Source organism: Mycolicibacterium mageritense (assembly GCF_010727475.1).
GTDB lineage: Bacteria > Actinomycetota > Actinomycetes > Mycobacteriales > Mycobacteriaceae > Mycobacterium > Mycobacterium mageritense.
Map to the genome: position 1 here is coordinate 2280130 of NZ_AP022567.1, position 115343 is coordinate 2395472.

92 protein-coding genes and 4 pseudogenes (2 of these 96 only partly in view) are annotated in these 115343 nt (G+C 66.7%); 32 read left to right on the forward strand and 64 right to left on the reverse strand.

The annotated features are described in order from the left end of the window. The 5 genes from hisD to G6N67_RS10950 all read right to left on the reverse strand — a co-directional run. On the reverse strand, positions 1 to 1137 hold the 5' portion of the coding sequence (gene hisD, locus G6N67_RS10930; RefSeq protein WP_036430210.1) for a histidinol dehydrogenase. 201 nt of this gene lie to the left of the window's left edge; 1137 of the gene's 1338 nt are visible here — the first part of the coding sequence; its start codon is at positions 1135 to 1137; the stop codon falls past the left edge of the window. A gap of 139 nt (positions 1138 to 1276) precedes the next feature. Next, positions 1277 to 2461, reverse strand: coding sequence for an MFS transporter (locus tag G6N67_RS10935; protein WP_051578544.1), 1185 nt, complete (start codon positions 2459 to 2461; stop codon positions 1277 to 1279). Continuing rightward, a complete protein-coding gene (locus tag G6N67_RS10940; protein ID WP_051578545.1) occupies positions 2458 to 4470 on the reverse strand; it encodes an oxidoreductase in 2013 nt (670 codons plus the stop codon). The genes G6N67_RS10935 and G6N67_RS10940 overlap by 4 nt, the downstream gene beginning before the upstream one ends. 41 nt (positions 4471 to 4511) lie before the next feature. Next, positions 4512 to 6071, reverse strand: coding sequence for an FAD-dependent oxidoreductase (locus tag G6N67_RS10945; RefSeq protein ID WP_051578546.1), 1560 nt, complete (start codon positions 6069 to 6071; stop codon positions 4512 to 4514). A 147-nt stretch (positions 6072 to 6218) separates the two neighbouring features. Beyond that, positions 6219 to 7781, reverse strand: a complete 1563-nt coding sequence (locus G6N67_RS10950; protein WP_036434786.1) for a PucR family transcriptional regulator — start codon at positions 7779 to 7781, stop codon at positions 6219 to 6221. A 149-nt stretch (positions 7782 to 7930) separates the two neighbouring features. Between G6N67_RS10950 and G6N67_RS10955 the strand changes: the two genes are divergently transcribed. Then, on the forward strand, positions 7931 to 9715 hold the full coding sequence (locus G6N67_RS10955; RefSeq protein ID WP_036430214.1) for a thiamine pyrophosphate-binding protein: 1785 nt from the start codon (positions 7931 to 7933) through the stop codon (positions 9713 to 9715). 34 nt (positions 9716 to 9749) lie between these two features. After that, on the forward strand, positions 9750 to 10613 hold the full coding sequence (locus tag G6N67_RS10960) for a mycofactocin-coupled SDR family oxidoreductase (protein WP_036430216.1): 864 nt from the start codon (positions 9750 to 9752) through the stop codon (positions 10611 to 10613). Here the strand turns inward: G6N67_RS10960 and G6N67_RS10965 are convergent. After that, positions 10610 to 11629 (reverse strand): aldo/keto reductase, encoded by a 1020-nt coding sequence (locus G6N67_RS10965; protein WP_036430218.1) that lies wholly within the window; start codon positions 11627 to 11629, stop codon positions 10610 to 10612. The two genes, G6N67_RS10960 and G6N67_RS10965, sit on opposite strands and share 4 nt — an antisense overlap. Positions 11630 to 12058: 429 nt before the next feature. Here G6N67_RS10965 and G6N67_RS10970 point away from each other — a divergent pair, with 429 nt between their 5' ends. Then, on the forward strand, positions 12059 to 13549 hold the full coding sequence (locus tag G6N67_RS10970; RefSeq protein ID WP_407663373.1) for an LCP family protein: 1491 nt from the start codon (positions 12059 to 12061) through the stop codon (positions 13547 to 13549). Positions 13550 to 13555: 6 nt separating this feature from the next. Here G6N67_RS10970 and G6N67_RS10975 read toward each other — a convergent pair whose 3' ends face one another. Together G6N67_RS10975 and G6N67_RS10980 are read right to left on the reverse strand one after the other, a co-directional pair. Further along, positions 13556 to 14722: a sensor histidine kinase gene (locus G6N67_RS10975; protein WP_036430222.1), complete on the reverse strand. Its 1167-nt coding sequence runs from the start codon at positions 14720 to 14722 to the stop codon at positions 13556 to 13558. 1 nt (position 14723) lies between these two features. Beyond that, positions 14724 to 15362, reverse strand: coding sequence for a response regulator (locus G6N67_RS10980; protein ID WP_229478985.1), 639 nt, complete (start codon positions 15360 to 15362; stop codon positions 14724 to 14726). A 176-nt stretch (positions 15363 to 15538) separates the two neighbouring features. Between G6N67_RS10980 and G6N67_RS10985 the strand changes: the two genes are divergently transcribed. From G6N67_RS10985 to G6N67_RS10995, 3 genes are read left to right on the forward strand one after another with little or no spacing between them, the layout of a single operon-like run. Further along, the gene (locus G6N67_RS10985; protein ID WP_036430226.1) at positions 15539 to 15775 is read left to right on the forward strand and encodes a hypothetical protein; all 237 of its coding nucleotides are present in this window, start codon (positions 15539 to 15541) and stop codon (positions 15773 to 15775) included. A 56-nt stretch (positions 15776 to 15831) separates the two neighbouring features. Next, on the forward strand, positions 15832 to 16713 hold the full coding sequence (locus tag G6N67_RS10990) for a LysR family transcriptional regulator (protein ID WP_036434788.1): 882 nt from the start codon (positions 15832 to 15834) through the stop codon (positions 16711 to 16713). A gap of 46 nt (positions 16714 to 16759) precedes the next feature. Next, a complete protein-coding gene (locus G6N67_RS10995; protein WP_036430228.1) occupies positions 16760 to 18034 on the forward strand; it encodes an MFS transporter in 1275 nt (424 codons plus the stop codon). Here G6N67_RS10995 and G6N67_RS11000 read toward each other — a convergent pair. Further along, positions 17980 to 18441 carry a nuclear transport factor 2 family protein gene (locus G6N67_RS11000; RefSeq protein WP_036430230.1) on the reverse strand — a complete coding sequence of 154 codons (462 nt, stop codon included), beginning with the start codon at positions 18439 to 18441 and terminating at the stop codon, positions 17980 to 17982. The two genes, G6N67_RS10995 and G6N67_RS11000, sit on opposite strands and share 55 nt — an antisense overlap. Before the next feature lie 44 nt (positions 18442 to 18485). Here G6N67_RS11000 and G6N67_RS11005 point away from each other — a divergent pair, with 44 nt between their 5' ends. Both G6N67_RS11005 and G6N67_RS11010 read left to right on the forward strand, forming a co-directional pair. After that, the gene (locus G6N67_RS11005) at positions 18486 to 19715 is read left to right on the forward strand and encodes an acyl-CoA dehydrogenase family protein (RefSeq protein ID WP_036430232.1); all 1230 of its coding nucleotides are present in this window, start codon (positions 18486 to 18488) and stop codon (positions 19713 to 19715) included. Between the two features lie 5 nt (positions 19716 to 19720). After that, the gene (locus tag G6N67_RS11010; protein WP_036434791.1) at positions 19721 to 20500 is read left to right on the forward strand and encodes a tyrosine-protein phosphatase; all 780 of its coding nucleotides are present in this window, start codon (positions 19721 to 19723) and stop codon (positions 20498 to 20500) included. A 431-nt stretch (positions 20501 to 20931) separates the two neighbouring features. Here the strand turns inward: G6N67_RS11010 and G6N67_RS11015 are convergent, their stop codons facing one another. Then, the gene (locus tag G6N67_RS11015) at positions 20932 to 21195 is read right to left on the reverse strand and encodes a hypothetical protein (RefSeq protein WP_229478991.1); all 264 of its coding nucleotides are present in this window, start codon (positions 21193 to 21195) and stop codon (positions 20932 to 20934) included. Here G6N67_RS11015 and G6N67_RS39490 point away from each other — a divergent pair. Then, positions 21091 to 21336, forward strand: a pseudogene (locus tag G6N67_RS39490) (hypothetical protein); the annotation flags it as partial. The gene G6N67_RS11015 and the pseudogene G6N67_RS39490 overlap by 105 nt on opposite strands. Here the strand turns inward: G6N67_RS39490 and G6N67_RS39580 are convergent. The 8 genes and pseudogenes from G6N67_RS39580 to G6N67_RS11055 all read right to left on the reverse strand — a co-directional run. Continuing rightward, a pseudogene (locus tag G6N67_RS39580) lies at positions 21249 to 25622 on the reverse strand (HAD-IC family P-type ATPase); the annotation flags it as partial. The pseudogenes G6N67_RS39490 and G6N67_RS39580 sit on opposite strands and share 88 nt — an antisense overlap. Next, a complete protein-coding gene (locus G6N67_RS11025) occupies positions 25619 to 26005 on the reverse strand; it encodes a hypothetical protein (protein ID WP_036434795.1) in 387 nt (128 codons plus the stop codon). The pseudogene G6N67_RS39580 and the gene G6N67_RS11025, both read right to left, overlap by 4 nt. Positions 26006 to 26101: 96 nt before the next feature. Next, positions 26102 to 26635 carry a YceI family protein gene (locus G6N67_RS11030; protein WP_230021728.1) on the reverse strand — a complete coding sequence of 178 codons (534 nt, stop codon included), beginning with the start codon at positions 26633 to 26635 and terminating at the stop codon, positions 26102 to 26104. Continuing rightward, positions 26632 to 27117: a DUF456 domain-containing protein gene (locus G6N67_RS11035; RefSeq protein WP_036434797.1), complete on the reverse strand. Its 486-nt coding sequence runs from the start codon at positions 27115 to 27117 to the stop codon at positions 26632 to 26634. Before G6N67_RS11035 ends, G6N67_RS11030 begins: the two co-directional genes overlap by 4 nt. Continuing rightward, the gene (locus tag G6N67_RS11040) at positions 27114 to 27827 is read right to left on the reverse strand and encodes a methyltransferase domain-containing protein (protein WP_036430237.1); all 714 of its coding nucleotides are present in this window, start codon (positions 27825 to 27827) and stop codon (positions 27114 to 27116) included. The genes G6N67_RS11035 and G6N67_RS11040 overlap by 4 nt, the downstream gene beginning before the upstream one ends. A 10-nt stretch (positions 27828 to 27837) precedes the next feature. Beyond that, positions 27838 to 28541: pseudogene (locus G6N67_RS11045) on the reverse strand (haloacid dehalogenase type II). 22 nt (positions 28542 to 28563) lie between these two features. After that, entirely contained in the window at positions 28564 to 29529 is a 966-nt protein-coding gene (locus G6N67_RS11050) for an NADPH:quinone oxidoreductase family protein (RefSeq protein ID WP_036430239.1), read from the reverse strand. Continuing rightward, entirely contained in the window at positions 29529 to 30392 is an 864-nt protein-coding gene (locus G6N67_RS11055; protein ID WP_036430241.1) for an SDR family oxidoreductase, read from the reverse strand. Before G6N67_RS11055 ends, G6N67_RS11050 begins: the two co-directional genes overlap by 1 nt. A gap of 213 nt (positions 30393 to 30605) precedes the next feature. Between G6N67_RS11055 and G6N67_RS38780 the strand changes: the two genes are divergently transcribed. Continuing rightward, positions 30606 to 30773 carry a hypothetical protein gene (locus G6N67_RS38780; protein ID WP_110798361.1) on the forward strand — a complete coding sequence of 56 codons (168 nt, stop codon included), beginning with the start codon at positions 30606 to 30608 and terminating at the stop codon, positions 30771 to 30773. Between the two features lie 53 nt (positions 30774 to 30826). Here G6N67_RS38780 and G6N67_RS11060 read toward each other — a convergent pair whose 3' ends face one another. Then, entirely contained in the window at positions 30827 to 31762 is a 936-nt protein-coding gene (locus tag G6N67_RS11060; protein WP_036430243.1) for a class I SAM-dependent methyltransferase, read from the reverse strand. Positions 31763 to 31862: 100 nt separating this feature from the next. After that, complete coding sequence (locus G6N67_RS11065) at positions 31863 to 32498, reverse strand: TetR/AcrR family transcriptional regulator (protein ID WP_036430245.1); 636 nt, start codon at positions 32496 to 32498, stop codon at positions 31863 to 31865. Positions 32499 to 32607: 109 nt separating this feature from the next. On the opposite strand from G6N67_RS11065, the gene G6N67_RS11070 reads away from it, so the two are divergent. Continuing rightward, entirely contained in the window at positions 32608 to 33174 is a 567-nt protein-coding gene (locus G6N67_RS11070) for a TetR/AcrR family transcriptional regulator (RefSeq protein WP_036434798.1), read from the forward strand. Between the two features lie 21 nt (positions 33175 to 33195). Beyond that, positions 33196 to 35334: an FUSC family protein gene (locus G6N67_RS11075; RefSeq protein WP_036430246.1), complete on the forward strand. Its 2139-nt coding sequence runs from the start codon at positions 33196 to 33198 to the stop codon at positions 35332 to 35334. A gap of 23 nt (positions 35335 to 35357) precedes the next feature. Here the strand turns inward: G6N67_RS11075 and G6N67_RS11080 are convergent, their stop codons facing one another. Both G6N67_RS11080 and ptsP read right to left on the reverse strand, forming a co-directional pair. Next, positions 35358 to 36344 carry a pirin family protein gene (locus tag G6N67_RS11080; protein ID WP_036430248.1) on the reverse strand — a complete coding sequence of 329 codons (987 nt, stop codon included), beginning with the start codon at positions 36342 to 36344 and terminating at the stop codon, positions 35358 to 35360. Positions 36345 to 36425: 81 nt separating this feature from the next. Then, positions 36426 to 38108: a phosphoenolpyruvate--protein phosphotransferase gene (gene ptsP, locus G6N67_RS11085; RefSeq protein ID WP_370466302.1), complete on the reverse strand. Its 1683-nt coding sequence runs from the start codon at positions 38106 to 38108 to the stop codon at positions 36426 to 36428. Positions 38109 to 38201: 93 nt separating this feature from the next. Between ptsP and G6N67_RS11090 the strand changes: the two genes are divergently transcribed. From G6N67_RS11090 to G6N67_RS11105, 4 genes are read left to right on the forward strand one after another with little or no spacing between them, the layout of a single operon-like run. Next, positions 38202 to 38969: a DeoR/GlpR family DNA-binding transcription regulator gene (locus G6N67_RS11090; protein WP_036430252.1), complete on the forward strand. Its 768-nt coding sequence runs from the start codon at positions 38202 to 38204 to the stop codon at positions 38967 to 38969. Further along, positions 38966 to 39934, forward strand: a complete 969-nt coding sequence (locus tag G6N67_RS11095; protein WP_036430254.1) for a 1-phosphofructokinase family hexose kinase — start codon at positions 38966 to 38968, stop codon at positions 39932 to 39934. The genes G6N67_RS11090 and G6N67_RS11095 overlap by 4 nt, the downstream gene beginning before the upstream one ends. Then, positions 39931 to 41931 (forward strand): PTS fructose transporter subunit IIABC, encoded by a 2001-nt coding sequence (locus G6N67_RS11100; RefSeq protein WP_036430256.1) that lies wholly within the window; start codon positions 39931 to 39933, stop codon positions 41929 to 41931. Before G6N67_RS11095 ends, G6N67_RS11100 begins: the two co-directional genes overlap by 4 nt. Before the next feature lie 53 nt (positions 41932 to 41984). Then, positions 41985 to 42242 carry an HPr family phosphocarrier protein gene (locus G6N67_RS11105; protein WP_036430258.1) on the forward strand — a complete coding sequence of 86 codons (258 nt, stop codon included), beginning with the start codon at positions 41985 to 41987 and terminating at the stop codon, positions 42240 to 42242. A 391-nt stretch (positions 42243 to 42633) separates the two neighbouring features. Here the strand turns inward: G6N67_RS11105 and G6N67_RS11110 are convergent, their stop codons facing one another. From G6N67_RS11110 to G6N67_RS11125, 4 genes are all read right to left on the reverse strand, one after another. Beyond that, entirely contained in the window at positions 42634 to 43548 is a 915-nt protein-coding gene (locus G6N67_RS11110) for a hypothetical protein (RefSeq protein ID WP_131524593.1), read from the reverse strand. A 13-nt stretch (positions 43549 to 43561) separates the two neighbouring features. After that, on the reverse strand, positions 43562 to 44095 hold the full coding sequence (locus G6N67_RS11115) for a hypothetical protein (protein ID WP_163642166.1): 534 nt from the start codon (positions 44093 to 44095) through the stop codon (positions 43562 to 43564). A gap of 372 nt (positions 44096 to 44467) precedes the next feature. After that, positions 44468 to 44755 (reverse strand): hypothetical protein, encoded by a 288-nt coding sequence (locus G6N67_RS11120; RefSeq protein WP_131524595.1) that lies wholly within the window; start codon positions 44753 to 44755, stop codon positions 44468 to 44470. Between the two features lie 584 nt (positions 44756 to 45339). After that, the gene (locus tag G6N67_RS11125) at positions 45340 to 47649 is read right to left on the reverse strand and encodes a TPR repeat domain-containing protein (protein ID WP_063835100.1); all 2310 of its coding nucleotides are present in this window, start codon (positions 47647 to 47649) and stop codon (positions 45340 to 45342) included. A gap of 396 nt (positions 47650 to 48045) precedes the next feature. Between G6N67_RS11125 and mycP the strand changes: the two genes are divergently transcribed. The 6 genes from mycP to G6N67_RS11155 all read left to right on the forward strand — a co-directional run bounded on the left by mycP (position 48046) and on the right by G6N67_RS11155 (position 54776). Next, on the forward strand, positions 48046 to 49395 hold the full coding sequence (mycP, locus tag G6N67_RS11130; RefSeq protein WP_036430262.1) for a type VII secretion-associated serine protease mycosin: 1350 nt from the start codon (positions 48046 to 48048) through the stop codon (positions 49393 to 49395). Continuing rightward, positions 49392 to 50786 carry a type VII secretion protein EccE gene (gene eccE / locus G6N67_RS11135; protein ID WP_036430264.1) on the forward strand — a complete coding sequence of 465 codons (1395 nt, stop codon included), beginning with the start codon at positions 49392 to 49394 and terminating at the stop codon, positions 50784 to 50786. The genes mycP and eccE overlap by 4 nt, the downstream gene beginning before the upstream one ends. A gap of 75 nt (positions 50787 to 50861) precedes the next feature. Next, complete coding sequence (locus tag G6N67_RS11140) at positions 50862 to 51194, forward strand: YbaB/EbfC family nucleoid-associated protein (RefSeq protein ID WP_036430266.1); 333 nt, start codon at positions 50862 to 50864, stop codon at positions 51192 to 51194. A gap of 177 nt (positions 51195 to 51371) precedes the next feature. Then, positions 51372 to 51545 (forward strand): hypothetical protein, encoded by a 174-nt coding sequence (locus G6N67_RS11145; protein ID WP_163642167.1) that lies wholly within the window; start codon positions 51372 to 51374, stop codon positions 51543 to 51545. Between the two features lie 43 nt (positions 51546 to 51588). Next, entirely contained in the window at positions 51589 to 53997 is a 2409-nt protein-coding gene (locus G6N67_RS11150) for a TPR repeat domain-containing protein (RefSeq protein ID WP_051578548.1), read from the forward strand. After that, the gene (locus G6N67_RS11155; protein WP_131524597.1) at positions 53994 to 54776 is read left to right on the forward strand and encodes a hypothetical protein; all 783 of its coding nucleotides are present in this window, start codon (positions 53994 to 53996) and stop codon (positions 54774 to 54776) included. Before G6N67_RS11150 ends, G6N67_RS11155 begins: the two co-directional genes overlap by 4 nt. A 383-nt stretch (positions 54777 to 55159) precedes the next feature. Here G6N67_RS11155 and G6N67_RS39500 read toward each other — a convergent pair whose 3' ends face one another. The 6 genes from G6N67_RS39500 to G6N67_RS11185 all read right to left on the reverse strand — a co-directional run bounded on the left by G6N67_RS39500 (position 55160) and on the right by G6N67_RS11185 (position 63699). Beyond that, positions 55160 to 56698: a PPE domain-containing protein gene (locus tag G6N67_RS39500; RefSeq protein WP_163642168.1), complete on the reverse strand. Its 1539-nt coding sequence runs from the start codon at positions 56696 to 56698 to the stop codon at positions 55160 to 55162. 165 nt (positions 56699 to 56863) lie between these two features. After that, positions 56864 to 57529 (reverse strand): EspK C-terminal domain-containing protein, encoded by a 666-nt coding sequence (locus G6N67_RS11165; RefSeq protein ID WP_110798363.1) that lies wholly within the window; start codon positions 57527 to 57529, stop codon positions 56864 to 56866. 1629 nt (positions 57530 to 59158) lie between these two features. Beyond that, a complete protein-coding gene (locus G6N67_RS11170) occupies positions 59159 to 60286 on the reverse strand; it encodes an ESX-1 system-associated protein (RefSeq protein ID WP_131524600.1) in 1128 nt (375 codons plus the stop codon). A 190-nt stretch (positions 60287 to 60476) separates the two neighbouring features. Then, a complete protein-coding gene (locus tag G6N67_RS11175; protein WP_163642169.1) occupies positions 60477 to 61232 on the reverse strand; it encodes a hypothetical protein in 756 nt (251 codons plus the stop codon). Between the two features lie 371 nt (positions 61233 to 61603). Beyond that, complete coding sequence (locus tag G6N67_RS11180; protein ID WP_179976817.1) at positions 61604 to 62185, reverse strand: LppA family lipoprotein; 582 nt, start codon at positions 62183 to 62185, stop codon at positions 61604 to 61606. Beyond that, complete coding sequence (locus tag G6N67_RS11185; protein ID WP_051578550.1) at positions 62179 to 63699, reverse strand: alpha/beta hydrolase; 1521 nt, start codon at positions 63697 to 63699, stop codon at positions 62179 to 62181. The genes G6N67_RS11180 and G6N67_RS11185 overlap by 7 nt, the downstream gene beginning before the upstream one ends. 133 nt (positions 63700 to 63832) lie before the next feature. Between G6N67_RS11185 and G6N67_RS11190 the strand changes: the two genes are divergently transcribed. Further along, entirely contained in the window at positions 63833 to 64606 is a 774-nt protein-coding gene (locus G6N67_RS11190; RefSeq protein WP_051578551.1) for a type VII secretion target, read from the forward strand. A gap of 8 nt (positions 64607 to 64614) precedes the next feature. Here the strand turns inward: G6N67_RS11190 and G6N67_RS11195 are convergent, their stop codons facing one another. From G6N67_RS11195 to G6N67_RS11265, 15 genes are all read right to left on the reverse strand, one after another. Next, complete coding sequence (locus tag G6N67_RS11195) at positions 64615 to 64914, reverse strand: type VII secretion target (RefSeq protein WP_036430272.1); 300 nt, start codon at positions 64912 to 64914, stop codon at positions 64615 to 64617. Positions 64915 to 64934: 20 nt separating this feature from the next. Further along, positions 64935 to 66470, reverse strand: a complete 1536-nt coding sequence (gene eccD / locus G6N67_RS11200; protein WP_036430274.1) for a type VII secretion integral membrane protein EccD — start codon at positions 66468 to 66470, stop codon at positions 64935 to 64937. Continuing rightward, positions 66467 to 67918 carry a MinD/ParA family ATP-binding protein gene (locus tag G6N67_RS11205; protein WP_036430276.1) on the reverse strand — a complete coding sequence of 484 codons (1452 nt, stop codon included), beginning with the start codon at positions 67916 to 67918 and terminating at the stop codon, positions 66467 to 66469. Before G6N67_RS11205 ends, eccD begins: the two co-directional genes overlap by 4 nt. Positions 67919 to 68044: 126 nt before the next feature. Next, positions 68045 to 68332 (reverse strand): WXG100 family type VII secretion target, encoded by a 288-nt coding sequence (locus G6N67_RS11210; protein WP_036430278.1) that lies wholly within the window; start codon positions 68330 to 68332, stop codon positions 68045 to 68047. A 36-nt stretch (positions 68333 to 68368) separates the two neighbouring features. After that, positions 68369 to 68662: a WXG100 family type VII secretion target gene (locus G6N67_RS11215; protein WP_081812449.1), complete on the reverse strand. Its 294-nt coding sequence runs from the start codon at positions 68660 to 68662 to the stop codon at positions 68369 to 68371. A 105-nt stretch (positions 68663 to 68767) separates the two neighbouring features. After that, positions 68768 to 70096: a PPE family protein gene (locus tag G6N67_RS11220; protein ID WP_036430282.1), complete on the reverse strand. Its 1329-nt coding sequence runs from the start codon at positions 70094 to 70096 to the stop codon at positions 68768 to 68770. Between the two features lie 46 nt (positions 70097 to 70142). After that, positions 70143 to 70436 (reverse strand): PE family protein, encoded by a 294-nt coding sequence (locus G6N67_RS11225; RefSeq protein ID WP_036430283.1) that lies wholly within the window; start codon positions 70434 to 70436, stop codon positions 70143 to 70145. Positions 70437 to 70584: 148 nt separating this feature from the next. Further along, positions 70585 to 72366 carry a type VII secretion protein EccCb gene (gene eccCb, locus G6N67_RS11230; protein ID WP_036430284.1) on the reverse strand — a complete coding sequence of 594 codons (1782 nt, stop codon included), beginning with the start codon at positions 72364 to 72366 and terminating at the stop codon, positions 70585 to 70587. A gap of 31 nt (positions 72367 to 72397) precedes the next feature. After that, complete coding sequence (gene eccCa / locus G6N67_RS11235; RefSeq protein ID WP_036430285.1) at positions 72398 to 74638, reverse strand: type VII secretion protein EccCa; 2241 nt, start codon at positions 74636 to 74638, stop codon at positions 72398 to 72400. Continuing rightward, the gene (eccB, locus tag G6N67_RS11240; RefSeq protein WP_036430287.1) at positions 74635 to 76077 is read right to left on the reverse strand and encodes a type VII secretion protein EccB; all 1443 of its coding nucleotides are present in this window, start codon (positions 76075 to 76077) and stop codon (positions 74635 to 74637) included. The genes eccCa and eccB overlap by 4 nt, the downstream gene beginning before the upstream one ends. A 3-nt stretch (positions 76078 to 76080) precedes the next feature. Further along, entirely contained in the window at positions 76081 to 77805 is a 1725-nt protein-coding gene (gene eccA / locus G6N67_RS11245; RefSeq protein ID WP_036430289.1) for a type VII secretion AAA-ATPase EccA, read from the reverse strand. Beyond that, on the reverse strand, positions 77798 to 78343 hold the full coding sequence (locus G6N67_RS11250; RefSeq protein ID WP_036430291.1) for a hypothetical protein: 546 nt from the start codon (positions 78341 to 78343) through the stop codon (positions 77798 to 77800). The genes eccA and G6N67_RS11250 overlap by 8 nt, the downstream gene beginning before the upstream one ends. 13 nt (positions 78344 to 78356) lie before the next feature. Beyond that, a complete protein-coding gene (locus G6N67_RS11255; RefSeq protein ID WP_036430293.1) occupies positions 78357 to 79205 on the reverse strand; it encodes an ESX secretion-associated protein EspG in 849 nt (282 codons plus the stop codon). Between the two features lie 6 nt (positions 79206 to 79211). Beyond that, positions 79212 to 79517 carry a type VII secretion target gene (locus G6N67_RS11260; RefSeq protein WP_229479017.1) on the reverse strand — a complete coding sequence of 102 codons (306 nt, stop codon included), beginning with the start codon at positions 79515 to 79517 and terminating at the stop codon, positions 79212 to 79214. A 50-nt stretch (positions 79518 to 79567) separates the two neighbouring features. Then, positions 79568 to 80827: an EspA/EspE family type VII secretion system effector gene (locus G6N67_RS11265; RefSeq protein WP_179976818.1), complete on the reverse strand. Its 1260-nt coding sequence runs from the start codon at positions 80825 to 80827 to the stop codon at positions 79568 to 79570. 367 nt (positions 80828 to 81194) lie between these two features. On the opposite strand from G6N67_RS11265, the gene G6N67_RS11270 reads away from it, so the two are divergent. Next, entirely contained in the window at positions 81195 to 82622 is a 1428-nt protein-coding gene (locus G6N67_RS11270) for a MinD/ParA family ATP-binding protein (protein WP_036430295.1), read from the forward strand. 8 nt (positions 82623 to 82630) lie between these two features. On the opposite strand, the gene G6N67_RS11275 is transcribed toward G6N67_RS11270, so the two are convergent. Then, positions 82631 to 83428, reverse strand: a complete 798-nt coding sequence (locus G6N67_RS11275; RefSeq protein WP_036430297.1) for a hypothetical protein — start codon at positions 83426 to 83428, stop codon at positions 82631 to 82633. Between the two features lie 382 nt (positions 83429 to 83810). Here G6N67_RS11275 and G6N67_RS11280 point away from each other — a divergent pair, with 382 nt between their 5' ends. Continuing rightward, positions 83811 to 84107: a WhiB family transcriptional regulator gene (locus G6N67_RS11280; RefSeq protein ID WP_229479020.1), complete on the forward strand. Its 297-nt coding sequence runs from the start codon at positions 83811 to 83813 to the stop codon at positions 84105 to 84107. 198 nt (positions 84108 to 84305) lie between these two features. Here the strand turns inward: G6N67_RS11280 and G6N67_RS11285 are convergent, their stop codons facing one another. Next, the gene (locus G6N67_RS11285) at positions 84306 to 84563 is read right to left on the reverse strand and encodes a DivIVA domain-containing protein (protein WP_370466305.1); all 258 of its coding nucleotides are present in this window, start codon (positions 84561 to 84563) and stop codon (positions 84306 to 84308) included. 54 nt (positions 84564 to 84617) lie between these two features. Here G6N67_RS11285 and G6N67_RS11290 point away from each other — a divergent pair, with 54 nt between their 5' ends. Further along, positions 84618 to 85571, forward strand: a complete 954-nt coding sequence (locus G6N67_RS11290; RefSeq protein ID WP_036430301.1) for a pirin family protein — start codon at positions 84618 to 84620, stop codon at positions 85569 to 85571. Positions 85572 to 85575: 4 nt separating this feature from the next. Here the strand turns inward: G6N67_RS11290 and G6N67_RS11295 are convergent, their stop codons facing one another. From G6N67_RS11295 to G6N67_RS11350, 12 genes are all read right to left on the reverse strand, one after another. After that, complete coding sequence (locus tag G6N67_RS11295; RefSeq protein WP_036430303.1) at positions 85576 to 86079, reverse strand: pyridoxamine 5'-phosphate oxidase family protein; 504 nt, start codon at positions 86077 to 86079, stop codon at positions 85576 to 85578. A gap of 111 nt (positions 86080 to 86190) precedes the next feature. Next, the gene (locus G6N67_RS11300) at positions 86191 to 87207 is read right to left on the reverse strand and encodes a sensor domain-containing protein (protein WP_063835101.1); all 1017 of its coding nucleotides are present in this window, start codon (positions 87205 to 87207) and stop codon (positions 86191 to 86193) included. A gap of 30 nt (positions 87208 to 87237) precedes the next feature. Beyond that, positions 87238 to 88257 carry a sensor domain-containing protein gene (locus tag G6N67_RS11305; protein ID WP_051578554.1) on the reverse strand — a complete coding sequence of 340 codons (1020 nt, stop codon included), beginning with the start codon at positions 88255 to 88257 and terminating at the stop codon, positions 87238 to 87240. Positions 88258 to 88259: 2 nt separating this feature from the next. Next, positions 88260 to 89417, reverse strand: coding sequence for a hypothetical protein (locus G6N67_RS11310; protein ID WP_036430305.1), 1158 nt, complete (start codon positions 89415 to 89417; stop codon positions 88260 to 88262). A 60-nt stretch (positions 89418 to 89477) separates the two neighbouring features. Next, a complete protein-coding gene (locus G6N67_RS11315; RefSeq protein WP_036430307.1) occupies positions 89478 to 90398 on the reverse strand; it encodes a hypothetical protein in 921 nt (306 codons plus the stop codon). Next, the gene (locus G6N67_RS11320; protein ID WP_036430320.1) at positions 90398 to 92878 is read right to left on the reverse strand and encodes a GAP1-N2 domain-containing protein; all 2481 of its coding nucleotides are present in this window, start codon (positions 92876 to 92878) and stop codon (positions 90398 to 90400) included. The genes G6N67_RS11315 and G6N67_RS11320 overlap by 1 nt, the downstream gene beginning before the upstream one ends. After that, entirely contained in the window at positions 92875 to 94968 is a 2094-nt protein-coding gene (locus G6N67_RS11325; protein WP_110798365.1) for a SaeA-related protein, read from the reverse strand. The genes G6N67_RS11320 and G6N67_RS11325 overlap by 4 nt, the downstream gene beginning before the upstream one ends. A gap of 1 nt (position 94969) precedes the next feature. Beyond that, positions 94970 to 97618, reverse strand: a complete 2649-nt coding sequence (locus G6N67_RS11330; protein ID WP_036430322.1) for a hypothetical protein — start codon at positions 97616 to 97618, stop codon at positions 94970 to 94972. A gap of 2 nt (positions 97619 to 97620) precedes the next feature. Beyond that, a complete protein-coding gene (locus tag G6N67_RS11335; protein WP_036430324.1) occupies positions 97621 to 101172 on the reverse strand; it encodes a tubulin-like doman-containing protein in 3552 nt (1183 codons plus the stop codon). After that, positions 101172 to 104192, reverse strand: a complete 3021-nt coding sequence (locus G6N67_RS11340) for a vWA domain-containing protein (protein WP_051578555.1) — start codon at positions 104190 to 104192, stop codon at positions 101172 to 101174. The genes G6N67_RS11335 and G6N67_RS11340 overlap by 1 nt, the downstream gene beginning before the upstream one ends. A gap of 3 nt (positions 104193 to 104195) precedes the next feature. After that, positions 104196 to 104756, reverse strand: a complete 561-nt coding sequence (locus G6N67_RS11345) for a hypothetical protein (RefSeq protein WP_051578556.1) — start codon at positions 104754 to 104756, stop codon at positions 104196 to 104198. A gap of 213 nt (positions 104757 to 104969) precedes the next feature. Then, entirely contained in the window at positions 104970 to 105722 is a 753-nt protein-coding gene (locus G6N67_RS11350) for a DUF4190 domain-containing protein (RefSeq protein WP_229479029.1), read from the reverse strand. A gap of 508 nt (positions 105723 to 106230) precedes the next feature. Here G6N67_RS11350 and G6N67_RS11355 point away from each other — a divergent pair. Beyond that, entirely contained in the window at positions 106231 to 107112 is an 882-nt protein-coding gene (locus G6N67_RS11355) for an alpha/beta fold hydrolase (protein ID WP_036430326.1), read from the forward strand. Positions 107113 to 107202: 90 nt separating this feature from the next. Here G6N67_RS11355 and G6N67_RS11360 read toward each other — a convergent pair whose 3' ends face one another. From G6N67_RS11360 to G6N67_RS11370, 3 genes are all read right to left on the reverse strand, one after another. After that, positions 107203 to 108222: an SDR family oxidoreductase gene (locus G6N67_RS11360; RefSeq protein WP_036430328.1), complete on the reverse strand. Its 1020-nt coding sequence runs from the start codon at positions 108220 to 108222 to the stop codon at positions 107203 to 107205. A gap of 71 nt (positions 108223 to 108293) precedes the next feature. Next, the gene (locus G6N67_RS11365) at positions 108294 to 109046 is read right to left on the reverse strand and encodes an SDR family oxidoreductase (protein WP_036430330.1); all 753 of its coding nucleotides are present in this window, start codon (positions 109044 to 109046) and stop codon (positions 108294 to 108296) included. Next, on the reverse strand, positions 109043 to 109990 hold the full coding sequence (locus G6N67_RS11370) for an alpha/beta hydrolase (protein WP_036430331.1): 948 nt from the start codon (positions 109988 to 109990) through the stop codon (positions 109043 to 109045). Before G6N67_RS11370 ends, G6N67_RS11365 begins: the two co-directional genes overlap by 4 nt. Positions 109991 to 110212: 222 nt before the next feature. Here G6N67_RS11370 and G6N67_RS11375 point away from each other — a divergent pair, with 222 nt between their 5' ends. From G6N67_RS11375 to ygiD, 5 genes and pseudogenes are all read left to right on the forward strand, one after another. Then, entirely contained in the window at positions 110213 to 112990 is a 2778-nt protein-coding gene (locus tag G6N67_RS11375) for a helix-turn-helix transcriptional regulator (RefSeq protein WP_051578557.1), read from the forward strand. A 151-nt stretch (positions 112991 to 113141) separates the two neighbouring features. Next, positions 113142 to 114302 (forward strand): NAD(P)/FAD-dependent oxidoreductase, encoded by a 1161-nt coding sequence (locus G6N67_RS11380; RefSeq protein WP_036430332.1) that lies wholly within the window; start codon positions 113142 to 113144, stop codon positions 114300 to 114302. A gap of 105 nt (positions 114303 to 114407) precedes the next feature. Further along, positions 114408 to 114518: pseudogene (locus G6N67_RS11385) on the forward strand (amidohydrolase family protein); the annotation flags it as partial. A 127-nt stretch (positions 114519 to 114645) separates the two neighbouring features. Beyond that, positions 114646 to 115056, forward strand: a complete 411-nt coding sequence (locus G6N67_RS11390; protein ID WP_036430334.1) for an EVE domain-containing protein — start codon at positions 114646 to 114648, stop codon at positions 115054 to 115056. Between the two features lie 34 nt (positions 115057 to 115090). Further along, positions 115091 to 115343: the start of a 4,5-DOPA-extradiol-dioxygenase gene (gene ygiD, locus G6N67_RS11395; RefSeq protein ID WP_036434827.1), read on the forward strand. It continues 512 nt past the right edge of the window; 253 of the gene's 765 nt are visible here — the first part of the coding sequence; it begins with the start codon at positions 115091 to 115093; its stop codon lies off the right edge, out of view.

Below are 115343 nucleotides of genomic sequence, written 5' to 3' on the forward strand. Positions count from 1 at the left end.
GAACTTACCCACCCACAGACCGCCGGTGTAGCGCGCGGCGCCCAGGGTTGGCAGCACGTGATTGGTGCCGATCGCCTTGTCGCCGTAAGACACACAGGTCTTTTCGCCGAGGAACAGCGCACCATAGTCGTGCATCTCGGTGAGCGCACGGCGCGGTTCGGCGGTGAGGATCTGTACGTGCTCGCTCGCGTAACGGTCTCCGAGCGCGAAGGCCTCGGTGAGGGTTTCGACCAGGTGCACTTCGCCGTAGTTCTCCCACGACACCGCGGCCACCTGCTTGGTGGGCAGGTTCTCCAGCTGACGTGCCACCTCGGCGATGGTCTCGCGGCCCACGCGCTCCGATGTGGTGACCAGGACACAGGGGGAATCCGGGCCGTGCTCGGCCTGGCTGAGCAGATCTGCCGCGACGATGAACGGGTCGGCGGTGTCGTCGGCGATGATCAGCACTTCCGTCGGGCCCGCGAACAGGTCGATCCCGACCTCGCCGAACAACTGCCGCTTGGCCTCCGCCACGTAGGCATTGCCGGGACCGGTCAGCAAGTTGACCGGCTGGACGGTCTCGGTGCCCAGGGCCAGCGCGCCGATCGCCTGCACCCCGCCCAGCACATAGATCTCGTCGGCGCCGGCGAGATGCATCGCGGCGACGCTGATGGCCGGCGGCGTGGCCTCGTTGGGCGGTGTGGTTGCGGCGACCCGCTCGACGCCGGCGACCTTGGCCGTGACCACCGTCATGTGCGCCGACGCGGTGAGTGGGTAGCGGCCGCCCGGGACGTAGGCGCCCGATGCTGTGACGGGAACGTGCTTGTGGCCCAGCCGGATTCCCGGGAGGGTCTCGATCTCGATGTCGAGCATCGCGTCGCGCTGCGCCTGGGCGAAATTGCGCACCTGCCGCTGCACGAAAGAGAGATCCTCGATCACGGTGCCGGGCAGATCCGCGATGATCTTGGCGACTTGTTCCTCACCGAGCAGGAACGATTCCGGCGTCCAGCTGTCGAAGCGTTCGGAGTACCTGCGCACGGCCGAATCACCGTTGGCCCGGATGTCGTCGAGGACGGCGGCGACGGTGTCGACCACCTGCGGATTGCTCTTGTGCGGTGTGCCGACCTGCGCGGCCGGCGCCTTGAGGATGATCGACACCGATTCTCTCCTTGACGCTGTGACGGGGATGCTGCCGGCGGTATCCGCTCTGGCGTGATTCCAGTCTCAGGCCCGCGTGGTGACCGTGGCAGACCCAAGGTGTGCAGTAGATCGCCGAAGCGCTGCACCAGTTGGTCAGCTAGCGACCAGAGGATTTGTTGGGCGCAACGGTCGATGCGGTGGCGACGCAGGCCAGTACCGCGAAGAACGGGATCGCGAATGCGGCATTGAGCGACGTGACCTCGCCCAGCCAGCCGATGACGGCGGGCCCGGCAAGGATCGCCAGATAGCCCACCCCGACGACGCGCGACAGCGCGCGCCCGGACGCACCGCCGAGATTGCCGGCCGCGGTGAAGACCTGTGGCACACCGCCGGACAGTCCCAGGCCGAACAGGATCCATCCGACCACGCCGACCGCGAGGTTGGGCGCGACAATCACCACCGCGATACCGACGGCCGCCACGACGCAGCCGTACCGGATCACCGCCACCGGGCCGATGCGTTGCGCGATGCGGTCCACCGTGAACCGACTGACCGTCATCGCCGTGACGAACGCACCAAATGCCATGGTGCCCAGCGCCGGCGACGCGCCGAAGTGGTGCTGCGCGTGCACGCTGGCCCAGTCCATGGCCGAGCCCTCTGACAGCAACAGCAGGAACGCCAGCAGACCCAGGACCAGGATCTTGCGGGGTCTGCCCGCCGGACCGCTCTCGACCGCGTCCGCCGCAACGGGTTCCTGCGGCGTATCGGCCCAGGCGTGCAGCGCGAACCAGGCCCACCCGACGAGCACCACACAGCCGCCCCCGACGGCTGCAGCGGCCACCGGGGTCGGCGCGCCGAGCGCATAACCTGCCGCGCCGAGCAGCGATCCGATCACCGTGCCGATCGAGAACACCGCGTGGAACGACGCCATGATGGCCCGGCCGTAGCCGCGTTCGACGTGGACAGCCGCGGCGTTCATCGCCACGTCGGCGCTGCCGGTCGCGAACCCGAAGACGAAAGCCCCGACGCCCACCAAGATCGGCTGGGCCATCGCGAGGGGAACCGTCACGGTCGCGGCCATCGCCGCACCGGCCACCGTGGCTATGGTCGCGGTCCCGAAGCGGTCGGTCAGCGGCCCGCACAGCTGCATGCCGGCCAACGCCCCGACCCCGACGACGAACAGCACCGTGCCAAGAGACGAGGTCGACAAACCGGCTGCCCGCTGCAGGGCCGGTAGGTGCACGGCCCAGGTCGCGAGGATGATGCCGAAGGACACGAACAGCGCGAACACCGCCCCGCGCGCACGCGCGAGACGGTGTTCGTCGGTCTGGCATCGCGTCAAACGGTGACGCCTATCCGCCGCGCGGCGCGTTCTCCTTCATGCACGGCCTCCATCATGGTCCGGCTTGCCACCGCATCGCCAATACGCTCGACGGGCACGCCGCGGTTCTTGAGCGCGAAGTACAGCCCCGTGACAGGGCGGTGCCAGCCGGCCAGGATCACGGTGTCGATGCCGCGCAGGGTGTCCGCAAAACCCTTTTCGACGATGTCAACGGTCGCACCGTCGATCGCCGTCACCGTCGTGAACGGGTGTGTGCGCATGCCTGACCGGTGGATGCGCGGCACCGCGAGGTTGGCGCTGAACGGCCCGAGCTTGGCACCCACGTATGGCAGCGGCGTGACGAAATCGACCTCGTGGCCGGCCTCGGTCAGCTGCAGGGCCAGCCCGATCCCTTTCCAGCCACCCTCGCCGTCGTCGACGATCGCCACGTGCCGGCCGACGGGCTTGTCCTCGTCGAGTACGTCCCACACCGACAGGACGTGGTCCTGGTCGAGACCAGGCGTGAACGTGATGCCCTGCGCAAGGTTTCCGACGATGTCGTGACCCGGAGCCGAGCCGGTCGCCACGATGACGTGGTCGGGTTGCAGCGCGAGCACCTCGTCGGCCGTAGGTGCCCACCCCAGCCGCACGTCGACGCCGTACTTGGCGACCATGACGTCGAGATGGTCGATGACGCCGCCGATCTCCGCGCGCCCCTTGATCTTCGCGGCGATCCGAAGCTGGCCGCCGGTGCGGTTGCGGCGCTCGATGAGGATGACCTCGTTGCCCTGGCGGGCCGCGGTCTCTGCGGCCTTCATTCCGGCGGGTCCGGCCCCGATCACCACGACGCGGCGCCGGATGGTCACCTGAAGCAGCGTGCCGATGCCGAGTTCACGCTCGTAGCCGGCGGCCGGGTTGTGCACACACGACGAATGCGTGACCGCGAACAGCCGGTCGATACACCCCTGGTTGCATCCGATGCACCGGCGGATCTCGTCGAGCCGGCCCTCTTGCATCTTGTTCACAGTCTCGGGATCGGCGATCTGCTGACGCGTCATCGCGACCATGTCGGCGTGACCGAGGTGCAGGATGTCGGCGGCGTCCATGGGATCGTTGATCCGGCCGACCGCGATGACCGGGATGTCGACGACCGATTTGACCGCAGCGGCAAGGCTTTCCCAGATGCGCTTCGGGTGTTGCATGTCCGGCACGTTCTGGTGTGCCTCGTTGTACGTCGCGGCCTTGACACAGATGTAGTCGATCTTGCCGGGCGCCGCGATCGCCTGGGCGATCTGCTGTGCGTCGCCGACTTCGAGGCCTCCGGGGCTGAAATCGTGGCCCTGCAGGTTGATTCCGACCAGGAAGTCGGGGCCCACCTCGTCACGCACCGCGTCGATGACGCGCATGACGATGCGCATGCGGTTCTCCAGGGTGCCGCCATAGTCGTCGTCGCGATGATTGGAGAACGGCGACAGGAACGACGCCAGCAGGTAACCGCCATAGCCGGAGTGGATTTCGACACCGTCCATGCCGCCCTGCTTGGCATGCCGGGCCCCGATGGCGTGGGCTTCGACGATCTCATCGATGTCCTCGACCTCCATGGCCTTGGGCATCTCCAGGTTGAACGGGCACGGAGTGTTGGACGGGCCCCACAGGGCTCGTTCGGTGAACGTCGAATGTCCTTGCCGGCCACCGTGTCCGAGCTGCATGACGATGCGAGCTCCGTATTCGTGCACGGCGTCGGAGATCTTGCGCAAACCCGGCACGATCTCGGGCAGCCAGGCCCGCGGCTCACCCGGGACGTCCTGTGAGGTCGGGTGGATCTGAGGGAAGGCCATGCCGATCAGGCCCGCGCCGCCGATCGCCCGTTCGCGGTAGTACGCGACGTGCTGGTCGGTGGGCAGGTAATCCTTGGCCATGCCCGTGCCGTGGCCGGTCATCACCACGCGGTTGCGGATCTCGACGTTGCCGAGCGTGATCGGTTCGAACAGGGGCGCGAGCACGGGGTCGGTGCCGACGGTAGCGGTCATCGCTGGACGTCCTTAGCTGAATGAGAAGTAGTGGCAGACGATTACGCGGTCAGCGCACCGGAGTGCCCGAGCCGCAGCGACAGCGCGGCGGCGGTGATCGCCGGATTGACGGCGGCCGACGACGGGAATGTCGAGGTGTCGGCGATCCACAGGTTGTCGAGATCGTGGGCCCGCAGGTCCGCGTCGACGACGCTGGCGCCGGGATCGACACCCATGACCGCGGTGCCGCACTGGTGCGACGTGGCCTCGACGCCGAGGCTGCGGGTGAGCACGACCGGGAAGCCGGCCCTGCGCACCACTTTCTTCATGTTCGCGATCAGTTCGTGGTGCGCCGCGAGATTGGTTTCCCGGCGGAACAGTGAGATCTGCCCCTTGGCGTTGAGCGTGACCCGGTTCTCGGGCAGCGGCAGGTCTTCGGTCTGGATGAACAGGTCGAGCGTGTACTTGGTGACCTCGTCGAGGATCGGCAGCGGCACCCAGGGCTTGCCCATCTTGGCTTGGGGCCCACGGAGTTTGCCGAGGCCCTGCACATTGCCGAGCGGGTACTTGTTGGTCGGCCCGGCGGTGTACCAGTCGTTGATGCCGATGGTCTTCTGGTAGACGGCCTCGTTCTTGCGACGCGGATCGATCGCGAGAAAGAACGTCGTGATGTGCGCCATGTAGTTGCGGCCCACCTGGTCCGACGAGTTCGCCAGGCCGCGCGGATGCTGCTCGGAGGCCGAGCGCAGCAGCAGCGCCGCGGTGTTGACCGCACCGCATGCGACCACGAAACGGTTGGCCCGCACCTGGATCGACCGACCGTGATGGCGGATCCTTGCCGCGGTCACGCGGCGGCCACTGGTGTCGGTGTCGAGGCGGGTCACTTCGGCGTTGGTCAGCAGCTGAACGTTGCCCGCCTGCAGCGCGGGGCGCACCGCGGCGACGTCGGCGTCCCCTTTGGCGTCGACCATGCACGCGAACGAGTCACAGGTGTAGCACAGGACGCAGCCGCCGCCGGGCCGCCGGTCGAGCGCCTGTGGCGCCGAGAATGGATGCAGTCCTTGCTTTTTCGCACTTTCCACGAGCCGGGCCATGGCGCCTTCGTGCGGGACGCCGGGGAACGGATAATCGGTGGACCGCCACGGATCGGTGGGATCCTCCCCTTTGTTGCTGTGCACCCAGAACATGTGCTCGGCCTCGCCGTAGAACGGCTCGAGATCGGCATAGTCGATGGGCCACGCCGGCGAGACGCCGTCGACGTGTTCGATCGCGCCGAAGTCGCACTCGCGGAATCGCGGCAGCGTCGCCCCGTAGAGCTTCGTGCTGCCGCCGACGTAGTGATAGTTGCCCGGGACGAAATCGCCGCCGGTGGTCTCGTCGTGCCACGCCGCGGAGTTCTTGTAGCGCCCCTGGGTGTGGACCGCCTCGAACGACCAGTTCTCGCGCTCGACCGGTAGGAAATCGCCTTGTTCGACGATCAGGACGCGGGCACCGGAATTGCGCAGCGCATACGCCAGGGTGCCGCCACCCATCCCGGATCCGATGATCGCGATGTCGGTCTCGAGGATTTCGGGTGGGTCGACGACGACCTGTGACTGCACAGCTGCCGCGGGAATAGCCATGGGATAGAGCTCCTCTGGGCTGAGAGGATGTATTGAGTGTCGCCTGGCGACACCGTCAAAGCTAGTGACGGCCGCCGACGGGCACGAGCCCCAGACTGCGAAGAGCGACGACGCATGGGTGCACAGGGTGTGCAGGGGCTTGGTGTCTCAAGGCTGGTTCTGCCGTTGCAGCAGGTCATGTCCGCGCACCGCGAAGATCAGGGCCTGGCGCGTGTCGGGGTCGTCGAGTGAGCGCCCGAGCAGGCTCGTGATGCGCTCCAGGCGGTAGTACAGCGTGCGTCGTTGCACGAACAACGCCTGGGCCGCTTGAGATTTGTTGCCGTCACAGGACAGGTAGGTCCGCAGCGTCGGCAGCAACGGGTTGGTCGCCTTGGCGTCGTGTTTGAGGATCGGCCCCAGCTCGTCCTCGATGTAGCGGGCGAGCTCGGGGCCGCCCGCCAGCGAGGCCAGCAGCCGCAGCACACCGAGATCGTCGAACCGGTGTACGGCCTTGTCGGGGCGCGCGGCCGCGACCGACGCCGCGCTGCGCGCCTGTTCGACCGCAGTCGGCAGCTGGCCGGCAGTGACCGGCCTGCTGAGGCCCGCCCGCACGTTCGCCGCGGTCAATCGCTCCACCACCTGCTTTTCCGAGCTCGTCCGTGGCAGGCCCATCACGGCCAGGGTGTGCTCACCCAGATCGGCGACCACTGCAGGCAGATGCAGTGCCCAGCACATCTCCTCGATGGCCTCGTCACTGGTGTTGCCTGCCGGGGTTTCCCGGCACACGAACACCGCGAGCAGGGCCCGGTCGCGCAGATCCCGCCCGATGCGCAGTGCCCTGGCGACGAACGCGTCGCCCGAGATGTCGCCCAGCAGCAGGCGGCTGACCAGCGCGTTCTGGCGTTGCGCTGACCGGGCGCCGCTCTCACGCGCGCCCAGCAGCGCGATCGCGATGCCGTCGGTGGCCCGGTCGACCGCGTAGGACGCGGTGCCTGCCACCGTCGCGCCGCCGTGCAGCACGTGCAGCCAGCCCCACCGTTCGCCCCGCAGCACGACGGCGCGTCGGGTGCAGTTGCGCGCCTCGTTGACGTTGCCGTCGGTGGACATCGAATCGTGGTCGATGCGGGAATGGTGTTCCCATTCGGTGAGCACCTCGTCGCCTGCCGGCGTGCCACCGGAGTAGGCGACGATCTGGCGCGTCGCGTCTTCGAGGACTGCGGGGTGCCCCACCTCGGCGCTGAGTGCATCGGTGAAGGCACCCGGGTCGCCGCCGGCCAGCAGCAGCTGCATGAAGCTCGCGTTGAGCCGCTCGTAGGCACTCAGGTCGAGCACGCGCTGGTCGACGATCGACTCGTGCACCTGGGCCGAGACCTCGACGAACGGCAGCTCGCCGTCGAGTCCGACGACCGGAAAGTTGCGCTCGTTCGCCGCGTCGATCAACGCCTGCGGCATGGTGTCGAACGCGCGCCCGCTGAGCTCGATGATGAGCACCGCGGCTTCGGAATCGGCGATCTGCGTGATGTACTCGCGTTGGCGTTCCGGCGTGGATCCGATGCCGAGACCGGCGGTCAGCAACATCTCGCCGCCGGTGAGAAACTTTGCGATGTCCGGGATTTCGGTGGGGTGCACCCATCGCACAGTGCGCCCGAGGCCCTCGACCCCGGCGTAGATTTTCATCGGGACACGCGTGAACACCTCGAGTTCGAGTGCTGCACGAACGGTCATCGCCATGATCGCCACCACCTTCCGGCGGACACATTGTGCAGCAATTTCTTGATGCACTGCTCAAATTGAGTCTAACGAGATGCCGGCCACCGTGGGCAGACTGGTCGCAAGATCGCCGCTCTGTCGCTCAAGACGCAACACCGAAAGGATCCTCAATGCCCAGGCTCAACGGCGGGCAGGTCATCGCCCGAATCCTCAAGGAGTACGGAGTCCCCTATGTGGCAGGTATTCCCGGCCACGGCATCTGGGGGCTGATGGACGCGTTCAACGAGGACGAGTCCAAGATTCCGTTCATCCAGACCTATCACGAGCAGAGCGCGGTACACCTCGCCGACGGGTTCTACCGGGTATCCGGCACCCCGATGTACGCTGTCACGTCGATCGGCGCGGGCGCCTCCAACACCGTGCTGGGTCTCGCCACTGCCTACAGCGACTCGACGAGCGTGCTGGTGATCACCGGTGGGCCGCCGCGCCACATGCGGGGCCGCGGCGTGCTCCAGGAGCTGGAACGCCAGAAGGACAACGGTTTTCCGCAGGTCGCCGAGGCGGTGTCCAAGCGCAGCTGGGTCGCCAACAGCATCGAGGATCTGCCGTTCATCATGCACCGGGCGTTCTCGACGATGCTCACGGGCCGCCGGGGCCCTGCGCACATCGAGGTGCCGTGGGATCTGCACGCCGAGACGGCCGAGGTCAACTTCCACGACCTGGCGCGACGTCTTCCGGTCGGCCTGCAGTACCCGGATCCCGAGGCCATCGAGCGTGCCGTCAGCCTGCTGGGCACCGCCAAACGGCCCGTGATCGTCGTGGGCGGAGGTGCGATCAGCGCGAACGCGACCGACGAGGTCCGCGCCCTTGCCGAGGGTTTGAACATCCCGGTCGTCACCACGTGGAACGGCAAGAGCGCCTTCCCCGAGGACCACGAGCTCTTCGTCGGCAGTGTCGGCCAGACCGGAACCATCCACGGCAACTACCTGGCCGCCAACGCCGACGTGGTGGTGTCCATCGGCTGTCGGTTCACCGACTGGTCCTCATCGAGTTACGCCAAGGGACAGTCGTTTTCGTTCCCGCCGGCCAAGCTCATCCACATCGACATCGACCCGCACGAGATCGGCAAGATCTACCCGGCCGAGGTCGGCATCCTGGCCGATGCCAAGCCCGCGGTGGCCGCGATCGTGGCCTCACTGCCGGCCAAGCCCGACCGCACCGACTACCTTGCCGAGGTCGCGCAGCGCAAGGCCGACTGGGAGAACGAACTCTCCACTCGCCGCGACACCGACCGCTTCCCGTTCACGCTGCAGCGCCCACTGGCCGCGTTGCGCAACGTGATGGACCGCAGCGGCATCGTGCTGGCCGGTTCCGGCAACACGCAGGGCGCGGTCAAGCAGACCTTCCCGGTCTATGAACCCCGCACGCACCTCACCACCGGCGGCTTCTCGTCGATGGGCTGGCCCGTGCCCGCCGCACTCGGCGCCAAACTGGCTGCGCCCGAACGTCAGGTCGCGACCATCACGGGCGACGGCGACTTCCTGATGACCGCCCAGGAGATCGGCGTGGCCATCCAGCACGACATCCCGGTGGTGTTCATCGTGCAGGACAACTCCGGGTACATCTCGATCCGCGGTGGCCAGCGCAACGCGACCGACCGCATCATCGGCACCGAGTTCAACCGGCCCGACGGCACGCCGTACAGCCCGAGCTTCAAGGCCCTGGGCGAGTCGTTCGGCCTCGAGTCCTTCCGGGTGGACTCCGCCGCGGATCTGGAGCCGACGTTCAAGCGGGCATTCGACGCGAAGGCGCCGGTCCTGGTGGAGGTTCCCACCGACCGCGACCTGGCGAGCCCGTTCGTGCCCGGCTGGCTGGACTTCCCGCCGCTGCCGCACATCACCGACGAGCGTGCCGACGAGTACCGCGCGAACCGCGCCGGCGAACAGCACCAGTAGACCCAAGGCCACGGCCAGATCACGAGGAGGACTCATGGCCCGTCTGGCCGGAAAAGTCGCATTGATCACGGGAGCGGCCCGCGGGCAGGGCCGCTCGCATGCGCTGCGGCTGGCTGAGGAAGGCGCCGACATCATCGCGCTCGACATCTGCGGGCAGATCGACACCGTCCCGTACCCGATGGCCGACTCCGACGATCTGGTGACCACGGCCGACCTCGTCAAGAGCCGCGGCAGGCGCGTCGTCGCGGCCGAGGTCGACGTCCGGGATCTGGCAGGACTGAAAGCCGCTGTCGACCACGGCGTTTCGGAGCTCGGCAGGCTCGACGTCGTGGTCGCGAATGCCGGGACGCTCAACGACACCGCACCGCTGTGGGAGCTGTCCGAACAACAGTTCACCGATCAGATCGACGTGAACCTGACCGGCGTGTGGAAGACCATCAAGGCCACCGTGCCAACCCTGTTGCGGCAGAACGAGGGTGGCGCCGTCATCCTCATCAGTTCGATCTCCGGCCTCACGGTCGAACTCAACGTGGGCCACTACGCGGCGTCCAAACACGGCGTGAACGGGCTCATGCGCACCCTGTCCGGCGAACTGGCGCCCTACGGGATTCGGGTCAACTCGATCAATCCGACCAACGTGAACACCCTGATGATCAACAACCCCCGCTACAACCGGTTGTTCGCCGGCGGTAAAGACGGTGCGTCGCAGGAGGATGCGTTGCCGGCGCTGACCGCGATGCACGCGTTGCCCGTTCCGTTCCTCGACCCTGTCGACGTGAGCAATGCCGTGGTCTATCTGGCCAGTGCAGACGGTCGCTACATCACCGGTACGGCACACACGATCGATGCGGGTGCCCTGAACCCGTTCAAGGCACCGCACCTGAGCACCACCGGTTAGGAACCGGGCGTCGGCGCATCGTCACGGATGAGATGCGCCGACCGCAGGTCGTCCCACAGCTGTTGGGGCACAGCGGAATCGAACAGGTCGGCATTGCGCTGCTGCTGATCGGCGTTGCGTGCGCCAATACATATGCTGGCCACCGCCGGGTGTGCATAGGCGAACTGCAGCGCCACCGCGGGCAGCGCGACGCGGTGGCGGCGGCAGATCTCCTCGATGCGCGCCGCCTTCTCCAGCACGGCCCGGGGCGCAGGCCCGTAGTTGAAGCGTGCCCCCGGTACCGGTCCCGTCGCGAGCACCCCGCTGTTGTACACACCACCGAGGATCAGGCCGATACCGCGCTCTTCGCAGATCGGCAGCAGCGCGTCGAGTGGCTCCTGCTCCAGCAGCGTGTACCGGCCGGCGAGCAGACACAGGTCGGAATCTGTGGCCTTGACGGCCTCGGCCATGACGTCTGTTTCGTTGACGCCGAAGCCGATTGCCTTCACCACACCCTGGTCGCGTAGGGATTCCAGGGCGGGGAACGCGCTGACGATCGCCTGCCGGAAGAGGTCGGGCTGGGCCGCACCGTGGGTGTAGCGGTCGCAATCGTGGACGAACAGCACGTCGAACCGGTCGGTCAGCATGCGTTGCATGCTCTGTTCGACCGCGCGCATCACACCGTCGTAGCTGTAGTCGTAGTCCGCGACAAACGGTGGGATGTCGCGGTATTGACCGTTGTCCCGCGGCGCGCCGAGCGTCGGGGTGAGCACCCGCCCAACCTTGGTCGACAACACCAACTGGGCGCGGTCGTACCCGCGGAGCGCGTGACCGAGGCGGTACTCGCTGAGCCCGTTGCCGTAACCCGGCGCGGTGTCGAAGTACCGGACTCCCTGGCCCCAGGCCTGGGCGACCATGTCGTGTGCCGCGGCATCGGTGAACGTTCCGTTGAAGTTCCCGATCGGGGCGCCACCGTAGCCGACCGCCGTGAATGCCAGCCCCGACCGTTCATGCACCCGGACCTCGGCCACGTTCATGCCCGTCACCCACCTTTGCCCTCGAAAAGCACTCAACAGCACTGTTTTTGATGAGCGTAGTGCCGGTACGACGTCCTTGACCTGCACAAACCGGGCAGCATCCGTCGCCCGGATTGCACAGTGTGCGCCCAGCGGCAGAACGAGTGATGTGCGTCACCTACACTCGCCGGCCAACTTCATCAAACCGTGACGATGGGGTCTGAGCAGGGTTTACCCGCTCACAGCAAATTTCGGTGAGGATCGAGGGCATGACGACCGCCGAACAAGGCGGATAATGACGGGATTGCCATGTCAACGCCGCCTCCGCCCGCCCACACCCAGCGCCAACCCCGGCACCGGCTCCCGCACCGCCGCGCCCGCCGGGGCCTGCGGATTGCCCGCAGGGCGCTCGTCGGGCTGACCGCGCTGTCGGTGCTGGCAGGCACCGGGATGGGCTGGGTGACCTATCACGGCGTGCTCGAAGGCATCACCACATCCAACGCGTTGGCCGGTGAGTCGGGGTCCACGGGCGACACAGAGAACATCCTGATCATGGGCCTCGACAGCCGGCTCGACCAGCACGGCAACCCGCTGCCCGAGGAGATCTACCAGGCGCTGCACGCGGGTGACGAGACCGTGGGCGGCTACAACGCCAACGTGCTGATCGTCGTGCACCTGCCCGGGGACGGCAGGCCCGCCACCGCATTCTCGATCCCTCGCGACGATTACGTCGACCTGGCGGGCTGCGACACCAAACCGTGCAAGGGCAAGGTCAAGCAGGCATACGGCTTCGCCTACCAGCGCGAGATGGAGTCGCTCGAATCCGAGTCCGGGACCAAGGCCGAGCACGAACAGCAGGCGCGCGAGGCGGGACGCAAAGCCGAGATCGCCACGGTGCGCAATCTGCTCGGCATTCCCATCGACCACTTCGTCGAGGTGACCCTGGGTGCGTTCTTCCAGATCGCCACGGCCGTCGCACCCATCACGGTGTGCCTGAATGCCGACACCGCAGATCCCTACTCGGGGGCCGATTTTCACAAAGGTGTCCAGCAGATCGATGCCGCGCAGGCGATGGCGTTCGTGCGGCAGCGGCGTGACATCAACGACGAGAACTTCACCGACCTCGACCGCACGCGGCGGCAACAGGCGTTCATCGCGGCGTTGGTCGCGCGCCTCGGTGAGAGCGGTGCGCTCAACAATGCCGGCACCCTGCGCAACCTGCTCAACGTGGTCAAGCAGAACGTGGCACTGGATGCCGGGTTCGACCTCGCCAGTTTCGCGAGCCGAGCGACCGCGCTGACCGACAAGCCGCCGTCGCTGTACACGTTGCCCATCAAGGAATTCGGGCAGAACTCGCTCGGCGAGGACGTGAACATCGTCGACGTCAAGACCATCCGTACGATCGTCGCCGACCTCGTGAAGGATCCCAGCGCTTCGACGTCCACCACGACGACCAAGGCCGCCCCGGCGCTCGAAGGGCACGGCGCGATCCTGGACGTCGTCAACGCGTCCACTTACAGCGGCCTGGCCGCTCAGCTCGAAACCACGTTCACCGCAAAAGGTTTCACCGAAGGTCAGATCGGTGACGCCGAAACACTGTCCGCCAGCACCACCATCGACTACGGGCAGGGCGCGCAGACCGCGGCCCAGGCGCTCGCGACTCACCTCGGCGTCACCGCCACGGCGTCGGACTACGTTGCGGCCGACACCGTGCAATTGACCATCGGCACCGACTTTCCCGGCGAGGACTACCTCAACGGCGAGGCCACCACGACGGACGCCACCGAGAGCACCGATTCACTCGGCTCGACGGAAACCAGCGAGTCGACGACGCCGGACACCCCGGTCACCACCGTGGCCGCGACTGCCACCGGCACCTACAGCCCGGCACCTACCGACCTGACCCAGATGACCGCATCAGGCGTGCCCTGCGTGAAATAGGTTGGGCTACAAGGTCACCGTGATCTGCGTGCCCGCACCGGGTTTCGACGATATGGCCATCGTGCCGCCGGTGGCCTCGATGCGAACCTGGAGCGACGCCAGCCCGATGTGACCCTCCGCGACCGAGCGGGCAACGGTCGACGGATCGAATCCGGCGCCGTCGTCGGCCACCGTCAGGACGGTGCGCTCACCCTTGCGGTGCAGACCGACCGTGACGGTCGTCGCCTTGGCGTGCTTGCTCACGTTGGCCAGCAGTTCCCTCGCGGCCCGGTACAGCAGGCTCTGCGATGGCGGATGCCCGACGTCGTCGAGGTCGGCGACCACCGGGATGTGGTTCCGGCTCTCGAACTGACGCACCAACTCCTGCACGGCCGGGGTGAGGCCGAGCTGCGCGAGTACCTGCGGGTGCAGCGCGGTCACAGTCGAGCGCAACCCCGTCGCGGTCTCCTGCAGGGCGGCGCGCACGCGGTCCAGCGCCGGATCGGGGTTGCGCTCGCGGATCTCGTCGAGGTCGAGGCGCGCGGCGAGCAGGGTCTGCAACGGGCCGTCGTGCAGATGTTCGGCGAGTTCGGCGTTGCGCAGATCATCGGCCCTGGTGGACTCCGAGACGAGCCGTCGACGCACCTCGAGCAGGGCCTGCACGCGCGCCGAGCGCCGCACCAGCACGAACGACAAGGCCGTGGTGGCGACCGCGAGCCACGCGAGGAAACCGACGTGCATGTAGACGATGTTGGGCAGGCCCACGCGATCGTCGCGTTTGGAGTAGAGGATCCACACGCCCAGGTAGCCGAGCGCGGTGCCGCTGGCCAGGAGTGCGGTCAGGATCGGACGGTCTTGGAACGCAATGGATATGGGCAGCAGGAAGAACACCGGCAGCAACGCCGCGGTGGCCCCACCCGACACCGCGCACAGCGCCACGAGCACCAGCACATCGACTGCCGTCGAGGCCCACTCGACCCACCGGGGCATGGGCCCGCGGAGCACGACCACGAGCCACACCACCGCCGCTGCGGCGTACACGCTCAGGATCACCGCGTAGACGGCGGGTAGCCAATGGTCGACTTCCCACACCGACACCAGCACGATGATCAGCCCGATGAGCGGCAGCCGGAGCACAGCCGACACCCGGACCGGTTGTGTCGCAAAGAAATCGACGAGGCGGCTCGACGCCATGTCAGTCCAGCAGCCGGCGTCGCATCGCCTCGGCCACCGCGGCGGCACGGTCACCCACACCGAGCTTCTCGTAGAGCCGCTGCACGTGTGTCTTGACCGTCGACGGGGCCAGGTACAGCTCCTTGGCCATGGCAGGAATGCTGCGGCCTTGCGCGATCAGGTTCAGCACCTCGCGTTCGCGCGGGCTCAGCGTCGGGGCGTCGGGTTCGTTGCGCCTGCGGATCTCCCCCGCGAGCCCCGCGGTCAGGCTCGGGTCGATCACGTCGCGGCCCTTCGCACACGCAAGCACCGCGTTGACGAGCTCGCTGCGCGTGGATTCCTTGGACAGGAACCCCGCCGCCCCCTGCTGCAGTGCGGTGTAGACGATGGCCGATTCGTCGTGCGCTGATACCAGCAGGACGCGGGTGGGCAATTCGTCGCGCACGACGGCCGCCGCCACCTGGGCCCCGTCGAGTTGCGGCATGCGGTAGTCGAGCAGCGCGACCTGGGGCTTGTGGGTCTTGATGAGCTCAAGCGCGTCGGCGCCGTTGTCGGCCTCGGCGACGACGTCGATCTCACCGCTGGACGTCAAGGCCCGCACCACGCCCTCGCGGAACATCGGGTGGTCATCGCCCACCACGACCCGCACTTTGTCGGCCATGCGGCACAGCATCGCACAACCGTGGGGCCACGTTCCGCCGATTGGGGGACAAGGGATTCAGCCGCCATACCCGCCGGTCGGGCGACAGATCTTGCGCGCCGCGGGCGGCACAGTGGATACATCGCCGGCAACACCCGGCAGACAACCGAAAGAACCACTCACACAGGAGAATTCAGATGAATACCAACCGTTTCACCCGATTCGTCGCCGCGCCCGCCCTCGCCGCGGGAGCGATCGGTATCGCCGCGCTCAGCCTGGCGGGCACCGCGTCCGCCAGCAGCTACACGCCGCCGACGCCGCGGCCCGGGATCGTCGCAGTGCCGCACACCTACGCGAGCCCCGCGGCGTCGGCCTACCCCGGCGCGTGGTGGCACCGCCATCACCCGTCGCTGTTCAGCCCGTACGGCCGGTAGAGCCACGACCGGTCTCCCGCTTGCCGGGAGGCCGGCCGGCAGGGAAAGTGGCCACCATGCATCTGGACGAGCTGCAATGGTTCGTCGTCCTGGCCGAGACCGAGCACGTCACCGACGCCGCGGCCGAGCTCGGCGTCAGCCAGCCGACGCTGTCCCGGGCGCTGGCCCGCCTCGAAGACCAGTTGGGCGCACCGCTGTTCGACCGCGTGAACCGGCGGCTGCACCTCAACGCCTACGGCCAGATCCTGCTCGAACACGCGCGCCGCAGCATCGCCGAAATCCGTTCGGCCACCGAGCGGATCGCCGCATTGCGCGATCCCGACACCGGCACCGTCCGGTTGGCGTTCCTGCACTCGCAGGCCAGCTGGTTCGTACCGGATCTGCTCCGCCGGTTTCGCGCCGAAGCCCCGCGCGTGCAGTTCGACCTCGTGCAGGGCGCCGCGCACGTGATCGTCGAGCAACTCGCCAACGGCCAGGCCGACCTGGCGATCACGTCCCCCCGCCCCGACGGGTACCGGTGGCGTGGCCTTTACCTCGAACGGCTGTGCCTGGCCGTGCCGCGCGACCACCGGTTGGCGAGCCGCGCCCGGATCCGCCTGGCCGATGCCGCCGGCGAACCCTTCGTGGCGCTGGCACCCGGTTTCGGGTTGCGTCAGCTGACCGACGAACTGTGCGCCGAGGCCGGCATCGCGCCGCAGGTGGTGTTCGAGGCCATGGAGATCCCGACCATGGAAGGTCTGGTGGCAGCCGGGTTCGGCGTGGCCGTGGTACCGGTCCCCCGACCGGAGCGGGCCGAGCCGGGCGCGGTGTACGTCCCGCTGGCCGCGGCGTCGGCCAAACGTCAACTCGGCCTGGCCTGGTCCGCCGAACGACAGCTGCCGCCCGCCGCGCAGCGGTTCGCCGACTTTGTCATACGGCAGACGTATGAAGACAAGTAACTCTATGCATTGGACACATCTGGAGTAGCTGCCTAGCCTCGACCGGGTGACTGCTTCGCCGACTTCCGTTGAGTGGCACGGTCATGCACACGGGTCGACCGATTATCGCCGTCTGCTGGCCGCGTTGTTCTGTGCGGGGGTGGCGACGTTCGCGCAGCTGTACTCCCCGCAATCAGTGCTGCCGCTGCTCGCCCGAGACCTCAAGATCGGCGCGGCCGACGCCGCGTTGGCGATATCGGCGGCCACCATCGGCCTTGCCGTCGGCGTGATCCCGTGGGCCGCGCTGGCCGACCGGATCGGCCGCGTTCAGGTCATGACGGTATCCGTCTCGGCTGCAACGGTTCTCGGGCTGCTGGTGCCGTTCGCCCCGACCTACCACCTGTTGCTGACCGGACGGGTGCTGGAGGGCCTGGTGCTGGCGGGCGTGCCCGCGGTCGCGGTCGCCTACCTCACCGAGGAGATCAACGCCGGGCATGCCGCGAGGGCCGCGGGCACCTATGTCGCGGGAACCACGATCGGCGGCCTGGCGGGCCGTCTGGTCACCGGACCGGTCGCCGAGGTCACCAGCTGGCGCGTCGGCGTGCTGACCGTCGCGGTGCTGTGCGCGCTGGCCGCGGTCGCGTTCATCAAACTCGCACCGCCCGCGCAGGGCTTCACGCCGACCCGCAGCCAGCGCGATCTGGTCCCCCGGTTGCTGGCCAACCTGCGTTCGCCACGCCAGCTCGTGCTCTACAGCCAGGCGTTCCTGCTCATGGGCGGCTTCGTGGCGCTCTACAACTTCCTGGGTTTCCGGCTGCTGGGCGCACCGTTCCACCTGCCACAGACCGTGGTGAGCCTGGTGTTCCTGGCCTACCTGGCCGGGACATGGGCGTCGGCACGCGCCGGAGCCGAGGCCACCCGGTTCGGCCGCAAACCCGTACTGCTGGCGTCGATCGCCACGATGATCCTCGGTGTCGCGGTCACGCTGAGTACCAACGTCGTGGCCGTGCTGGCCGGCCTGGTGATCGCGACGGCCGGATTCTTCGGCGCCCACGCGATCGCCTCGGGTTGGGTGGGCAGCGCCGCGCCGGTCGGCAAGGCGCAGGCGTCAGCGTTGTACAACCTCTTCTATTACGGCGGATCCAGCGCGGTCGGCTGGTTCGGCGGCGTCGCGTTCGACGCCGCAGGCTGGCCCGCCGTGGCGGCCGTGGTGATGGGCCTTGCCGCGGTGGCGGCGCTGCTGGCCCTCACGCTCAGCTCACGTCACCACAGCGGCGAGCCGCTCGATCACCAGAGCTCGATGTCCCGCCCGTACTCCGACTCCGGACGCGGACCGAAATAGCGTCGCTGCGATTCGTCGATCTCGACGTCGTTGATGCTGGCCTCGCGTCGGGCCATCAGACCCTCGGGCGTGAACTGCCACAGCTCGTTGCCGTAACTGCGGTACCACTGTCCCGCGGCGTCGTGCCACTCGTACTGGAACCGCACCGCCATCCGGTTCTCGCGGAATCCCCACAGACTCTTGCGAAGGACGTAGTCGAGTTCGCGCTCCCACTTACGGGTCAGGAACGCCACGATCTCGTCGCGTCCCACGATGTGTTCGGAGCGATTGCGCCACACCGAATCGGGTGTGTAGGCGAGGCTGACTCGCTGCGGGTCACGGGTGTTCCACGCGTCCTCGGCGGCCTGCACCTTCTGAACGGCGGTTTCCATGGTGAACGGCGGGAATGGCGGCCGGCTCTCGGTCATCCCTCAGTTCTACATGTCTAACCATGTGACATATCGTGGCGGGCATGGACTTCGCGATGTCAGCCAAGGCGGCGGACTACCACAGCCGGCTCACCGACTTCATGACCGAGCAGGTGTTCCCCGCAGAGGCAGCGTACGACGCCTATCGCGAAGAGAAAGGCGCGGCGGACCACACCGTCCCGCCGGTGGTCGAGGAGCTCAAGGCCAAGGCGAAGGCCGCGGGGCTGTGGAACCTGTTCCTGCCTTCGGAGTCGGGGCTGACCAACCTGGAGTACGCGCCGCTGGCCGAGATCTCGGGGTGGAGCATGGAGATCGCTCCCGAGGCCATCAACTGTCAGGCGCCGGACACCGGGAACATGGAGACGCTGCACCTGTTCGCCAACGAGGCACAGCGCAAGGAGTGGCTCGAGCCACTGCTGGCCGGTGAGATCCGCAGCGCGTTCGCGATGACCGAACCCGCGGTGGCCTCGTCCGACGCGCGCAACATCGAGACGACCATGCTGCGCGACGGATCCGACTACGTGATCAACGGCCGCAAGTGGTGGATCTCGGGAGCCGCGGATCCGCGCTGCAAGATCCTCATCGTGATGGGCCGCACCAATCCCGATGCGGCATCGCACGCCCAGCAGTCGATGATCCTGGTGCCGGTCGACACCCCCGGCGTGGACATTCAGCGTTCGCTTGCGGTGTTCGGCTGGCAGGACCAGCACGGCCACTGCGAGATCGTGTTCGACAACGTGCGCGTGCCCGCCGAGAACCTGCTGCACGAGGAAGGCAGTGGTTTCGCGATCGCGCAGGCCCGGCTGGGGCCCGGCCGCATCCACCACTGCATGCGCGCACTGGGCGCCGCCGAGCGGGCGCTGGCGTTGATGGTCGACCGTGTCCAGAAGCGCGTCGCGTTCGGCAAGCCGCTCGCCGAGCAGGGCGTGGTGCGTGAGTCGATTGCCAAGTCCCGCAACGAGATCGATCAGGCCAGGTTGCTGTGCGAGAAGGCCGCGTGGACCATCGACCAAGAGGGCAACAAGGCCGCCCACGTGCAGGTCTCCCAGATCAAGTCGGTTGCCCCGCAGGTCGCGTGCAACGTGATCGACCGGGCCATCCAGGTGCACGGCGCGGCAGGCATCAGCGACGACTTCCCGCTGGCCCGGCTGTATTCCTGGCACCGTGCCATGCGGTTGTTCGACGGCCCCGACGAGGTCCACATGCGCACCATCGCGCGTGCCGAACTCGGCCGGGAGAAGTCACCGCTCGCCCGCGCTGTGACCGGCGGGTGACCGCGATGCTGTCCGGAGCGTGGAATTTTCGCGACGTCGCAGAGACGGCAGGCATCCGGCCCGGCCTGCTGTACCGCTCCAGCGAGCTGAGCCGGCTCACCGACGACGGCCGCGAGGAGTTCCGGGAACTCGGCATCACCGATGTCGCCGACCTGCGTTCGCATCAGGAGGTCGAGCGTCGTGGCCCGGGCCAGGTGCCGTACGGCGTCACCGTGCACCTGCTGCCGTTCCATCCCGACGACGACTCCAACCAGGATGCCCCGCACGAGAGCACCTTTCAGCGCGTGATGGCCGAATCGCAGGGCGACGACGACGTCTCGGTCTCGGCACGCCGCTACATGACCGAGGTGTACGAGGAGTTCCCCGGCCTGCCCGGCGCGCACAACGCTGTGCGGCAGGTGATCTCGCTGCTCGGCGCGAAGCGGCCGGTGATCGCGCACTGCTTCGCGGGCAAGGACCGGACCGGGTTCACGGTCGCGACCGTGCTGTCCGCGGTCGGCGTGGAACGCGACGCCGTGATCACCGATTTCCTGCGCAGCAACGACGCGATCGTCGCGCTGCGCGAACGCATCATGGAGTCGGTGCGAGCCCGCGCCGACTCGGCTGAGGTGATCACCTTCGCGGAAGCCCGGCTGTCCGATGAGGTACTGGGTGTGCGCGAGGAGTATCTGGACGCCGCGTGGCGCAAGCTCGAGGACGCCTACGGCTCGGTCGACGGATTCGTCAAGGCCGCCGGAGTCACGCCCGAGGAGCTCACGGCCGTGCGGGACGCGCTACTCGGGTAACCGCTCCGCGGCACCATTCCGGGATCACGTTCGCCACACAGGCCACGTGATCCCCACCCGTCGCCGGGCGGAGACTGATGTCGCTGTGCCTGCCTGTGCGCGACAATGTCGCTGTGGGCGCCACATACGCCACACATTGCCCACTGACACCACAAAAGTGCAGACGCGATCGGCTCATTTGTCTCAATAACCCAGGGAAACAACATGTTTCACATGCCCGCCTTGGCGCGACAAAGTCGCGCGTAGTCGGGCAACCGAATTTTCGTAACGGCTGTGGTTCAGGTGGCCGCTGCGTTCAGAGTGATCTTCGGCGCGGGGCGCATGAGACCGACGGGTCTGATGTTGCGATTTCTGCGACTTTGTCGCAGACAGCCGGGCACATCGGTACTGCCTCCGGAATTTGGGACTGGTGTGACGACAGAGGACAACCGTCACGCCTCCTCTAGCGCCTCGCCCACCTCCTGCGCAATGCGGTTGTGCTCGTTGTGCATGAGCACGTGGCCGGCACCGAGCACGAGTGCCACCGGCCAGTCGATGATCTCGACAGCGGCGAGGATGCCGAGTGCGCCGTAGTAGGCCAACTGTTCGGGATGAGGCACGCGAACCCGGCCGATCGCGGGCAGGGTGACCGTGAAGCCCCTGGCCTCGCGCACCCGGTGCACGGCCTCGCGGTGGGTGACGGGATCTTTGGGCATTCGTCGCCTTTCGGTCATGTCGCCGTCGACTTCTCGAGGCCCGGCCTTCGCAGCCTGATAGGCGTGACGACCTCAGTTGTGCGTGGCCCGGATCCGTTGACCGACGTCGTGGCCCGAGTCCTGACCATTCCGTTGCGCGAGTTGTACGCGGTGTTGTGGCGCTGCGGAGTCGTCGAGATCGAGGACTGACCGGACCATCTCGACACCAGCCGGGGTGCGACGGCCGCGACGCCCGTGGCGATTCCAGCCGCACCGAGTGCGTTGGCCCAGCCGATGGGCCCGAGCGGTGTGCAGCCGAGCAGCTGGCTGACGCCCGGTGTGCTGATCAGTGCACCCAACGACGCCAGGGAACCCACAGCGGTGGCCACCACCAGCGGGCTGTGCGAGTCGATCAGGGTCTGTCCCAGCTGAGTCGAGACGAGGGCCACGAGTGCCACCGTGGACGCCCGCCGCGGCGCCAGCATGAACCCGGCCGACAACCACGCGCCGGTTGCGGCACCCGCGGTCGTCGCGCCGCGGATCGCCACGGTCCGCCACAGTTCGGCGCGATCCGGACCGTGCCCACGACCATCCGTGCGGCGCGAGGCCGGGCTCACCGCGAGCGCGGCCGCGGGCAGCGCGTCGGTCATCATGTTGACCAGCAACAGCTGCCGCGTGTTCAGCGGTGACCGTCCCGTCAGAGCACTGCCCACGATCGAGAACGTCACCTCACCGGCGTTGCCGCCCAACAGCACCGCCACCGCGGCCTGGACCCGGCGCCACAGCTGCCTGCCCTCGTCGAGCGCGTCGACCAGGGATCCGATCCTGCCGTCGAGCAGCAGAACGTCGGCCGAACTCCGAGCCGGGTCACTGCCGCGCGAGGCCACCCCGATACCCACAGTGGCAGCCCGGATCGCCGCGGCATCGTTCGCGCCGTCACCCACCATGGCGCACACCTGGCCCGTGCGCTCCAGCGTCTGCACGATCTGAACCTTGTGCTCGGGCGACATCCGGGCGAACACCCGGCGCTCTGCCACTGCCCGCTCCTGATTGCGGCGGGGCATCGCGACCCACTCCTCAGCGCTCATCACCTCGTCGGCGCTCACGGGCATACCCAGTTCGGCGGCGATCGCCCGCGCGGTGACGGGGTGGTCGCCCGTGATCAGGCGGACGCCGATGCCCTGCTCCTGCAGCGACTTCAGCAACGCCGCCGACTCGGGACGAGGAGTGTCGGACAACCCCATCAGACCGAGGAGCTGCAGCCGCTCGGCACACAGTTCGGTGAACTGGTCGGCATCGGCCTTGGCGCGCTCGACCTGTTCCGGGGTCAACGTGCGGCGGGCCACGGCGATGACCCGCAACCCGCTGCGGGCCATCTTCTCTACGGTCCGTTCGGCGGCACCGTGCTCACCGCATGCGGCCAACACGACCTCGGGTGCGCCCTTGATCGACAATTCGTGACCGATGACCGCCGCGGAGAACTTGCGGCCCGAGCGGAACGGCAGATACGCGACGGGCTCGCCCGGCCCGGCCTGCGCCGCGGCTTCGGCGACAGCCGCGTCTGTCGCGTGTTCGTAGTGGTCGCCGTTCTTGGGTGGCGTCGCCTGCCCGGCGCAGTCGAGCACCTGCCTGCGGGATGCAGCGCCGATGGTCTGCACCTCCGACACCCGCAACCGGTTCTCGCTGAGAGTGCCGGTCTTGTCGAAACACACGACGTCCACGCGGCCGAGTGCCTCGACCGAACGGGGTGTCCGGACGAGCGCGCCCGTGCGGGTCAGCCGTCGGGCCGACGCCTGTTGCGCGAGGGTCGCCACGAGCGGCAGACCTTCCGGCACCGCGGCCACGGCGACCGCGACCCCGTCGGCCACGGCGCTGTGCAGCGGCAACTTTCGCAAGAGGCCAAGCCCACTGACGAGTGCGCCACCGGCCAGGGTGAACGGCAATGCGCGGGTGGTCAACTCCCGCAACTGGGTCTGCAACCCCACCGCAGAGCTTCCGTTGCGGCCCACCTCGGCAGCACGACGCGCCTGAGTGGCGCCGCCGACCTCGGTCACGACGGCGACTGCGGTGCCTGCGACGAGCGTCGTGGTGGCGTGCAGCATGCAGTGCCGTTCGGCGAGCGGAGCACCGGGGGTGGCCGAAACCTGTTTGGGCACTGGCAGTGACTCACCCGTGAGGGAGGCCTCGTCGGCCTCGGCGTCGACGGCTTCGATGATCCGCGCGTCGGCAGGCACGACTTCACCGGGCCGCACTTCGATCACGTCACCCGGACGCAGACGCCCCGCGGGCACGTTCTCGCAGCCGTCACCGACGACCCGGCGGGCCGGCGGATCTTGCACCGCGAGCAACCGGCGCAGCAGCCGCTCGGCCCGAACCTGTTGTGTCGCAGCCAACATGGCGTTACCCGCCAACACCGATCCGACCAACACCGCATCGACCGGCGAACCCAGAAGCGCACTGGCGGCCGAGCCGACCGCGAGCACCGGGGTCAGCGGATCGGACAGTTCGACGCGCAACGCGGCGAACAGTTCGCCGACCTGGCGCCGCACGGTGTTTCCTCCGCGCCACAGGACGGCGACGTGCTGGCCGCTCGGCGGGGCCTCGGATTCTCGCGTGGAGAGGCGGTCGCGGACCTGCTCGGGCGTCATGGCGTGCCAGTCCTCGACGGGCGCGGCCGCGGGCGTCGCATCCGCGAGTACCCCACGGGCGAGCCAGAATCCGGTGATCAACCCGACCGCGGCGCTCGCAGTCACCGGGCCGGGGCCGCGTCCGCGCACACCGGGCACCATCAGCAGCGCGCCGAGCGCAGAACCACCGGTGGCGAGTTCGACGCCCCGCTCGCTGGCCCGGCGAGCCACGGGCAGCGCGTGCAGAATCCGCCATACTGCCGCGAGATCCTGGACCAGGAGATCGGCCTGCCAGGGCACGTGCCCCTGCGGGTTCACCAGTCCGACCGCGAAATCGGCCGCCCGCAGCGCATGCGCGGCGTCCACCGAGAGCACCGCGACCGTCCGGCCGTCCCGTTGCAGGCTTTCCACGGCCGCCGCCAACGCCGCATCGAGGTCACGCCCGGCCGGGTGGAGATCGTCGAACGACGAACGCAGATCGCCGAGTTCGTCGAGTTCCAGTGAGACCGCGTCGGCGCCGGCCCGGCGGATCTCACCGAGCACGCTGTGCGCGCGCGGATCATGGGCGTTGCGCACGAGCACCCGGCCGCCCGACGGGACACGATGCCAGCCGTTGCGGAGCCCGCCCTCGTCAAGCCTCTCCTGAGCCCACTGCCACACCGCGGCACGGTCGGCGTCGGCGACGTCGCGAAACTCTCCGACGCGCAGGTCGTCGGCGAGCAGCACACGCGGGTCGACCACCACGGCGTCGACGCGGTCGAGCATGCGTAACGCATTGGGCCGCAACGGCACCACCCCATACCGGTCGGCCAGGCCGCGGCCGAGTGTGCTCGCGAACGCCTCGCGGGTATTCCGGCTCGCCTTGGGCGCCGCCACGACCGCGGCGGTCGCGGCAGCATTCACGTCCCGGGCAAGCGCACCCACGGACGCCGCGGCGAGGCCCTGCGCACGGGCACACCGGTCGGCATGCCGTTCCACCGCACCCGCGGGCAGTGGTCGTGGTCGCTCGGCCGGGGGTGTGGCGTCGAGGTTCTCGGCAGCTGCGGCAAGCCGGGGTTCGTGCTCGTTCCACGCGCGCGCGGCGGCTTCGAGCTCTCCCAGCTGCGCCAGGTGCCGGACGAACTCGACCGCGATAGCCGCGGGAGCCTGTGTGAGTGAGTAGACGGTGGCCGCGCCGAGGGCCAGCAGGGCATCGGCGCCAGGCGGGCCGAGTCTGGCCTCGAGCATCGCGCGAAGCCTGGGTTGGTAATCGATCACGGTGACGGCGGCATTGAGGCCAGCGGGCAGCCGCGGCCACATGACCCGGCCCACCGTGGCCACGCCGATCCCGATGCCGTTGGCCGCGGTCGCGATGGCCTTCGCCGCCAGCACGATCCCGTCACCCGGTAACTCGGTGGGCTGCTGCGCTCCAGGCTCGGTGACCGCTTGGGCCTCGGCGGCAGCCACGACTGCGCACAGCCGCTGCAGCCCCGGCGCGTCGGGCCCGTCGGCCACCTCGACCACGATGCGCGACAGCGGATAGTTGAGCTGCGTCGCGCGCACCCCCGGCTGGGCATCGACGGCCCGCGTCACGTCGGCACCGATCCGCCGCCCGTCCGCTCCCCGCAGGCCACGCACCTCGATCCAGCACCGCTCGGCGCCGCGCCAGCAGCGTCTGCGGGGTGGCCTGCCGATGAGCTCAGCCGTCGCCGCGAGGGCAAGTGCTGCCGGGCGCGTGCCGACCCGCACGCCTGCCTCGACCGCCGACACCGTGGTGAGCGCGACGGGGGCCGCCGCGACCGTGGCCGCGCGCAGAACCACCCGCCCGAGGGCGGCGATCACTTAGCGGTGCGCCGGGTGGTGGATTTCCGGGCCGGCGCCTTGGTTGCCTTCGGACCCGGCGAACGCCGGGGAGCAGTACTGCGCTGCTCGGTGTTCCCGGCACGGGTTCGCGAGCTGAGTTCGTGCGCCACGAGCGCTGCACCGCCCGCGGTCAACAAAATGGGCCACTCGACCAGGCCGGCCGCACCGACCGCGGCGAGGGTGAGGGCGGCCGCGGCCGACGACCCGCTGCCCTGGCTCAACCCGTCACGGATTCCGGCGCTCGTACCTTTGATCCCTCCGACGACTCCGTTGATCGTCGCGCCCCCGATCGCTCCCGCGGTAGCGGTGGTGGCGTCGGCAGCGCGGGTGACGGCATGCGCGACGCCTGAGACGATGTTCATCATTGGACTCCTCACGTTCAACTCCTGGGCAGTACCCGGTCACGCCGGGTTCTACACCTGAGCGGCGAGGAACGTGGAAATCGTTGCGGCGGAGGCTTATTCGGCATCCGGCCGGGCGAGCGTGAGAGTCACGCGCACGTCGTCGGCGACCTTCATCGCGCCCATGAGCATCGAATACTGTTTGATGCCGAAATCGGTGTGGCGCACGACGGCCGCCCCCGAGATTTCCTTGTCGCCGACCCGGACCTCGACGGTCTGGTCGCCGGTCTTGCCGCCAAGCTCGAGAGTTCCGGTGAGCCTCAGAGAATCGGCCTCGCGATCGATCGCGGTCGACCGGAACCGCGCCTCGGGAAAACGTTTCACCCGCAGGGTCTTCGACGCGTTGGTCCGCACCAGCGTCTTCTCGGTGCCCGACAGCGGCGTCATGCCGCCCTCGCCGCGCAGCACGTCGAGCGAGTCGAGGTCGACGGTCACCTCGATCGCGGCCGGGTCGTCTCCGTCCCATTCCACGGTCGCGTGCCAGGACCGGACCGCGATGGTGAGCCGGTGGCCCATCCGCGCGGCCGTCCCGGTGACACCGGTGTGCAGCAGCAACTCACCATCCGAGGCATCGAAGGTCCACGCGCTCAATTGCTGACCACCAAACCCGTCACCCACGCCACCGTCGCCAGCAGCGCACCCGTAAACTCGATCCCTACCGACAATGCAACCCCCTTGAGCGCGTGCACAGTTGATGCCCAGGCACGGCGGGCGTCGTGGCGCGACACAAACTCGGCGAGGTACACCCCGCCCACGAAACCGATCACCAGCCCGATCACCGGGATCACGAAGAATCCGATGATGCCGAGCACGCCGCCGGTGACCAGGCTCCACGTCCCGACCTCGGCCGCCCGCATGCGGCGCACGGGCACCAGATACTTGATCACCTCGGTGGCGATGAACAGCGCGGCAGCCACGCCCAGCGTCACCCACGACACCGCGGTGTGCTCGACGATGGCCCACACCGCGATCGCCGCGAAGACCAGCAGCCCGCCCGGCAGGACAGGCACCACGATGCCGATGAGACCGACGGCGATCGCCAACGCGACGAGGACGACGCCCAGCGTGCTCACGGCTTGGACCCGCGCACCCACTGGATGAAGCCGAGGGTCTTGGTCCGGACACCGACGAGTCCAAGCCCCTCGAACATGTCTCCCAGCTCGTCCTCGCCGAACAACCGGGCGCCCCCTCTCGACAGGAACTGCATCGCGTCGGCATGCCCGACGGTCGGCACCATGACGGCGATGCGCCGGCCCGGCCGCAGCACCCGCGCCATCTCCGACACCGCGGCATCGGCATCGGGGATCAGCTGCAGCACCGCGAGCGAGATCACGGCGTCGAAGCTCTCGTCCCGGAACGGCAGGCGCTGCGCGTCGGCCCGCAGGAAGCCGACCTGACGGCCTGCCTCCGCTTTCACCGCGCGGTCCAGCATCGCCTCGGAGATGTCGACACCGAGCGCGATGCCGTCCAGGCCGGCCGCGCGGGCCAGCGCCGCCGTGATGTTGCCGGGGCCGCTGCCGACGTCGAGGGCGATACCGCCCGCGGGGATGTTCAGCCAGTCGATCGGCGGCCGGGACGCCGAGAGCAACCGCCGGTTGAGCACCTGAGCGCGGTCGTAGAGCATCGACCCCACCGGGGACGCCCAGGCTTTCTGGATGAACCCGGAGTTCTTCGGGGCGTCGCTGCTGCCCGTGCCGAGCAGATCGAGATACCCCTTGCCGACGTCGGGGTCGGCCGGCGGATCGACGAGGAGATCCAACGCCTTGGTCAGTGCGGTGTCCACAACGTCTACGCTACGCACCCAACTGGGCCGCGAGGTCGACAAAATCCGCGGCCACGACGTCGAACTCCCCGTCGGACACGGCATGCGGCGCGCGGCCCGGACCGAACTCGAGCGGCCGCGGCACGTAGGCCGCGCCGAGTCCGGCGCCGCGGGCCGCCCGCAGATCGGACGGGTGCGCCGCCACCAGGGTGAGCTCACCCGGCGCGACGCCGAGCAGGTCGGCGCACCCCAGATAGGCCTCGCGGTCGGGTTTGTAATGCCGGAACAGCTCCGCGGAGATCACGCAATCCCAGGGCAGCCCAGCGTGTTTGGCCATGTTGGTCAGCAGTGACACGTTGCCGTTGGACAGCGTGGTGATGACGAAGCGCTCCTTGAGCCGGGTCAGCCCGGCCACCGAATCCGGCCACGGATCCAACCGGTGCCACGCCCGTTGAGCTCGTCGACCTCGTCGGCGCCGACACGGATGTCCGCGGCGCCGAGCAGCTCGACCAGGATCGCGCGGTGCAGATCGTCGATCCTGGTCCACGGCAGCTCACCACGACGCACGCGGTCCATCGCAGGCGCATACCCGGCCCGCCAATCGTCGGCGAAAGCCCGCCAATCCCGCTGCAACCCATGCCGTTCGCCGAAGGCCTCGAGCTCGGCGACGATGGACGACCGCCAGTCGACGACCGTGCCGAAGACATCGAACGCAAGGGCCTTTGTCACGGTCATCGGTTCCTCGCGCAAGCGCTCGTCACGGCTCCAGCACCAACTTCCCTCGCACCTCACCGTTGGCCAGCGCGTCGAGCGCGGCCACACCGTCGGCCAGCGGGTAACGCACGGGCGGCGGCGGCCGCAGACCGCCCGCCACCAGCTTGTTCAGCTCCGCTCCCACCTGGGCCTGGGCGGCGGGGTGGCGGCGCACGAACTCGCCCCAACCGACCCCCACGACGCTGACGTTGCGCAGCAACAGCCGGTTGACCTTGACGGTCGGGATGCCGCCACCCGCGGCGAATCCGATGACCAAGAGCCTGCCCTCGGTCGCGAGCACGCGGATGGCATCGTCGAACGCGTCCCCGCCGATCGGGTCGACCACGATGTCGACGCCCTGGCCCCCGGTGGCGTCCAGCACGGCATCGCGCCAACCGTCGGTCAGCGGCAGCACCACGTCGGCGCCGAGCGACGACACGAACTCCTCGGCCCCGGCCCGGTGCACCATCGCGACGACCCTGGCGCCCATGGCCTTGGCGAGCTGGATCGACGCCACACCGATGCCGCCGGCCGAGCCGAGCACCAGCACGGTTTCACCCGGCTGCAGGGCGCCGCGGCGGCCCAGCGCGAACTGCATCGTGTAGTAGTTGCCCAGCAGCGACGCGGCTTCCCCGTCATCGAGCCCGTCGGGGGTGGGGATCACGTTGTCCGGGGCGACAGCGACCTGTTCGGCGTACCCGCCGAGCATCGTGAAGGCCGACACCCGCTGGCCCGGCGTGAAACCGGACCCCTCGGGCGCCGACCGCACGGTGCCCGCGACCTCCATGCCCGGCGTGAACGGCGGCTCCAGCCGTAGCTGGTACTCGCCGCGCAACAGCAGCAGATCGGGAAAGCAGACACCGGCGGCCCCGACGTCCACGATCACCGCGCTGTTGGGCTCGAGATCGGGAACCTCGGTGTACGCCAGCCCGGCGGTACCGGTGAGGGCCTGCGCGACAAGCGCTTTCATCAGAGCTTGAAGCTGGCCTGCTGTGCGGCGGACAGGTCCGTGATCTCGCCCCACTTGGCGGCGATGTCGTCGACCGTCGGCACGCCGTCGGAGAACGTCACGCCGTCGTTCTGGAACAGCGCGGTGCGCTGGACCTTGCCGCCTCCGACGATGAAGACCGCGTCGGTGTCCTGCAGTTCCTCGGTCATCAGGTAAGCCACCACGGGGGCCACGTACTCGGGCGTGAGCTTCTCGAACACCTCGGGCGGCAGGATGTCCTGCGTCATACGGGTTGCGGCGATCGGGGCGACCGCGTTGGTCTTGATGTTGTACTTGGCGCCTTCCTGGGCCAGCGTGTTGATCAGGCCCACCAGGCCGAGCTTGGCGGCACCGTAGTTGGCCTGACCGAAGTTGCCGAACAGGCCGCTGGTGGAGGTGGCGACGACGACGCGGCCGAAGCTCTGCTCGCGGAAGTGCGGCCAGGCCGCGCGGATGACGTTGTAGCCGCCGTAGAGATGAACCTTGAGCACGGCGTCCCAGTTCTCGAACGTCATCTTGTGGAACGTGCCGTCCCGCAGGATGCCCGCATTGGACACCACGCCGTCGACCTTGCCGAACTCGTCGATGGCGGTCTTGATGATGTTCTCGGCGCCCTCGGGTTCGGCCACCGAGTCGTAGTTGGCGACGGCGCGGCCGCCCGCCTCTTTGATCTCGGTGACCACCTGGTCGGCCATGTTGTGGCCGGCGCCGGTGCCGTCGCGTGCGCCACCGAGGTCGTTGACGACGACGCTGGCGCCTTCGCGGGCGAGCGTCAGGGCGTACTCGCGGCCAAGGCCGCCGCCCGCTCCGGTGACGACGACGACGCGGTCCTGCACTCCTGCCATGGGTGTTCCTCTCGATAAACGGGGCTCAGCTCGGGCCGATCAGCGAATACAGCTGTCGGGCGTCCTTCTCTGTATACGGCGGCTACTTCACCGGCCATGCACCGGGTCGGAAGTTGCGTGACGACTGTCACGAAAGGCCGAGGGGTTTAACAGGAATGAACCCTGCGGAGCTTCTGTTGAACCAGTCAAGAAAAGAAGAAAAGAGGGTATGAGATGAAGAAGCTCGGATTCACCGCGATCGTCGCCAGCGGACTGGCCGCCGCCGTCGTAGGACTTGCCGCCCCGGCATCCGCCGGAGTTGACCACCACACCTGGCTCAACCAGGTCGGTCAGCACGCGACGGCTCCCCAGGTCGACACCACCGTGCACCAGAGCCGCTGACACCAGAGACCAAGCGGGGCACCCCGAACATGGGTGCCCCGCTTTTCTTGTGTCTAGAGCCGCTCGGCCGTGACGAACGTCGAGAACGCGTTGTCGTCATGGTGATGCTCGAGCTCGACGTATCGGTTGAGCCTGCGCATCTCGGCCAGCGAGTGCTGCCCCTCGGCGCGCCAGCCGTGCGCGTTGAGCCACTCGGTGACATCAGCGCGGTCGGGATCCTCGTAGATCAGCTCCTGGATGTCGAGCGCCTGCTCCAGGTTGAACTGCGCCGCGAACCGTGCGAACCGCTCCCGCATCTCCTCACGGCGCTCATCGGCCGTCACTCCCGCGGTCTCCGCGGCGATCCGGCTGCCCGGTGCCGACAGCTCCGTAACCAGTTCGAACAAGCGGTCCTGCGCGTCGGCCGGCAGATACATCAGCAAGCCCTCGGCCAGCCACGCGGTCGGCTGCCCCGCATCAAAACCGGCCTCTCGCAACGCCTTCGGCCAGTCGAACCGCAGATCGACCGGAACCTCGCGGCGCAGCGCGGCCGGCTGCGCGCCATGGTCGGCCAGCGTCGCGGCCTTGTATTCGAGCACCTTGGGCTGGTCGATCTCGTACACCGTGGTGCCCGCGGGCCAGTCCAGTCGGTACGCGCGCGAATCGAGGCCCGCGGCGAGGATGACGATCTGGCGGATCCCGGCCGCCGAGGCCTTCGCGAAGTACTCGTCGAAGAAGTGCGTGCGGACAGCCTGATAGCTGCCCATGTGCTCGAGGATCGCGGCCGCCTCGGCATCGACCTCGGCCGCCCTCTCCGCAAAGCTGTTGTCCAGCAAGGACTCCCAGATCCCCGTGCCGGCTCCCGACACGAGCAGGCGGGCGTACGGATCACGGATCAGTGGGTTCTCCCGCTCGGTTTCGCCGGCGCGGGCCGCGGCCACCATCACCGCCGTCGCGCCGACACTGGTCGCGATGTCCCACGTGTCGTCATGGCTGCGCAATGAGCTCATCGAAGTTCTCCATCCGGTCGGGCAAACACTCGTCACCCACCAATGTAGACAACTTAGCCAAGCTATCTGAGTGCGGCCTGTGACCGGCCGAACGCGCGCGTCAGTCGCGCAACTGCCAGAGCTTGTTGGCCATCAGCAACTCGAACTTGTCGACGATGACGCCGAGCTCGTCGTGGCCACCGACGTATCCGGCGTAGAAACCCATGCCCCACATCACGGCCACGAGCATCTCCACGATGGCCGGGATGTCGGTGTCGGTGCTGAGCTCGCCGTGCTCGATGGCGTCGTTGACCGCCCATGACACGAAATCGCGCGAGTTGCGCAGGGCATCGTGTTCCTCGGTCACCAGATCGGGATGGCGCTGCGCCTCCAGGACCGAGGTGACCAGGAACGCCGCCGCGGAACGATCGGTGGACTCGGCATCCATGGCCGCGGCAAAGAATGCCGAAATGCGGCCGAGCAGGGTGCTGGCCTCCTGGGCCTTGGCCATGCCCGCACCGATCACCGTCGCGTTCGTCATTTCGACAACCTCGCGGTACAGCACACGCTTATTGCCAAAGTAATGATTGATGGCCGGTCGGGTCAGGTCAGCGCGGATCGCTATCGCCTGGAAAGTGGCAGCGTCGTACCCAAGTTCGCTGAACACCTCCCGAGCCGCATGCAAAATGCGCTCTCGGGTTTCCGCCGCCTTAGCTGCGGGCGGCCGTCCCGGACCTCGGCTTGCGATATGCGCCACGGGTCAAATTGTGCCACACATCACGTCAGGCTCCGCGGCATCTGTTTGCAGAAGATGCTCAGCAAATTTTGACGCGGCGGCGCTTGACTCGCGAACTAGGGTGACCTGGATGGCAAGCGTCGTTTCTCGGGAGTCGTATTTCGACACCGGTTTGGACGTGTTGTCGGACCTCGGATACGGCGGGCTCAAGCTCGCCGAGGTGTGCAATCGCCTCGGAGTCACCACGGGGTCGTTCTACCACTACTTTCCAAATTGGTCGTCCTACACCCGTGAACTGGTGGCCCATTGGCGCCAGGCACGCACGCTCCGGGTGGTCGAGGCCGTGCGCGACGATCCCGACCCGCATCGGCGGATCGACACGATCATCGCCGAAGCCCTCGCCCTGCCGCACGGCGCCGAGGCCGCCATCCGGGTGTGGAGTTCGCTCGACCCGCAGGTGGCCGAAGTCCAGGCGGTCGTCGACCAACTGCGATTCGACATCCTCTATGAGGCGGCTCGCGACATCATCGGCGACGAGCGCAATGCACGGTACTTCGCCGCATGGGGCGTTTACCTCGTGGTCGGATTCGAGCAGAGCACGCTGCCGCGCGATACCAATGCGCTGCAATGGATCTCACTGCAGATGCGCGACGCACTGGAATCCGGACGGTACGCGCCGACACCCGACGACCACTGATCGCGGCTACCATCGGCTCTCATGCTGACCCCGGCCGAGTTGTGGCACCGGGCGGCAGATCGGCTCCGTGATCGCGACCCTGAGCACGACGCCCTGCGGCGCGCGGCCCGCGCAGGCATCGTCCTTCCCATCGCGGCAGCCGTCGGATTCCTCCTCGGCGGCGGATCGCAGACCCCGCTGTTCGCGATCTTCGGCGCGGTTTCGCTCCTGATCACCGCCGACTTCCCCGGCAACCGCGCGGCCCGGGCCGTCGCGTACGGCGGGCTGGCGGTCAACGGCGCGGTGCTCATCGTGCTCGGCACCGTGGTCGCCCCGCACACCGGGCTGAGCGTCGCGACGATGTTCGTGATCGGCGTCGTGGTGTCGTTCTCCGGGGTGCTCAGCGAGATCGTGGCCGCCGGGCAGCGCGCCACGCTGCTGCTGTTCGTGCTGCCGGCGTGTACCCCGGTCGGCCCGATCCCGGAACGGTTGCTCGGCTGGGCGATCGCCCTCGTGGTCTGTGTGCCCGCGGCGCTGTTCGTGTTCCCGCCGCGCCATCACGACGAATTGCGTTACAACGCCGCGCAGGTGTGCCGGAAACTCGCCGACCGCCTGGAAGGTTCGGCGTCGGCCCGCGACGTGACCCGTGCGATGAACGCCCTGTACGCGAGCTTTCTCGGCGCCGACTACCGACCCGTCGCGCTCACGGCGGGCAGCCGGGCCCTGGTGCGTGTGGTCGACGACCTGGGCTGGTTGTCCGACCGGATCGACGACGACACCGGCGAACGGCTCGGCGCCATGCGGGATCCGGCGATCCGTGTGCTGCGGGACAGCGCGGCGGTTCTGCGCATCCGCGACGTCGCCAAACGGGCCGCGCGGGGCGACGATCTGCGGGCCGCGCTGGCCGAGCAGCGCACCGTCGCGCAGGGCACCTACCGCGAGGACATCGTCACGTTGCTCGGCGAGGAGGACGACGCCGCGGCGGTCGCGGTCGGCCGCACGCTGCTGACCCGGCGCACCATATCGGCCACCATCGCGGTGACGGGCCGCGTGATCGGTAACGCCGCGCTGGCCGACGCCCGCCCGGTGTGGGCGCGCGTGCTCGGCCGCGGACTGCCCAAGACCGGCGCAGCGGACTGGGTGATGCCCGAGACCGTCGCACTCGCGGCCATCACCAAGGGATTTCTGGCGACGCGCGCGGTGGTACTGCGCAACAGCCTGCGCACCGGCCTCGGCCTGGCGCTGGCCGTCGCGGTCACCCACGTGTTCCCGGTCGAGCACGGCTTCTGGGTGGTGCTGGGCGCGATGTCGGTGCTGCGCAGCAGCGCGCTGACGACGGGCACGCGCGTGCTGCGGGCGGTGGCGGGCACGACCATCGGGTTTGTGCTGGGCGCCGTGCTCATCGAGATCGTCGGTGTCGAACCCGTGGTGATGTGGGCGCTACTGCCCATCGTCGCGTTCGGATCCGCGTACGTACCGGAAGTGGCGTCGTTCATCGCGGGTCAGGCCGCGTTCACCATGATGGTGCTGATCAACTTCAACCTGATCGTGCCGACTGGTTGGCGCGTCGGCCTGATCCGGGTCGAGGACGTCGTGGTGGGTGCGCTGGTCGGCATCGTGGTGTCGGTGCTGCTGTGGCCGCGCGGCGCCAAGGCCTCGGTGGCCAAGGCGCTCGACGATGCACGGTGGGCCGGGTCGAAGTTCCTGCGCGCCGCCGTGCTGCGGGTGACGCGAGGCGCGTCCGAGGACGCCACCAACCGGGTGACGGCATTGGGCCACGACGCCCTCGAGGCCACGAGGGTGCTCGACGACGCTGTGCGGCAATACCTTTCGGAGAACGGTGGCCCGACAGATCTGCGCGCCCCGACCGTGCAGGCCGCGAACCGCGCGATCCGCGTGCGGTCGGCGGCCGAGCTGATCACCGACGTCGTCCCGCCGCCGCTCGGGGTGTATCAACAGACGCGGCAGGTTCTGGAGACCCACTCGCAAGCGATCTGCACCCGCCTGGTCGGCGGCGTCATGCTGCCGGAGCCCGCGCCCATCACCGACAGTTTCACGTTGGCGTTGCGTGCCGAGTCGACCGGTGACGACCTGGCGATCTCGGCGGCCCTGCCGCTGGTGACCGTGGCCGCCAATCTCGGCGAGCTGGAGTTGTTGTACTCGCAGCCCGCCGAGCGTTAAGCGCCCGAGGCCTCAGCGCGGGGCTAGTTCAGCGGCCGGTGCGGCATGAGCGCGCCGGGCGGGATCTGCCCGAACTTGCCCGCCTGGTAATCCTCCAGCGCCTGGATCAACTCGGACTTGGAGTTCATCACGAACGGCCCGTAGTGGAAGACCGGCTCACGAATCGGCTGGCCGCCCAGGATCAGAACCTCAAGTGCGGGCCGGTTCGAATCCTGCGTGTCCTCGGCGGCGACGGTGATCCGGTCGCCCGGGCCGAACACCGCGAGCTGACCCTGGTGGATCGGGTGCGCTACCGGCCCCACGCTGCCGCGGCCGCTCAGCACGTACACCAGGGCGTTGAAGTCCCGGTTCCACGGGAGGTTCAGCTCTGCACCGGGCTGAATAGTGGCGTGCGCCAATGTGATCGGCGTGTGCGTCGAGCCGGGACCAGTGCCGGGTCCGTCGGTGCTCTGGACATCACCGGCGATGATGCGGAGCAGTGCGCCACCGTCGGACGAGGACAGCAGCTTGACCTGCCGGCCCTCGATCGCCTGGTAACGCGGCGTCGCGAACTTGTCCTTCTTCGGCAGGTTGACCCACAGCTGGATGCCGTGGAACGTGCCGCCGCTCTCGACGAGCTCGGCCGGCGGGGTTTCGATGTGCAGGATGCCCGATCCCGCGGTCATCCACTGCGTGGCGCCGTCGGTGATCAGGCCGCCGCCGCCATGCGAGTCCTGGTGCGCGAACCGGCCGTCGATCATGTAGGTCACGGTCTCGAAGCCGCGGTGCGGGTGCCAATCGGTGCCGCGCGGTTCACCGGGCAGGTATTCCACCTCGCCCATCTGGTCCATGTGGACGAACGGGTCGAGGTCGGCGGCGCTGACGCCCGCGAATGCCCGGACGACGGGGAAGCCCTCACCCTCGTAGCCACGCGGGCCCGTGGTGATGGACCGCACCGGACGCTCGGTGTCGGCGGGTTGGGGTGCCGCGACGCGCGGCAGGGTCAAGGTGTCGGCTGTGATGGCTGGCATCGGTACCTCCTGGGGTATCTGAAGCTGATACCCATATAACCGGACCGCGGTCCGATTATTCCAGCGGGGCGTTTCCCCTCGTCAGGACAGGAGTGCCTGAGCTGCGGCGCGCGCCTCGGCGGCCGTCGCAGTCGCCAACACGGCATCCGCCGCGTCTCGGCATTGCTGCAGCGTGACCTGCGCGAGCTTCGCACCGACGCCCGGGATGGCCGCCGACGCCGACGACAACGACGTCACACCCAGACCCACCAGCACGCATGCGAGCAGCGGATCCGCGGCGGCCTCGCCGCACACGCCGACCGGCTTGCCCACCGCGACTCCGGCGCGCACCGCCATGGCCACGAGTGCCAGCACCGCGGGCTGCCACGGGTCGGTCAGAGTCGCCAGGTCGGCCGACATGCGGTCGGCGGCCATGGTGTACTGCGCGAGGTCATTGGTGCCGATCGACAGGAAGTCGACGTGCTCGAGGATCTTGTCGGCCAACAGTGCCGCAGCGGGCACCTCGATCATCACCCCGGGCGTCAGGCCGTAGGCCCTGGCCCGCGTCGCGAAGTTGGCGGCCTCTGCGGCGGTCGCGATCATCGGCGCCATGACCCACGGTTGATTGCCCGTCGCCTGCGCCGCACCGGCGATCGCCTCCAACTGCCGCTCCAGCAGTTCCGGGTTGCCCTCGGCGATCCGGATGCCACGCACGCCCAGCGCCGGGTTGGCCTCATCCGGGTGGCCGACGAACTTCAGCGGCTTGTCCGATCCGGCGTCGAGCGTGCGGATCACGACCTTGTGGCCGGCGAACGCGTCGAGCACCTCGCCGTAGATGCTCGCCTGCTCGTCGACTGTCGGCTCGGTGTCGCGGTTGAGGAAGCACAGTTCGGTACGGAAGAGCCCGACACCTTCGGCCGGAGTCTCTCGCGCGGCCCGGGCGGCCGCGCCATCCTGCACGTTGGCCAGGACTGCGACCGTATGGCCGTCGGCCGTGGCTCCCGGCCCGGTCCACTGCCGGGCCAGCGCCGCCTCACGTTCGGCTGCGGCCACAACCGCGGCCGCGACGTCCGGGTCGGGATCCACGGTCAGGGTGCCGCTCGTGCCGTCGAGCAGCACGGTGGTGCCCGCGGGGACGTCGTCGAGCCCGTCGATGGCGACGACGCACGGGATGCCGAGCTGGCGCGCGATGATCGCGGTGTGGCTGGTGGGCCCGCCGAGCGTGGTGGCCAGCCCGACCACCAGCGCGGGATCCAAGCCTGCGGTGTCGGCAGGCGCGAGATCCTCGGCGCACAGGATGGACGGCACGTCGGGCAGCGGCACACCGGGCTCGGGCAGGCCGGACAGTTCGGCAACCACGCGATCGCGGATATCCCGCAGATCGGTGACCCGCTCGGCCATCAGACCACCCAGCTGGGTGAACAGGTCGACGAACTGGTCGACGGCTTCACACACCGCGCGGACCGCGGGTGCGCCCGCGTTGATGCGCTTCTCTGCCGCGCCGAGCCAGGCGCGGTCTTGCGCCAGGCCCGCGGTTGCGGCCAGCACCTCCGATGCGGCGCCGGTCGCGTGGGCCGCGCGCTCGCGCAGCCGGGTGGCGACCGTTGCCGCCGCCGCAGTGAACCGGGAGGCCTCGGCGGGGCGCTGCGATTCCTCGATATCAGGCCCTGAGACATCGGGAACGGGCAGCCGACCAGGCCGAATGACCGGCGCGCACTGAACGCCGGGGACCACGGGGACACCGTGCAGAACCGTGAGTGACGTGACCGGAGATGTGGTGCTCATGTGAGACAGATTACTAGAAACCATTGACAAGTCAACACAGCCAAGCGTAAAACAACACATAACAACATTTCGATCCAACATAAACGGAGGGTCATGTACGCCGAAGAACGCCAGCAGGCCATCGCCACGCTGGTGATGAGCAGGGGACGAGCCTCCGTCGCCGAACTCGCCCAGACCTACGACGTGACCACCGAGACCGTGCGCCGCGACCTTGCGGTGCTCGACAAGGCCGGGGTGCTACGCCGCGTGCACGGCGGCGCCGTGCCGGCCCGGACCCTGCACCTCGTCGAATCGGGTGTCGGCGAACGTGACACCACCCGATCAGAGCAGAAGGACGCGATCGCCGCCGCCGCGGTCGAGTTCTTTCCGCTGAGCGGGGCCAGCGTGCTGCTGGACGCCGGAACCACCACCGCGCGCATCGCCGCCCAGCTGCCGACGGATCGGGAGCTCACCGTGGTCACCAACTCCGTACCGATCGCCGCTCGCCTGGCCACCATCCCGTCGGTCACGCTGCAGCTGCTCGGCGGCCGGGTGCGCGGCTTGACCCAGGCCGCTGTCGGCGAGCAGGCGCTACGGGTGCTGGACACCCTGCGCGTCGACGTCGCGTTCATCGGCACCAACGGCATCAGCGTGCGACACGGCCTGTCCACCCCCGACGCCGACGAAGCCGCCGTCAAGCGGGCCATGGTGCAGGCCGCGAACTATGTTGTGGTCACCGCTGATTCATCGAAGGTCGGCCGCGAGGATCTGGTCAGCTTCGCGCCGATCGACAGTGTCGACACCTTGATCACCGACTGCGAGTTGGCGGCCGCCGACCGGCAGAACCTCTCCGACCACGGCATCGAGGTGGTCGTCGCATGATCGTCACCGTCACACCCAACCCGAGCCTGGACCGCACCGTCACGCTCGGCGCACAGCTGACCCGCGGTGCCGTGCAGCGCGTCGACTCCGTCACCATGGAGCCCGGAGGCAAGGGCATCAACGTGGCACGTGCGCTCACGCTGGCCGCCGTCGACGCGTTGGCCGTCCTGCCGTGCGCGTACGGCGATCCAATCCTCGGCGCACTGCGCAGCCGCGGCGTACCGTGCACCACCGTGCCGATCACCGAACCCGTGCGCACCAATCTCGCGATCACCGAGTCCGACGGCACCACAACAAAACTCAACGAGCGCGGCGCGGCATTGGATCCGGCCGCACTCACGGCGCTGACCGACTGCGTGCTGGCCAAGGCCGAGTACGCGGACTGGGTCGTGCTGTGCGGATCCCTTCCACCCGGCGTGCCCGACGACTGGTATGCCCGATTGGTGACGCGGTTGGCGCCCTTGGGCTGCCGCGTTGCGGTCGACACGTCGGAAGCACCGCTGGCCGCGCTGGCCGCCGGATTCGACATCGCGGCACCGGATCTCATCAAGCCCAACGCCGAGGAGCTCGCCGGCCTGGCCGGAGTGTCAGCTGCAGAGCTCGAAGACGCCGCGGCCCAAGGCGATCCGGCCCCGGTGGTCGCTGCCGCGTCGCAGCTCGTGGACCGCGGTGTCGGCAGCGTGCTCGCGACCCTCGGCGCAGCAGGCGCGGTGCTGGTCGATGCCGCCGGCGCGTGGCTCGCCAGCCCACCACCGATCGTGCCGCGCAGCACCGTCGGAGCCGGCGACGCCTCACTGGCAGGCTATCTGCGCGCCGCGGTCAGCGGTGCCCCACCGCCGCAGCGCCTCCGGATGGCCGTCGGATACGGCAGCGCCGCGGCCGCTCTACCCGGATCAGCCCTACCGTCCCCCGCCCAACTCAACCTCGACGCCGTACGCATCAACGCCACGAAGGTACCGCTATGAACCAGCCAATCATCACCACCGAACTCGTCCTGCTCGACGTCAACGTCGACGGTGACAAGGAAGCCGTCATCGGCCGGCTCGCCGGAGCGCTCGCGTCAGCGGGCCGGTCATCCGACGCCGCCGGTCTGATCGGCGCAGCCATGACGCGGGAAGGCCAGTCCGCCACCGGTTTACCCGGTGGGATCGCCATCCCGCACTGCCGTTCACCCTATGTCGACGCGCCGACCATCGGTTTCGCGCGCCTGGCACCCGGCGTGGACTTCGGTGCCCCCGACGGACCCGCCGACCTGGTGTTCCTCATCGCCGCACCGGAATCCGGCGGCGCCGAACACATGAAGCTGCTGTCGAGCCTGGCCCGCGCGCTCGTGCGCAAAGAGTTCGTCGCGTCACTGCGCGATGCCTCGTCGGCCGACGAGGTGGTGGAACTGGTGGAAGGAGTGGTGAACCCGGCACCCGCAGCCGCTCCTACCACCCCGGCGGAAGCACCAGCCAAGGCCACGTCGATCGTGGCGATCACGGCCTGCCCCACCGGAATTGCCCACACCTACATGGCGGCCGATTCCCTCAAGCTGGCCGCCGAACGTGCCGGCGTGACGTTCACCGTCGAGACCCAGGGATCGTCGGGCAGCACCCCACTCGCGGCTCAGACGATCGCCGATGCCGATGCCGTCATCTTCGCCACCGACGTCGGTGTCAAGGACAAGCAGCGCTTCGCCGGCAAGCCCGTCATCGAATCCGGTGTCAAACGCGCCATCAACGAACCCGACAAGATGATCGCCGAAGCCGTCTCCGCGGCGAAGGATCCCGCCGCCGCGCGGGTCACCGGAGACGCGGCCGCCGCGGCCGCGCCGTCCTCGGCCGGTGGTCTCGGCTGGGGCACCCGGCTGCGGCAGATCCTGCTCACGGGCGTCAGCTACATGATCCCGTTCGTCGCGGCCGGTGGCCTGCTCATCGCGCTCGGCTTCCTGCTGGCCGGGTACGACATCGGCAATTCGCCCGAGGGACAGACTGATCCGCTCGGCTACATCATCGCGACATCCAACTCACTGACCAACCTGCCCGACGGCGGACTCCTCCAGTACCTCGGTGCGGTGTTGTTTACCATCGGCAAGCTCGCGTTCAGTTTCCTCGTGCCCGCCCTCGCCGGCTACATAGCCTTCGCAATCGCCGACAGGCCCGGTATCGCACCAGGTTTCACGGCGGGCGCGGTCGCGGTGTTCGTCGGGGCCGGCTTCATCGGCGGTATCGTCGGTGGCCTGGTGGCCGGGTTTGCGGCGCTGTGGATCGCCTCGATCAAGGTGCCGCAGTGGGCGCGTGGACTCATGCCCGTCGTCGTGATCCCGCTGTGCGCCTCACTGATCGTCGGCCTCGCGATGTTCCTGCTGCTCGGCCGCCCGCTCGCGAGCCTCACCACGGCGCTGACCAACTGGCTCGGTGGGATGAGCGGCAGCTCGGTCATCCTGCTCGGAATCATCTTGGGCCTGATGATGTGCTTCGACCTCGGCGGGCCGGTCAACAAGGCCGCCTACGCATTCGCGGCCGCAGGCCTCAACGTCTCCGACCCCGCGTCGCTGCGAATCATGGCCGCGGTCATGGCCGCCGGCATGGTGCCGCCGCTGGCCATGGCGCTCGCATCCGCGGTCCGACCCGGCCTGTTCACCGAGCCCGAGCGGGAAAACGGCCGCGCCGCATGGCTGCTCGGGGCGTCGTTCATCTCCGAAGGCGCCATCCCGTTCGCCGCGGCCGACCCGCTGCGCGTGATTCCCTCGATGATGTGCGGCGGCGCCGTGACCGGAGCGCTGATCATGGCTTTCGACGTCACCCTCAAAGCACCCCACGGCGGCATCTTCGTCTTCTTCGCCATCGGCAACCTGCTGTGGTTCCTGGTCGCCCTGGTCGCAGGGACCGTCGTCGGAGCCGTCGCCGTCGTCGCGGCCAAGCAGTTCGCCAAGCCTGCCGTATCCACCCGGGACGCCCCGGAACTGGTCACCACGTAGTTCAATCGCAAGTCAAACCCGCCAAATAGGTTCCCACCCAAAGGAGAAAAGAAATGCCCAGCAAGACCGTCATCGTCGGCTCCGCCATCGGCCTGCACGCCCGCCCCGCCGCCGTCATCGCCGAGGCCGTCGTCAACGCCGGCGTCCCCGTGACCCTCTCGGTCGACGGCGGCGAACCCGTCGACGCCGGCTCCGCCCTGATGATCATGACCCTCGGCGCAGGCAACGGAGCAGAAGTCACCGTCACCTCCGACGACGACACCGCTCTTGCCACCGTTGCGGGGCTGGTGGAGCAGGATTTGGACGCGTAGGTCGTCAACTCGACTCGCACTTGTTCACGCGTGGGCAAGTGCGAGTTGGTGTTTGGTGTCAGTCGGGGATTAGTTTCGATGGTTTCCTGCGGCAATCGCCTCGAGATTTCGAGCAAAAGATCAACGACCGCACGCGGGAACTCGCGCTACGGCCAGCCCAAGGAGTCACATGGCCGCCCGGAACCGTTCGCGCTATTTTCCTCGCTACCAAGAAACGGCTACGAGGATCCCGCCTTAACAACCAGCTTCGTCACCAGCCCTGTCCGAAGGCAAACCCCGAGATCACTTGTTGCGCTACTTCGACGACCCAGCAGCTTTCAAGCGCCTGTGGAATCTAGACGTCGAGATCACAGCGCAATACACCCGCGGCGAAGCACCAACTGAGCGGCAACTACGGGTTCTGGCTTGGCCATCCAGGCTCAGCTGGCTCTGCCGGTGGCGGCGAGTCGACCACACTAGTGAGGATCTTTGCTCGCTCGGTGACGTTGTGCGGCATCGTGTCCCTGCACTGCTGCAACCGTTGGACATAGTCTGGGTCTTGCGGCGAGTGGGTGACATTGGACAAAGACCCCCAGTAGTTGTCGGATGAAGCACCCTCTATCCGCCAGGATCCGAAGACATCGCCGACTGGTGCAGGATTCGCCCCTACTTGTGGTTGCTTACTTCCGGTCGCACTGTCGCTGTTTTTGAACTCAATTCGCCAGAGTTTGACTGTGTACCGTTCGCGCCGTTCGACATCCGAACCTCCACTGACGAGATAGTCCGCGACGGATGAGTACTTGCCCGGTTGGCCTATCGCGGGATGAAAGACATTGTAGATCCCATCGCATACATAGGTTAGGTAGCCGTCCTCCAGTGGTGACAGCTCGATGACATGAAAATATTCGTTTCCGAAAAAAGGCCCGTCGCCGAAATTGATGGAGTCGTCAATAGCGGGCCGGATCCATTTCAATTGGAAAGGGAGTTTCTCCCAATCGAGATATCCGTTAACGCGGTCTTGACGATCAGGTATTGCCGGAATAGCGCGCTCGAATCCAGGGTAAGTATTGTTGATCGATTTTGTCATTAGTCCAACGCGGTATGACTCAAGATACGCGCGTACTGGGATCGCCGGGCCTGTGAGTAGGTCGATGCCTGGTTCGGCTGTCCATCGAAAACGAAACCCATTCAGCTCAGGCGGCCAGTTCGGGAACATCGTCGTCGGTACCGCGCGCTCGGAAGGTGGATCTTCGCGATCGATACAAGCAGTCAATGCGCAGAAAACTGCCATGATTGCAAGGCAAGCCTTTATTGTCATCTTATTCACCGATCGTATCCTGTCACGAATCACCGAATTTCGGTGGATCATGCGGAAGGGTCGACTGGTATGCCTGGTATGCGGTGTTCAAGTTTCCTACAACCTTTTCACCGAGGTAGGTATTGATGGAATTTCGTATCTCCGGATTGTCCTTGAAATCACCGTAAGATGGGAATCCGTTCGGAAACAAATTAGTGTTACCGTACTCTTTAGCGAAAAGCTGTTGGACGATACTGTACGAAGTGGCGTCGGAGCTAATGACTGGAATATGCTGTTCAATACCTGGTGTCGGTTCCTCTCCAACGAACATATCTTTGAGCAGCTCGCTACCACCCGGAACCTGACCGAATCCGTTGAGTATCTCGTCTACGCCCGGAACTATAGAGCCAGCCTCGCTTATTGCATCAAACGCTGCGCCTTTTTCGTCCCAAATTTCCTTAGCCTGAGCGTAGTCAAGAGCGCCTTGTTGCGAGTGGGCCATTGCCGAGGCGACGGCATCGAGTCCTTGAAGCTTGCTCGCCGCCTTTAGAGCTTCGACAGTCGATGCCAGCGTCACCAAGTGATAGCGGGAGGTTCCGAAACACAGCGGTGTAAGGAGAGGCGTTCCGGATATAGGAGCCGTCATAGCCGTCGGCATATTCCGCGGGCTCTCCCATGCCGACCCCAGTAGCTGTTAGCCCCCACATCAACACTCGACAACCCGTCCTGTAGGCGTTGCCCAGCATCGTGTAGACGTGCAGCAGCCGAATGCAATTCCAACACTCGAACTTCTACTGAATCGCCCAACCGATGCCCCCGCTCGCAGCGCACGTGATCGAGTGACCACTGGTCATGTTTCCCGATGAGAAATGTGATGCGCAGCGGCTTTGCATTCTTTAAGTTCGCTGAACTGCGATCGAACCGCCGCCAGCCTGGTCTTATCGACAACTCACACTTCCGGCCACCCCGGGATCGGATCGCCGTGCGCAGGCGGGTTGTCCTGAAATCCGCTATACATCGATTTTCGAACCGCTGCGTCGTCTGGCATGTGATCAAAACACTGCTGCTGCAGATCGGGAGTTGCGATTGGCACAGCATCGCCCAGCGGCCCCCATAAATTGGTGCTAGCAGCGGTGACGAGCCACGAACCAAAGACGTCGACAGACGGCGCGGGGAGGGAACCCCGTTGCGAACCCAATTTTGGTTCCGAACGACTGTCTTGATCGGTGAGTTCCACCCTTCGGACAGTCACACTTTCCCTATCTCCATACTGAACGTGGCCTGTCGCCGGAACCGTTATTATTGAACGATATTTCCCAGGTGGCGTGTCATCTCGGCGAAACGTTGCGTATTCTCCTTCACAGACGATCGCGCTATACGTTCGCCCGCTCCGCTTCAGACTCAGCAGGTAAGAAGGCTGGTACCCGAAGAAGTCGGGAGCGCTATCGTCTCCGTGATTCGAATCATAGTCCGATGGAATCGGATTCGGCCGAATGTTGGAATGCTGGACCAACACACCGGGGCCCTCGGGGACATTTTCAGGCGTAGCATGCAGGAACCCAGGATAAGCGGCATCGATGTTTCTGGACAGAAAGCCGAGACGAAAGGATTCGACATAAGCGCGAATCGCAACCGCGGGACTACTGGTGAGATCGATTCCTGGGGCGGCATACCAGTGGAACCTGAAACTATCAAACTCCCGCGGCCAGTTCGGAAACTCTAAAGAACTTCCCCGAGGGGCGTCCTGCGGACTGCACGAGCAGACAGCCAGACAAACCACAAGGGCCAACTTGCGAGCACATTCTTTCCAGTTCACCATTGCTACTTGTCCGCTGTCGGCGCTAGCGCGTCTCGGTATGCGGTATTGTAGGCACCGATCGGACCGGTAACTGGATCTCCGAATTTTCCGAGATAGTTCTCCAGGGCGGCCTTATAATTGTTATACTCGGTAGACCCCACGTTTTGAGGAATATCTAAGCCGTTTCGATGGTCGACATCGAAAGCTGCGAGGTAGGCCATCCCTTCCGGCGGACCCAAGCCAGCTCTCATGAACGTATCAGCCAGCATTGTCTGCATAGCTATCGAACTCCGCGTTGGAACGTTCTCCGGAGGCTGGTTAAACTCAAAACTAGAAATAAACTCTTTAAACGCAGGTGACGCCATCCCGATAACATTCCCCGGTGCGCCCGGTAGCGAACCGAGCGAATCGAGCGTCCCATTAATTATCGACGACACGCGCTCACTGGCTGCTACCTTATCGTGGATCACGTCGTTGCTAGCAGAGACGAGAGCGTTCTCGGTCATTCCTTTCAGCTTTCCCGCGCTCTCGAGTGCAGTGCGATGCTCAGGATATTCTGGATTTTCGACCAAAGAGCTCGCGTATTCATTTATATATGAGTTCTGCAGTTCCATTGATTTTCCATTTATGATCCGCGCAGCACTGTCATCGGTGTCCAATATGGTTAGAATATTGACAGTTTTGGGCGACTTTGCGTCGCCACGCTCGAAGTCATCGCCAAATCCAGTCGTAGGATTCAGCCCCAGACCGCGGGCCTCATCTAATGGGTAGCCAGTCATCTCATCCAAATATGGCGACATGGCCCTCGCTAAACTCTGGGTTAATTCCGGATTGACTTTCCCGAGCGGCTGATCTCCGCCGTTCATGTCGAGCAGCGGAGTCTTACTATCCCCCATATAGTTCGCGATAGCTCTGGCTGTCTCACCAGCACGTGAATTCGCCAGTGGATCAGCAGAATTGGCATCCTCTTTTATCCAGTCCGTCAGCGTTGATGCAGCTTTACCGTCGTCTTGCCAGGGATGCGTCAAAACATCCTCGATAAATCCTGGGTTTTTCGTGAACATGTCATGGTCAACAACCTTATCGCGTCCGGCAGTCTCGAATATCCGCTCCGCGACCGCGTCGCCACGGGTAGCCCCGTCTGTAGCCTCTAGAATTTCCTGCCCGCGCGCCATTAGGCCTCGATCGATTTCGGAACCTTGCTGAAATTTCCGGTCGCCGTCTCCAACTATTGTCGACAGATCGACCAAGTCTTTCGCGCCCTGCGTATCTCCGAATGGAGTTGGGTGTCCTCTGGCAATTTCCATCCCTGACGGTGCATCTAAGTCGAGCTTCGCATTCAGGGCGCTCTGCACGCTGTCGGGAAGAGCACCCCTATCACCCGGAAGAACGCCGTCATTGTGTATGACGCCTGGTGTAATCACCTCTGGCCCATCGCCATCATGCCTCGGGTAAGTCACGTCGGGATCACTCATGATCTGCATGGCATCGCCCAGGATGCCTTTGTGCGGTCCCAACTTGTCTCGGGCCTTATTCAAGTCCTCCATCGACATTGGTTTCATTTGAGCCTGCAGCTGGCCGACCAGTTCAGCCTGCAGCGGGCTTAGCGGGTGCGAAACACTTTTCGGGCCTAACTGGTCTTCATCGATGTTGTCCAGAAGATTGTCAACCTTCGCTGCGGCTTCTTGGTTGCCGTTGAGCGCGTCGTGGACTAGTCCCTCCATGTCTTCTGGCACGAGTTCGCTGTCGCTCTTGCGGTCCTGCCACGCTCCGAGCATGTCCGGTTTCTCACCAGGTTTCTCACCAGGCGTGTTTTCGCCTGGGTCGGGTTTCCCGTTGGCGATGGCGTCGTATCGGCCTTTCAGGCCCTGAACGCTTTGGCTGATCTCGGTCATCTTGTTGGTGGCCTCGGTGACTATGTTGCTCACCTGGCCGATGCCCTGATTAGCGATTGACAAGAGTTTGCTGTTCCGATCCGTGGCGCTAGTGCCCGTTGGAATGGAATTGGCTGCGCTGTCGACCCAACTCTTGGTGTTCTCAAGGCTCTGCCGACCCTGCTTGACCACGTTCGAGGCGTTGGTGACCTCCGTGGCCATCTTCGTATCGAGTTCGGCCAGCTTGCCGTACACCCCGGCATGGTCTTTGTTCTTCGCCGCATATGCCTCCGATGCCGGCCCCTGCCACCGCCCATCCGGCGCCGCGGCCTCGACCCCGGCCTTCATCTGCATCAACTTCGAGCTGTTATCCAGGTTCGACCCGTCCTGAGGAGTGCCCTGCCCGAACGTTTCCCGCGCGTCCGACCACGTCGAATAGAACGCATCCAACGCACCCACAGACCAACCTCCCCAACACCAACAGTTGCCTCTGAGTATCTCAGCAGCACCAGTACCCACCACGCACGAAATCCAGGACGGCCGGTCAGTCGACAACATTCCGAGGCCTTCAGCGGTAGTGCATAACGTTTCGATAACTGTTCACCCACGACTAGTCTCCGCTGGCTATCCCGTCGGAGCTTGACTCAGGTCAGCGGACCTCTGGCGCCCCGTGAGCCCGCTGTTGCACCAGGAAAGTGTCACCGCCGTCAGCGCCGCGCCCTTATGATTCACTGCGTGCAAACAGCCGGTCAGGCTGACACGAGTAGTCATGGTTCGGGACAGGCAGCGCGTCGTTTGCTGAGTGTGCATCCACACACCGCAGCGCGACCGTGTGCCGAGGGGGGTGTGTAGGGCGTGCAGCGTGTAGCCGTGATGGCTCTGGCGGTGTTGTTGACACTGCTCAGCGCCCCGCCCGCGTGGGCTATCGATCCGCCGACGATCGACGCCGCCGCCGTACCGCCCGATGAAACCGGTCCGGATTCGCCGACAGAGCAACGCGGCATCTGCGCCGCGCCGACCGTGCTGCCCAACGCCAACTTCGCTGACAAGCCCTGGCCCAACGAATATCTGCGGATCGCGGAGGCACAAAAGTTCGCGACGGGCGCGGGTATCACCGTGGCCGTGATCGACACGGGAGTGAACGGCTCCCCCCGGGTGCCGGCCGAGCCGGGGGGTGATTTCGTCGACCCGGCCGGAAACGGCATGTCCGACTGCGACGCCCACGGCACCCTCACCGCGTCGATCATCGCGGGCAGGCCGGCACCGACCGACGGGTTCATCGGCGTGGCGCCCGACGCCCGGTTGCTGTCGCTGCGCCAGACCTCAGAGGCGTTCCAGCCCAAGGGCGCCCGCCAAGATCCGAACAATCCCAACACGACCCCGACGGCCGGCTCGATCCGCAGCCTGGCCCGCGCCGTCGTGCACGCCGCCAACCTCGGCGCCCAGGTGATCAACATCAGCGAGGCCGCCTGCTACAAGGTGACCCGCCGGATCGACGAGAACAGCCTGGGAGCGGCGATCAACTACGCCGTCAACGTCAAGGGTGTGGTGATCGTCGTCGCCGCCGGGAACACCGGCCAGGACTGCCAGCAGAATCCGCCGCCGGATCCGTCGGTGCCCTCGGACCCGCGGGGCTGGCGCGAAGTGCAGATGATCGTCAGCCCGGCCTGGTACGACCCGCTGGTGCTGACCGTGGGATCCATCGGCGAGACCGGCCAACCCAGCAACTTCTCGATGTCCGGGCCGTGGGTCGGGGCGGCCGCGCCGGGCGAGAACCTCGTCGCGCTGGGGTACGACGGGCAACCGGTCAACGGCTTGAACGGCCAGGACGGCCCCATCCCGATCAACGGCACCTCGTTCTCCGCGGCGTACGTCTCGGGGCTGGCCGCGCTGTTGAAGCAACGGTTCCCTGACCTGACGCCGGCGCAGATCATCAACCGAATCACCGCGACCGCGCGGCATCCCGGTGGCGGCGTGGACAACTACGTCGGGGCGGGCGTCATCGATCCCGTGGCCGCACTGACCTGGGAGGTGCCCGACGGTCCAGAGAAGGCGCCGTTCCGGGTCAAGGAAGTGCCACCGCCGGTGTACATCCCGCCGCCAGACCGCGGTCCGATCACGATCGTCGTCGTCATCGGTGCCTCGCTGGCGCTGATCCTCGGGATCGGTGCGATGGCCCGCCGTGCGCTGAGGCGGAGACGATGAACTTTTTGCGCCAGTTCGGTTTTCGCTTCACCACCGGACATGGCATCTGGGCGGCGACCCTCATCCCGGCGTGTGTCGCGCTGTGCATGCACTTCAACCTGCTGTGGCTGGGCATCACACTCGGCGCGGTCATCGCGATCTTCTCGGTGCTGACCATCCGCGGCCGACGGCTCACCGGCTGGGTCAAGGCGATTTTCTCCTGGCGCCGCCGCCACCGCAGCACCCCGGACGTGGCGTCCGAGCCCGCAGTGGGCGCGACGGTGATGCCGGGCGATCACGTCGCGGTGCGCTGGCAGGGCGACTACCTGATCTCGGTGATTGAGTTGGTGCCACGGCCGTTCACCCCGTCGGTAATCGTCAACGGCAGCGCGGTCACCGACGACACCATCAGCACCAAACTGGTCGAAGAACTCCTCGAAGCGCACTGCCCCGACCTGGAAGCCGACGTGGTGTCCTCCGGGCATCGAGTCGGCCGGACCGCACCAGCCAGCCTCGTGGCTCTCTACGAACAAGTCATCGGGCCCTACCCGGCGCCGGCCAACCGCCGGACGTGGGTCGTGTTGCGGGCCAACCCCGATCAGACCCGGCGATCGGCGCAGCGCCGCGATTCCGGGGTGTCCGGACTGGCTCGATACCTGGTGGCGTCGACGACGCGGATCGCAGATCAGTTGGCCAGCAACGGTATCGACGCGCGCTGCTGTCGCGCGTTCGACGACTACGACAAGGCCACCGAGATCAGCTTCGAACGCGAAACCTGGTCGGTGATCAAGGGCCGCAGCACCTTTACCGCCGCGTACAGTGCCCCCGGTGGTCCCGATGTGTGGTGGTCGGCCCGCGCCGATCACACCACCACGCAGGTGCGGATCATCCCCGGCATGGCGCCGACGAGCACCGTACTGCTGACGACGCTGGCGAATCCAACCACACCGCGCGGGTTTTCGCGCCTGTTCGGTGGGCAGCGTGCCGCACTGCAAGGCATCAACCCGGTCAGCGACAGGCACTACGACCTCCCGATCGGATCGGCCGGGGTGCTGATCGGGGAGACCGCGGATCGCTACCCGGTGTACATGCCGTTCGACAACGTCGACGCCAGCATCAACCTGGGTGACGCGCGGCTGTTCACCCAGTTCGTCATCCGCTCGGCGGCCGCCGGTGCGGTCATCACGTTGAGCCCGCAGTTCCGCGAGTTCGCGACGCTCATCAACGGCCGCGTCGGGCGGGTGCCTCGAGTGGCTTGGCCCAATGCCACCACCTACCTCGGCCCGCATCAGGGCGTCGGTCGAGTCATCCTGCGACCCAACTTCATCGACACTCCGCGGCACCGGCAGCTGCCGATCAGTCTGATCAATCCGCGTGAGGAAAGCCGCTACCAGATGGCTCTGGAACAATGAGAATGGATTTGCTGGGCGAGGGGGCCCGGCTGGGTCGGGAGGACCACATGGAAAACAAGTCACTGGTAGCACCACATGAGCGGTGAAATCCACCCACAGGTAGCGGCGGTCCTCCGCAAGGCTCAGCGACTGCAATCAGCCATGGATGACCAGCTGCACAAGATGGACACCGCGTCTTTCACCGCCTCGGACGAGGCCCAAACCGTGGAAGTCACGGTCAATGGCCATCACCAGCTGAAGTCGGTCTACATCGAAGATGGGCTCCTCCGACTGGGGGCTCAAACCGTCGGCCAACGCCTCAACGAGGCACTACAGAAGGCAAGTGCTGCGGCGACGGCTTCGATCGAACTCGACCGAGAGAAGCTCGATGAATTGGCAGCAGAGATCACTGCCGACGATAGGTACTGACTTTCCACCGCTCTCGATCACGAGGTGACCTTCTCGTCGATCGATACTTGACGCGCAGGTGCAGTTGAGCCTGCATGGATCTGCGCAGAGGCCGAACGGTTGGGTTCCGGGGACCGGTGCTGGTCTGGGAGCGGTCGTAGCGCGGGTTGGAGCCATTGCCAATTCAACTCCTCGCGCATGACCGCGTTGAGAGACGGGTTGTCCTCGGTGTATCGGACCCTGCAGATCCCCGATGTCGGCCACCCGTGCAAGTTCCTCGGCTCGGTCGGCGTCGAGGTGGCGTTCTTCGCCAGATCGAGATGGGTGATTGTGTGCACAGGTTTGCCGCACTTTGGGCGGTGGCGCTGCTGAGATACTGGATGGCAAGTGTTGAGGGCGTTGGGGAGGTCGGTCTGTGGGTGCGTTGGATGCGTTCTATTCGACGTGGTCGGAAGCGCGGGAGACGTTTGGGCAAAGCACTCCTCAGGACGGCGCGCTGCTGGACAACAGCTCCAAGCTGACACAGATGAAAACCGGCGTCGAGGCGGCCGCGCCGGATGCACGGTGGCAGGGTCCGGCCTCGGAGGCGTATGCGGCCAAGAACAAGGAGCACGCCGGCGTTTACGGCAAGCTTGCTGAGTTAGATCAGAAGATGGCTGCCGAGGTCACAAAGGCTGCCAACGTCGTCACGACCGGTCGCCAAAATCTGGACACCGTGAAGAGCTGGGTTGACAGCGCGGCAAACTCGATTCCTCCTGGCACCAGTGCCGCGGACCGGGACAATAAATTGCTGTCGATCGCCACCCAGGGCATCAGCAAGATCAGCGATGTGATCACAACGTCCAACGCGGCGATGAGCGCAATCGGTGGACGCGTCGCCACTATTAAAGGCGCTTGGCACGGGATCGGAGGAAATCTTCCGGGTGGACCTAAGGAAGGGCCCATTGATCCCAATACGCCCGGCGACGAGAAAAAGAAGGACGGCGAGAGTAAGGACGGAAAGGACGAGGGCAAAGACGAGAAGAAGGGCAGCCCTGACGATCCTGCGATCAAGGAGCAGGCTCGCAAGGATGTGGACGCTGCGCTAAAGGGCGATAAAGATGCGCAGCAACGTGTGAGGTTAACCCTCGATTCCATTAGCGATGCGAAACTTGCTGGCAAGGAGAAACTCGACCCCACGCAAGCGGCCTATCTCAGCCAGATGCAGGCTCAGCAGAAGCTCAGATCTGTTGAACAGCTCGACGAGGCGGCCAAGAAGGGAGCCGGCGATATCATGGCCAACTCCTGGAACTTGATGAGTAACCCGAACATCGAGTTCCCGAAGACGGAATCCGTCGACGGTGCGCTTCAGTCGAATGAGATGGTGAAGGGCGGCTTCGACAAACTTCCGGACGGGGTTAGGTCGACACTCGAATCACCAGGTATTCAGCAGTCTGAGAATCTGCAAAAGATCGCGGACATTGCGAACAGTGGTAACGGCGAGAAGTTCGCGACGAATACCGACTTTAACCGTGGCATGATGCACAAGGTCGCGGACATGATGGAGTCGCCAGAGTGGCGGGCTGACGATCCGGGATTCAATCTTCCTGGATCGTGGCCTTGGGATTACAAGGACGATGCTCGGCCGCCTCACGCTGATCTCGAGCGCGCCGCATCTGCTGCGATGAATGCTGTTCACTACGACCACCAGGTGGTCCACGACGCGGTGACCGGCAACGTGGAGCCGGGTAACGAATTCCGCGAGAAATTCAAGATTAATAGCGACCATTTCATGTACAACCTCACGCATGAGGCTTGGGACGACAAGGGTGTCGCGGCTGGATCGCTATTCGACTGGATGGATAATTCCGCGGAGGGGCCGGAATCCAAGATCGCGGGTGAAACCGCAAGAACGCTCAGCGAATACCTCGGGAGTAATCCAGAGTTGAATTCTCTCAACGCTGACAACACCGTTGGTTTGTACGGAACCCATTCGCTTGGGGAGGTAAATCCGAACCTTGTGCGAGGCATGGCCGAGGGGCTTACACCGTACGTGAACAATATCGCCGGCACCGACGGTGGTCTACCGAGCTTTGGCGGCATGCTCGACGATCCGAACCCAGTTCGCGATGGGACACTGCCCGAGGCCAAGAATCTGTTCTCGGTGCTCAACACTGACTCGGAGGCCGGCAAAATCATCAATGGCGCGGCACTGGGGCAAGCTCTTCTACACGACACCGCGTATGCTCAGCATCCCGACTCGAGCGAGAGACCGAACACGCTATACGACAGCGCGACTTTGCGGGCATTGGTAGACGTTGGACTTGAGAACAATATCGACACTACAAATAAGAACCAGGCTGCGATTGAGCAAGAGCTTTATAAGGCCAAGAGCGCAGCATACGACTTCGGGTTGGAGGGGTTGACGGCGGGGGCTGGCGCTGCTATTCCCGGGGCGGGAGGGGAGATCAGCAGTGAGATCCTGTCCCAACTCGGCCCCGCCGCTAAGGACAGCATTATTGGTCCGGAGCCGCCTGAGGCGGGCCAGCCAGAGCCTATTGCTCGGTTCGCGCCGGAGCGAGCCGAAGCAGAAATGCTCAACACGCTCAACTCTATCGGCACGCCAATTATGGATCTCCCGCCAGAGTACCGGGGTGAGAACGGCCGAATTCTTAGCTTCGACGAGATGTATGCGAAAGACTCAACTCTTACGCCGGGCGAGTATGGTCGGGCAGTCAATGTCGCGATCAACCACACACTTGGGTTCGATTTCCAGGACACTCATTACAAGGACCGTTACGACGCTGTCACCGCAGACAAGACTCCGGACCCAAAGAAGAAATGACGAAAATACTCACTGGCGCTGTTGCTGTCATATTGTCGATCGTCCTCGGCGCTGGCTGCGCTCCGCGCACGGAACCCTCTCCGGCGGGATGGCCCCAGGATTACAAGAACTTCACAATCGTGTGGACTGGTGAGAAGGGTCTCGATCTCGTTACCGGCCCTGCAGTCGCCGTCCGAGCCTACATTGAGTCGTTCTTTCTAGTCGAATTGACTGGTGATGACAAGTATCTATACCCGGGTTTTGCCACCGCTGTCGCTGACGAGTGGCGCCCCGGTACCGCCGATCCCGCCGATGATCCGTGGGTCGGTACGTTGACCAATCGCCTTCTATCCTTGACGCGCAATGATTCTACGGTGACCGCGATCGGTTGTATGTATACGTATGGAGCAGCCTCTCCAGATGGAAAGGGCGAGTACGCGTCGCGCGGAGTTCCGATCGGATCACCTGAAGGCGGGATCAATGCGTTCAAGGTAACGCTTTCTGTGAACTCCGGTTCGGGGGAATCGGGCAAACCCCAGGAAGGGCCCGAGCGGACTCCCTTTGATGATGTGTTTGGCGGGTACCAGATCGATGGATACTGGGGCGGCTACATCTCGGCTAAGAATAAGGACGGCTGGGATTGGCCGGAGCGTCAAGAAGCGACCGACGAGTGCGTGGCAAAAGCACCAGATCCGTTCGAGCGGCGGAAGTACCTGCTCGAAAATTTTCTGCCGCAGAGCGAGTTCTACCCGGTTCCTGTCAAGCCGGGATGGCCAGCCAGGCCGGAAAACGCTGGCTGACTCACACGGCCCGCGATAACTACGCGTCCAAATCCTGCTCGACCAGCCCTGCGACGGTGGCCAGCGCGGTGTCGTCGTCGGATGAAACTACTCCCTTAGTGCCCTAGACGGGGCACTAAGGACAGACAACGCGCAGGTCAACGGATCAACGGATCAACCATGTCGCGAAATCTGGCGTGCGAGTCGAAGGGAGCCCTCGCTGAGGACAATCCGATGACCAATAGCCAGTGTGACTGGAAAAGCAGTCGTTTCGACACTTGACGGACACAGGCCAGTCGTACTTGGAGATTGGCGGAAGCACCGTGCAGCGAAACCACTTTCGAATCGGACGCGCAGGTGCGCCCCGAGCAATCCGAGATGACACACACGGGACGCAACGACATCTACTGAGTCTTCTTGTCCGACACCGGCTTCCGTGGGCGGTGACCAACAACGCCCTCGGTGTACGCCCGGTCCTCGACGTAAAGATCCTCATCGGCGGACAGGTTGGGATCGCGGCGCTTTTCTTTGCCCTGGTTGCCTTGACCGCCGGCGCCGTGGCCCATGCCACCCATACCGCCGCCCATCCCGCCCGAACCGCCCGAACCGCCTCCTCCTGCCGCACCCGCCGGGCCGGCGCCACCGGGACGTGCAGGCGCGTTGTTGGCAGCAACTGTCTCGGCAGTCACCGGAGGCCCCAGCGGTGCGGACGGCATTCCGCCGCCACCGCCGCCGGCACCGCCTCCGCCCGAACCGCCCCCACCAGCGCTGGCCGGTTTAAGGCTCGGCTCGGCCAGTTTTGGCATGTCGCCCGGCATGCCCCCAGGCATACCCCCTCCTGGAGCTCCACCACCCGCTGGCGCCCCGCCGCCCCCCGATGGTGAACCACCGCCGGACGGCGATCCACCGCCGGAAGGAGCCCCTCCACCTGCCGGCGAACCGGATTTAGGCTGCTGGCCTGCCGAAGGATCCGCACTGGCCGGCGACATCGTGGGCTCACCCCCAGGCTGCTGCGCACCAGAGGGATCCGTACCAGACGGACCCTGGCCAGACGGCTGCGCGCTTGATGTACTCGCCGTCTGGCTCGTTCCAAATGGAGGGTCAGCAATCGGCTCCATGCGCACATTTGCTCGGTCCGCGTATGTTTCGCGAACGCCCCGAGAGTCTTCCTCCAACTCCTCGATTTGGCGTAGATATCTATCAACCCTAGCCTCATTGTAATTTGCGCGATTCAGCTCGGTTTCCATCGCCGCGTTGAGCTCAGCCCACCTATTGAAGATCGGACTATGCTTCGCCTGCGCGTCTCTGTAACCGGTATACAGGTCGCTAATCGCCTGCCCGAGCACGGTCCAGGAATGCGCTAGATCATCGATCCAGTTCCTGAACTTTATGAATTTCTCATTTGCGGCATCGGCGGCGTCGCCCTCCCAGTTCTCGACGCGCGGTCGGGGAGCCCCTTGTGCAAATCCGTTATTCGCCCGGCGTACTGCCTCCAGTGCCGTGGTCATCGAGTCGGTAGTGCCCGGATTATGAAGCGCCACCTCTGTCTCTTTCACGTCCAACGACGTGTCAGGACTGACCGGAGTCGCCTGTGGTGCCTGTGGCGGCAATGAGGGCTCGGGGTCGCTGGATACCGGTACCGGAACTTTCTGCGCCTTCTGTAATCGTTCGATGTCCTGCGCCGCCGTAGTGTCTACCTCGTGATACAAGCGAGCGACTTCACGTACAAGCTTCGCTAAACGGCGGTTCTCATCTCGACCAGCATTCGTAAACTGTTCCACCGATTCGGCATAGGCGTTAATGTTGTCAACCGCCGCCTTCGTAGCCGACAGCGCATCCGGAGCTTCGATCCGCGGAGCGGATTCCGGCCAGATGACCTGGTTTTCCATCCAATTGGCATAACTCTCCAGGGTCTCAGCCGCGACCTTGATTTGATCAGCCATTGCCACTCCCCTTCAGCGCACCGAGACCATGAATCGAAACACGGCAACGGGATTTCCAACATTCAGCCACGGTTACACGCCTCCGAGCAACGGCGAACTCTTGTCCTAGCAGTAGCCCCGACTGCGCTCGACGCAAATCGGAACGACAGCCCTCTCCGAGCGGGGTCATGATGGATCCTCCGCGACGGCATCAGAGTTCAAAACACCAAGGTGCTGCCAGTAGAGCGCTTCGGTGATCGAATCCCGCAGTACGCCGGGATCACTTGCGGTGTACGCACGATGCAACGCTGCTTCGTACATATAGTCCGCATATGCGATCATTGCCTTCAATTGCTTGGAGATGCGGGCTGGATCCTTAATCAACAGCGGTCGGAAAACCTCCATTAGGAGTTTCACCCGACGGTCCTCTGGCGGCTGCGGATCCACCGGCGCAGGCGGCAACAAATCCAGTAACCCAGAGTCCGGGATCTTCGCCAATCGCTCTGACACGTCTGGAGCGATTACGGCCAATCGCGAGCGCCCCTGCATCGATCCGTCCTCGGGAAGATCGTCAGGTTGCAACACAATCGATGCTGCGCCTGAGTCGAATCCCTTGAGTTGCTCCTCCAGCCCGATTACCACACGCAATGTCGTGTCGCGAGCCTGCGCCCACCCATGCAGCGCCAGCATCGGATAGGTTGCCCACGTTCCGCGCTGCTGCGGGGAAATTGACTCGTCCGCGCTAGCGAACTTCACCTGCTCAGGCAGCTTGACATTTTCTGGGATGTAGGCCAAGCCATAATTATTTGCCACGACGATCGAGCCGTCTTTAGTCAATGCTGTCAGCCACATGAATCGAGGATCCTTAGGACCGACATTCAGTGCGGCGGCAATTCGCCTCGCCACCTCGATTGGATCATGGTCTGACCTTCGCAGTGCACGCGCAGCCGCATCTCGCTCCGCACGCGCCGCCGAAACGGGTATGGGTGCGGGAGCAGCAACAGCGCTGGACGCCGCTCCTGACGCTGTCGGTGGTGGCCCAACCGGAGCACCACCCCCGGTTGAAGTCGCCGGCGCTGCGGGTGCTGGCGTTGGCGGCGCCCCTAACGGCATCCCGGTTCCAGGTGCACCGCTCATTCCTGGTGTACCCACTGGCGCTGGGCCAGCACTCGACAAGCCTCCGGTGGCCGCAGCCGGGACTGCTGAAGGAGACGATGGTGCTGTGGGCGCCGGCGAGGCGACGGGAGCCCCCGGAGACTGCGCAGGTGCGGGCGGGCCAAGCGGCTGATGCTGGGACGGCGCCGCAGTGGTCTGTGGAGGTAGAGGCGCTTGGGCGCCGGCCGCCTTAGACGCATCCTCGAACGCCTTCTGAAACTGTTCCAACGGCGTCGGCGGTGGACCAGCCAAGCCTGCGGGATGCGTTGGGGCACTCGGCGTCGACGGACTACTAGGAGAGGGGCCCGACATCGAGGGAGATGGTGCCCGCCCACCTGGAGATGGCGGACCGCCGCCAGGAGTGCCTAAGCCTGAGGCCGGAGGGCCGGAGGACGCCGGGCTGTCCACTCGCACCGGCGTTGCGGGTGCGGGCGTCGGTGGGGCGGCCTCCAACTGATCACTACCCGAACCTCCCTTTGGGGTTCTCGGATTCGACAAAGGAGTCGCAGGAGCATGCGCTGGCGGCGCAGCCTCCAACTGATCACTACCTGGACCACCCTTTGGGATCTTCGGATTGGGCGTCGGAGCAGGCGGTGGCGGCGCAGCCTCCAACTGATCACTACCAGGACCACTCCTGGGAGCCTTGCCGTCTGCTGGAGGATGTGCATCTGGCGGCGGAGCCGTGGGCATCTTGCCATCGGCGCCTGGCGTGCCTTCCGGAACCTTCAAGTTGCCAGCCAGTTCCACCGTATTGGTGGAGACGTCTTGAGTATTTGTCTTAAGGCCGGCCTCAATCTGTTCGTTCTTCCGCTTTTCCCGGGTGTCCGTTTCCCCACTCTCCCGAGATGGCGGAGATTCATTCAGTATATCCTCGCAAGCCTGTTGAACGCTTTTCGGCGAATCGCCACCCCCTTGGCTTCGCCTTGGGAATTCACCATTCGCTGTGTAATTAACAGAGTTTTTTGTTTTGACGATCGACGCCTCGATAGCATTCAGACGCTCACCGACAGCCTGCACGGCCGTCGCATTAGCCTCATGTTCGCTTATAATACTGCTAGCCTCGTCAAAAGCCGCCTGCGAACCCGTGCCCTCCCATTGGTCCATAAGGCGCCACATCTGACTGCGCGATTCCGGAACGATTACGTCCCGAATATGATTCGCGAGATTCAAAAACTCTGTCGCCGCATTACGGATGCTGTCTTCATTCAGATCGACCCAACCGGCACCTTTTACCGACTGTCCCCCGTACTCGCTACCATCAGGTTCAATAGCCATGTGCCACCCCCGCGAATGTTATTCGACAACGTCGAACCCAATCGCACACCATTAATTTTCAACCGCGTCGCATGCCGATGTCACCAGATTTCCCAATTTGGTCGACACCGTCGAAAGGTAATTGTCCGCAGGGACATAGCTTGGAATGGCTGCTACGTACCCTCGCGAATATTGAGCTGAAAGCTCTGCGAAATCACGAAATGTGAAGTTGTCGCTTAGTGCACCGAAACTTTGTTGCTGATCGGCGAGTCGCATCATCGACGTTGCTGCCGCCTCAACAATCATTTTCTGCTCAGGCGACCAGTCAGTTGCAGGAATGTCTGATGAAATGCCAAGCCATGCAGCTGTTTCAGTGTCAAATTGCGTAAGAGCTGGTTGCCAATCAGCGCACGCTGTATTCTGCTCCCTGAGAAACCGTTGAGGGTTCGATGGATCTCTAACCGGTGCAACTTTGGCGGGCGCAGAAAGCGGCGGTACCAGCGGGGCACGCGCAGCCGCTGATCCATACTCTATAGCGGAACAAATATATCCGATAGTTTCAGCCGAGGCATTAGCGACTCGCACGAGATGATTATTCTTTTGCACATAAGTTGAGATGCTGTCGGTATACGCGCGGGAATACGCGATGTGTTGCTCATATAGCTCGCGCACGACTCGGTGTGGCGTCAACTTTACTAACGGTTCCAACTGGTCGACGGCACTCCTCATCGCTTTTGCCGCCGCCTCGTATTGGGCCCGCATTTCTGGGGTCCACTCCGTAGCCGGTATAGACGGATCTCGCTTTTCCCAACCATTCTTTGTTTGCGCCGCAAGCGTGGTGAAGATAGGGCTCTGCGCAGCACATGTCGGGTCTTCGGTAATGATCGCAACCGGCCCAGTGTCGTTGGCGCTAGCGATATCTGAGTTCGACTTGTTGCCGCCGTTGTCCTTCACCGGCGCTGCACTCGGCGGTGAACCATCAGCCTCTTTGTCCCCGCGACCCAGCACGGTCACGGTGACGGCAACGGTCACTCCGATCACCACCAGCAATGCCAGTGCACCGAGAACCCATTTCCACTTGTTACTGCGCTTGGGCGGCACCGGCGCAGGCATCGGGTGCGGTTGTTGCCACGGCATTGGAGCTTCAGGCTGCGGCGCATAACCACTCTGGTGGCCCGCATAGCCCGTCGGTGCGTTCACATACGGCGGTTGGCCTGACTGCGGAGACTGGAACGGATCCCCCGACGGCGGCGGCGAGGGCCGCGGCCCATTCCCCGGCGCCGGCGGTCTCGGCCCATTTCCCGGTGGGGGCGGAGGCGGGGGAAGACTCATCGACGCGCCTCCACTTTCAGATCGCTGGAATCACCAGGCCTATCAATGTATTTGGCGCTCACAGTGCGATCTCCGGCGACTGGACGGCCTGTGTCCTGCCTGCCCCACCATCGCTCGGTCGATCGCTATGGACGGTAGTCGGTGCCCTCTCAGCTCCACCGCCCGTAGCGCCCTCCTCAGCGGCATCACGGTCGCGCTCAGGGCGTTCCGCCCTGCCCTTGTCGTCTTTGTCGGAACCATGGCCTTGCTCAGCGGATCCACCGGGCGCGCTGCCTGATTCGCCCGGCTTCTCTGCATCGGTCGCACCCGCGCCGGAAAGCCGGCCGACCTGCTGCACCATGCCCTCGGCTCCCTGCACGACGCCCTGCGGAAGCTGCCCGACCGCTCCCGCCACCTGAGTCGGGACTTGCATGGCCTGCTGTGCTACCTGCATGGGCAAGCCCATCAACTGAGCCAGCTGACTGCCCTCGCCCCCCGCGGCAACAGCGGCCGGGTTCGCCCCTCCACCCCCGCCTGCGGTCGTGCCCGCAACACCGGTCGCGGCGCCCGCAGCCTGGATTTGTTGCTGCGCGCCAGCATCAGTGTTCTGATACCTGGTTCGGGCAGCTTCGAGATTGGCAGCAAACTGCTGTTCCCGAGCGCGCGTTGCGGCCACCTGAGCTATAACGTCGCTGGCAATCGTTGGCATGACATGCGAGACCATCACACTCATTGGATCTCCGCTCGCCTTGACATCAGGCACGTCAGGCACCGTTACCTCCGCGGGCGTCCATGTCAGCGCCGCCTCGTTGACTCGCAGATCAGGACTACTCATTAAGGCAGCACCCTCCATCTCATCGGCCCGCGAGTGTTGTCTGACTCAACGCTTCTAGCACCGCACTGAGCAACAGACCGCCACGCAGCGATAACGAGCGACCCCACAACTAGTGACAACGCGGCGATGTTGCGTCTCATAGCCACCCCTCGACAATTCTTCAGCGAATGCTACCGGAGCACCGCAGCCCTCGACCGCACCAGTTTCAAAACCCAGCGCACATCCAATCAAGGCGCCTCACGCCTCCGATACCAGCACTAACGCCGTGCGAACCCCCGGCAGGATGCGCGAACAGAAGCAGACGTCCTGCATGCGGCTACCCGTTCAAGAGGCGCATCAATTCGGAGTCAGGCCTCGTGTTGCCACGCACATCAGGGCGAAGGCAGCCGACCGGGTGGCAGATCGACGACGCGCTGCATCAGAAAGCAGTCGCCGGTGATGTTGAGGGACGCGACTTTGGCTTGGCCGAGGTTGAATTGGTAGCCGTTGCCGCTGACTTCGTAGTCGCGTCGGGCCGGATCGTCGAACAGAGACGAGCCCTTGCCCGCGCCATACTGCGTGGCCTCCTGGCGCACGATGTCGGCGGCCGTCGCGAACTCTTCGGCACTGAACGTCCGGCCGAAGACGACCGGGTCGGCCATCGGCCGGCGCGCCACATCGCCCGCGAGCTCCTCGCACGGCAGCCCCTGCCTCTTGATGTCCAGACCGTGGGCATCGTCGCTGAACGCCCAGGTTTGGCCGGCAACGGCGGAGACAATGTGCTCGGCGATGATTTCGGCGGTGTCGTTGAGCCGAGCTCGGGCCGCCTCGTACGAGCCTTTGGCCCGCATGCTGTCGATCAGCTTGACCGCCTCGTCGCCCTCCAATGTCTTTGACTCATAGACATTCTCAGTCATGGCGCAGCCACCCGTCATCATCAAAGTGAACACCAATACCATCCGCCGAATCACCATGTCAGCGGGGTCTCCTTCACCGTGAGATCCGGACGGTTCAGCAGGATCGCGGCGAGGTTGTAGCCAGCCATGCGTCGCCCGGCATCTTGGTGGTATTCGGAGTGCCCGGATGCCCCGGTCTTGGATTCGTACCCGGGAAGCGGGGTCTCGCCGGCCTCGGTTTCCAAGTGCTGGAAGCGGAACCGGAGGTGCCCGTCTTCGTTGATGATTTCGTTCGGGTCGGAGCCCCAGCCGTGGAACGGCGCCAAGGCGGCGATCGGGTTGATCGGATCGTCGATGGTCGCCATCACGAAGAAGTTGTTGTCGTTCATGCCGAGTTCGGCCGGGGTGTCGGCCTGAAACCCCGGCGAGCCGTACATCACCACGTTGTCCACGTACCTGCTGGCCCCGTCGTGCAGCGCGATACCCGACGTCAACGAGCCGTAGGAATGCCCGAACAGGGCGGTGGTATGGCTCGGATTCTTCGACGCGGCATCGAGATCGTGCAGGAAGGAGGTCAGCTCAGGTGCTCCAGCCTGGGCAAGATCGTCGTTGTACGACGATCCCACACCAAGGTTGGGCGGCGGCTGGTACCCGACCCACGCCACCGTCGCGATGTTCTGGCTTTCACCCGCACGTTCGGCGACATCCCGCGCTTCGTTGCGCAGCACGGCCGCTTCACTGGTCATACCTGCGATGGCCGCACGGGTCGTACCCGACACGCCTGGCACGGCGACGGATACGTGGTCGGCGGTGAATGGGTCGCCCACCGCGGTGGCCGCCGGAATCATCTGCGACGGATCAGCCGGTCTCTCCAGATACACCAGATGCGATCCGGGCGTTTCCAGGGCCCTTTCGATCGCCGTGATATCGGCCAGCCGATCGGTCTTGGCCTGCCCGTCGGGAAGCCGCTCGTACTCGGCGCGCATCTCCTGCAACAACTTACGGTTCGCGTCATCGATCTCGACGATGCTTCCCGAGGACATGTCCGTCCCGGTACCGGTCGAACCCTCGGGCTGCAGAGGTAGAAACTCGTTGCGCCCCAATGCGCTCAGCGCTTCGTAGTCCGCCCGGATGCCGCTCACGCGTCTACCGATCTCCGACATGTCGGCGGTCGACTTCTCAAGGATGCCGCCGATGTCGGCAGTCCCACGGCGGACTATGCCGGCCAACATCGTCTGGCCGGCCAGGCTGTTCGGTACGTAGGCGACCGCGCTGACCACCCAGTCGCGGCTCACATCGAGGCGCCGACGCCCGGCCGTGACGACGTCCGCGGCGTGGCTCACCTCGATGACCATCCGCGTGTCCAACTCTGCGAGCGTGCCGTAGGCCGCCGCGTGCGCCTGGTTGGTCGCGGCGTAGGCCTGCGACGCGCCACCCTGCCAACGGGCATCGGGCGCGGCGGCCTCGACGTTGCCCTTCATCCGCTGCAACCGGGAACTCGCGTCCAATCGGGATCCGTCGTCGGGCACACCGTCACCGAAGGTTTCCCGCGCCTTCGACCACGTCGACATGTACGCGTCCAGCAGTCCCATCGAGCCTCCCCCAAGACCGTTGCTTGGAGTATCGCAGTGGTTGGGGCGGCACGAACGCACAGAATTGCCGTCTGGATCTCGGCCGGGCGAGATTTAGGATTGGTTCGCTACTCAGTGATCGAAAGGGCGCCTGATGACCGAACTGCGGACCAATGGCAGCGTCGTTAATGGATTAGGCCAGCAGCACATCGACAACATCAGTGGCTTCGTCACCGACGCGCCCGACCTGAGTGGTCTGCTGAACAGCCACGGCGTGATCGGCAACCCGACCGACTTCGGCGGCGCCTACGAGGCCCGCGCCAACGCGATGAAGGCCACCAAGGCGGCGTCGGAGAAAATGTCCGACCTGCTCAGCCAGGCCGCTGCGGCCTACGACCGCGGAGACGTCGAGGCGGCGCGCAAGCTGAGGGCCCAGGCGGATCAGATCGAGGGCAAGGGCGGCCCCGGCTCGCCGTCCGCGGGCGGGCCCGGTGGGCAGGACGGCGGATCGCAGGCCGCCGGTCAGATCATGGGCCAGTTCAGCCAATTGGCGGGCCAGGTGGTGCAAGGTGTCACGCAACCCGTCCAAGGCATCATGCAGGGTGTCTCACAGATGCCCCAGCAGGTCTTCCAAGGGGTCCAGGGCATCGTCCAGACGGCCACGCAAGCTGGTTCCGGCGCAACGGATGCCGCGGCCAAGGCCGCGGCATCGGGTCCGAGCGCCCCGGCCGGCGCAGGAGCTCCGGCAGGCCCGGGTGCCCCGGCGGGGCAGGGTGCCCAGCCCGGCGCAGGCGCACCGAGCGGCGGTGAGAAGGCACCCGCAGGCATCATGAGTGAGGAACGGATGCGCGAAATCCAAGGCCTCCCGATCCACCCCGAGGGGACGGATCGCATGACCGACAACAGCAAGTCCGAGCGGGATCTCTGAGCGGACTATCAGCCCGGGTGAACCGAGGCGATCTCGCTGGCAGACGCTTGGTCGCGGCCCACGTAATTGGTAGCGGCGCTGGTGATTCCACCCGCATAATCGTTGACCGTCGTCGCCATCTGGGACTTCTGATCGGCGAGGGTTGCCGACGCGGATCGGCATGCGTCGGCCGACTTCAGCTGGCCCACTGATCCACCGGCGGAGGCGAGCGGTGCCTCAACGGCCAGCGCCGAGATGCTGGAGCCGGCCGAAGTCAGCTGCGCGCCCGCCCCTTTCAGCTGTTCCGGGTCGACCCGCAGCTCACCCATGACAGCCCCTCTCCGAGAGCTCAGTGCAACCGCAGATTACGCAGCAGGTCGTACACGCCGGCGATCCACAGCAGCAATGGAATGACCGCCGCGATCGCAGCACCATCCAGCAGCTCGAGGATGCGCTTGGACACCGGCGACATCCGACGCACGCCATCGCTGGCGCCCACGATGATCAATGCGACCACGGCAAGACCGAAGTAGATGGCCAGAATCAGCCAGGCGGTGTTCGGGTACCACAGGCACAACCGGATCATCACCCCGGTGGGTACAGCCACGGTTGCCGCGAGCAAGGCCCAGGCGCACCACCTCTCGGCATAGAGCCGGGAGCGGAACCCGCAGATGACCGTGACCAACCCGGCCACGATCATGCTGTGGACGAAGAAGTGTCCTTGCACCACGACGGCGATGGCGCCGATGGCGAGCACCAGTGCTCCCGCCGACAGGAAACCGACCAGCAGCTGACGCGTCAGCTGACTGCGTTCCTGCAGCCGGGCCGCGGACTCGGGCACCGAGGCGATGATCGCCTGCCAGGTGGAGGTCTCCTCTTCGGCAGCTTCCGGCGTGATCACCGGGTCCAGCAGCTCGTCGTTGGAGACCACCTCGCCGGGAGCCGGGATCGGGGGCAGGGCGATACGGGCAACGGCCACAGTGAGTTTCGCGGCATTCGTGACCACGATCAGGCCGAACGCGATGGCGCCAGCGGGCACCCAACTGCTCGAACCATAGCCGTAGGCGATGGCGGCACCGGTGACGGCGATCGAGAGAACCGCCAGGAACGACGCCACTTCGGCCCGCTTGCGCGGGCCACCACGGGTGGCGAGCGTGAGCATCAGGACGACCGCGCCGGCAGCCGCGAGTTGTGGCGCCCCCAGTGAGTCGACGCCGCGAGGCAACGGGATCGCGAGGGCGGCCGCCCCGGCCAACGTCGGCACGGTGGCAATGAGCAGGCTCTCGGCGAGATCGAGGGTTGCGTACCGGCCCTCGGCCATCATGCTGCCGCCCAACAGGCCGAACCCGATCACGGCCAGCGCCACGGACCACCACCAGCCGTGGCCGGAATGAGTCCACGACAGCAGCGCCATCACCGTGACGGCAAGCGCCACCACCGGAATAGCCACGGCCACAAAGCGGTTCAGCGAGCTGCGGTCGAACACCGGAGATTCGTCGAGCACCGCGATCGCGTCGATCACGTCCTCGACCAGCGGCCGGTAGCGCTCGGTGCGGCTGACCGACACCAGGGTGAGCAGCGATCCGTCGACCACACCGGCGTCATCGAGTGATTCGTCGGCCTTCAGCGGCGGAGCGCCCGGACGGGCGAACACCCACGACCCTTGCGCGGTGAAGTCGAAGCCCGCGAGGACGTCCTTGGGGGTGTCGTCGAGCAGATCCGCGAGCACGCTCACGGTTTCGTCGATGTAGGTCTCGATCGGCGCGGCAGCCGGCAGCACCAGATCGGTCATCCGCTTACCGGTGAGAACCGTGACCCGGGTGGTCGCCGGCCGGCCCGGCGTCACACTTGAGGTATCGGATGTGGCGGCGGCGGTGGCGGTCAACGGCGTTCGAGCCTGTCGAAGTCGTCGGACAGCGCGGCGGCCAGCTCGGTGATGCGGCGCTGGAACGTGTCGCTCAGCAGGTCGAGCTGGATCTCGGTGCCCGCGGCGATGTGCTTGTCCCACGGCAACACGATCACGCGGCCGGGCGGGACGTGGCGCTCGAACTGCTGCACCAGATCCTCGACGTCGACGTTGGGTTTGCCGGGGTTGACGTGGTTGATCACCACGCAGGACCGGCCGAGCAGATCCTGGTAGCCGTTCTGGCGCAACCAGTCCATGGTGATGGCGGCCTGCCGGGCACCGTCGATGGAGGCGCTGGCGACGATCACCATGCCCGACACGGTGGAAAGCACACCGCGGGAAGCCTTTTGGAACAACCCGGCGCCGCAGTCGGCCAGCACCAGGTTGTAGTACCTGGACACGATCGAGGTCGCGCCCTTCCAGTCGTCATCGTTGAATTCGCGCGGGGCACCGCTGTACTCCTCGGAGGACAACACCTCGAGGTTGGCGGCGTTCATGCTGGTGTACGCGCGAATGTCGTTGTAGCGCGACAATTCCTGGTCGGCGAGCAGATCGGAGATGGTGGCCGCCGACTGCCGCCCTGCGCGGTCGGCGAGGTTGCCACCGTCGGGATCGGCATCGATCGCCAGAATGCGGTCACCGCGGATCTTGGCCATCGCAGATCCCAGCGCCACGGTGACAGCGGTCTTGCCGACGCCGCCCTTGAGCCCGAAAACACCGATCTGGTACGAGTCGCGTGCGTTGCGGCGGATACGGCTGTGCAGTTCGAGTTCGTACACCTCGTCCGGCGACAGACCCAGGTTGATGCGGGTCATCAAGTACAGCCAATGCCGCCAGCCGCGCTGCGACGGCATCTTCACACCGGTCTTCACCCCGACGTGCGAGAGCGCATCGATGGCGCGGTGGTTGCCCATGCTCGCCGCGGACGACTGCGTCGGCTGGCTGGGCACCGGGATCGCCTGGCCCGCGCGCCACGCCCCGCTGATCTCGGGATCGAACTCCTGGAACTGCGACGGCGGCGGACCGGGCGCGACGCGCTGAGGCGGCCCGGGCAGCGTGCGGGGCTGCTGCTGATCGAAGTACGCGCCAGGCGGCATCTGCTGCTGCGGCGCCCGCAGCATGGAATTCTGCTGCCACTGCGGCGTGGCCGGCGGTGGCGGCGGCATCTGCGGCGGAGGCGGTGGGGTGGGTTGCTCGGCCTGACGGTGCGCGCCCTGGGTGGCGGACTGCGTAGGCGGCGGCGTCACCGGCATGGGCGACGACGGAGCGTCGGTAGGCGGCTGATCCCCAATCGGCCCTGTCGGCATGGGCGGCGGCGAGGCGGTGGCCTTCAGAATGGCATCTCTGTCCACGGTGATGGTCGCGTCGTCAAGCGGTTTGCCCGGTTCGGACGACGAGTGGAAGAGCCGGTCATAGTCGGCCGACATGGGGTCCCCTCAAATAGTCAAATCAGATATTCAGATCTTTGCACCCGAACGCACGTAGTGGGCGGGATCGGCTGTGGCCTAATCGGCTAGCCTACCCGCCCACTTTCGCGTAGCACGGTCGTAGTACTAGGCGAACATGCCCTGGACGCCGGCCTCGGTCTGCGCCATGGTCGAGCTGGCCTCGCTGATGGTCTGCGCGAGGTTCTGCAGTGCGGCGTTCAGCTCGGCAGAGGTGTTGTCCCAGCGCGTCTGAACGGCCTGGTAGGCCTCCGAGCCACCGCCGCCCCACACCGCGGCGAGCGCGGCGAGCGAGCCCTTGCCCTCGTCGAGCAGGCCGTTGGTCTGTCCGACGTTGCCCTGGATCTCGCTGACGCCGGCCTCGATCTGGCCGAAATTCCATACCTGTTCGGTCATGTCTTGTTCTCCGTTTCTCGATTGTCAGTGGATAGGTCAGAGGTTCATCTGCGACGACAGCGATGCGGCCTGGTCGTCATCGGTCGAGGTGTACTGCGCACCCGACTGGTGGATGTTGGCCGAGATGTCGTCGAGCTCCTGGATCTGCTTCTGCGCGGCCTCGTGGAAGCGCAGCAGCGCGGCCTGCGTGGCATCGCCGGCAGCACCGCGCAGAGACGTGGCCAGCTGACCACCGGTGGACTCGACCTGGCTGATCACACCCTTGAGCTCACCCGAGATGCGCTCGAAGTTGGCGGCCTCCTTGGCGAGGACGGCAACATCAGTATTCATTGATGATGTCATGTTGGATAACCCCTTATTTTCCTTTTGTCCCCACCATGCCTATGGCGAGTCCTCCGGCCGGGTGACCGGAAAGTCTTTGTTACGCATGACGACTCACCAGTCGTCGTCATCATCCTCAGCGTCGTTGTAGGTCAAGGGCGTCGGCGCCGTGAGCCCTTCCTTGGACTCCGCCTCGCCCTTGTCCTTCTTGCCCGCGTGACCCATCGATCCCATGCCGCCGCCGCTCACCGGCGCCGTGGGGCCCGCCCCGCCCATCGCACTACCCGGGACCGGTGCCTTGGCCTCACCGGTGATACCGAGCAGGTTCGACAGCACAGGCGTGCGCGGCGAGGTACCGCCGAGGCCCGGCAGCGACGCGGCGCGCACCAGGCCTGAACCCGAGCTGGGCCCGGTCCCGCCGGCCAGCGGATGGTTCGAGAACGGGCTTGCGTTCAACAACCCCATCTGGATGCCCTTGTCGTTGCCACCCATGCTGGTGAACTGGCTGACCATCTGGGTCACCTGCTGCAGCGGCTGAGTGATCTGCTGCATCGGGCTCTGGATCATCTGCGCGAACTGCTGCGGAAGTTGCGCCGCCTGCGACCCCATCTGGGTGGCGAACTGCATGCCCTGTTGCAGGGCTTGCTGCGCGGGTTGCTGCTGCTGTTGCTGCTGCCCCTGCTGCGCGGCGTTCTCCCCCTTCTGCACCGCGCCGACCGCGCGCTGTTCGGCGTGGTTGATCTGGGCTGCCGCACGGCCGGCGTGCAGGCCGAGGGTCTCGATGGTCGCGGTGGCGCTGACCTGCTCGATGATCAGGTTGCGGAGTGCGCCCTCGGCCACGCGCGGGGCGGTCTGCGCCAATGCGGCGGCAGCCGTCGACTCCCCGACCCCCGGAATCACGATCGGCGTCATCGGGAAGATGGGCTCGAACAGCAGGTTCGCGGCGGTTTCGGCCTGATAGGCGTGCATCGCCCCAGCGGCCTGCTGCCACATGCGAACGAGATAATCGGTCTCGTTGAGCGCGATGGGCACGGTGTTGATGCCGAGGAAGTTGGTCGCGTTCAGGACAGCATTGGTGACGTGGTTCTCTTCGATCTCCGGAATGGGCGGAGTCGTCGCCAATGCGACCGAATATGCGCTCGCCTGCGCCGACGCCTGCAGGGCCCGCTTCTGGGCCTGAGCAGCCGTGGTGCGCAACCACACCACCATCGGCATGGTCGCCTGGACGGCACGCTCGCTGGCCGCCCCGCTCCACACCGCCGTCAGGTTGGCCAGCGCACCCGCCAACTCGTCGGCCTGCGTCTCCAGCAGGATCGCCATGGCCTCCCAGCCGGCCGCCGCCTGAAGCATCGGCGCCGGACCGGCACCGACCATCAGCCGTCCGGTGTTCACCTCAGGAGGGAACGCCTCCCACGTCGGCAAACCAGGCGGTAACGCGACCATCGTTGACGAAACCCAATCCCCTCGAAGACGAACTGACCGCTAGCCGCTACAGCGTGGTGGCCTGGGCGGCATCGACGGCGTTGTAGATGCCGGCGATCTCCGCGAACGATGCACCAGCGCGCGTCAGTTCTTCCTGCGCAAACGAGTTCGCCGCGAGCGCCTCGACGCCCTCGGACGCAAAGGACATCGCGGCAGCAGCCGAGACCTCGTCGGCGCCTGCGGGGAACAGTGCAGTCACCGCGGCGCTGGCAGTGGTGCCACCCGCGAGACCTCGAGCCGCGTTTGCGATGACCTGCGCGGCGATGGCCTCGGCGCCCGGATTGTGCATCAACGGTTGCATTTGCGTGTTCTCCTCAATTCGATATGAATTTCAAGGACAAGCACTCACGAACGACACGGCAGCAATTTGCCGTCCCGATAAGGAATCTGTCCCCCGATCCCTTTGCTGGCGGGCCGCCGCCAGCGTTGCTGAGCGCGATGAATAAATACTAACCGCCCTGAACAGGTGGTGCGAACACTTCTTCTTCCGGCGGATCGATGTATGCCGCCTGGATGACTTCCTTTCCATCCGGGGTAACGAAGAACGCCTGACCAGGCGGTCTTTTCTTGACCGTGATCTCGCGCGACGGGAAGTCGTTCTTCTCGCCCGACAAGAACAGCGTGGGCGATCCGGCGCCGTACGCGGCGCCGACGAACCTGTCCATGGTCGATTTGTGTGCCTGACTCATCTGACACGTCACGATGATGTGCAGGCCGATGTCCGCGGCCGCCGGCAGCAACGGCGCCAGCGGGGCCATCGGCGGCACCATGCCCGACGCCGCCACGATCATGTGCCAGTCATCCACCAACAGCACGACATCGGGACCGCTCCACCACGACCGGGCCCGCAACTGCGCAGTGGTCAGATCGGGCGGCGGCAACCGCTTCTGCAGGTTGAATGCCAGCGCCTTGATGGACTCCTCGAGCGCCCCGTGGTTGCGGTTGATGGCGCCCGCGTCGAGCAGGTGGCTGTCCGGCACCGCGTCGAGCAGGCCGGACCGGTAGTCGGCGAGCATGAACCGCACCTGCTGGGGGCTGTTGCGCCGGCAGATCGCCTGGGCGACGGCGTGCGCGATCCGGGTCTTGCCGGACTTGGGTGCCCCGAAGATCAGCAGGTGCGGCGTCACGTTCATGTGGTTGTACGCGACCGTGAGATCCGACTCGCGCACGCCGACCGGAACCGTCCACCTGGTCCGGTAGTCCGAGTCGGGCCCCGGCGGGTTGGGATCGAGCTGATCGAGGTGGATGCGGTCCGGCAGCACCCGCACCTGGGGCGCCTGCTCGGTGTAGCGGGCCGAAATCTGTTGCACGGCATCCGAGATGGCGCCCACGATGTTGTCGGCACTGTGGACGCCGTCGAGCCGCGGCACGCCCATCATCAGATGGTGCTTCTCCAAGGACACCGCACGCCCCGGCCGGTTGGCCGGGATCTCGCGCGTGATCCGGTCGATCTGGGTCTCGTTCACGTCACCGAGCCGGAATTCGACCTTGGTGCCCAGGTAGTCACGCACGCGGGACTTGAGCTCCGTCCACCGCGGCGTCGAGATGATGACGTGCACGCCGAAGGCCAGGCCCTGACCGGCGAGATCCTGCACGACGGGTTCGAGGTCCGGGAACTCGGCCACGAACGCTGGCCAGCCGTCGATCACCAGGAACACGTCACCGAACGGATCCTGCGCCGCAGGGTTGTTCGGATCCTGACGCATCTCGCGGTACGCGGCGATCGAGCCGACGCGGTATTGCTTGAACACATGCTCACGCGCGCGCAGCACGGCCTTGACCTCGGCCACGACGCGGTTGACCCGGTCCGGCTCGGCACGGGTGGCCACACCGCCGACGTGCGGCAGATCCTCCAGGTACATCAAGCCGCCACCGCCGAGATCGACGCAGTAGAACTGCACCTCTCGCGGTGAGTGCGTGGCCCCGGCCGAGAGCATCAGCGTCTGCAGGAACGTCGACTTCCCCGTCTGCGGGGCACCGCCGACGGCGATGTTGCCGCCCGCCGCGGACACATCGACGCCCCAGACCTCCTGACGATGGCGCCGCGGCTCGTCCATGATGCCGAGCCCGAAGCGCAGCGGGCGGCGCTGATGGTCACGTTCGACGAGCTCGTTGACCGGCGTCGGATCGGTCAGCGGCGGCAGCCACATCTTGTACGCGCGGGATTCCTTGGTGGCCAGCTGCCCGAGCACGACCTCACGCAACACCCTCGGTTCGGCTTCGGCACTCATGCGCGCTCGCCCTCCTTCTGCCCGCCGGCCGTCATCGGGTCACCGGCGTCGCGTCGAGGATCGGGGCCGCGGTGAACTGATGTATCCGCAGCTTCTCGCGACGTTGCGCGCGCGGCTTGGCCTCGCCGTTGGTGCTCTCGACAGCGGCGGGCACATAGTTGCCACCGGTGTAGACCGTGCGGAACTTGACCGGATCCTCCATACCCACCCGCAGAAAGCCGACACCACTTTCCTTGTTGGTGATGTACTGTGCCTCCGGCGTGCCGATCACGGCCTTGGACTCGGCAGAACTGGTGGTACGCAAAGCGATTCGGTAGGTCAGGTTCGGCTCGAGCTTGTCGATGCGGACTCCGCCGGTGTTCAGCGACTGGGTTGCCAGCAGCAGGTGCACGCGCAGCGACCGGCCCACGCGGCAGATCCGGTCGAACAGCTGGATGAAGTCGGGGTGGTTCTGCAGCAGCTCGGCGAACTCGTCGACCACCACGAACAGCGTCGGCAACGGGGGCAGGTCCGCGCCGCGCTCGCGGTGCTTCTCGTACTCCGCGACACCGGACAGCGCGCCCGCCGCGCCCACCTGCATGCCGGCCTGCCGCAAGATCGACTGGCGCCGGTCGAGCTCGCCCGTGAGCACCTCGCCCATGCGGCTCACCAGTTCGGCTTCCTCTTCCATGTTGGTGACGACGGCCGCGGTGTGCGGCAGCTTCTCCATGCCGAGGAACGTCGACCCGCCCTTGAAGTCGGTCAGCAGCAGGTTGATCTGGTCGGGATGGTGGCTGGCCACGAGCGAAAGGATCAGGGTCCGAAGGAATTCCGACTTGCCCGAGCCCGTGGTGCCGATCAGCATGCCGTGCGGACCGGCACCGAACTCCGCGCCCTCCTTGATGTCGAGCGACATGATCTCGCCGGTCTTGAGCTCGTGACCGAACGGGATCTTGAGCCGGTCGCGGTCGGTGTCGGCGAACATCCGCCAGCGCGCCGGGGTGATCTCCTCGATCGACTTGGCCCCGACCAGGGTGTGCCACTCGGTGGAGACCTTCTTCTGCACCCGCACGTTCTTGTCGATGATGGTGCCGGTGATGGACCAGCCGGCCAGCTTGCGGGCGAGACGGTTGGCCTCGACCGGCGTCATGCGGTCCGCCACGCGGGTCACCTCGCGCCACCGCATGCCGGGAAGCTTGTCCTCGGCCGTCCCGTCGGCCTTGACCTGCAGCTTGTAAGCCGAGGCGCGATGGTTGCCCAGCGTGAGCACCGTGACACCGGCCCGTCCGTCGGGCGGGAATCCCGCCTTGCCGCCCGTGAGGTCGACCACGACGACGTACGGCCCGCCCGGCGCGGCGTCGGGTGTGTGCGGACCGCGTGCGGTCAGGTCGCTCAGGCCGTCCGGCCGCGTGTAGATCAAACGCGTCGGGCCCGCGGCGTCGGTATCGGTCTGGTGCTGCACATGCGGCAACCACTTGAGCCACGACCAGTTGGGATCCTCGGGATCCTCGGTCAGCACCCGGATCTGCAGCAGGTCCGGCGGGTGGAACGTCGCGAGGTGACACACCATCGCGGTCAGCAGCCCCGCGGCGCGCGCCTCGTCGCCACCCACCGCGACAGTCGGAAAGGTGCGCAGCTGAACGAGTTTGGGGCAATCGTTGACCAGGCCGTGGGTACGCAGGAACTTGGTCACCCACATGTGGCTGACCGGCTCCAGGTGCGCCTGGGGCGCGCCCTGCGGACCCGCGAGCTCGCCGCTGGTGTTGGGCTTGAGCAGCCGGTCGACGGCCTGCTCGGCACCGATGCCGATGCGGGTTGCCGCGAAAAAGTCTGCGTTGGAGTTCATCTGGCGCGACCACTGCCTGCTGGTGCCGACGATCGACAACAGATCGTCGGGATGCGGCGCGTGATAGCTGAAGTACGCCACCTGTGCGGTCGCCGACGACGTCACGCGGGTGCGCAGGCCGGCCAGGTAGCGCAGGTATTCCTTACGGTCGGCGTTGATCTCGGGAACCCGTTTGCCGCCGGGCCCGCCGCTGGCCATGAAACCGACGGTGCCCATGACCATCATCAACGGCATCATCAGCATGTACGGGGACAGTTGCCGGACGCCCGTGAAGATCATGATCGCGATCATGCCGAGCATGCAGCCGCCCATCACATAGGGCATCGCCTTCTGGATTCCCGACGGCGGGATCTCGATCCCGAGGTCGTCGGGCGGGGCCACGTTGATCTCACCCGGCGTCAGCCGCGGGCCCTTCTTGATGTTCGGGGTGAACTTCCGCGTCGTCATGAGCCCTTACCGTCCTCGACCTTGCGGGGATTCGGGTCCGCGGGCAGGGTGTCGTGCTCCAACAATGCCGATTCCTTCGACAACACCGGGCCTTCCACGAGCAGACCCACCACGGGCCACGGCGCGTTCACCGCACCGCTGAGCCCCAGGCTCTTGGCCGCGTCGTCGTTGGCCACGCCGTACCGCACACCCTGTGGGTCGATGTAGTACAGGCTCTCCCCGACCCGCGGGTCCGGTGACTGCAACCGCACGAACTGGCCGCCGTCGATGTATACCGTTGCGTCGCCGCCGATCTGGTCGATCCCGGTGCCGATGGCCGACGACGGGATAGGCAGCCTGCGGCCCGCGATCACGGTGACCTTCGGCGATTGATCGCCCGGTTCACGCTGCCACGACCAGCACAGCACGGGCGCGTCCTGGCGCAGCAGGATGTTGAGCGCCTTGTCCGGCAACGGTGAGACGTACACCTGTTCCGGAATGCTCGCCACGCGACTGGCTTCCACCGACGGCGGCTGGAGCAGGCCGTATGAGTTGGTGGCCCGCAACGCGGCAGCCGTGGTGTTGTTGACGCGGGCGACGCCGTCGGGCAATACGACGTAATGCTGTGGTTCCGATTCCGTCGCGGTCTGGAAGACCGACCCGATCACCAATTCGGCAGGCAGCCCAACGGTGTTCGGCGCCCCGGCGGCCGGAATCTGGGGCAGTTGCCACGGCCCGATATTCGGCAGCGCGTTGAACAGGCCTTCCGAGATCGGCGTGGCCTTCGCCGTGACAGGGATGCCCACAGCCGATGTCACGGCACGGTCGGCCAGATCGATCGTGTGCCTGCCGCCCTCGGTGACCAGCCAGTTGGCGCCCTTGAAGGACACCAGCATGCCCTCGTCGGCCTTCATCGGGCCGACCGAGAGATCCGTCGCGAGCGAACGGATCAGAATCGACGACTCGACTTGCGGCGCTGCGCTTTCCGGTTTGGCGACCGTGTCGCACAGGCTCCAGCGCGACGCCGGGGTGCCGACCGGTGTCGCGTACGGCGCCCCGGGGATGCCGATCGGCTGGCCCTTCGGCAGCCGGTTCAGTTCCTCGGACTTGACCACCACGGGCTCCGAGCTGGTGCCCAACGCCAATCGCGCCGACGTCAGGTTGTACACCGGGCGCAGCTGCGGGCTGCCTGGCAGCATCACGTAGAGCTGATTGGTCGCGCGGTCGACGACAAGGGTGTCGCTGCCCTGCTTGCCCAGTGGCTTGAAATACGCCAGCAGCGCTGCGCCGAGGCAGATCAGGACGGACAGCACGATCCCGGCGGACACGGCCCGGCTGTAGAACTGCAGCGGGTCGTCGAACATCCGGGTGTCCCGGCGGACAATCGCATGCTCGACGCGGCGGAGCAGGAAGCGCCAACCGCTGACCTGCACCTTGGTGGTGAGCCGGAAACCTGCCATCGTCTAGTCGCCGATGTTCAGGCGGCCGTGCACGGACGAGATCGCGGTGGCCATGTCCTCACCGTTGATCTCGCTGAGCTGTTCCACATCGAGGCTCTCGAAGTCCATGGAGCGGGCCAGCCGCATGTCGCGGTTCTGCTCTCCGGCCTCCACCAGTTGCCGCGCGTAGCGTCCGTTGCCCGCGATGTCCAGGGCCGGCTTGCCGTTGAGCCTGCGCTGACTCAGCAGCGTCGCGGCCTCATACACGCCCTTGGCGGCACCGTCGTCCAGCCACGAATCATTCGACTTGGCAATGACTTTGGCGATCTCGACGATGTCTTCTGGCGCATACGAGTCGAATTCGATCCGGGTGGCGAAGCGCGAGCGCAGACCGTCGTTGGCCTCCAGCAGGCGGTCGATGTCGTTGCTGTACCCGGCGATGATCACCACAAGGCGGTCGCGGTCGTTCTCCATGCGAGCCAGCAGCGTGTCCAGGGCCTCCGTGCCGAACGGGTCGGCGCGGCCGTCACGCTCCTGCACCAGGGTGTAGGCCTCGTCGATGAACAGCACGCCACCCAGCGCGCGGTCGATGGTCTTGGACGTCTTGACCGCGGATTGGCCCTCGTACTCGGCCACGAAATCCTTGCGGGAGGTCTCGACCAGCTTCGGTTCGGCGATCACCCCGAGGCCGGCCAGGATGTTGGCGACCACACGCGCGATGGTGGTCTTACCCGTTCCGGGCGGACCCGCGAAGATCATGTGCTTGGACGTCTGGGCGACCTTCATGCCGCGGGCCGCGCGAATCCTGGCCATCTGGGTGGCGGCGCGGTAGGCCTCGATCTGTTCCTTGACGCGGCTCAGGCCGATCTGCCGGTCGAGTTCGGCCTGCGCCTCGGCCAGCAGCTTCTCACGGCCCGAGGTATCGGCCACCACGCTCTTCGGATCCCACGGATCCTTACGGGCGGCGATCTGCTCGGCAGTGGTGGTCTCCAGTCGGTAGTTCGGATCCCGCAGCGCGGCAGTGACTTTCGGCTCCGGATAGTTTGCCTGCAGCCATTCCAGCAGCACCTGGGCCGACTCGTCGTTGCCCTGCGCGCGGCGGGCCATGGCCAGGTACCACGCGATAGCCGGTGCGCACGCCTGGGCCACCGGGGTGTCGTTGGCGGCGTGCAGCCGCCGGTCGGCCTCGGTGAACAGACCGAGGTTGGCCGCCGCGACACCGTGTGCCACACCGGCTGCCGCGGCCAGGAATTTGTCCTGCCACGCCTCGGCACCGCGGACCTGATCGATCACGTCGGTCCAGCGCTGCGCCTCGGCGTAGATGACGGCCTTGATCCAGGACACCAGGTACTCCGAGCCACCGGTCGGGGCGTCTTCGAGCGCCTCCATGGCATCGGCGTAATTGCCTTCTTTGGCCTCCTGGACCGCGAAGCCCATCGTGATGGCCAGCGGCGAGTTGATCGGATAGCTGATGTCACGGCCGAACATGCCGCCGATGGGAATCCGCGCGTTGAGGCTGATCATCGGAACCTCAGCGGCGCCCGCGAGCTGGCCGAAGTTCGACCGCGAGTACCAGGCACGGAACATCGTCACCCGATCGGTGTCGCCGCACCGGATCCGGCCGACCCAGGCGTCGCACGCAGACTCGTCGTAATTCGTTATCTCGGTGAACAATTCGAGTGCGCGGGCCGGCGAACCGGCGAGCATGCCGACCGCGCTGCCGAACATCCCTGCGAGATGATCAACCATTGTTCACTCCGTAACGGGTTGCGAAGACCTGTGCGCGAGCCGAATCCGCCTGCTCCGGCGAAGGCAGCTTCAGCTCGCGGTTGAGAAATTCCCGGGTGTCGACGTCGTCGTGTCCGTGGGTGCGCATGCCTTCGAGCATCACGGCGTACTGCGCTGATCTGGCGTCCTGAGCGGCCAAGTCGGCGATCACCAGGATCTCGTCGGCCAGCTCGGCCTCGGACATGTTGACCGCCTTCGGCGACAGTTCGATGTGCTGTACGCGGCCGTCCAGGTACGTCGTCACCGTGACGGTCCCCGGCGGGTTCGTGACCGTGAAGACCGGGACGGCCGGCTCCTCGTCGTCTTCCGGCTCGTGGAACGCGTCGAGCCCGGAGTCGACCTCATCGGCAGCGTCGGGCACCGGCCCGCTGACCGCGTCCAGCGCGCTCAACCCCGAGTCGTCGTCGGAATCCTCAGCCGGGTACCCGTAGTCCAGCGCTGAAAGGCCGTCGTAACCGTCGTTTTCGTCGTCCTCGTCGTAGGGCGGAAAGTCACCCACGTGGCGGCCTCTTTCAGTGCAGATAGGAACTGTCGGTGTCGGTCTTGTCGAACCACGATCCGGACGGCAGGAACTCCACCAGTCCGTCGAGGGCGCGTTGCAGGTTTTCCGGGGTACCGGACAGGAAGCTGCCGTACAGCTCGCCGTTGACCCGCCGCGGGATCGACACGATCCGCCCTTGCTTGGAGTCCAGCACGCCGGCGGCGACATCGACCTGCGACGTGGTTCCGCCCGGATGGCGTTCGGTCGCGACGAGTTCCACCCAGCCCTCGGGTTCGGAGATGATGTTCGCGTAGACCCGCGCCGACGTCGGCGGAATGCCATACCCGGTCAGCTGCTCGGCGGTGGTGCACTTGGCCAAGGTGGCCGCGACGCCGGTCAGCGGCTCCACGCTGGCCGGATTGCCAGGACCGAGCACGGTCATCACCATGCCGGCCAGCCCAACCTGCGGCGCCACCCGCTGCAACACCAGCATCTCGTTGTCTCGTGCGCACACGACATGTCGGTCCCCCTTACGACACACCACGAACCGGATCATCTTGCCACCCAGATCACGGCGCCACCAGCGGCCCTCGATGATTCGGTCAGGCCTGCTGAGGGTGTCGAGCATGGCGGCCACCTCGGGATGCGGTTCGCCGAACACGGTCAGCACACCCTGCGCAGTGAGATCCCGCTCGACCTGCTCCCACACCACCTTGCGCAGATCGGGCTGTGGGATGTTCAGCCGGATGCCGAGTGACGGCGGAAAGTCGAGCAACCCAAGCTTGTCGGCGACCACCAGGACGCCATCGATGGTCAGCTCGACGCCGACGACATCGTCGTAATGCACTGCGTCAGTGTGAGTGCTGAATCCAGAAGTCATCGGTGCCTACCTCGAACGATGTCGGAAACAATCGGCCATCCGGGCGGCGTGGGCCGCGTCGGTCTGGTCGTAGGTGGCCGCGGCGGCGGTCAGGCGCCGGCTCAAGCCGTGCGATACCCGCGCGACGCTGTCACCGGCAGCCCGGCGAGCGCACACGGCGGCTGCCACCGCACCTGCCGTCGACCACGAGATCGGCCCGTGCGTCCGGTGCACCGACGTGTCGACGTCTGCGACCGCGGCTGTTGCCGTCGTCAACTCGGCGCACGCCTGCCCCTGTTTGGCCGACAGCTCGCGCAAATGGGCAGTTGTCACCCGCAAATCACCCGACACGAAGATCCCCTCGATCCCTATCCTGCTCTAATTTAACCGCGACGGGAACGCGCGGCTGACCCTGTTCCGAAATCCTCGAGCATTTGCCCCGGTGACCACCCGGCACCGGCAATGCTGCCCGCGGACAAATCCGGCGGCAACGTCTTCGCTGGATCGTCCGGTACGCGCGCAGTTTCGTCGGTCGGCGCATTCGCTCCACCCGCGTCGCCGCCATTTCCGGCGGGTTTTTCGGGATTCTCCGGCGCCGTCTCCTCGCCGTGCGGTTTGTCCTCGTCAGGTGCCTTGTGCGGTTCTTCGCGCGCGGCCCGCTCGCGCTTTTCTTCGGCGCCGGCATCGAGCGCGGCGGGGTCCGGGGTCAGACCGCCGGATTCGGTGGCGCCCTGGACTGCCTGGGTCGCGGCCTGCGTGGCCATCTGCAGTGCCTGCGCGGCGCCCTGCGTGATGCCGCCGAGGATTCCGCCGATCGGCGCGAGGATCGCGCCGATCAGCCCTGAGACCATGCCCGCCACTTCGGCGCCACCGCCGGCCGGGCTCGCGGGTGCGGCCTCCGACGGCATGGCAGACGGCGGGACGGGAGCACCTTGTCCCTGGCGCGGCACGGAACCCGGGGCCGGACCGGCAGCAGGCGGCGCCGCCGGCTCACCGGCACGCGGGGCGCCGACCTCGTCGTCTGGATCCTCATCTGGCTCGCCGAATTCGTCGGCGACCGCGAGATACTGCCGCACCGCCGTCTGCAGTTCGGTGGCGTTCGCGTCGGCGTTGCCCTGCATGGTCAAGAGATGGTCGGTCGAGTTCCCGAGCGCCTTGGTCACCATCGCGATCTCTGCCGCGGTCTTCGCGCTCCCGCCGTCAGGGATCCCGGCCAGCGACGTGGTGACCACGCCCATGTCAGTGAGCCAGTCCGCCTGGCCGTCCAAATCCCTTCGGGTGGCGGCGATTTGACCCGATTCGCGGGCCAACACGGACGCCACGATGCGGTCCGCGGCGATGATCGCCCGGGTTCTGCCCAACTGGCCGTGGTTGCGGTCGGCGTACGTGCCGGAGGCACCGCCGTCCCAGTCGGCCGCGGGGAACGCGTCGCTCAAGATCGCGCCGGCGGCATCGAGCCGATCGGCACCGGCACCGAACCCTTCACCGGTCTCAGGATCGCCGAGACCGGTCGTGAGTCGCATGTTTTCGATGACGTGCAGGCCCGCGGCAACGATGGGACTCTCGGCCGACGGCGCCGTATGCCCCGTAACACTCCCGGTGACACCTTTGCCACCGCCGGCAATTTCCCCCGCCAAAACCATGCCTCAGTCCCTTCGCCGGATCCGACGTTACCAGCGCTGAGCAGGCCTTCTGTGCACCAATTCACCCGTCCCGCACGCCCTGGAAACGCGGCGGTATTCGGCTGGCCACGGCGTCATGAGCTGTAGGTATGCGGCCGGACGTAACCGTGCACCGAGCCGGTGGAGCCGGAGCACGCAGCGCGCAGCCACCGCGCGTCGCGGACGGGCGCATCCGTCGTGAGCTCCGGCGCGGGCGGCCTCGCGGATTATTTGCCACCGCGCAAGGCACGCACCGCGGCTGCCGAGATGTGATGGTGTAGTCGATACTTGAGGACGGTCGAGATTCCCAGCTACATGACTTCGTCTGACTTTCTGAGGAGATTTTGCCGTGAGCGACCGCGACGACAACCTGCGCAGAGAGCTCGGCTGGACGGAATCGGAGGAAACGGACTTCGAACCGGACACCGGGCCGACCAGGGCACCGCGCCGGGCTCCCGAACCGCCCCCGCCGCCCATCCCCGGGCGGCCGCCGGTCGACTTCGTGCCGTCGAAATCTGCGACCGACACGGACAACCACGACCCCGACGGCCCCGAGGCGCAACCGACGTCGTTCCGCGACGGCGATCGGGGCCGCACCACCTTTCGTGAGCCTGCTCAACATCCGCAGCCGCCGCTACCGCCGGTGCCGGAGCCTGCGCGTCCGGACGACCACCAGTGGGAACAGCAGGCGAACTGGCCGATGCCGCAGCAGCGGCCACCGGCCCCGCCACCGCAACCGTACCACCCGGCGCCCGGATCCCCTTGGCCCGCAGAAGGTTTCGCGCCGCAAGCCGGCGGTCAAGCCCCGCCCGCACCCCCTGGCCCACCGACGTCGTATGCCGACCGCATCAGGGTCAACGACCTGGTCCCGCCCAAGCGCCAGCCCCCGGCCGGTGGCTGGCGGCTGCTGGTCTACAAGGCGAGCTTCGGCCTGATCAACCCCGGTCCGTCGGCCGACGACATCCGGCAGGCCGAACTGGAAGCCAAGATCAAGGGCGTGCTGCGCGGCCACTACAAGATCGGTGTGATGGGCAAGGGCGGCGTCGGCAAGACGACGGTCTCGGCGAGTATCGGGTCGGTGTTCGCCGAGCTGCGTCAGGACGACCGCGTGGTGGCGATCGACGCCGACACGGCGTTCGGCAAGCTGGGCAGCCGTGTCGACCCGCGCGCCCAGGGGTCGTACTGGGAGCTCGCCACCGACAAGCACCTCGACACGTTCGCCGACGTCCGCAGCCGCGTCGGCAACAACGCGGCCGGCCTGTTCGTCCTCGCGGGCGAGGGCACTCCGGCCCGCCGCCGGGTGCTCGACGCGGCGATCTACCGCGAGGCCACCACCCGGCTGGACCGCCACTTCTCGATCTCGGTGGTGGACTGCAGCTCGACGATGGATTCGCCGGTCACACAAGAGGTGCTGCGGGATCTCGACGCGCTGATCGTGGTGTCGTCACCGTGGGTCGACGGCGCCGCAGCCGCGGGCCAGACACTGGACTGGCTTGCCGCGCGCGGGATGACGGGCCTGCTGCAACGGACCATCGTGGTGCTCAACGACTCCGACGGCCACGCCGACAAGCGCACGCGATCGATCCTGGCGCAGCAGTTCGCCGGGCAGGGGCAGGTCGTCGTCGAGGTTCCGTTCGACGGTCACCTGCGGCCGGGCGGCGTCATCGACGGCACGCGTGAGATGACACCCGCCGCCAGGAGGCGCTTCCTGGAAATCGCGGCGGCCCTGGCCGACCACTTTCCGTCGCAGGACGATCGCAGCCGCGACCGGCACTGACGCCGTGCTCAGCGCATCGCGCTGAGCAACGCCTCGATCGCGAAGACGGCCGCGGCGTCGACGGGGTATTCCGCCTCGGCGGCGGCGACCGCATCCTCGGGAACGCCTGCGGCCTGCGCCATCTCACCGATCGTCAGATTGGCGCGCCTGCGCGCGGCGTACAACCGCTGGCCTATCGTGGCCCCCGGCGCCTCGGCAGCCTTCATGGTCAGTTCGTCGATCTGATGGCGCACCGCACTCAACGCCTTGATCAACGCCGGCGTGACCTGGCTGAGCCGGGCCGCCCTCGACGCGACCGCCTCGAGTTGACGCAGATCGCCGAGGATGGCCGTCACGCGTGAGGTGTAGTCCGGGTCGGTGGCGGGCGGCATCACGTCGATGGTCGAACTGAGCGTGTTGGCCGCGGTCAGCACCGCTTGGGCGATCAACGGCACCTCGGCCTCTGTCGGAACGTCGGAGGTGTCCTCGGGTTCGACAGGCGGCGGGGTCGCGGCGGGCGGCACCGCGGCCGGCGGCGGAACGGGCGGGCCGGGTGCCGGCACGGGGACGGGCGCCCCTTGCCTGAGCCGGGCGATGGTGCCGGGCGGCCAGCGCAGTACCTCTTCGAGCTTCAGCCGCGTGCGCTCACGTGGCCAGCTGCGGCCCTTTTCGAACGCGATCAGAGCGCCCGCGTTGATGATGCCGTCGGCGGCAAGACTGCGTTGGCTGATGTCGAGTTCACGACGCCGAGCGGCTGCTGCGGCCCCCGCCCGGAGCAGGCCTACGTCGAACTCACCGGTCGCGAGATCGTATTCCGCGTCGGTCATCTGGGGATGGTCCTCGCTGACGTTGACTCTGCGTTCGACCGCCCGGGAGCGGCGATCAGGATTGTATTAAGTCTAATCCTAACCGCAGCACCGCTACGCCTGTGGCACGTAGTTTTCTCGCCGGTAACGGCATCGCTACGGCTGTTCCGTAGCGCGTAACCGAACCATCGCTACGGATGTGACGCGTGTCGCGAGCCCGCGTTCACGAGCTGTTTACCCAGGTAGGAACGCATGAGTAGTTCTACGCTTGCACTGGCCAGCCAACCGTTACGTAGCGCCGCAACAGTTTTTCTTTCACCAAACTGTTGCACTGCTACGGTTCTTGCTATAGCGTTCCCCTCAACGCGGTACACACCGCAACCGTCCTTCAAAGGAGCGACCCATGACTGCAGCACTGATGGCTAACGGAATCCCGGTCGGCGTGTGCGTCGCGGACCCGGAACGCTGGACCGGCACGCCCGACGAGCAGGCCAAGGTCATCTGCCGCGAATGCCCTCGCCGCTGGCTGTGCGCCCGCGAGGCCTGTGAACTGCCCAAGGCTGAAGGCCTGTGGGCCGGGATCATGGTTCCCGAGGGCGGCCGTGGCCGCACCTTCGCGCTCAAGCAGCTGCGCTCGCTGGCCGAGCGCAACGGCTACCCGGTCCGCGAAACCCGCCGGATCTTCCCGGACGCAGCCTGATCTTCCGCCCTCTCACTGCCGCATACGAGGGGACGGCGGCGGGAGGGCACGCTCCAAACGGGGGAGGAATAGGGGCCCGGGGTGTGCTGTTAGAACACTCGACGGTGCCGGGCATTGCCCCGGGCCCCACACCAGAACCGTCGCTTCGAGCGACCACTCGCCGCGAGGCGCACTGACGGCACCGTCCCCAAACTTCTCCTACAGCTCGAGCGCGGCGGCCACCGCGTCGAGCAGACCGTCCACTTCGTCCTCGTCGTAGCCACGCTGGAACACCGGTGGTTTCGGGAACGCGATGTTGCGGACGTCAGCGGCACTGAGGTGCCCACGGCCTTCGAGCCGGCGCACCACCAGCTGCAGAAAATCGTCGACGGATTTCTTGTCGTAGCCCCGCTTTCCGATCGGCGGCTTCGAGAATTCTGCGTTGCGCACGTCATCGGCAGTCACGGCCCCGGTCATGTCGGCCATGCTAACGCCGCCACGCTCACCGCCAGGGCGCACTACCGTGAACCCATGAGCAACACCGACACGGCGCCCGCCGAGGTGACCTGCGGCGCTTCGACGTTCAGTGGCGTGCTGCACGCGCGCGAGGTACCGCTCGGCGGGCCCCGGGCGATCCTGGTCCGGCGCACGCTGCCCCAGCGGGAACGCTCGCTCATCGGGGCGTGGTGCTTCGCCGACCACTACGGGCCGCAGGATGTGCGGTCCGGCGTCGGAATGGACGTACCTCCGCACCCGCACACCGGATTACAAACGGTGAGTTGGCTTTTCAGTGGTGAGGTGGAACACCGGGACAGCGCCGGAGTCCATGCGATGGTGCGCCCAGGCGAACTCAACCTGATGACCGCAGGCGCCGGGATCTGCCACTCCGAGGTGTCGACCCCGGCGACCAGCATCCTGCACGGCGTGCAGCTGTGGGTCGCGCTGCCCGACGCCGCGCGCGACACCGGCCGCGATTTCGCGCACTTCGTGCCCACGCCCCGCACGATCGGCGGCGCGACCCTGCGGGTGTTCCTCGGCGACCTCGCAGACTGCCGCTCGCCGGTGCACACGTTCACGCCGCTGCTCGGCGCGCAGCTCGACCTCGACCCCGGATCCGCGTTGACCCTCGACGTCGACCCCGCGTTCGAACACGGCGTGCTGCTCGACCAAGGCGCGATCGAGGTCGGCGGCACCGCCATCGACATCGCGGATCTGGCGTATCAGGGGCCGGGCCGCTCGGAGTTGAACATCGTCAACCGGGGCGACGGTCCGGCCCGCGCCATCCTGCTCGGCGGTCCGCCGTTCGGCGAGCAGCTGGTGATGTGGTGGAACTTCGTGGGCCGCAGCCACGAGGACATCGTGGCCTACCGGAAGCTCTGGCAGGCCAACGACGCCCGGTTCGGCGACGTCAAGGGTTACCAGGGCAAGATCGCCCGGCTGCCCGCCCCGCCACTGCCGAACGGGAGACTGCAGCCGCGGGGCTGAGGAGTCAGTCGCCCAAATACTTCGCGGTGCTTCCGCCGACCGGCATCGCGGGCATGCCGAGCTTGCGGTGATCCCAGCTGCGCAGCCGTCCCGGCACGACCCGGACGGCGATGCGGTTGTTCATCATCTGGTCGACGAACGGGCGCATCTCGTCGGTATAGGGCCCGGTGTAGCGCTCCCACACGCTGATACCCACGCGCAGAAGCGTTTCCGGGTCGTCGACGATCTCGGCCCGCCCGTCGATCGACACCCCGCGCAGGGTGTCGTACGTCAGCCCGTCCTCGATCATCACCGTGATGGTCGGGTCACGGCGCAGGTTCACGGCCTTCTGGGATTTGGCCTTGGTCTCGAACCAGACCTCGCCGTCGATCACGGCGTACCACATGGCCACCAGGTGCGGCCGGCCGTCGGGCAGCACCGTGGCCATCGTCGCGGTCCGGCTGCGGTCGATGAACTCGCTGATCTCGTCATCGGTCATCACGATCTTGCTGCGCTCGTTCTTACCCACGCACCAGCACCTCTCTGCTCGGAATTGAGTGCTCTGGCGGCCACCCGTCCCTCCATATAATCCTGAGGGTGCGTCGCTCGACGCAGAGGGGCCTCTTCACCGCCTGAACACTCAGCCGGGGATCCGGCCGAGGATGGCCGATGCGATCGCTTGCGGACCGTCACCGACGTCGTAACCGAAGAGGCCGATCTCCACCACGATGTTGGCCTTGGCCGACACCACGCGGTAGTTGACGAATCCCGGCGCCGAACCCTGAAAAGTGGAGCGCAGCACGTACATCTGCGGCGCCTGTCCGGCCGTGGTCACCTGCCCGAGGTCGTAGCGGTTGGGTTCACCGTTGTCGATGACGAGCGTGACGGTCCGGCCCGCACAACCCCGCCACGTCCCGACGATCTGCTGGACCTGCCCGGTCGCCGCCAATCCGTTGTCGAACATCACCACCCGCTCGACCATCCCGACGATCCCGGAGCGCACGGTGGTGTTCAATTCCCGTGCCGCGGTTGCCCTTGCGGTCGTGGACCGATACACCGACTCCAAGCCGCTGAACACCGCGGACAGACATTCCGGTGGGGTCGCGACGATGCCTTCAGAGCCGTCGATGGTGTCGCGGTCGGCCACGGTGAACTGGTTGGGCGCGTTGGCGATCTGCTTGATCTCGTCGACCGACAGCAGCAGGCCGGTCAGCTGCGACTGCTGCACCGGGCCAGGCCCGGCTTTCGTCGTGGTGGTCGTCGTCGTGGTCGTGGTGGTCGAGGTAGCCGAGGTGGCAGCCGTCGACGACGAGTCGTCGGGAATGGCCAGCACCACGACGAGCGCCAGCACGGCCAGCGCGATGAACACGTACGACAGGATCATGCCGATCAGCGCGCGTTCCCGGCCGCGCTCGCCGGTGCGCTTGATCTGGGCCAAGCCCAGGTGACCGAGCACCGCACCGGCCGGGGCGAACACGAACGCGAACACCAGCGACAGCGTGGCCAGGGTGTTGACCTTGCCTGCCGACGGTGGCTGCTGAGGTGCCGACACGATGGGCGGGCCGCCGTAGGACGGTTGATACGGCTGCTGCCCGCCCGGATGTTGCCCGAACGGCGCGGCGCCGAACGGGTCGCCGGGGCCACCCGGGAAACTCATGCCGCCCCGAACATGTTCATGATGAAAACGTTAACCCGGGATTCGCGCCAGGATCGCGGCAGTGATGTCTTCGGCACTGCTACCGGGGTTCTGGCTGAACACCACCAGATCGATCAACACGTTCGACTTGGCCGCGATGGCGCGAACGTTGCGAATACCGTCGAGCCCCCGCGGGCCTTCGATCATCGTGGCTTTCAACATCACGATCGACGGGTCGCCCGGAGCGCGGCTGACCGGGTCGACCTGGTAACGAACCGTCCCGCGCCCGTAGTCGAGCGTCTGGGTGAGGGCGCCGACGCAGCCCTGCCACAGCTTCTCGAGCGCGTCCGCCTGTGCCTGCGCGGCGGCCGCATTCGGGTACAGCATGACGCGTTCCTCGACCCCACCCGACTTCAGCAGCGTGTCCACGTCCGGGCTGGTGACCGAACGGGAGAACGTCGCCATGCCTGCGCTGTTCGCGTACACCTCGCTGGCACCGGCGAAGAGCGCAGGCCGGCAGCTCTCCGGCACGGTCGCCACCCCCGGTGAGCCGTTCAGTTCATCCGATGTGTCGGTCGCGGTGTACGTTTCGTCGAGGTTCGGCATGAGCCGCTTGACGTCGTCCAGGCTCAGCGGCAGGTTCGGGAGCTGGGCCCTGGTGACGAGCGGTGGTGGCGGCGCGGCGGGGGACGATGCCGATGTGGGCGGCGTGGCAACAGAAGTTCCGGACTCGGCTGCGGTTTCCGACGGTGCCGGTCGGACCGCCCAGACCACCAGCGCGACAACGGCTGCGACGATGAACACGTACGACAGCACCACGCCGATCAACGCGCGATCGCGGCCCCGCTGGCCCGTCCGTTTGATCTGGGCCAAGCCCAGGTGACCGAGAACCGCTCCGGCCGGGGCGAACACGAACGCGAATATCAGCGACAGCGTCGCAAGCGTGTTCATCTCGGCCGGTGGCGGCGGCTCCGTCACGATCGGCGGACCGCCGTACGGCTGCTGCGGACCACCCGGGAACTGTCCGAACGGCGCACCGCCGAACGGGTCGCCGTGAGGTCCGAACGTCACCGCTACAGGACTCCGAAGCTCGACGTCACCCAGCGGATCGGGTCGGCACACCGGAACGGGGCGATCCCCCTGGAGTGCAGCCGGTTTCCGCTGGGCGGCTGTCCGAGCGCGGACACCACGAAATAGCGGTGCTGCAAGCGGATTCCCGTCGACGGGTTCTCGACCGCCGCGACGATCGAGCCGCCGTGCAGCCGGGTCAGCAGGCTGCGCACCTCCTCGTGCATGAGCTGACCACCGACCTCGTCGTACTGCTGACCGTCGGACGTGTCACGCGAGTAGGCAGCACCGGCATTCGACATGATCAGGCTCCACTCGGAACCCTCGACGTCACGCAGCACCCGCAGGGCATCGAACTTCGACAGGATCACCGCGAGTTTCGGCTGCCCCGGCGCGACGGCCATCATCACGTTGTTGAGCACCGACCGCGGGTCGCCGCCGCTGAACAGCTGCGCGGGCAGCAGATCCTGTAGCTGGTCGCGGATCGCCTTGACCCGCAACGGATCGAACATGAAGAACACGGCATCGGCGTTGGCGAAGAACCGGAACGGCGGGGTGTGCAGGTCACCCGATTCCATGTCCTCACCCGCGACGTCGCGCAGCACCAGGAACCGCCGCACGCCGTGCCACGAGCCGATCGAGAACATCAGTGGCTCACGTTGGTTGGAGGCCTGGGTGTGCACGGTCGGCGTGGGCGGGATCAAACCGCGCTGCTCATACAGCGGTTTCTCGTAGTTGGTTTCGTACGCCTGCGCGGTGGCCCGGGTGACCGGTTCCATCGACACCCCGAGCCGCTCGCACAGCAGCTCCAACTGTTTGACCAGAACGCCGATGTACAAGCTCTTTCCGGTCGCCCGGGCCCCGGCCATCGCGATGCAGATGGCGTGCCCCTGCCGCCAGCCCTCGGGCAACGTGTAGTGGCACACCGGGCAGATCTCGATCGCGGGCCCCTGCAGCGCCCGGCTGGCCTCCGCGGTCGGCGGTGGCGGACCGTTGTAGCCGGGGGTTCGGGTCCAGGTGTACAGCGGCCCACAGTCCGCGGGCGCACCGAGGTACGCCGAGGCGACCTCGTCGCGGTAGCGGGTTCCGTTGGCCTGCGGCGACAGTGTCCACAGGTGCTGATTGGGGTTGAGCGCCGTGAAGCAGCGCGGGCACTTGCTCATGCGCGATCCACCAGTTCCTCGCTGAAGCTCATACGCGATCCACCAGTTCCTCGCTGAAGCTCATGCGAGCGCCCGCACCAACGTCGACGTGATCCGGTCCAGGACAGGCGGATGTGCCAGCAGCTCGGCCGTCGCGTCGTTGCCCGGGCGCGGTGACGGCAGCCTGGCTCCGACCGTGTCGAGGCGCCGGTCATCGGACAGCACGATCACGGGAAATCGTTGCAGCACAGCGCTGGTCGGATAGTCCGCGCACACCACGGTGCGGCCCGGCGCCAGCCGTGCCCAGCGCGCGCCCGCCGACCACCGCGGTTGGGCGGTGCGGACGGCCTCGGCCAGACCTGCAGCCCCGGGAGAACTGACCTTCGTCACGTCGGCACCGACCAGCACGGCCGACACGTCGCGCAGCCCCACCGCATCGGCCACACCGACCACGATGTCGGCCGCCGCAGCCGCGCTGCCGTCGGTGAACCAGCTCCGCATCGACGCGGACGTGTCGAACGCGACCACCACTGAACCACCGGACTCCACCGGGCCCCTGCCCGTCACCTTGCGGGCCGACGTGCGGGCCGCGGTGGCCAAGGGGCTCAACGGCGTATCCGCCACCGCGCTGACCGCGATGTCGATCTGCACGCCGTTCGGAGACAGCGCCGCGAACGTCACCCCGGTGTCACCGCTGACGTCGACGGGATCGAACATCACCTGCACCGGGTCGACGTCACCCGGGTTGTCGTGCGCGATCGCCAGGTGGATCACGGAATCCGGGCCGAACCGGTCGGTGCCGACGGGCCGGATCGCGACCGTGACGCGGCCGGCTAGGCTCGGCAACAGCACCTGGTGCGCCGACGAACGGACCACAGGTTGATCGGGGCCGCCGTGCACCTCAAGCGCGGCACCACCCACCGCGCCGGTGATCGACACGGCCAGGGCCTGGTTCGGAATCTGGACACGCTGGTTACGTGCACCCACGACATAGATCGGCATCAGCGACTCCCCCGTAGTCGGGCTGCCAACGACGGTTGGGTATCGGCCCGGCGGGCCAGCAGCCTGCTCACCATCTTGCGATACCGGCGCTGCGTGGCGTCCGAACCGTCACCCGACATCTGGATCATCAACCCGATGATGCCGTCGACCGTGGCATCGTCGTCGGTCAGGGTCGCACCGACACGCTCGGCCAACTGCTGCACCAACACATCGACCGGCGTGAGCGGCTGCCCGACGTCCTCGGCCGCCACCGCATTGAGCGAGCTGATCGCCAGCACCACATGCGGGGCGATCTCGTAACCGTCGACCAGCTGGTGAACCCGCACGAGCGCGTCACCGCCGACGCCCGCGTCCTCGGCGAGCACGTTGCACACCGGCGGATAGGGCTGGCCCGCAATGACTCCCAGCACCCCGAAAGTCAGCACGCGCACCTCGAAATCGCGGTGAACCACGCCGGGTTCGACGCTGAGCATGGCTTGCTCCCACAGCGGCCCGTACGCGCTCTGGTGCGTCTCGACGTACCGCTGCTGCATCCAGGCGCGCGGCTCGATCGCGCGGACGGCCGCGCAGGCGACCACGAGGCTGTCGCCGTTGTCGTCGATGACCTTGTTCGCCAGGTCACCGAGGGCCTGCGAGTCGGGCGCCCCGAGCAACGTGCGGACCGCCGCGGTGCCCGGGACGGGATCACCGCCGAGGGCCAGCAGCAGATCGGCCGGATCCCACACTGACCCCGCGATCGTCTGCTCCAGCTGCGGCGAGCTGGTCGCCCGCAGCCACCACAGCCAGGCGCCCTGATCGCCCCGCCCGCCGCGACCGGCGCGGATACCGCGCAGCGCGGCCCGGATCCAGGTGCGGTCCCACGGCTGCGCATACGCGAGCTCGCCCGCGGCAGGCATCGGTGTCGCGTCGGCGAACCAGTCCAGCAGGCCGTCGCTGATCGCGCTGGCCTCGACGTCGCCGCCGCTCTGCAGCGCTGCGGTGGCGAGCGCGAGCCTGCCGTCGACATCGACCCGCTGACGCAGCCGGGCGCCACGGTCCGGGTCGTCGAGAACAGGCAGCACGTCGTCGAGCAACGCCGTGTTCAACCGTGCGTCGGTGATACCGGCCCGCAGCAACAGCTCGACCACGCGCAGCACCCGCTCACTGCCGTGCTCGCGCGCCGTCTCCAGCGCGGGCCCGATCGCGGACAGCAACTGCGGCGGGATTGGTTTCCCGTGAAACAATCTCGGTCCCAACGGAATTGGACCGATCTGACCGAGCCAGACGTCGTCGGCGATCGCACGGCTGAGATAGGTCGCATCGGCGAACTCCGCGGCCGGGCCGTCGGGCAGTTCCTGCACCGCGCGCCAGGCGTCGGCAGTGCTCGTGCCCACCGCGGCCGAAAGCACCGCCGAAATGGTCGCTGCGGCCGCGGAATCCGTCGGCACGTCCGGCGGTGAATGGGCCGCGATCACGTCGTGGGCCTCTTCCTCCGCATCGGCGAACTCACGACGGCCGGCGACCGCCATGGCCATGGGCCACGCCGGGTGCAACCCTCTGTCCACGACCTGCTCGGAGATCCGATCGATGTCGTCGAGCAACCGTCGTGCCGAATGCGGGTCGAGCAATGTCACCTGCGCCATGGCCGACCACGGCGTGACATCGATGCGGTGGCCACCCGCAGTGCGATGCGGCTCGGCACCGAGCTCGCCCAGCCACACCGACTCCGTCTCGCTGATCACCGCCACCCCGGCCGGGACGGCGTCGAGGTCGGCGAGGGGGACCGCGGTGAGCAGCTGACCGCCGTGCAGCGCCAGCATCACCTGATCGGCTCGGTCGAACGTCGAAAACGTCAGTTGCGCAGCAGTTCCCGCGGACATCAGGAAACTCACCAAGCCGATCCACTGGGCGGCCGAATCCGGCGACTCCACCCCGAGCACCACCGGTGGTCCGCCGTCCAGGGCCGCGGCGACCGCATCGAGCAGCGCGAACAGCGTCGCGAGGCGCCAGGTGCGGGTATCCAGCGCGAATGCCACCACACTGTCCTTGGTGACCACGTCACCCGGAGCAGGGGGGCTGTCGGCGATGGTCGCGCGCCCCACCGCAGCGGCACCGAACGGGCGCACCCACTGCGGTGATCGCCACCATTCGATCGGCCGCCGTTGCGGGGCGGCGAACGGCGTGCGGTCCAGCACCACGTGCGCGAACACGTTGCCTGGCCGTCCGGTGCTGTCCGACCCCGCGGGCACCGTGTGCCACAGCGCCACGGCCTCGCCCTCGAGCCGGCCGTAGGCCAACCGGCGCGGCCCCTGCTCGAGCTGTTCGGGCGTCGGATAGGCCGGCATCGGTTCGAGCGGGCGGAACACCGTCCGCACGCCGGCGATGAGTTGCTGGATCTCGTCGGGAGTCGGCGCCCCGGTGGTCTGCTTGACCTGCCAGCCGCCAGCCGAACCGACCGCGTCGAACGACGTGTAGGCCAATTGGCCATAGCGGGCGGTCACTGCGCCGGCACCGTGAGGCGCAGGCTGTCGACGGGCGGATCCAGCAGCGCGATCACCCGTAGCCGTTCGGCCGACGGAGTGTTGACGAACAACCGGATCCAGCCCTGCAGGCCACGCACGTTGGCGGCCCAGAGTTCCCCGGTGCCCGTGGTGGTCAGCTGCGACCACCGCAGTTCCTTGGACGGCCGATCGGAGAGCTGGCCCTGCGCATCGAGCGGTGCGACGTCGACGGCCTGGCCGTCGTGCACGCTTAGCGGAATGCGTTGCGGGTTGTTCACCAGGACGAACGCGGGCGAACCTGGCAGGTCGTGCTCCGAGCGCATCGCGATGGTCGCGGTGGCCGGGTATCCGTGCGGGTCACGGCCGATGCGCACGGCGTACTGCAGGCGCAGCAGACCGTGGTACTCGACGCTGACGACCGCACCCGTGACGCGCCTGCCACCCGAGAACGCCACGGGAGCCAGGTGCAGCGAGCACCCGCCGACCGGCAGCTGCCCGGTCAGCTGCATGCCGCCGTACTTCTCGTACTCCTCCAGCGAGATCTCGAACGACTTGCCCGTCAGGCCGTTCCGCGGGTCATAGCCCTTGGGCGCCAGGTACATCACGACACCCGCGGCGCCGTCGGGCCAGTCGAACGTCAGAACCTGCCTGTTGCAGTACTCCGCCAACTCGATGTCGCGGATGGTCCCGGTGCGCACCGACGACAGCGTGCGGCCGAGCAACGCGCGCCCCGACAGGATGGTGACCGGGGTCAAGTACGCGCGGCTCCACCCCGCGGGCCAGGACACCCCGGCCATCAACGCCCGGACCCGGCCGTCCGGCCCGGTCTGATTGACGACGGGCTGAGTCAGCCGCAGCTCTGGCCCCAACCCGACCTGCTCGAGCGCGTCCTCGGGCAGTTCGCCCGCGTCGGAACCCGCACTCGGGCCGTTCTCGCTGCGATAGATGACGACGCGGCCCGCCGCGGGCGGCGTCCAGGTCAGGTCGAACGCGTCGCCGTCGATGCCGGTGGCCACCGCGAGGTCGGCAACGGGGGCCAGCACCGCCGACACCTCGACGTCGGTTTCGACGGCCTCCGACAGCCGCAGCACTCCGTCGACCGTCGCCGCGCAGCGGGCCCGGTACACGTACCGCTCGCCCCGCTTGGTGTCGGCGTCGACGAAGCCCGTCAGGTTGTCGTGGCCGGCCAGGATGCGGTACTGCGGCCCGTCGCGCCCGGCTTCGGCCACGGGCACCCGGTAGACGTAGACCGCGCTGACACCGGGCGGCACGGACCACTGGCCGATGACGCGGCCCGCATCCTCGCGGATCACGAAATCGACTATGGGACTGACGAGTACCCCCGCGGCATGCAGCAGCGGCTGCGCGGCCAGCGCCTCCTCGCGCGACGCCCCGACGTTGATCCAGACCTGGTAGTGGCGCACCGCGGCGGCCGGCGCGCGGTCGTCGGTGACGGCGGTTTCCGTGGTCGCGCCGACCAGGTGCGCGCGATCGGGTGCATACGGCGGATTGTCCTCGCTGCTGACGGCGCGATAGATCACGACGCCACCGGGAGCCTGGTACGGCGGCCAGCTCAACGTCAACCCCGCGCGGTCGCGACGCAGCGCCACGCTGTGCATCGGCGGGCGTTGCGCGGCGAAGGTGAATGGCGCGAAATCAGTTGCTGCCAAAGGCTTTTCGGCGGCCGCCGGTTCGGCGGGCGGAGCCGGTTCGACGGGCACAGCAGCCGGCGGAGGCAGGCTCGGTGCAGCGACGTCGGGGGCAGCGGGGGGCGGGTTCGACACCCGGTGCCTGCCCGTCACGGCGATCTGTTCGGTGGCCGAGATCGCGAGTTCGGAGAGCACCCTGGCCATTTCGTCGGCATGCTCGGCCACCGAGCCGGGCAGCATGGCCCTGATCTGCTCGGCGTCGGTGCGGCCAGACCGCAGCACCAGACGCAGATGTGCTTCCTTGAAACTGCGCGCCGCCACTGCGCCGGAGTCGATGAGCTGCTGGCGCCACGCCAGCAGCGGCGCCAGCCGCGGGTCGGCGTCGTCGGGATCCTCGCCCACGTGAGAATCCGGCCTGGAATCGGGATTGGTATCTGGCATGTCAGAACACCATGTCCTCCCCTGGCGGCACATCGGTCTCGGTGCGGCGCACCATCTTCGTCGGCTCGTCCTCACCGCCCGGCGCGACGGTCACCGGCATCTCGAACAGGGCAAAATCGTACGGCGGAAGCCCGTCGCTCGCCTGCACCACGACGGCTCGGTATCCCAGTCCCTGCCGCACCACCGCGGCGGTGTCGATGGCCACCCCGGACCGCCCGGCGGTCACCGCGGCGTTGGTGAACAGCGATGCGTCGAACGGCGCGCCGCGCCCCGGCCGGTGATCGACGACCCCCGCACTGAACTGCTGCGCGGGGATCTCCCGGCCGAACGTCGGCACCAGCACCGTTCCGGTGAGCGTGTCGGCGAGGCTGCCCGGTGCGGCGCCGCCGCCCGACTCGTCCGCGAACATCTGCTCGACCCGAGCCCACAGGGCATCCGCACCGGTCGGCCGGACCCGCCCCGACATCACCGCCGACGACCATTGATCAAGCCCCGACGACGTGCCCACACCGGGCTGGCGGAACAGCGCGATGGGCTCCTCGCGCAGTCGGCTCGCGGCCTCGGCGAGCATGTCTTCCCACGGCTTGGTCAGCCAGCCCAGCGAATACAGCCTCCGCTGGATGCCGTGGGTCGCGTTGTCGGCCTGATCCGACGACGGTGTCGCGATACCGATCTGCGTGGACCGCGGCAGCCCGTCGGCGAGCTGCCCGACGGCCGGGCGGCTCGGCGGTGGCGCGCCGAACGGTGCCCGCAGCACCGTGCCCAACGTGCGGCACCAGGCCAGCAACTGACCGTAGGCCGACGTGAGCCGGCTCAGATCCTGAAGGGCCGTGCGCAGATTGGCCTGCATGGTCTCCAGCTGGTTCTGCTGCGATCTTCGCAGGTTCATCTCGGCGAACAGGTCGCGTTGACTCAGCAGGAACAGCGCCAGCGAGACGACGACGTACAGCACGATCAACGCGCCCGCGGTGGACAGCGCGAACACCCAGCCCACCCAGTCGAGTGCCGCGATACCGACGAGCACCAGCAGCACCACGAACAGCGCGACCGTGAACGTCTTGAGGATCGTGCTGATGGCGGCCTGGCGTTCCCGCAGCCGCTCGTCGATGCCTGCCCGGTCGGACATCGACTGGATCTGCGACACCAGCCCGGCGACCTCACCGCGGGCCCGCTGCATGAAGTCGACCAGGATCGTGCTGACCTGCCAGGCATAACTGCGGGTGGCGGCCGCCTGCCAGCGGTCCAATTCGGTGCCGGTGTTGCGGGCCTCGACGCCCGCGGCGGGGTCGGAGTAGGCGTGCTGCAGCCGCTCGCGCAGGTTGGCCGCGCCGAGTACGTCGGCGCCCTCGACCCCGTTGATGCCGACCACCGCGGCCAGCGAGGTCGGGACGCCGCGGAACGAGTCGGCCGGGCTCGGCACCACATCGGCGGCGTTGAACACGACCCCGACGGCCGAACCGACCGCCACGGGCTCGAGCCCGGCGGCCCGGCGCCCGCCGTCGGCCAGGGTCAGCGCGCCGTTGACGAAGTCGGTCCACAGCCCGCTGAGATCCTGCTGCACGAGGTGCGGGCCCTGCCCGCCCAGCGCGTTCTGCAGGGTCTCGGCGCTGCGGTTGAGATCCTGCCAGTCGGCCTTGGCGGTGTCGGCGACCACCGCGAACGCCGAGTCGGTGCGGCCGAACACCGTGCCCTGCACAGTGCTGGCCACCACCGAGGTGACCGAGCCCATCACCGCCGACAGCCATGCGGCAGGCGCACTGCGCAGCGCGGCGCCCATGAACTTGAAGAACATCTTGAGCGCGGCGCCGATACCGATGTTCTCGGTGGGATGCGCATCCGCGGGCAACCGGGGTCCGCGCAACACGTCGCGATGTTTGGTCCACAACGCGCGCGCCATCGACTGCGTCGCGGTCGGGACGTCTTCTATGTAGACCACGGGCACCTGCCCGCCGCGCGGCAACGGCAGCCGCCCCGTCGGATCGAACAACTGGGTGCGCAGACTGTCCTCGACGGATGCGCTGTCGAGGCGACGGTAGAACGCGCGCACGGCCCGGACGGTCTGCCCGGGCAGGATCTCCAGGTTGTCGAACGGGCTCTGCTCGACTCCGGCCCACAGCCCGCAGATCCCCGCCACCACGGGCGCGGTCCGCTGCGCCACGTCGAGCGAATCGGTCAGCCGCCCCCACGGCACCGCGCCGAGACCCGGCGCGGCAGAGTCCTCCGGCGCGATCAGCAGGTTGTGCCAGCCTTCCAGCACCAACGCGAGGTCCGGCGCGGTCGGGACGGAATTGCCCGGCGTTATCAGCAGGCGCAGCAGGCTGATCGGCGCACCCATCGAACTGCTGCGCACGCTCTGCTCGACGGCCTGCTCGGCGGCCAGCGGGACGCGCTCGTCGGCCGGTGCCTCGATCGGCACCAGCACCGCGATCCGGATCCGGTCGTAGCGCTCGCCGGTCAGGAGTTGCTGCAGCACAACAGGACTCGCATGGCCGTTGCGCACCAGGGTGGCAGGGGTCGACGCACCACCCACATCGCCTGCGGCGACCCAAGCGAACGGGTCCACCAGCCCGACGGCCGAGTAGTCGGCCAGCACCGCGAGAATCTCCTCGGTGTGCTTGGGTGGGGCGAGCAGCACGGTCAGCGATGGCATTGCTAGAACGTCCCCCCGTCGGGGATCACGACCGAGCTGCCGCCATCATCCAAAAACGCTGCCGCGCCTGCCACTTCACCGCGGGCCAGCGCCTCGGCCTCACGCTGCAGCAGCCTGATCAAGGTGTCGGTGGCCCAGTACACATCGGGCGCCAGATCCCGGAAGATCGGGGTCTTGGCCGCCTTCGAGCGCGTCGCGATCGTGGTGAACGCCCCCTCGGGCATGGCACCCGGAGCGTCGGCAGGCAGGTACTGCGCGGCCACGTCGCGCACACTGCCGAGCCAGGTTTCCGCGGCGGCCTGGCGCTCGTCGGGCGTCTGCGCCGCGGCGATCGGCCCGACCCGCGAGGTGACGCCCTGCCCGGCTGTGCCGGTGCGCAGGAAGTCACGCAGCAGCCCGGCGGCCGAGAGTTCGACGATGCCGCTGGCGGGATCCTGGCTATGCGAGTCGTACAGCTCGCGCAGCACCTGATACGGCCGCAGCGACCTCATCACAGGGGGTTCGTGCGATGTGGCGATGGCCAGCAGGATGCCTTCGAGGACCGCGGGCAGCCAGTCGTAGGACGCCGTGAACGCCGACGGCGGCGTGAGCAACGGGTTCGGGAAGTTCACCCACTGGTTGTCGTTGCCGTCGTAGATGCGCACGGGTTCGGTGTAGGGCGAGGCCGGGATCTGGATGCGGCCGATGATCTGGCCGATGAACCAGCCCGCCGTCATGGTGCGCCGCTCGTCGTCGGTCATCGGCAACGAGGCGGGCAGCGGCCGCGACCGCCGGTAACGCCAGAACTGGCCCCGGCCCGGCCCGGCGGTCTGAGCCCACTGCTGGGCCGCCGGCTTGAGCACCGAGTCGAACGCGAGCGGCGAATAGTTCGGATACGAACCGAAGATGTCGATGCGCGTGACACTGTCCTCGTCGGACAGCGACCGGCCGTAGTTGTCCTTGGTGGCCTGGTCGATGCGCGGGTTGGCGCGCAGCACCTCGGCCAACGCATCGGCCACCGGTTGCCCGGCGAACGGGATCTCGGAGAACTTGTACCGGTACTCGACCTGCTGACCGGGATGAACGCGTTGCAGCGCTTGGTCGTTCACACTCGCCAGCGGGCGCGCCAACGACAACGCCTCGTTGAACTTGGTGGCGATGTCGCGACGGCGGTTGCTCAGCTCGGATTCCGACGCCCCCACGCCCTGCACGTAGTCGCGCAGCGACACCTTGCAGAACTCTTCGAAGGCCTCACCCGGGCGCCCGACATACAGCCGCGCCCGGGCCAGCAGCTCGGCGGGCCTGGTGTGAATGTCGAACTGCGCCATGGACGGAACCCGCGGCCTGCCCGTCTCCGGGTCGGTCCCCAGCGCACGCGTCACCCAGCTCGCGGTGAGGCCCGTGAGGCCACCCGGTGCCGATACGCCGCCCGTGGTCTGCCACTCCCCCAGGATCACGCGCGTGGTGGCGTCGTCGACCGCGTTGCGCAGCGGGATCATCGCGTGCGCGCCGCCGACCGCCTTCGGCAGATCCGTCTCGTAGCGCTGCTTGAACGCCGCCGAGCTGATCAGCAGCACCTCGTTGTTGGCCTCGGCGAACCGGGCGGGCACGAGCTCGTCGGCGTCGGAGGGCCAGGCCACGTACTGGTCGGTGGCCAACCGCGCCAGGCCGATGTCCGACGGCGGTTCGGCCCGCGCCTTCTCCAGCAGGATCATCGCCTCACCGAGCGAATCACGCAGCGGCGCAAGCAGTTCAGCACCCATCACGCGCATCACGTCGGCGATCCGGGCGGCCGCGTCGGCGAACAGCTGGCGACGCACGTTGGACCGGAAGCCGTCGAGCGCGACACCCAGCACCTGATCGGCGTTGGTCATCGTGCCGTGCAATGACCGCAACGCGGCGTCGACCTGCGGGGGCACCGCGACGATGTCGGGCGGGCCCATGGCGCCGAGTTGCGCGACGCCGGGCGCCAGCACGTCGTCGATGTGGCGGCGCAACCGGTCGACGAGCTCGCGGGCGTACGGCAGGCCCAGCGTCGCCGCGGCCCGGCCGATCATCTGCTGCAGGTGCTCGGAGAATTCGAGGTGCCAGCTGTAGGCCATCGCATAGCCGATCTCGGCGCACGCACGGGCCAGGTCGGCGCGGCGGTTGTGCACGGCCTGCCGGAAGATCGGCACCCACTGGTCGGCCGACATGCCTTGCGGATTGGGCAGATACCCGCGCAGCTGGCGTTCCACCAGACCGTTGACGGCGCCCGCCACCGCTTCCGGCGCGAACGCACCCGTGGCGATCCAGTTGCCGAGGATTCCCACCCTGGTCTGCTCATCGCCGGCCTGGTCGGGGATCCGCAGCTGCGCGCAGTGGCCCTGCCACTGACTGCTGAGCAAGGTGTCGAGCTGCTCGTTGCTCGATGCCGGGTTGCCGGGCTGGATGTGGCCGAACAGCAGCTTGTCGGCGGCACTGCGCGCCAACCGCTGCGCGGCGTACTCGGCGTAGCGGTCACGCCCCATCGACAGGCTGGAGAAACCGTAAGTGCCCCATGGCAATACATCCCAGGCCGAGATGCCCCAGCCGAGCACGTCGCGGTCGCCGACGGGCGATGCGGTGTTGCCGAGGTCGTACGACACGAACTGGTCGCTGGCCTTACCGCTCATCATGAGCCCGGCCAGGCCGCGGGCCAGACCGCGGTATACGGCGTTCTGCGAACCATCGCCGAACAACGTGCGGTCGGCTCCGATGTACCGGCCGACCGGGAACACGCGCGCGAACGGGATCGGTTCACCGTCGCCGTGATGCTGACCGAGCGCGCGCAGGATCCGGACATCGTGCTCGCGCGCCGCACCGGCCTGGCTGGCCACGATCTCACCGAGCATCGCCAGGGCGTTGGCCCGCACACCCGTACGCGCACTCTCCGGCAACGAGTCGAAGATGTCGGGCGTCACCATGAAGACGCCCATCAGCTTGGGATCGAGCCCGGTCACGAGCGTCAGCAGGCGGCACACGTCCAGCGCCATCGAGGCACCCGCGCCGCCCGCCATCGACGACACCACGAGCACGAGCGGCGGCTCGTTGGGGTCGAACCGGCCCATGCCCGGCACGCTGGCAGTGGCCATCTCCGAGATGGTCTCGACCCGGAACAGCGTGTCCCACGCCGACTGCAGCCGGGCGTGGATCTCGCTGGCCTTGCTCAGCGTGATCATGCGGCCGATCGCGCGGTACTGGCCGGCACCCGCAGAGATCGGGTTGGTGACCTCCTGCGGGTTACGGGGCGCCCAGGTCGCGATGGTGTCCAGGGCGCCGCCCGCGGCCAGGCGTTGCGACAGCGCGCCGTCGAGGATCGCGTAACTGCTGCCCTGCGGCCCACAACCGATGTAGCTGCCGCCCTGTGCCGGGACATTGGCCAGGCCCTCCGGTCCGGACTCCGCCGCACTTGGCACGTCGATATGGACGAACTGCCAACCCGCGAGGAGTTTTCCGATGCCCGCCGCGTGCAGCTCGGATCGCAGCTGGTCCATCATGAACGCCAAGGTGGCACCGCCTGACCCACCGCATCCGACAACCAGGAAACGTCGCATCAGGCTCCTCCACCAAACGGGTCGAACGGATCAGAGTCGTACCGCTGGGGCGGTGGACCCTGGGGCGCCGGCGGTAGCTGCTGCCCCCGTCGAGTATCACCGGGCGGCCCAGGACGCTGTGGTGGCGGGGGCTGATGCGCACCGGGGTTGTAGGTGACGGGCGCGTGCTGGGTGACCTCGTGCGGGTCCGGCGGCTGTACCCGGGCGCCGGGGTTGTAGGTCGGCATCGCATGCTGGGTCGCCTCGTGCGGATCGACCGCCGGGGCCGCGTGCGGTGCGGCAGGCGCACCGCCCCCGAACGGATCGGCCGGTCCGGCCGGTACCGGCACCCCCGGACCGCCCATCGGTGCCTGCGGGCCACCGAACGGGTCGTACCCGGGCGCCGCACCGCCGCCGCCGCCGACGGTTCCGCCGAACGGCGACGCATCGTGCGCCTGGTCGTACGGCGAGGCCATACCGGCCTGCACGGACCGCAGCCGCAAGCCGTTGAGCAGTTCGGGAAGCCGACGCGCGACCTCTTCGAAGATCTTCTCCCTGGCCGCGGTGTCGGTGTTGCCGCTGACCAGTAGCAGCACCTCGGCCTGCGTCGCCGGGCCGCGCGGGTCATGCAACACCACGAACGTGTTGTGCACGGCCAGGGGCAGCACCGCGTGCAACCCGGTGTCGTCGCTGCCGGGCAGTTCAGACCCGACACTGACCAGGTTGCCCGCGTCGACCACGACCCGGCCCGCGCCGAACGGGCTGCGGCCCATCACCGCATTGAGCGTCACGCCGAGCACCGAAAGCCGGCGGGTGCCCTCGGTCAAACCGGTCACCGGCTGGATCAGATCCGAGTCGGCCATCGCGAACGGTTCGCCGTCGCGCAGGGTCATGTCCTGATTGACCTCGACGCGAATGCGCTCGGCGAGCAACGGGATGTTCGGGATCTTGGTGACCCACCGCTTGGACAGGTACAGCAGCCCCAGCGGGATGCCGGGCCCCAGCAGCAGTGCGGCGATCAGCACGATCACGAAATTGGTGGTGTTCAACGGCTTGATCAGCGACGCCGCGACAGGCACCTCGACCACCTGACCGTCGTCCGGGTTCTCGACCGACGCCACGTGCAGCGGCACCGTGCCGTTGAGGCCGCCGTGGCCGTCGTGCTCGGTGCGCAGCGTGACCTGCAGCTGCGAGGTCTGGCCCTCGTCCACCTTCAGGCAGTTGTCCGCGGAGTTCGACGACGAGCTCACCGTGACGTTTCCGATGCCCTCGGGGCTGGCGGTCGACGTGACCGTCGCACCGTCTTCGATCCATGCGCAGCCGGGCCCGGTGATGGCAAGGTCCGCGGTCGCGCCCTTGGTCGCCTGCACGGTGCCGAAGTCGATGCGCTCGCCGGGCGTGGGCAGACCCTCCTTCGGCAGGATCTGGACCGGCAGATCCTGCGTCTGGGGCGACAGTTTGGTGCCAGGCGCGATCTGAACACCGGCGGGATCCATCGCGGGTGCCGTGGTGATCACGAGCGACATCTTGAGCGTGGCGTGCCCGGGATCGACCTTCGACAGATCGGCGGTGACCGGCTTGCCGATGTCCTCCTTGGCTGCGGCCTCCATGAGCGGGATGGGCTCTTTGCCGTCGGGCACCAATTGCACCGTCATCTCGGCGGTACCGGCCAGGCTGACGGGATCCACCGGCTTCTTCTTGCCGTCGACAAGACCGAATTTCAGATCTTCAAGCGTGGCACCGCTGTGCCATTCGAGGCCGTCGGAGCCTGACAGCGCCGGGAAGATGTCGGTGGTGATGTGGATGTTGACCTTCGACACCGCGTCCGGGTGCTCGCCGTTGGGATCGACATACGTGATGGCCCACTGGCCGGCCCAGTCGCCGCCGCCCTTGTTGGTCAGCGCGATCGACTGCGCAGTGTCGGACTGCCATTCGTAGCTCACCGGCGTTCCGGCGATCTCGACGTCGACCTTGCCGTCCTTCTTCGGCAGTTCGACCTGGGCACCCGATGGTGACACGAGATAGGGCACCACACCCGGGAAGCCACCCGAGCCGAGAATCGTCACGGACTTGATCGAGCGGTCCAGCACGAAATTGTGTCGCGCTTCCTCGCACACCTGCACCTGGCACACCGGTCCCTGCGTGTTGATGCCCGGGTCCGGGTTGAGTGAATCGAACGCGAACAGCATGTCGTCGATGTTCGCCACCGGGTAGAAGTCGCCGGGTACGGGATCGGTGATGTTCCCGCACTTCATCCCGTTGAGTCCCGTGCCCGTGCTGATCGCGCTCATCACGTCGAAATCGGCGGGAGACTCCTTGGCGCCCAAGCCGATTCCCAGCATCACGATTTCCGACGACCGCACCTGATCGGCCAGCCCACCGGGCCGGCAGATCTGCTCGATGGAGCGCTGCCGGGCCTCTTCGACGCCGGCCTGGGTCTCGAGGTTGACGCCTTCGGCGTAGGGCTTGGCCACCTGCCTTGGCGTGAAGTCGATCTTGCCGTCGGAGAACCACGCGACGGCCTGGCAACGCTGCGGGCCGTTGGCGCCCGCACTGCGCGCACCCAGCGCCTGCCGCGCGCCGTCGAGCGCCATCCAGTAGTCCGTGTCCAGGCCGGTGTTCTTGTCCTTGAAGCTGTTGAGCTGCTCGGCGGCCGAGTCGGCAGTCGCGGCGGTCAGCGGCGCCCAGTCGTGCTCAGGTGAATAGGTGTCGGAGAACCCGGCCGACGCGACCTCGAGCTTGGCGTCCACCCGATCGGCGAAGTTGCCCAACGTGCGCAAAAGGTAGCGGGCTGCGTCGACGCGAGCGCCGCCCGGGTCGGATTCCTTGAGGCTGCCGGATTCGTCGAACAGCAGCAGCAGGTCGCCCGCCTTCTGCGCGGCCACGCACGCACCGAACCGATTGGCCCCTCCGGTGGACGATTCAGCCGACGCGGTCGGCGCGGTCCAGCCCATCAACACGACCGCGGTGGCCAAGGCCACCGCAGTGATCAGTTTGCTCCTGGTGTCCGCAGAAAACACCCGTGCGATCCCCCGAACCATCGCCTACCACCTACCCGCCCACAGGGCGATCTGCCAAGCACCGATCGCGATACCCACCAGGCACGCCGCCAGCACCACCCAATACAACGTCGAGGTCCATTCCGGCGCCGAGTAGATGGCCTCGGTGCGCCTGCGCGTGTCGACGCGCGTGTAGACCGCCAACGCCCCGATCGCGATCGGCCCGGCCAGCAGCCATCCGGCGATCGCCGTCGGCCACCAGGGCCCGAGCACCGCGCCGACGAGGGCGAGCGCCGCACCGAGCACGGCGAGGCCGAGCGCGACCGCGAACCAGATCAGTGGCGGGCCTGCGGTCTGCAACCCCGCGGCCGCGCCGGGGGACGCCACCGGCTGACCGAATGCGTCCTGCGCCGGGTAACCGCCCGGCGCCGACCCGAAAGCGTCCTGGGGCTGATACGGCTGCTGCCCTTGTGGGGGCTGGCCGGCCCACGGGTCGAACCCGGACGATGCCGGCGCACCCGGAACCGGTCCCGGCCCGCCTGGGCCCATGGGTGCGTCGGAGCGCTTCGGTGGACCGAAGTCGCTGAAGTCGAACGGGTTGCTCATGGAACCACCGATCCTCCCGTCTGCGCCCCGGCAGGCCATCGTGGTGCGGATTCAGGCACGCTGCCCACGACCTCGGGCCGGTCGACCGCGACCAGGCGAGACAAGGCCGCGTTGCACTGCACGACTCTAGCGAAGACCACCGCAGCCCGGCCCCGTCCACGAACATTTGCCGGGACGCAGCCTCGCGGGTGCGTCGACGATGCCCGGTGCACGTCAGCCCCGGTACGGGGAAACGCAGACAAACGTCGTCTTCTCGGTGTTGAACAGGGTGTCCCCGGGACACGTTCCTTCCGTCGCGGTCACCCGGTCGACGTGATAGATGCCGGGAATCTGCAGGCACATCGACATGGTGATCGAGATGCTCTTGGCGTTCGGGTCGGTCGGATCGGCGCCGTGCTCCTCGATCTGCACGCAGTCGCCGACCTTGAGCTGATCGACCGTGACCTGCTGCGGTCGCGGTGGTGGTGGCGGGGCCGTGCTCCGCGGCGTCGACCGCTTGGTCGTCGTCCTGGTCGTGGTGGTCTTCTTGGTGGTGGTCTTCGACGTCGTCGTGTCGTTCGACGGAGTCGAGTCCGAACTGTTGGACAGCACCAGCCAGACCACGAGAGCGACGATCCCGACGAAGATCATCAGGTACGACAGCGTGAGCCCGATGAGCGCGCGTTCGCGGCCAGGCTGCCCGGTCCGCTTGACCTGCGACAGCCCCATATGCCCGAGCACGGCGCCCAGCGGGGGCAGGATGATGCCGAACGGGATGGACAGCGTCGCGAGGGTGTTGGTCTGACCGGTCGGTGGTCCCGGAGGTCCGGGCTGCGGTCCGAATCCCGGCGGATAGCCAGGAGGCCCACCGGGCGGTCCTGGCGGAAAGCCCGGCGGGCCGCCCTGCGGTGGAAAGCCGCCCTGACCACCGAATGGGTCATTGCCGAACGGACCTGTCGGGCCACCCCCGTACCCGCCGTATGTCATTTGCTTGCCCCGCCGTCGAATAAGCGTGTTACCCCGTCAGATTTCACCAGCATTGCCCGCGGAATTCCCGCCAATGGCAGTGCAGTGACTCGATCGTAATCGGCACATGTTTGCCATGCGCGCCGCCGCATGCTGAGATGCGCCACCGATTTCCTCCAGTTATCCCAGGTGCAACGGGCCACGTCGAGCCTAACCCGCGCGGCGGACCGACTCTCGCACCAAATAGGTTCGCAGCACGTCAAACCAGCGAAGCCGCCGAAGAGGGTCAGGCCGACGCCGAGCGGCGCCGCCTGGAACTGCTAACCGCGGTGTCAGCGAAAGCTTGGCAGCTCCGGGACGTGGTGTTGTGGACGGGCGTCCCGAAACATCCGCGAGAGCGTGTGTTCGAGGGTCGGGTCGAGTCACCTCAGTCTGGTCGGCCGGCTTCGGTGGTCAGGAGAAGATCTCGGATCGAGAATGGGCGTTACCGAACACTGTTGATTCATTGTGGGCCGCGGCTGGGGTGTGGATGTCCGATAAGTCGGGTTTTCGTAGCGCGGAATCACGAGATCGCTATCTGGCTGTCTATGACCGGGTGCGGTCACTGAGCCCTGTGCGAGACGCTGCCCACGACGTTGCGACTGAGTTCGGGATCGTACGGGTGTACCAGCATGGACCTGCCGGGGGGATTCCGCTGGTCTTGCTGCATTGCTTTTGGGCGACCTCGGCGATGTGGGCCGAGCACATACCGGCCCTGGTAGGTGAATTCACTGTGTACACGGTCGATTTGCTCGGTCAACCTGGTGCGAGTTTGCAGACCAAATCGATGACGACGGCGGATCATTGTGCTCGCTGCATCAACGAGACACTCGACGGGTTGGGCGTGAATGGCGTGCACCTCGTCGGGCACTCGTATGGAGGCTGGACGGCTGCCCAGACTGCAGGGCGGATGCCCGAGCGGTTGGCGTCCGTGACGCTCATCGAACCGTGCAACACCGTGGCCCGATTGTCCGCGAATTTCTGGCGAACCGGGGTTCTGCTACTGCTTCCAGGGGCTGAACGTAAGGAACGCACCATAGCGGAGCTACTCGGTCGTCCGGCGTCAGGCAGCCTTCTCGACAGCGTGATGCAGCTGGTGATGGCTGCCGGCTCAGCTTTCGTTTCTTTCGGCACGCCATTTCCACGTTTCATCCCCGATTCTCTGCTGCGATCGGTCGATGTGCCGGTACAGGTTCTATTGGCCGGAAACACCATTCATGACTCCGCGAAAGGAATCGAGCGGATGCGTCGCGTTGTGCCGTCCTGGAATCATCGTCTGTGGCCGCATTCGTCACAAATGTTGCCCTGTGAGGAAGTCGCTGAGGTCAGTGCCGGTATACGAAACTTCGCCCGACAGCACACCGCGAGATAGCGGGCCAGACTGTCAGCTTGCAGCTGTGTTTTCTGTTGAGCCACAGCCCTTACGGTCTGCGCGTGCGAGATCCGTTGACCCGCGTGGCATTCAGAGCTGATCCAGCAGCGAGCGGGCGGTGTCGAGGATGGTGTCTTCGACCGGTCGTGGTGACCAGCCGAGCAGCGCTTTGGCTTTCGCGTTGCTGATTCGGGGCCGCTTGCCCAACTGTGTCAGCGACTCGCGGAAAGAAGGCTCGGTTTGAGCGAGCCGCCGTACCTCGTCTTCGGAGTATTCACTCACCGGAACCTTGCTGGCGGCATCTCCCAGTCCGGCTCGCAGGACGGAGGCAAGGCGCAGGAAGCTCTGCGGCGGGCCGTCGGCGACGACGAGTATGCGTTCGCCGGCGGCATTTTCAGAAGTCATGGCGCGGATATGTGCATCGGCGACATCGCGTACGTCGACGACGCCGAAGTATTGCGGCACGACCCGTTGCATTTGGCCGGTGAGCATCGCATGTATGAACTGGACCGACGTGGACAGGTGCGTACCGATGGTCGGACCGAAGATACCGACCGGAATGACGGCCGTCAGCTCGGGCTTCGCCCCGTCGTCGGCGACGAAATCCCAGGCGGCTCGCTCAGCGATGGCTTTGGAACGTATGTAGGCGGTGTTGTCGTCGGCGGGATCGGTCCAGTCCTCTTCGGTCCAGTCGTCGGCGCCTTTGGATGAATATCCGACCGCAGCGAATGACGAGGTGAGCACCACGCGCGCGCATTCGGCGTCACGCGCCGCGCGCAGCACACGCAGGGTGCCGTCTCTGGCGGGGGTAATGATCTCGTCATCATTGCGCGGATTCTGCGCCGGGAACGGTGAGGCGATGTGCAACACGTAGCGTGCGCCGCTGACCGCGTCGGCCCACCCGTCGTCGGCAGCCAGATCGGCGACGGCGAACTCGACCGTGCTGGGATCAAGACCTTGGGAGGCGACGTTGTGACGCACTTCGTCGGCGCGCGCTTCACTGCGCACCGCCGCGCGTACTCGGTAATCCTGCCTGAGCAACTGGTTCACAACGTGGCTGCCGACGTAGCCCGCCGCCCCGGTCACCAGCACTAACGACTTCTTTGCCATGATGTTCCCCACTCCTACCGAAAACTGTTGTAACGCAGTATATTTCGCTTATAGTCTGGCGACGCAGTTGCTCATCGGCCAGCGAGATAGTCGGCCAACCGGGTGGAAGCGATGATCGCGTCGGGATCATCGTCGCCGGTGACCAGGCTGTACTGATTCACCGGCGTGCCGAAGTAGGTTGCTGCCGGGTCGACCACGACCGCGGCCTGATGGCCACGCTGGGTCGTCACTGCCTCAGCCAGCTCGGCGAAGGTCATCTTTTCCGGTCCACCGATATCGATCACAGCGTTGCTGGGCTCGCGCTGGGCCACCGCCGCGAGCTCGGCGGCGACGTCGGCCCCCGCGATGGGCTGGATACGCGCGTCTGGAGCGTGGATCTCGTCCCCGACCAGCATGGAGCCGACGATCATGTCGGCGAACTCGTGGAACTGCGTGGCCCGCACGATGGTGTAGGGCACCCCGGAATCGGTGATGGTGCGTTCCTGCACCACTTTGGCCCGCATGTATCCACTGTCGGACAATGCGTCGGCACCCACGATCGACAATGCCACGTAATGGCTCACACCCGCGGCCTTGGCAGCCGCGGTGAGATTCGCCGATGACGCGGTGAAGAAGGCCATCGCCGGTCCGTCGTCGAACGACGGAGAGTTCGTCACGTCGACGAGAACCTGCGCTGCGGCCACCGCCTCCCGCAGTCCCGCGCCGGTCAGCACGTCAACGCCGGTTCGGCGCGCTGCACCGACGACGTCATGCCCAGCCGCGATGAGCAGATCAACCACCTTCGACCCGATCTGACCGGTGGCCCCGACAACGGTGACTCTCATTTCTGGAACGCTTTCCGCAGAGTGTGAATTGCCAATTCGACCGCCGCAGTCGCCGCCGCGGTCTCGCGAACCGAGTTGAGCATCATGAAGTCGTGAATGATGCCGTTGAACCGGATGCTGGTCGCGCGCACACCGGCCGCGGTGAGCTTGCGGGCGTAGGCCTCGCCCTCGTCGCGCAGCACGTCGTTCTCGTCGACGATCACCAGCGCCGACGGTAGACCCCGCAAGTCGTCGATGGTGGCGCGCAGCGGTGAGGCGGTGATCTCCGAGCGCATCGCGACCTCGGGCAGATAACAGTCCCAGAACCACGCCATCGCCTTGGCGGTCAGAAACGGCCCCTCGGCGAACTCGCGATAGCTACCCGTGTCCTGACCGGCGTCGGTCACCGGGTAGTACAGCGATTGATGGACAAGTGTGACGTCGCCGCGCTGCTTGGCCATGATCGCGACCGCCGCAGCCATATCACCGCCGACCGAATCACCGGCCACAGCCAGCCTCGCCGCGTCCAACCCTTCGGTGGCGCCGTGCTGAGTGATCCACTGCGCGGTGGCATAAGCCTGTTCGATCGCAACGGGATACTGCGCCTCCGGTGAGCGGTCGTACTCCACGAACGCCACCGCTGCGTGCGCACCCACGGCCAACTCACGCACCAGCCGGTCATGGGTGGCAGCATTGCCCAGCACCCAGCCCCCGCCGTGGATGTAGAGGACCACCGGCAGCGTGCCCTGCGCCTCCGGTGGCGTTACGATCCGCACCCCTACATCACCGTGATCACAGGCCACCGTGACCCAGCGTTCCGCGACATCGAGCTTGTCGATCGGCGCGGCCTGTAGATCGTCGAGCACCTTGCGAGCACCGTCAGGGCCCAGTTCGTAAAGGGACGGGGCGTTCGCGGCCGCATCGGCGAACTCCCGGGCCGCCGGTTCGAGCACGTGATCAGTCATACCGCCAGCCTGCCAACGTGGCACGGCGCCAGACACCACGGAAACCCCGTAGTTCTGCTGCCCAGGCAGCGTGCCGCACCTCACGTCGGCTGCCACCCGCGATGCCGTGCGAGGCGCCCTCGCCTGTGCCAACATCGACACAGTCGGAGACGTGGCCGGGGGTCGGCCGCAACCCACCAGGGTGGGCCCATCCCACCGCGACGAAGGGCAGCGAAGAACGGCATGGCCCCCGAATCAGCTACAGCTCTGCGCGGGCGAGAAGCAGAAGAGGGATGCCTGCGCGAACTGCTCACCCAGATCCGATCAGGGAGCAGCCGGGCTGTCGTCTTGTGCGGTGAAGCCGGCATCGGCAAGACGGCGCTGATGACCTGGTTGCGCGAAACAGCTGATGGCTTCCACGTCCTCAGCGCCCGCGGCGTCGAATCCGACGTCGAACTGGCCTATGCCGGACTGCACGAGCTGTGCGGGCCGCTTCTCGACCACCGCGCCGCTTTACCGCCGCCGCAGCGCCGCGCGGTGGAAACCGCCTTCGGCCTCCGAGATGGCGCCGCGCCGCAGCGCTTCCTCGTCGGCTTGGCAGTGCTGGGTTTGCTGGCCGCTGCCAGCCGGCAACGCCCCGTGCTGTGTCTCGTCGATGACGTGCACTGGCTCGACAGCGCCTCACAAGACACGCTGTTCTTCATCGCCCGCCGCCTGAGCGCCGAGCCGGTCGGGATGATGTTCGCGTTGCGCGACCCGATCGACAACATGAACGGGATCCCCACCATGAGCGTGACCGGACTGTCTGACAACGCCGCGAAACAACTCCTGATCGACACCTTTCCCGGGCGATTCGACCAAGCCGTCGCCGACCGCATCGTCGCCGAGACGCGTGGAAATCCGCTGGCATTGCTGGAGATCCCCAAAGGCCTGACCGTGGCCGATCTGGCCGGCGGCTACCACCACCCCGATGCCCATCCCACTGCGACAACGATCGAACGCCATTACAGCCGCACCCTGCACGACCTTCCCCGCGACACTTGTCACCTCCTCTTGCTCGCCGCCGCCGAACCCGTAGGTGATCCCGCTCTTCTCTACCGCGCCATGGCACACCTCGGACTCAAACACAGCGCACTAGATGCCGCCGTGGCAGCCAAACTCATTCGGATCGCCGCACGCGTCGAGTTCCGCCACCCGCTGCTGCGTGCAGCCGCCTACCGTGCAGCCACCCCCGAAGCACGCCGCGAAGTCCACGCTGCGTTGGCTGCCACCACCGACGCGGACCTGGATCCTGACCGGCGAGCATGGCATCGCGCCGCCGCCGCCGATGCCCCCGACGAGGACGTCGCCCGCGAACTGGAATCCGCAGCGGGCCGAGCACGCCAACGCGGCGGAACCGCCGCGACCGCCGCCTTCCTCACCCGCGCCGTCGAACTCACGCCCGACGCCGCCTCCCGTGGCCGACGAGCCCTCGACGCCGCAGAAGCGCACCGCCACATCGCATCATTCGATGCAGCAGGCCGCCTCCTCGCCGCCGCGGCACTGACCCCACTGACCAACCATCAACGCGCACGACTGACCCAACTCCAGACCCGCTTGGCCTTCTCGACCGCGCGAACCAGCCGAAGCGCCGATGCGCTCGCCGACACCGTGGTCCAATTCGCCCAAACCGCACAGCACGCCGCGGCGCTGGATCCCACATTGGCGACCGAAACATCGCTCGACGCGCTCAGTGCGGCAATGTACGTCGGCCGCCACGACACCACCGGAGCCATGGGCGCCATTGCCCGCACCCTCACCTCTCCCACATCACACCGACGTGCCACCACACCAGCCCATCACCTCACCTTCGCGCTGGCCACCCGGATCACCGAAGGGCCCGCCGCCGCGATGTCGGCGATGCAAAACGCAATCGCAACCGTCAGCAACCACCTACGCGGCGACGACCACACCACAATGGACTGGCTCTGGCGCGCCTACCCCATCGCGCACGAAGCCCTCGTCCATGAAACGTGGGACGACCACGGTTGGGCCGAGCTGGCCGATCACGCGATACGGAACGCAACCATCAATGGCGCCCTCACCATGCTGCCCGCCGCATTGATCTCACGCGCCGGCGCGCACATCGACGCCGGGCAATACACCGCCGCCAACAACCTCATCGTCGAAGCCGAAAGCATCTACGCCGCAATCAACTACACCCCTCCGAAATACCACAGGCTCACCCTCGCGGTCTGGAGCGGCGACGAAGCATCGGCCACGCAACTGGTCAACGCCGCGCATCGCGATGCCGCCCTACGCGGGGAAGGCCGGCTTTCCGGCTTGGCCCACTACGCCACCGCAGTCCTCAACAACGGCCTCGGCCGCTACCAAGTTGCGCTGCAAGCCGCGGTCACCGCCCACCAGTACGACGACCTCGGCATCCACGGACGCGTTCTGCTCGAACTGATCGAAGCCGCGACCCGCGCCGACGACCACCCGACAGCGACCGAAGCGCTGGCACACCTCACCGAACGCACCACCGCCAGCGGCACCGAATGGGCCCTCGGAGCACTGGCCCGCTCACGCGCCCTGCTCGCCACCGGCCCGGCCGTCGAAGACCTCTACCTCGAAGCTATTCACCGCCTACAACAAACACCACTCGCCACCCATCTGGCCCGTGCTCGCCTGCTCTACGGAGAATGGCTGCGTCGCAGACGCCGCCCGACCCAAGCCCGCGAACCACTGCGCACCGCCCACGAACAGTTCACCCAGATCGGCGCGACCGCCTTTGCCGAGCGGGCCCGGCGAGAACTGCTCGCCGCCGGCGACAAGCCCCGCAGCACCCGACCAACCGCCGGTAGCGACCTCAGCCCGCAGGAACGTCAAATCGCCCAACTCGCCGGCACCGGACTGACCAACCAAGAGATCGCCGCGCAGATGTTCATCAGCGCCCACACCGTCGAATGGCACCTGCGAAAAGTATTCGCCAAACTTCAGATCCGCTCGCGCCGAGAACTGCGCAACTCACCTATCAACTGACGCGCATCGGATCGGCCGTTCGACAAATCGGATCAGCTCGACCGCTCACCCGGGAACTACGAACTTTCCGTGGTCCTTCACCACCTCAACCCGTGCCATCGTCAATTGCTGCGAGCGCGTTGCCGAACGGCGGACTGACCGAGGAGAACATATGACAACCACCACCCGCGTCGTGGTCATCGGCGGCGGCTACGCCGGCGTGCTGGCCGCCAACCGACTGAGCCGGCGCACCGACATCGACATCACTGTCGTGAATCCGCGGCCGACTTTCGTCGAACGAATCCGCCTGCATCAGTTGGTGGCCGGAAACGACGACGCCGTAGCGGATTACCCGACGATCCTGAGCGACCGCGCAAAGCTGGTGGTCGACAGCGCCGAACGCATCGACAGCGCCGCCCACCAAGTGCGATTGGCCTCGGGCGCCACGCTGGGCTACGACTACCTGATCTACGCCGTCGGCAGCACCGCCCCAACGCCCGCAGACGTGCCAGGAGCCAGCGAGTTCGCCTATCCGCTCGGAGAATTGGAGGCAGCACAGCGACTGGCGGCTCGAATGGCTGACATTCCGCTGAACGCTCCGGTCGTTGTCGTCGGCGGCGGCCTGACCGGCATCGAAGCCGCTGCCGAATTCGCTGAAGCGGGCCGCAACGTCACCCTTGTCACGAGCGCTCTGGGGCCAACGTTGGCCAAAGGTGGCCGCCGCTCGGTGGCCAAGCGGCTGAAGAAACTGGGTGTCACCGTCCTCGACAACACCACAGTCGCCCAGATCGACGCTGACCGAATCCTGTTGCGCGACGGGCACGAGCTGCCCAGTGCGGTCACTGTGTGGACCGCCGGATTCGGTGTTCCAAAGCTGGCCGCCGACAGCAATCTACGCACCGACCGACTCGGCCGGCTACTCACGGATGAAACCCTCACCAGCATCGACGATCCCAAGATCGTCGCCGCCGGCGACGCCGCATCCCCGTCGGGACAGCCGTTGCGGATGAGCTGTCAACTCGCCATGCCGCTGGCCTCACAGGCCGCCGACACCGTGCTGGCCCGCATGGCCGGTACCGAGCCCGGAACCCTGAATCCCGCCTCGGTGGGGCAGTGCATCAGCCTTGGCCGCCACGGCGGCATCATCCAGATGTCGCACCTCAACGACCAGGCCATGCACATGCACATCGGCGGTCACCTCGCGGCGCGCATCAAAGAGGCAGTGTGTAAGGGCACACTTTCGTTTCTGGCAAAAGAAGCCCGCAAACCAGGCAGTTACTTCTGGCCGCGCGGCGGCAACCGAGCGAAGACACTGACGAAACACACTGCTTGACAACGCAATAGGCAACAACGGACTGGCCGCCGCCTGCGGTCAGTGCGCTACCAAAACCAAGACGTTGTCGACGTGCAGGTCTTCCTGTCTGCCCACGTGGGCATCGATTTCGCGGGCCCTTATTTCGACACCGCGTTGTCCTCGACGGCTGCCGCGCTGCCATCACTGTTGGCGTTCGCGAAACCCGCGCACATCACGTTCGGGTCTGATCGACCGCACTACTGCGCTGACGTTGTTCCCTCGCGCCGAAACTACGGTTTCTGCTGCAGTTGGCCCGGAATCTCGGCACAAACCGTAGTTTCGGCGGTGGGAGTTTGTCAGAGCCCGCGCGTAGCGTGCGGTCATGACCTACTGGATCAACACCGTCAGCCGCGGTCACGTGGCGCGCGGCGTGGCCGGTGGCTTCACGCAGGCCAACCACGGCAAGCCGCACATGCTGCGCAAAATGGAACGCGGCGACTGGATCATCTTCTACTCGCCCAAGACCGACTATCCGGACGGTGCGCCGCTGCAGGCCTTCACCGCGATCGGCCAGGTCACCGACGACGAGCCCTACCGGGCCCAGATGACGCCCGACTTCCAGCCGTGGCGCCGCGCGGTGGAGTTCCTGCCGTGCACCGAGGCACCGATCCGGCCCCAGCTCGACGACCTGGACTTCATCGAGGACAAGGCGCGGTGGGGCTACCGGTTCCGGTTCGGGGTCTTCCAGATCGACGAGCACGATTTCGACGTGATCCGCGCGGCGATGACGTAGCCGCGCGAATACCCTCGGAACCATGACAGCGCTCATGCCCGCGGCGTTCATCGGCCACGGCAGCCCGATGAACGCCATCGAGACCAACCGGTACACCGAGGCCTGGCGGTCCTTCGGTGCGGCCGCGCCGCGACCCCGGGCGATCCTGGTGGTCAGCGCGCACTGGTACATCAACGCCACCGCCGTCACCGCCATGCCGCGACCTCGCACCATCCACGACTTCTACGGGTTTCCCCGGGAACTGTTCGACGTGCAGTACCCCGCGCCGGGGCTGCCCGAGCTCGCCG

Bases quoted from the DNA above. Each gene is read 5' to 3' on its own strand.
- G6N67_RS10940 (WP_051578545.1), bottom strand. From the start codon at position 4,470: ATGACCGCTACCGTCGGCACCGACCCCGTGCTCGCGCCCCTGTTCGAA.
- G6N67_RS10945 (WP_051578546.1), bottom strand. From the start codon at position 6,071: ATGGCTATTCCCGCGGCAGCTGTGCAGTCACAGGTCGTCGTCGACCCA.
- G6N67_RS10950 (WP_036434786.1), bottom strand. From the start codon at position 7,781: ATGGCGATGACCGTTCGTGCAGCACTCGAACTCGAGGTGTTCACGCGT.
- G6N67_RS10955 (WP_036430214.1), top strand. From the start codon at position 7,931: ATGCCCAGGCTCAACGGCGGGCAGGTCATCGCCCGAATCCTCAAGGAG.
- G6N67_RS10960 (WP_036430216.1), top strand. From the start codon at position 9,750: ATGGCCCGTCTGGCCGGAAAAGTCGCATTGATCACGGGAGCGGCCCGC.
- G6N67_RS10965 (WP_036430218.1), bottom strand. From the start codon at position 11,629: ATGAACGTGGCCGAGGTCCGGGTGCATGAACGGTCGGGGCTGGCATTC.
- G6N67_RS10970 (WP_407663373.1), top strand. From the start codon at position 12,059: ATGGGCTGGGTGACCTATCACGGCGTGCTCGAAGGCATCACCACATCC.
- G6N67_RS10975 (WP_036430222.1), bottom strand. From the start codon at position 14,722: ATGGCGTCGAGCCGCCTCGTCGATTTCTTTGCGACACAACCGGTCCGG.
- G6N67_RS10980 (WP_229478985.1), bottom strand. From the start codon at position 15,362: ATGGCCGACAAAGTGCGGGTCGTGGTGGGCGATGACCACCCGATGTTC.
- G6N67_RS10985 (WP_036430226.1), top strand. From the start codon at position 15,539: ATGAATACCAACCGTTTCACCCGATTCGTCGCCGCGCCCGCCCTCGCC.
- G6N67_RS10990 (WP_036434788.1), top strand. From the start codon at position 15,832: ATGCATCTGGACGAGCTGCAATGGTTCGTCGTCCTGGCCGAGACCGAG.
- G6N67_RS11000 (WP_036430230.1), bottom strand. From the start codon at position 18,441: ATGACCGAGAGCCGGCCGCCATTCCCGCCGTTCACCATGGAAACCGCC.
- G6N67_RS11005 (WP_036430232.1), top strand. From the start codon at position 18,486: ATGGACTTCGCGATGTCAGCCAAGGCGGCGGACTACCACAGCCGGCTC.
- G6N67_RS11010 (WP_036434791.1), top strand. From the start codon at position 19,721: ATGCTGTCCGGAGCGTGGAATTTTCGCGACGTCGCAGAGACGGCAGGC.
- G6N67_RS11015 (WP_229478991.1), bottom strand. From the start codon at position 21,195: ATGCCCAAAGATCCCGTCACCCACCGCGAGGCCGTGCACCGGGTGCGC.
- G6N67_RS11025 (WP_036434795.1), bottom strand. From the start codon at position 26,005: ATGAACATCGTCTCAGGCGTCGCGCATGCCGTCACCCGCGCTGCCGAC.
- G6N67_RS11050 (WP_036430239.1), bottom strand. From the start codon at position 29,529: ATGAAAGCGCTTGTCGCGCAGGCCCTCACCGGTACCGCCGGGCTGGCG.
- G6N67_RS11055 (WP_036430241.1), bottom strand. From the start codon at position 30,392: ATGGCAGGAGTGCAGGACCGCGTCGTCGTCGTCACCGGAGCGGGCGGC.
- G6N67_RS38780 (WP_110798361.1), top strand. From the start codon at position 30,606: ATGAAGAAGCTCGGATTCACCGCGATCGTCGCCAGCGGACTGGCCGCC.
- G6N67_RS11060 (WP_036430243.1), bottom strand. From the start codon at position 31,762: ATGAGCTCATTGCGCAGCCATGACGACACGTGGGACATCGCGACCAGT.
- G6N67_RS11070 (WP_036434798.1), top strand. From the start codon at position 32,608: ATGGCAAGCGTCGTTTCTCGGGAGTCGTATTTCGACACCGGTTTGGAC.
- G6N67_RS11075 (WP_036430246.1), top strand. From the start codon at position 33,196: ATGCTGACCCCGGCCGAGTTGTGGCACCGGGCGGCAGATCGGCTCCGT.
- G6N67_RS11080 (WP_036430248.1), bottom strand. From the start codon at position 36,344: ATGCCAGCCATCACAGCCGACACCTTGACCCTGCCGCGCGTCGCGGCA.
- ptsP (WP_370466302.1), bottom strand. From the start codon at position 38,108: ATGAGCACCACATCTCCGGTCACGTCACTCACGGTTCTGCACGGTGTC.
- G6N67_RS11090 (WP_036430252.1), top strand. From the start codon at position 38,202: ATGTACGCCGAAGAACGCCAGCAGGCCATCGCCACGCTGGTGATGAGC.
- G6N67_RS11095 (WP_036430254.1), top strand. From the start codon at position 38,966: ATGATCGTCACCGTCACACCCAACCCGAGCCTGGACCGCACCGTCACG.
- G6N67_RS11100 (WP_036430256.1), top strand. From the start codon at position 39,931: ATGAACCAGCCAATCATCACCACCGAACTCGTCCTGCTCGACGTCAAC.
- G6N67_RS11105 (WP_036430258.1), top strand. From the start codon at position 41,985: ATGCCCAGCAAGACCGTCATCGTCGGCTCCGCCATCGGCCTGCACGCC.
- eccE (WP_036430264.1), top strand. From the start codon at position 49,392: ATGAACTTTTTGCGCCAGTTCGGTTTTCGCTTCACCACCGGACATGGC.
- G6N67_RS11140 (WP_036430266.1), top strand. From the start codon at position 50,862: ATGAGCGGTGAAATCCACCCACAGGTAGCGGCGGTCCTCCGCAAGGCT.
- G6N67_RS11145 (WP_163642167.1), top strand. From the start codon at position 51,372: ATGACCGCGTTGAGAGACGGGTTGTCCTCGGTGTATCGGACCCTGCAG.
- G6N67_RS11155 (WP_131524597.1), top strand. From the start codon at position 53,994: ATGACGAAAATACTCACTGGCGCTGTTGCTGTCATATTGTCGATCGTC.
- G6N67_RS39500 (WP_163642168.1), bottom strand. From the start codon at position 56,698: ATGGCTGATCAAATCAAGGTCGCGGCTGAGACCCTGGAGAGTTATGCC.
- G6N67_RS11165 (WP_110798363.1), bottom strand. From the start codon at position 57,529: ATGTGGCTGACAGCATTGACTAAAGACGGCTCGATCGTCGTGGCAAAT.
- G6N67_RS11175 (WP_163642169.1), bottom strand. From the start codon at position 61,232: ATGAGTAGTCCTGATCTGCGAGTCAACGAGGCGGCGCTGACATGGACG.
- G6N67_RS11180 (WP_179976817.1), bottom strand. From the start codon at position 62,185: ATGGTGATTCGGCGGATGGTATTGGTGTTCACTTTGATGATGACGGGT.
- G6N67_RS11185 (WP_051578550.1), bottom strand. From the start codon at position 63,699: ATGGGACTGCTGGACGCGTACATGTCGACGTGGTCGAAGGCGCGGGAA.
- G6N67_RS11190 (WP_051578551.1), top strand. From the start codon at position 63,833: ATGACCGAACTGCGGACCAATGGCAGCGTCGTTAATGGATTAGGCCAG.
- G6N67_RS11195 (WP_036430272.1), bottom strand. From the start codon at position 64,914: ATGGGTGAGCTGCGGGTCGACCCGGAACAGCTGAAAGGGGCGGGCGCG.
- G6N67_RS11205 (WP_036430276.1), bottom strand. From the start codon at position 67,918: ATGTCGGCCGACTATGACCGGCTCTTCCACTCGTCGTCCGAACCGGGC.
- G6N67_RS11210 (WP_036430278.1), bottom strand. From the start codon at position 68,332: ATGACCGAACAGGTATGGAATTTCGGCCAGATCGAGGCCGGCGTCAGC.
- G6N67_RS11215 (WP_081812449.1), bottom strand. From the start codon at position 68,662: ATGAATACTGATGTTGCCGTCCTCGCCAAGGAGGCCGCCAACTTCGAG.
- G6N67_RS11220 (WP_036430282.1), bottom strand. From the start codon at position 70,096: ATGGTCGCGTTACCGCCTGGTTTGCCGACGTGGGAGGCGTTCCCTCCT.
- G6N67_RS11225 (WP_036430283.1), bottom strand. From the start codon at position 70,436: ATGCAACCGTTGATGCACAATCCGGGCGCCGAGGCCATCGCCGCGCAG.
- eccCb (WP_036430284.1), bottom strand. From the start codon at position 72,366: ATGAGTGCCGAAGCCGAACCGAGGGTGTTGCGTGAGGTCGTGCTCGGG.
- eccCa (WP_036430285.1), bottom strand. From the start codon at position 74,638: ATGACGACGCGGAAGTTCACCCCGAACATCAAGAAGGGCCCGCGGCTG.
- eccB (WP_036430287.1), bottom strand. From the start codon at position 76,077: ATGGCAGGTTTCCGGCTCACCACCAAGGTGCAGGTCAGCGGTTGGCGC.
- eccA (WP_036430289.1), bottom strand. From the start codon at position 77,805: ATGGTTGATCATCTCGCAGGGATGTTCGGCAGCGCGGTCGGCATGCTC.
- G6N67_RS11255 (WP_036430293.1), bottom strand. From the start codon at position 79,205: ATGACTTCTGGATTCAGCACTCACACTGACGCAGTGCATTACGACGAT.
- G6N67_RS11265 (WP_179976818.1), bottom strand. From the start codon at position 80,827: ATGGTTTTGGCGGGGGAAATTGCCGGCGGTGGCAAAGGTGTCACCGGG.
- G6N67_RS11275 (WP_036430297.1), bottom strand. From the start codon at position 83,428: ATGACCGACGCGGAATACGATCTCGCGACCGGTGAGTTCGACGTAGGC.
- G6N67_RS11280 (WP_229479020.1), top strand. From the start codon at position 83,811: ATGACTGCAGCACTGATGGCTAACGGAATCCCGGTCGGCGTGTGCGTC.
- G6N67_RS11285 (WP_370466305.1), bottom strand. From the start codon at position 84,563: ATGACCGGGGCCGTGACTGCCGATGACGTGCGCAACGCAGAATTCTCG.
- G6N67_RS11290 (WP_036430301.1), top strand. From the start codon at position 84,618: ATGAGCAACACCGACACGGCGCCCGCCGAGGTGACCTGCGGCGCTTCG.
- G6N67_RS11300 (WP_063835101.1), bottom strand. From the start codon at position 87,207: ATGAGTTTCCCGGGTGGCCCCGGCGACCCGTTCGGCGCCGCGCCGTTC.
- G6N67_RS11310 (WP_036430305.1), bottom strand. From the start codon at position 89,417: ATGAGCAAGTGCCCGCGCTGCTTCACGGCGCTCAACCCCAATCAGCAC.
- G6N67_RS11315 (WP_036430307.1), bottom strand. From the start codon at position 90,398: ATGCCGATCTATGTCGTGGGTGCACGTAACCAGCGTGTCCAGATTCCG.
- G6N67_RS11325 (WP_110798365.1), bottom strand. From the start codon at position 94,968: ATGCCAGATACCAATCCCGATTCCAGGCCGGATTCTCACGTGGGCGAG.
- G6N67_RS11330 (WP_036430322.1), bottom strand. From the start codon at position 97,618: ATGCCATCGCTGACCGTGCTGCTCGCCCCACCCAAGCACACCGAGGAG.
- G6N67_RS11335 (WP_036430324.1), bottom strand. From the start codon at position 101,172: ATGCGACGTTTCCTGGTTGTCGGATGCGGTGGGTCAGGCGGTGCCACC.
- G6N67_RS11340 (WP_051578555.1), bottom strand. From the start codon at position 104,192: ATGGTTCGGGGGATCGCACGGGTGTTTTCTGCGGACACCAGGAGCAAA.
- G6N67_RS11345 (WP_051578556.1), bottom strand. From the start codon at position 104,756: ATGAGCAACCCGTTCGACTTCAGCGACTTCGGTCCACCGAAGCGCTCC.
- G6N67_RS11350 (WP_229479029.1), bottom strand. From the start codon at position 105,722: ATGACATACGGCGGGTACGGGGGTGGCCCGACAGGTCCGTTCGGCAAT.
- G6N67_RS11355 (WP_036430326.1), top strand. From the start codon at position 106,231: ATGTCCGATAAGTCGGGTTTTCGTAGCGCGGAATCACGAGATCGCTAT.
- G6N67_RS11360 (WP_036430328.1), bottom strand. From the start codon at position 108,222: ATGGCAAAGAAGTCGTTAGTGCTGGTGACCGGGGCGGCGGGCTACGTC.
- G6N67_RS11365 (WP_036430330.1), bottom strand. From the start codon at position 109,046: ATGAGAGTCACCGTTGTCGGGGCCACCGGTCAGATCGGGTCGAAGGTG.
- G6N67_RS11370 (WP_036430331.1), bottom strand. From the start codon at position 109,990: ATGACTGATCACGTGCTCGAACCGGCGGCCCGGGAGTTCGCCGATGCG.
- G6N67_RS11375 (WP_051578557.1), top strand. From the start codon at position 110,213: ATGGCCCCCGAATCAGCTACAGCTCTGCGCGGGCGAGAAGCAGAAGAG.
- G6N67_RS11380 (WP_036430332.1), top strand. From the start codon at position 113,142: ATGACAACCACCACCCGCGTCGTGGTCATCGGCGGCGGCTACGCCGGC.
- G6N67_RS11390 (WP_036430334.1), top strand. From the start codon at position 114,646: ATGACCTACTGGATCAACACCGTCAGCCGCGGTCACGTGGCGCGCGGC.